A 115343-nucleotide genomic window follows, 5' to 3' on the forward strand; every position below is an offset into this window, starting at 1 on the left:
AATCACCTTCCTGAACGGGAACAAAGTCACCACTGTCGGATCCGCCACAGTCCCTGAACCATGTTTTTTTACGGGGTCATACCACCAAAAGGCCGACGGCTGCTTCCTTCGCTAAATTAGCCTGCCAGCTTTTCCGGGGAGTTTCTGAGACTCAGGACGGGGTTTCCCCCATGGACAGTTTTTTAGTATTTCGTTATCCATTTCAATACGTTGTAGTTTTTTCTCAGCTCACGTATTTCAATTTGTTCCGGAGTAATGGGAGAGGCTTTTGGTGTTTTGCCCTGACGCTCATCACGCAGTTGTTTGACCCATCTTGTCATTGTGGAAAGGCCGACATCCATAGCTTTGGCGGCATCTGCCACCGTGTAGTTCTGGTCAACAACCAGTTGAGCGGATTCGCGTTTAAGCTCTGCGCTGAAATTTCTTTTTTTCATTGGAGCACCTGTGTTGTTCTGAGGTGAGCATATCACCTCTGTTCAGGTGGCCAAATTCAGTGTGCCACTTCAATATAGATAAGATTGACCCTTGATAGACATGAGAATGATCCTCTACAATCTCCGCTATCAACTACCAATGTTGAGATCTTTCGCGGTTCTTGGGGGGGGCTGTTCGATTCCCTTCGCCCGCTCCAGACAAATTTTTCTCAACGTCAGCTAAAGCCCACGAATAATAAACTTTACAGCAATTTTGCCTTTTTCAAAGTCTATTGTTGCTTATGTAACCATCATTCTGGTTAGCGCTCTTTTCTCATAAGTGGCTATCCAGGCGGTGACTGAACCTCAGGTCAATACGTTCAAGATAAGCAATGGACCAGAGATAAGTTTTACCAGCCAACGATCTGCTATCGACCCCTGCTTTTGATGATGAGTTGAACATATCAAGAGCAGGGTATTATACCAATGTAGGTACGGTTCCTTGCGTCGATTCGCTTGATGTCTGAAATCATTCGGAAACCCGTTCAAGAGGCGTGCTGAACGTATGTCCTTCCATATCTATCAGTACCAGCGTTACCGGGCCGTTTGGCAGTCTATCGCTACCTCTTTTTATGACTCCGGCTGGAAGGGTGAGCGTGGCGGCTGAACCGACAATAGCCTGTATGCCGTAGTGGCCAGGAGTGAATTTATTGTAGGCATAATCGTTCCGGAAACTATCAGTCGGCAATGCCGACAGCATGGTGGTGTCCCAGTGAACAAGATCTGTACCATCAGCATCTTTCAGCCATGCCTCCATGATATGTTCCGGTGCCTCAGGCGTCCCTGCGTCCAGGTAAGCATGAACATGAATCCGGCCATCAGGGAACAATTTCCCTTCAGTCAGGCGGATATGATGTGTGGTAGGACTAACAGGGCCATGATGGTATGGCGTGACCACTGAGCCACGATAGTAACTGTAAGTCCCTACATCAAAAACTACCACGAAAGCTAATAGCCATAGCGCCAGTTTTTTATAACCGGCCGGGGTTAGCGGTACAGACAGCGAACCACAGCACCACCGGAAAATTCGACTGTCAGCCAAATGAGGTTTTCTCTTTAGGATCACGTTGTCCAGGGCATAGCTGTGTGACCCGCAAAGAAACAGTGTGGTTCCCATCGCCAGATTACAGGCAGCCATTGTCCATTCATCAATACAGGTTGCCCCCTGCCAGCCAAACATCAGCATCAGCAATACGGAAAAAAGCATCGACAACAGCGCCGAAATACGGGTGAACAGACCTATCATTAGAAACAGTCCGGCGAACAGTTCAGCGGCGCTGAAAAGTATTACGCCGACATACAGCAGCCAGAAATGGTGGAGCATAAATGAAATTACATGCTCCAGCCCCATTAGCGCGCCGGGCATTGCCGTCTGAAACTTATAGGCCATCCAGTGTGGTGCATCTGGGTTAAGTTTATCCGGTGCATAAATAAAACGTCGGCTCCCACCCCCCCAGTAAATAAATCCCTGGATAATCCTGACCGCCAGTAATCCCAGGCCTGCCGGGAGATAAACATCTGTCACAGGTTTTGCGGAAGTATTATGTGTAGCTGAACTCATAATTATTATCCCTTGTTGTTATAACATTATGCTAAAAAGGCATATAAATAAAAATAAAACAATTAGCATACAAATGGTTAACAGTATTGTTACTTTGTGTAACGGTTGTTAAGAATATTTATCGTTATGTTCTGGGCATCTTAAACAGGAATTGCGCTGGTCTCCCGCTGACTATTGAACATCATCACGGCGGAAGCCCTTATAGGAGGCTTTGGGGGGATCTTAAATGTATCGCATATATTTTACTTTTGCTGAACAGTGAGCTGTATCAGAATGTTATTAGACAGTATTTTTTTATGTTGACTGGAGCAGTCTGCCAACAGCATAACCTTCACAGCCAGAAAATAATAAATAATAGAACACCAAAATGTCGTATTCTGACATGGTTGCGAAGGGAGTATCGCTCCCTTCATTTTTGTTTCCTGAATACTCACTGAATAATGCAGCTACTGTCAGATAACTGCCGCATACCATCCTCAATCGCAGGCCTCCGCAACTGCATCTTAGGTGTTGATTCACAAGGCCGACATGGCTTCGTTTCTGTGATATATCAGTGAATATTTATTCTTGTCAGTTTTTATTTATTATTAAATGCTGTTTCTGCCATGGATTTATTTCGTGAATCAGGACTCCCGGATGTTGGAGGTAAAGGTATTTACTGGCGTAACAGATCTCATAATTTGAAAGACTTATTCATAATTTGTTATCAAGAACGATTTTAACTTATATGCGTGCCAGTGAGGCATCAGGTAAAAATAACCGGAGAGCGAAAGGCGAACAACAAAATGAACCTCCCCGTTTTTCCGGGAGAGTATTAAGCCCGGGAACTTTGGCTGCCATAACTTCGATAACATGTGAAGCATGGTATGCCCGTTCCACCTCCGCTGGCGGAGATACTTATCCGGACCCGGCGGGGATGGAGGGTACGCCTGTGGGGGACGGGAGAACTGGGGCTGTTATCTCCGGCCCCAGACGGGTTTTCTGGAAGTGCCATCGATATTTAACGCCTCGAAGCGGCTGATGAACTATATGGACCTGTTGATACATCGGGAGATAGCTGGCATGTGGGGTAAGCCCGGCCCAGTTGCGTTTGCTTCAGGGGGATTATTGTGGACGAGGAAGGTTGTCGACACTGTGTGAAAGGCTGAATGCGTATGAGAAACAAATCTGGCAGGTCAAATACCGGTTGCTGGTGACGTTGGGAATGCGAAACCGGTTACGGGAACTGCTGTTTGTTACCCGGTTTTGTGAATTACTGCAGCGAACCCCGTTTATTTTTCCGCAGTAACCCGCATCCGTCGACTACGTCATTATACCCTGACAGGCCGTCTGGTCCCGGGCATATCTGGCGCAAAGATTACAAAAATATAATGGAATTTTCAGGCTAAGAACGTTAACTATAGGGTGTATATAACAGGAGGGGAATGAAATGAAAAAAAGCATCAGCACATTTATATTCGCCGGTTTTTTTGTGGCTGGAGTCGCGTCGGCTGCTTCAATGAAGATTCCGATGAATGAAGTGTTGCCTTCTGGAAGCGGAAAGGCGCTCGGGGAGATTACCGTAACAGAAACACCTTATGGTTTACTGTTTCAGCCACATCTGTCTGGCCTTGCTCCCGGGATACATGGTTTCCATGTGCATACTAACCCAAGCTGTTTGCCGGAGCTTGAAAATGGTAAAGAAGTCCCTGCGTTGAAGGCGGGCGGGCATCTCGATCCGGGAAAAACAGGCAAGCACATGGGGCCTTATAATGATAAAGGACACCTGGGCGATTTACCTGGACTGGTGGTAAATGCAGATGGAACCGCGACCTACGAACTGTTGGCTCCCCGCCTGAAATCTCTGTCGGAACTGAAGGGACACTCTCTGATGATCCATGCTGGCGGGGATAATTACTCTGACACTCCGGCTAAACTGGGTGGCGGTGGGGCACGTTTTGCCTGTGGTGTAGTGGAATAAACTACAGACTATCATTCAGGCGGAACAGTGAATGTATGACCTTTTATAATAGTATGATAAGTAAAAGGCTTCTGGAATGAAACTCGATACTATTACTTCCAGGTACAGTAGATGGCCACAGTACCGGGCTAAACTTACATAACCTGGATTTATGCCAGATATTTATCCGAGGTAACGTGTCTGGAGGCCGCCCATATTATGCGACGGGGCGGGTAGAATGCCGCCCCGAGCATCATTTCAGAACGACCATGACATGCCTGCCGTCACCCGCCAGGGGAACTGTACCCCGGCCCCATCCCCGTAAGCGGCGCTCAGATGCCCTGTCAGATTATCCGTAATTTTTGCGTGTACCCCAGTCTGAAATACACCTCTCATGCCGGAAAGATCATTATTAAAACGGTCCCTGTTATTGATAGTTACCTGATTATTATCAGCCAACTCCTGTCGTACAGAAATTTTCAGCCATGGCTGTAGTTCACCCCCATTGCTCAGTATCAGGCGATAATCCATACCCAAGCCTGCCTCTGCTCTTAGCATATGCGTAGTATCCACGTCAGCCTGCATACCGTTAGAAAGGGCATATTTCTGGGCGCTGCCCGTAAAACCGGTAAATGCCATATATGGTGTCGCGCTCCATTTATTGTTGCTTAATCGTATCCCGCTTTCCAGGTGGGCCCCAATACCCCAGGTACGATAATCGCCATCCGCAGCGCCTCCGCTGTTCATTCGCCCCTTAACGTGATTGTCGAAAAGATTAGCCTTCGCGATGCTATCCAGATAAAAACCGCTTTCGTGCTGTAATCCAGCGTAAGCGCCGAAGGAATAGCTGTCCACGTGACCTTCGCCACCGCGCGAAAAGTCGATATTCGAGTGTGAATAGCTGAAAAATGCCCCCAGCGTACCCGAACTCTTTTCATACTGTGAAAGACGATCAATGCCCATGATCAGACCGCCAAGCGTTTGCTTAAACTCAGCTCCCGCAGAGGTGGAGACGTTATTCCGGGTATTGTACTGCGTCATCCATAATGAGTCGTCACGCCCGGCCATTTTTCTGGCTTGCAGACGCTCCCGTACATTTTCCAGTTCAGCATCAAATACCAGCGGCTGTACTGCTGCCATATTTAAAACCGCTGCAGTTGATGCCGAAATACGCCGCTTTATATTCTCAGCCGGTAATTCTGGCTGTGGCGCCGGGTCTGGCTGTGGCGCCGGGTCTGGCTGCGGTGCCGGGTCTGGCTGTGGTGCCGGGTCTGGCTGTGGTGCCGGGTCTGGCTGTGGTGCCGGGTCTGGCTGTGGTGCCGGGTCTGGCTGTGGCGCCGGGTCTGGCTGCGGTGCCGGTTTCAGTTCCGGGCTGAGTAACCAGCTTCCGCTATTATTTTCTTTCAGTCTGTATTCCCATGTACCCAGTTCAACGATCCCCCCTTTATTTCCGAGGGTGAAAACAGCATCACCACCTCCTGTTTTGACCAACAACAGGCTGTCATCTGAGGTCGGACTGACTCCGGAGTCCTGAACAAACAACCGGAATGCACCTGTCGCATTCCCGGTTACGTTCAGAAGATCCCCTTTACCACTAGCCACCTCCGTATACATATAAAAATCGCCATTACCGGACAGGCTGGATAAGTTCAGTGTATTCCAGCCTCCGTTGGAATGAAGCACACGGCCTCCTGACAGAGCCAGGCTGTTCAGTGTGTACAGGCAATCCGTGGTACACATGCCGGCATTGTTTAACTGCAGGAAGGCGTCGCTATTCAGCGTGATGTCTGCACCGGATGAGTCTGCGCCGTAGCCTAAAAAAATATGTCCTCTGTCCGAAGCGGTGATGGCTCCTGAAATAACGGGCTTTATGTTGTATCCGGCAGGGCCAATATAGATACTGGCGTTCTGGCCTGACACTTCCACATTTTTTACCTTTCCATCTAATACATTGACATACCCGCCATTATTCACAACGGTATTTTTTATAATGGTTGATGAACCTGCAACATCCAGATACCCTCCATTAACGATGGTATTCGATACTGAACCACCCCACGCGTACATCTCTCCTACCTCATTGATGGTCGTGTTCGTGACAATACCGCCATTTACATTCTGAATACCCCCGTAATTAATGGTCGTGTCTGTAGCAGTACCGCCATCCACATTCTGGGTACCTCCATCATTAATAATTGTGTTTGTGACAGAACCGCCAGTCACATTTTGGGTACCTCCATCATTAATGGTTGTGTTTGTGACAGAACCGCCCTCCACATTCTGAATACCTCCATTATTAATAGTGGTATCACTGCCTTTGCCTCCTGACTGAATATATTGCTGTCCGGACTCAATTATCGTATCTTTAGCAATGCCGGCCACATATTGAACACCACCATTACTTAATGTTGTATTTATTGCCTGCGCTGAACCATAAACAGACTGATATCCCCCTTTAATAAGGGTGCCTTCTACCGATCCTGATATTTTTTGCTCGCCGTAAATGGTTGTATTTAATGAAAAACCATCGACATACTGAATTCCACCTGTATGGATAATGGATGACTTATCCGTCGCATTTTTATTTACCTCCATAATGCCATCAGATTCAATATTTATACCATTACTTTTTGCACCACTATAGAGAGTAAGCCGACCGGATGACACAACCGTACTGTTTGTAACAGAGTCGCCATTGGTCAATATCTGGTGATAGTCTATTATATTGCGATTATAATCCGCCGCAAATACTGCGGTGTGGTAATACAGAGCACTGGAGATAAAACCAAAAAATTTTAATTTCACAAGTTCTAAAGCCTTATTTATTACGAATGTCTTGCTAAAAAATATTACCAATATACGAAAATCAGTAATAATAAAAAGGTTATACCTGATATAATCCGAAATGGAGGTAAACTCTAAATCACTATGTGTATCAAAAAATCTCCTCTATGCTGATATATTCATATGGTTATGTTTTTAGAGTGAAATTTACAAAGAGCATTAACCATACCAGAAAAACTATTTTACATAAAATTATCCTGAATCATTCAGCGCTATGAAATAATAAATGCTGAAAAATACGATTAGTAATAGTTTTGTAACCCGCTAGTCATATACCAGGTCATAAGCCAAACCGTCAGCATACCTGTGAAGCTAGTAAATCCGTTAAAACTGAAGCTGTTTGTATTCATTGACTATTCATTATCTCTGTTAAAGGGTGTAGCAGATAACGTATCCGTGGTCTTATATCGCGTTTCTTCGAAACGTTCGTAACCATTTCAGATATCAGGCCGCTCACACACCATATGATCACATTGTTATTATACTTATTAATATTAAAGTTTATTATTTTAGCTGTGAGTTTTATAATGAAATCTATTCGCATGATGATAAATGGTTTAATTATATATTCCTTGAGCGAAAATTTTCCGCACACATAGACTTGAAGAGCTGGTTAATCTACTGGAATAAAATAATCACATATAAACTTTGGGTCGTCATCATAGAAATTGGTTGTATAATGAAAGAGTTCTATATCTGCGCCACTCCGCCGATGTAGTTTTGTTTTTGGTAAAATATTCATATAAATATAGTGGCTGAATTTTGAGTAATCACTCCACTTTCCATTAAATACAAATTTAATATATCGTCCGCCTTCTACGTAAAAGGTATCGTTTTTTGCAGTGTTTTTCTCTACTTCGACACCCGATAACATAGTAATATCAATGACATCACGAATCGCTGAATACCGATTTTTCGGTGGTAAAAAATTTGACGCAATAACAATATTAGTTTTATATAATTCAGAATAATGCCGTATTTTTTTTAATCGGTTTCTTTTCGATTCTAATGTTGGAGTACGCAAGATTTTTTGTTGATAAAAACATTCGTCACCACTAACATATATTCCAGAACGCTCAACTATACAGCTATCAACGTTCCAACAGTTATCAATATTAATAGCTGGTACGAGTAAAGATAAATCCCATGAAGGTAAATTTCTGTACTCTGTCGGGGTCATATTAAATGCATGCTTAAATGCCCTGCCAAAGTTTTGAGTGCCACTAAAATGGACTCGATGGGCAATTTCAATAACGCTGAGTTTTGTCAAGCGCAGAAGTGTTGCCGCCCGGCACATTTTTCTCTGCCGCATATAAGTCCCGACCGGTACACCATACTCCTTTTTAAACATTAGCTGAACCGCTCTGCGGCTGTATCCGGTATAATTAACTAAATCATCAATTGTTTTATCCTCTTCAATGTGATCCTCAATCCATCTTACAAAATGCTGCACTATTTTTTTTTCATAACTCATCTCCCGTTGACGTCTGCCATATTAGCGGAAAAATCTTATACATTATGCTCATTTTGTGCAAAAGGCCGGAGACAGGTTGCCCTGACGGTAGAAACATGCGCATTAACACGCAGATTCTTACCGATCGGATTATAGGTGCAGTATTTCTTCGGGGTTATGATGAAGTTGATAGGTCAGAAACGATAAAGCACTTGCTACTGAAAAGCATTGGATGTTAGGCCATTTTCAGGTTGATAAAAAAGGATATTGATCTTTCTTTCGCTTTTTCCAGCTCCCTGCTAACACCAACGATGCAACACACGGGTTAATCTCAAATACGTAAACTTAAGCTGTCTGAATGTCTGGAAAAATAGCCCAGCAGAGTCGGTGGTAAACGGCAATCAGCCGGAGCGACGCGCAAATACGCCAGAAGAATGATACGACCTGAGCAGGTGTATTACGTATTTACTGCATAATCCCGGTGTAGCCATGAATCCCCATGTATAGGCCGACCAGACCAATCAGAATGCTCGAAAAATAGGGGGCCCGACGGGCAAGCGTCGTAAAACCATTCCATCGCTTTACTGCCTGTTGAACGCTTATCGCCGCGCCAACGCCTACCGCAACCAGCGTTAATGCCAGGCCAAGACTAAAGCACAGCACCATCGTGGCGCCCAGCGTAAGCGCCTGGAGCTGGATACAAATCAGTAAAACGGTGATCGCGGCCGGGCAGGGGATAAGCCCTCCGGTCAGGCCGAACAGCAGGATCTGTTCATTTGTCACTTTTTGACCATGAAAACGGTGTTGAATATCGGCAGCGTGGGCGCGTTCATGGGCATCCTGATACGCTTTTGACATTGCGCCTTCCGGATATGTGTGACCATGATGGTCGTGGTCGTGGTCGTGGTCGTGGTCGTGGTCGTGGTCGTGGTCGTGGTCGTGGTGGCTTCCCGTCAGCCACTGCTGCTCGCCTCGCCATGTCCGCCAGAACATCCAGCACGCGGTGCCCAGAATAATGATTGCAGATATTAGCTGCAGCCATGGTTCCACTGATTCCGCGGTGTATGCCCGGCTAAGATACATTCCGCCCAGCGCAATTAACCAGACGACTGCTGTATGAGAAAGCGTAGCCGCCAGGCCGAGCATGAATGCCTGTTTAATCGTACCTTTAATGGCAATGATAAAGGCCGCCATCATGGTTTTGGAATGCCCGGGTTCAAGCCCATGCAAAATGCCTAATAAAATGGCGCTGGGGATGAAGAACCAGCCGTTTCCTTGCTGAAGAAGTGTCGAAAATTCACCCATGAGAATGATTCTTAATTGTTTTATGTGACCGCCATTTTACTCCCCCCTAGTATAGAATACTACCCCCAGTAGCGTGGTAATGGTATAATTTTTATTCATTAATGTTAGTAAGGTGTTGCTATGTCACATACCATCCGGGACAAACAAAAGCTGAAAGCCAGGACCAGCAAGATTCAGGGACAGGTGATAGCGCTAAAAAAAATGCTGGATGAACCGCATGAATGCGCGGTAGTGTTACAGCAGATCGCTGCGATTCGCGGCGCAGTAAATGGATTAATGCGCGAGGTGATTAAAGGGCATCTGACCGAACATATCGTGCATCAGGGCGATGAAGCCAGACGTGAAGAAGATCTGGACGTAATATTAAAGGTGCTGGATTCTTATATTAAATAGCCGGGAGTACTATCCCGGCTATCTGTTACTTTAGCCGAAAAACATCACCGATACGCAAAGTAAACCGACTACCAATGTAATGAAATTACCCGCTGTTCGATAGGGTTTCAATGCCGGTATCAAGTACGTTGACAACGTGGGCATAATAAATAGGATCATCGCAATAAGCGGGCCGCTAATGGCATAAATCATAGAAATGGCATTCGGGTTAATACAGCAAATAATAAACGTTATTCCGGAAACCAGCATGATAGACAGTGCGCGATTGAACGCCCGGCTTTTTTTCACGCCGACCTGCCGTAAGGTGGTTCTTACCATTTCGGTTGCGCCCTCAATGACGCCGAAGTAGGTGCCGAGGAAAGATTTCGACATGGCTACGACGGCAACGATAATACCAGAAATAGAGAGCCAGGTCGGCGCATTGGGCATCATCGAGAGCGCGGAAAGGATGGTAACACCCTCGTTGCGAGCGTCTTCAATGTATGACGGCGGAATGGAAAGCAGGCAGCTAAAAACAAAGAACAGCACGCTCAGGCAGATAATCAGGTAGGCGACCTTCATGATCTTTTTGCATTTACCCATGGCCTGCTCACCAAAATTTTCCCGTCTGTCGATGGCAAACGTCGAAATAATGGGTGTATGGCTAAAAGCAAAAACCATCACTGGAATAGAAATCCATATTTGGTGCAGTGTGTGATTATCAAAAGACATTTGCCCGGTCAGTAACGAGGGTTGCCAACTTCCGGTTAAATAGAGCGAAAGAAACAAGAAGTAAGCGATAAGCGGAAAGACCAGAAAACCCATTACGCGAATAGTGGCATGTCTTCCCATTAAAAAAATCATATTCAGGATAAGTACTACGCCGAAGCTGACTAACATCCGGATGCGAATATCTATCTGAATATGCTTCGCTAATTGTTCTGTCAGGGAATTGGTAATAGCTACAGCATAAATTAATACCACCACAAAAAACGCAATGAAATAAAGCGCGGTAATAATGCTGCCGATTTTCTTGCCGTAATAATGAGTAACGGCGCCAGTAATTCCCTCACCTGTAGAGGTTTTTGAGGAAAGAATAAACTGACACAGCGCTTTATGCGGCCAGTATGTTAGAGGCCAGGCGACCAGCGCGGTAATAAATAGTACAATTGCGCCTGCTGATCCCAACTGAATGGGAAGGAAAAGGGTGCCTGCGCCTACAGCCGTTCCGTATAATGCAAAACTCCAGAGAGTCTCATCTTTTGACCAAATTTTAGACATTATTTGAATTTATCAACTATAAAACACACAAAAAGAAGCGCAATTTACCATAAATGGCGCTAATTGTGGGCATTTTAAGCAGGCGGATGCCGCGGGCTAAGGGGACAGGAACCGTTGCGAACCAGGCAAAAAAGAGCAATATCATGTGGTAACGCGCTGTTGGCGTCAATTCCCGCATACCGGGTTTGAGTGCTTGATTGGAGAAAATGATGATGTCATCGACCTGCTGCAAAAGGGGCGTGCCCAGGTTGGCTTGATTGAAGCGCGTGAAGACTATCCCACAGACATCGACGCTTATTCAAAACTGGATGGGCGTTTATGTAGCGGCCACGTATCCGCTGGCGTCACAGACGAACCTACAGTGGGAGCAACTGCATACCTGGCGTGAGCTGTGTCTGAATACCTACCTTGAATCTAACGCCAACGTGACACGCGGCCCGGCCTGGTCGGTGCCGAATTATCTATTGCTGTTGAGCATGGCGGTTCAGTGATTAGGCTGGTGCGTGTTGCCCTGCGCGCTGGTGGAGGAGTTTACGGCGGGAAAAACGCTGACGCAACAGGATGTTCCTGGCTGGCCGAGGGCGATTGCTATTGATTTGTTGTGGAACAAAAAGTCGCCGCCCGGAACGGCAGGTAACTGGCTTCGGTATCATCTGCAGCAGAAATAAGCTGCGTCACCGTCAAATTAACTTCATTTCCTTTGTGATAAAAATCACTTTTTTTAAACAATCAAGATAACTAATTTTAACAATACTCTACTATGGCGGTGTCTTTTTGCGCTGAGGTGGGAATGAAAGAGGTTGTGATAGTGGGGGCCTTACGGACACCTATCGGCTGTTTTCAAGGAACGCTGGCCCGTCATTCCGCCGTCGAACTGGGGAGTATGGTAGTCAAAGCGTTAATTGATCGCACAGGCGTGGATGTTAATGCTATCGACGAGGTCATCCTCGGTCAGGTGCTGACGGCTGGCGCCGGGCAGAATCCGGCACGCCAGTCAGCCATCAAAGGAGGGCTGCCTAATACCGTATCCGCTATTACCATTAATGACGTTTGTGGTTCCGGTTTAAAAGCGTTGCACCTGGCGACGCAGGCGATTCAGTGCGGTGAGGCGGACATTGTTATCGCGGGCGGGCAGGAGAATATGAGCCGTGCGCCGCATGTCCTAAATGACAGCCGCACTGGCGCGTTGCCTAATGCCGACAATCTGGTGGATAGCCTGGTGCATGATGGCTTATGGGATGCTTTCAACGATTATCACATTGGCGTGACGGCAGAAAACCTGGCGCGGGAATATGGCATCAGCCGTGAATTACAGGATGCCTATGCGCTCAGCTCGCAGCAAAAGGCCAGGGCTGCGATCGATACCGGACGTTTTAAAGATGAGATTGTCCCCGTCGTCACGCAACGTAACGGGCAGACCGTGATTGTCGATACTGATGAACAACCGCGGGCCGACGCCAGCGCGGAGGGGTTAGCCCTGCTGCATCCGGCGTTTGATAGTTTAGGTTCGGTGACGGCGGGTAATGCCTCCTCAATCAACGATGGCGCCGCCGCCGTGATGATGATGAGCGAGGCGAAAGCCCAGGCTCTGGGGTTGCCAGTGTTGGCGCGCATCCGCGCGTTTGCCAGCGTCGGCGTCGATCCTGCGCTGATGGGGATTGCGCCAGTATATGCCACCCGGCGTTGTCTGGAGCGTGCAGGCTGGCAGTTGGCGGATGTCGATCTTATCGAAGCTAACGAAGCGTTTGCCGCCCAGGCGTTGTCGGTAGGAAAAATGCTGGAATGGGATGAGCGGCGGGTAAACGTTAACGGAGGCGCGATTGCGCTGGGGCATCCCATTGGCGCTTCCGGCTGTCGAATTCTGGTCTCACTGGTGCATGAAATGGTTAAACGCGACGCGCGAAAAGGCCTGGCGACGCTTTGTATAGGCGGCGGTCAGGGAGTTGCTTTAACCATTGAACGCGACTGATCCTGCGTTAGCCATTCTTTTCCTTCTTCAGTATTCCCGTCATAAAAAAGCCCTCAATCAAGAGGGCAAAGCCAGTTACAGAAACACATATTTCGTTGTAACGGGTATTGCAGGCGCGCCTGAGGCGTACCGCCTTTAGTTCATTTCGCAAATCACATCCAGCGCTAAAAAAGCGCTCATTTTTATCAAAGCTGTATTTTATTTTGCTTGATTAATCATTTACTTAAAAGAAAAGTCATTGCTGATGTACAGCGTCTGGCGCGCATGTCTGAAAAGCAGAGAAAAGCGTAAGTTTTAGCGCCGATCGTGATCGCTACGGCAGTTTTAAAAATAACCACTCACAAAAATGAAACGTTGTTTTATTTATTGTTGAAAAGCTTCATCCAGACGACTATTATGCCGTTAAATAAATCAAAACGTCGTTTTGATTTTTGTCGTCGCGATCGGTTTATCAATGGAGGGGAAGGTGGACGTAAGGCAAAGTATCCATAGCGAGCACGCTAAGACGCTGGACACCCAAGCGCTACGACGCGAGTTTTTGATAGAAAACATTTTTGTCGCTGATGAATATACGATGGTCTACAGCCATATTGACCGCATTATTGTCGGCGGCATTATGCCCGTCAGCCATACCGTTGAAATCGGGGGGGAAGTGGGAAAACAGCTTGGCGTCTCCCGGTTACTGGACCGCCGCGAGCTGGGCGTTATTAATATTGGCGGCGCGGGCGTCATTATCGTTGACGGGCAGCGCTATGACATCGGTCATCGCGATGCTCTGTATATTGGCAAAGGGGCGAAAGAGCTGGTCTTCGCCAGCAATGAGTCGAGCAGACCGGCGAAGTTTTACTACAACTGCGCGCCAGCGCATACCGCTTATCCGACGAAAAAAGTGACGCCTGCCGACGTTGCGCCCGTCACCTTAGGCGATAACCTCACCAGTAACCGTCGCACTATTAATAAGTACTTCGTTCCGGATGTGCTGGAAACCTGTCAGCTCAGTATGGGGCTCACCGAACTGGCGCCCGGCAATCTATGGAACACCATGCCATGTCATACCCATGAGCGCCGTATGGAAGTTTACTTCTATTTCAATATGGAAGAGGACAGTTGCGTCTTCCATATGATGGGGCAGCCTCAGGAAACCCGTCATATTGTGATGTGTAATGAACAGGCGGTGATCTCACCAAGCTGGTCAATACATTCCGGCGTTGGCACCAAAGCCTATACGTTTATTTGGGGCATGGTGGGGGAAAACCAGGTCTTCGATGACATGGATCACGTTGCAGTAAAAGATCTGCGCTAGTCGCGACTGGTGATAACGCCTGTCCGTGACAGGCATGACAAAATAAGGATTAACAATGATTTTGAATGCATTTTCTCTTGAAGGTAAAGTCGCGGTTGTTACAGGTTGCGATACCGGGCTGGGCCAGGGTATGGCGTTAGGGCTGGCGGAAGCGGGCTGTGACATTGTTGGAATTAACATCGTTGAGCCGACGGAAACCATCGCGCGCGTCACCGCTCTGGGACGCCGTTTTTTAAGCCTGACGGCCGATCTGCGTCAAATTGATGGTATTCCGGCGCTACTGGAACGTGCGGTAGCGGAATACGGTCATATTGATATTCTGGTGAATAACGCGGGCTTGATCCGTCGTGAAGATGCGATTGATTTCACGGAAAAAGACTGGGATGACGTCATGAATCTGAACATTAAGAGCGTATTCTTTATGTCTCAGGCGGCGGCAAAACATTTTATTGCTCAGGGCAACGGCGGCAAAATTATTAATATCGCCTCTATGCTCTCCTTCCAGGGCGGTATTCGCGTTCCGTCTTACACCGCGTCGAAAAGCGGCGTAATGGGAATAACGCGCCTGATGGCGAACGAGTGGGCGAAACACAATATCAATGTGAACGCTATCGCGCCGGGCTATATGGCGACCAATAATACCCAGCAATTACGCGCAGATGAACAACGTAGCGCCGAAATTCTCGACCGTATTCCGGCTGGACGTTGGGGACTGCCGGATGATTTAATGGGCCCAGTGGTTTTCCTGGCATCCAGCGCCGCTGATTATATCAACGGCTATACCGTAGCGGTAGATGGCGGTTGGCTGGCGCGTTAATCCACGCAGTCCAGATGAGTTTCTGAGAAAAATCGGTTTTTTAGTTGCTAAAAACGGACGAGGTTCGAAACTGAGGATAACCGCTGCAATGCCTGATGACGCCTTGCTTATCAGGCCTATGCTCATGGGTGATGTTATAGGCCGCATCGGGCAAAATGAATTCGAGTCTGTCAGCAATTTCACCCTGCCTTCGGCAGGGTTTTTTATGATCTCATTAGCATAGTCCATATTGAGGTTTTAAATTAATCCATATGTCGTTAATTAATAGTCATAATAAATACTTTAATTCGCTGAAATATTAGTAATTTAAAAAACATATGAGAGTAGTGTTAAATTTTAAAAGTGTAATATCCATCACATATCGCTATAGCGTAGCCATTTAATCCATATTTATGCCGTTTCCGGCCTGACACTTGAGGGAGAGTATCCCGTAATTTCAGACTATGTCTTACTCTGTTGTGGCAGGAAAAATGGTCTCTATTAATCATGACTCTGCTTTAACGCCGCGTTCGCTTCGCGACACACGACGTATGAATATGTTTGTTTCGGTTTCTGCGGCGGTAGCGGGACTGTTATTTGGTCTGGATATTGGCGTTATCGCCGGGGCGCTGCCTTTTATTACCGACCATTTCGTGCTGACCAGTCGGTTGCAGGAGTGGGTCGTCAGCAGCATGATGCTTGGCGCGGCGATTGGCGCCTTATTTAATGGCTGGCTCTCATTCCGGCTTGGGCGTAAGTATAGCCTGATGGCCGGCGCGATTTTGTTTGTGGTCGGCTCGCTGGGATCGGCGTTTGCTTCCAGCGTGGAGGTATTGATTGGCGCCCGCGTGATACTGGGCGTAGCCGTAGGGATTGCGTCCTATACCGCGCCGCTTTATCTCTCTGAAATGGCGAGTGAAAATGTTCGCGGCAAAATGATCAGTATGTATCAATTGATGGTGACGTTGGGCATTGTGCTGGCTTTTTTATCCGATACGGCGTTCAGCTACAGCGGCAACTGGCGCGCAATGCTGGGCGTGCTGGCGCTGCCTGCGGTATTGCTAATTATTCTGGTGGTATTCCTGCCTAATAGTCCGCGCTGGCTGGCGCAAAAAGGTCGCCATATCGAAGCGGAAGAGGTGCTGCGTATGTTGCGCGATACCTCGGAAAAAGCCCGTGATGAACTCAATGAAATCCGGGAAAGTCTCAAGCTCAAACAGGGAGGGTGGTCATTATTTAAAGCTAATCGTCATGTTCGCCGCGCCGTGTTCCTCGGTATGCTGCTACAGGCAATGCAGCAGTTCACCGGCATGAACATCATTATGTACTATGCGCCGCGCATTTTTAAAATGGCTGGCTTTACCACCACGGAACAGCAAATGATCGCCACGCTGGTGGTCGGACTGACCTTTATGTTCGCGACTTTTATCGCCGTTTTTACGGTGGATAAAGCCGGACGCAAACCGGCGTTAAAAATCGGTTTCAGCGTAATGGCGTTAGGGACGTTAGTGCTGGGCTACTGCCTGATGCAATTTGATAATGGTACGGCGTCAAGCGGTCTCTCCTGGCTTTCCGTTGGGATGACGATGATGTGTATCGCTGGTTACGCGATGAGCGCCGCTCCGGTGGTGTGGATTCTGTGTTCGGAAATCCAGCCGCTGAAATGTCGTGACTTTGGCATTACTTGTTCAACCACGACAAACTGGGTATCGAACATGGTAATCGGCGCGACATTCCTGACCCTGCTGGACAGCATTGGCGCGGCGGGTACGTTCTGGCTCTACACCGCGCTAAATGTCGCTTTTATCGGCATCACTTTCTGGCTGGTCCCGGAAACGAAAAACGTTACCCTGGAGCACATCGAACGCAAATTGATGGCGGGTGAGAAGCTAAAAAATATTGGTGTGTAGTTTCCCTTCAGTTGCCGGATACGCCTGTTATCCGGCACGATAAAAACAGACTGGAAACGGATGCGTAAGTTTGCTTCACTGCCATAATGCTTTAAAAAAGGAGAACGCAGTGAAAACGATCGGGCTATTGGGCGGTATGAGCTGAGAATCGACTATTCCTTATTACCGCCTCATCAATGAAGGGATTAAACAGCAACTGGGGGGCCTGCACTCGGCGAGCTTATTACTGCATAGCGTAGATTTTCACGATATAGAAATGTGTCAATGCCGCGGTGAATGGGATAAAGCGGGCAATATCCTGGCGCAGGCCGCGCAGGGATTACAACAGGCTGGCGCAGAAGGCATTGTGTTATGTACCAATACCATGCATAAAATCGCGCGCATTATTGAATCTCGTTGTTCGCTGCCCTTTTTGCACATCGCGGATGCTACCGGGCGAGCTATCGCTCGTCAGGGGTTACGTCGCGTGGCGCTATTGGGGACTCGCTATACGATGGAACAGGATTTTTATCGCGGGCGGCTGGAGCAACAATTTGCGATTGAGACCGTGGTGCCAGAGGCGGACGATCGGGCGCAAATCAATCAGGTGATTTTTGACGAGCTCTGCCAGGGGGGAGTTCACTGACGCGTCGCGCCACTATTATTTACGGGTTATCGAACAACTGGCGGCGCAAGGAGCGCAGGGCGTGATTTTTGGCTGTACGGAAATAGGACTGTTGGTGCCCCAGGCGCAAAGTGCGCTACCGGTTTTTGATACTACGGCAATTCATGCCGCAGATGCCGTGACATTTATGCTTTCGTCATCGGCCCCAGAATAGTCTCCAGTGGTTCAACCAGGCGTGAAAGATGCGTTTGTAAATGCTTACTGAAGGCGTCAACCAGCGCGGAGGCGGGGCGGTGTAGCGGGCGAATCAGGCTGACGGTAAAGGGTACGTCAATGCTCAAGCGTCTAACGGTTACGCCGCTGGCGGCATAGTCCAGCGCGGTCAGCGGGTTAACGATCGAAACGCCCGCCCCGGCGCGCACCATCGCGCAGACGGATGCCGCGCTATGTGTTTCAACCACCATTCTGCGCTTCACCTGATGTTCGGTAAATAACGTATCCAACAACTGTCGATAGCTGTCCAGGCGGGAGAGGCTGATAAAGTTTTCCCCGTGAAAATCGTCCGGCATGAGTACGGTTTTGGCGGCAAGCGGATGGTCAGTGGGCAATACGCACACTTCATTCAGCGTCAGTAGCTCGGTACGGGTTGTTCCTGCCGGGGGATGAAGCGTCTCCGTGAGTCCCAAATCGTGGCGCTGGGCGGAGAGCCACTCTTCCAGCAACGGCGACTCCTGCGGCACAATATTCAGGCTGACATCCGGATAACGCGCCAGAAAAGGCGGTAACAGCGGCGGCAAAAAGGATTGTGAAAATACTGGCAGGCAGGCGATGGAGAGCTCGCCCTGGCGGAATTCGCGCAGGCTTTCCGCCGCGCTGACGATGCGATCCAACCCATACCAGGAGCGTTGTACCTCTTCGAACAGGCGTAGCCCTTGCACCGTCGGATGTAAGCGCCCGCGTGTGCGCTCAAACAGCGTTAATCCCAGCACTTTCTCAAAACGCGCCAGTTCACGGCTGACGGTAGGCTGCGAGGTATGCAGCAGCCGCGCCGCTTCGGTGAGATTTCCGGCGGTCATTACGGCGTGAAAAATTTCAATGTGACGTAAATTAACGGCAGCCATACGTTTCCCCGAACCATTTATCCCATATCATTTTTGCATAGACTGACGATAAAACGATATTTTTTATTCCAGTTAAAGTATGGCGTAATCGTTAAAAAGCCTGTTCCGGAGTTTGTTATGTCATTGCCGCGTCATTACGCTGAAACCGACCTTAACGCTGAAAATTTGCTCAGATTGTCCGCCGAATTCGGCTGTCCGGTCTGGGTATATGACGCGCGCATTATTCGCCGTCAGATAGCCGCCCTACAGCAGTTTGATGTCGTGCGCTTTGCGCAAAAAGCCTGCTCGAACATTCATATCTTGCGCTTAATGCGCGCGCAGGGCGTAAAGGTGGATTCTGTTTCATTAGGAGAGATCGAGCGTGCGCTGGCTGCGGGATACGATCCACAAACGCGCCCTGATGATATCGTTTTTACCGCCGATGTAATTGACGCCGCCACGCTGGCGCGTGTGAGCGAACTGCGTATTCCGGTCAATGCCGGCTCGGTGGATATGCTGGCGCAGCTTGGTCAGGTTTCGCCGGGGCATCGTGTCTGGCTGCGCTTGAACCCCGGTTTTGGTCACGGCCACAGCCAGAAAACCAATACCGGAGGCGAAAACAGCAAACATGGCATCTGGCATAGCGATCTTCCGGCGGCGCTGGCGGTCATGCGGCAATACCGACTGAAACTTGTCGGCATCCATATGCACATCGGTTCTGGCGTTGATTACGGTCATCTGAAGCAGGTTTGCGGCGCAATGGTACGCCAGGTGCTGGAATGTGGTCAGGATTTAGAAGCCATTTCGGCAGGCGGCGGGCTATCGATTCCTTATCGTGAGGGAGAAGAGTCCGTTGATACGCGTCATTACTATGGTCTGTGGAACGCGGCGCGCGAACAAATCGCCCGCCATCTGGGACATGCGGTCAAACTTGAGATCGAACCCGGACGTTTTCTGGTGGCGCAGTCAGGCGTGCTGGTGACGCAGATACGTAGCGTTAAACAGATGGGAAGCCGCCGTTTCGTACTGGTGGATGCCGGTTTTAACGACCTGATGCGCCCGGCGATGTACGGTAGCTATCACCGTATTTCGGCGCTGGCGGCAGATGGCCGCTCGCTTGAAAACGGCCCAAAGGTCGAGACGGTGGTGGCCGGGCCGTTATGCGAATCAGGCGATGTTTTTACGCAGCAGGAGGGGGGGATGGTCGAGACGCGCGTATTACCTGCGGTCACTCCCGGCGATTACCTCGTATTACACGATACCGGCGCTTATGGCGCATCTATGTCATCAAATTACAACAGCCGCCCGCTACTGCCGGAAGTGTTATTTGACAATGGACAGGCGCGGCTAATTCGCCGTCGCCAGACCATTGAGGAGCTATTAGCGCTTGAGATGCTCTGATTATTGACAAACGCCTGTTCTCAAACGAGATTCCGCCTGGCGCAATAAACTGCCAAAATAGAAGCCGTCGAACGTTGAGACGACCGAACCGATGCTGTCGCTGGTGCGATTCGCCAGCGAGCGAACCAGTAAGTTGGGGCGATAGTTCTGCGCCTGCATCGCCATAAACACTTTCTGGCGCGTACTTTCTTTCACCTGCCCCATTCCATTCAGCACTTGTGAGACGGTGGCCTTCGATACGCCCGCATGGCGGGAAACATCCAGCATTGTCGCCATAATGCTACCCCAATTAATCGGCTGTCGACAGGTGTCCGGTATCCGCTGGCGTTGATACCGAATGTCGGCGTACCAGCGTCGGACTAAACACATGAGTCACTTCCGGCGTGGGGCATTTCCCCGCCAGCGCCAGCGCCAGTTCCGCCGCCTGTGTCGCCATAGTGACGATGGGGTACCGAATTGTGGTCAGCCGGGGACGCACATAGCGTGAGACCAGAACGTCATCAAAACCGATGAGCGATACTTCGCCCGGCACCCCAACGCCGTTATCATTTAATACCCCCATTGCGCCAGCCGCCATCGAGTCGTTATAGCAGGCCACCGCGGTAAAGTTTCTGCCGCGACCTAATAACTCAGTCATTGCCTGCTCACCGCCGCTTTCGTCCGGTTCGCCGAACGTTACCAGCCTATCGTTAGCCGGAATATGACTTTCCGCCAGCGCATCGTAATAGCCTCTCAGGCGATCTTCAGCATCGGAGATGGTGTGATTGGAACAGATATACCCAATACGCGTATGACCTTGCTGGATCAGATGTCGGGTCGCCAGCCATGCCCCGTAGCGATCGTCCAGCGCGACACAACGGTGCTCAAACTCCGGTACAATGCGGTTAATCAGCACCATACCGGGGATTTGTTTCATTAATGAGGCCAGATCCGCATCCGGGATCATTTTGGCGTGAACCACTAACGCCGCGCAACGATGACGAATCAACTGTTCAATAGCCTGACGCTCTTTTTGTTCGTTGTGATACCCGTTGCCAATCAGTAAAAAATTGCCGGTGTGATACGCCACCTGCTCAACGGCTTTCACCATCGCGCCGAAAAAAGGATCGGAAACGTCGCCGACCACCAGACCGAGGGTTTCCGTGGCCTGCTGAGCCAGCGCGCGCGCGTTGGCGTTAGGGTGATAACTCAGAGACTCCATTGCGCTGGACACCGCCAGCCGGGACGCTTCGCTGGCTTTTGGCGAATCGTTAATGACGCGAGAAACGGTGGCGACTGAAACACCGGCCAGTCGGGCTACATCTTTTATGGTCGCCATGATAATACCTATAGTGGGTAAACGCTTACATTACGCCAGTTTTACGGAAAATGAACGTCTGTTCAAGCCTCTTACCCGGCAGTACCGGGCAAATGTGACTTGTACGGGCGAAATGCGTCCGTAAAGTGACAATACAAACCTTTCGTTACAGTTTGCGAAGCGCTGTTGCGATTGTCTGCTGGCAGGCCAATGGGTCAGGTTGATAGAGTGGTGATCCCAGAGGTATTGATAGGTGGAATCAACGTAGTCGTTGATCACACGAATTACACCAACCTGCGTAGAAATGCGCAGGTTTTTTTTGTTTCGTCTGAATCTGTAACAGTAACGGATAATTTACACAACTCGTTGCATTTCCATTTATTCCTTTGCGTTTTCGGACTGGCGATGCAGGCGAGCGAAGACCACAATCAAGATCCCAGAGGTATTGATTGGTGAGATTATTCGGTACGCTCTTCGTACCTGTCTCTTGCACCAACCTGCGCGGATGCGCAGGTTTTTTTTCGCCCCTATTTTGCTATCGCTCCTGTTACGCATCTCGTGTAATCTGCCACAATTCATGTTTTAGCGAATTGTGGCCAAAGGGAGTTGAAATGCTGTTTGGATTTTTTCGTAACCTGTTTCGCGTGCTCTATCGCGTGCGCGTCACCGGCGATGTCCGGGCGCTACAGGGGAACCGGGTCTTAATTACCCCCAATCACGTTTCATTTATCGATGGTATGCTGCTGGCGCTGTTTTTGCCGGTACGGCCTGTCTTTGCGGTATATACTACCATCAGCCAGCAATGGTATATGCGCTGGTTAACGCCGTTGATCGATTTTGTTCCGCTCGATCCGACCAAGCCCATGACTATTAAACACCTGGTCCGTCTGGTGGAGCAGGGGCGGCCAGTAGTGATTTTCCCGGAAGGGCGGATTTCCGTGACCGGCTCGCTAATGAAAATCTATGATGGCGCAGGCTTTGTGGCGGCGAAATCCGGCGCAACCGTCGTTCCGCTCCGTATTGATGGCGCGGAGCTTACGCCTTTCAGTCGTCTGAAAGGTTTGGTCAAACGGCGTTTATTCCCCCGCATTCAGCTTCATATTTTACCGCCGACGCAAATACCGATGCCGGAAGCGCCGCGCGCGCGCGACAGGCGTAAGATAGCGGGTGAGATGCTGCATCAGATCATGATGGAAGCGCGTATGGCGGCGCGCCCGCGCGAAACGTTATACGAATCGCTGCTGGCGGCGCAATATCGTTACGGCAGCGGTAAAAACTGTATTGAAGACATTAACTTTACGCCGGTTACATATCGTAACTTACTGACCAGGACGCTTTTTGTTGGCCGTATTCTGGAAAAGTACAGCGCAGAGGGCGAGAAAATCGGTTTAATGCTGCCGAATGCCGCCATCAGCGCGGCGGTCATTTTCGGCGCGGTTTCCCGTCGCCGCATTCCGGCCATGATGAACTACACGGCGGGGGTAAAAGGGCTGACCAGCGCGATTACCGCGGCGGAAATTAAAACCATTTTTACCTCCCGCCAGTTCCTCGACAAAGGTAAGTTGTGGCATCTGCCGGAACAGTTGACGCAGGTTCGCTGGGTTTACCTGGAAGATTTAAAAGCGGATGTCACTACCGCCGACAAACTGTGGATTTTCACTCACCTCCTGGCGCCACGCCTGGCGCAGGTAAAACAACAGCCGGAAGACGCGGCGATTATTCTGTTTACCTCCGGCTCGGAAGGACACCCGAAAGGGGTGGTACATAGCCATAAAAGCATTCTGGCGAACGTCGAGCAGATAAAAACTATCGCGGATTTCACCGCCAATGACCGTTTTATGTCGGCGCTGCCGCTCTTTCACTCGTTCGGTTTGACGGTTGGTCTGTTTACGCCGTTGTTAACCGGCGCAGAAGTGTTTCTTTATCCAAGTCCGCTGCACTACCGCATTGTGCCTGAACTAGTCTATGACCGTAACTGTACCGTGTTGTTTGGCACATCGACCTTTCTCGGCAATTATGCGCGCTTTGCCAATCCGTATGATTTTTATCGTTTGCGTTATGTGGTGGCCGGTGCGGAAAAACTTCAGGAGAGCACTAAACAACTGTGGCAGGATAAATTCGGCCTGCGCATTCTTGAGGGCTACGGGGTAACGGAATGCGCGCCAGTGGTATCGATTAACGTACCGATGGCGGCTAAGCCTGGTACTGTTGGGCGTATTCTGCCAGGGATGGACGCGCGTCTGCTGGCAGTGCCCGGTATTGAAAACGGCGGTCGGTTACAGCTTAAAGGGCCAAATATCATGAATGGCTACCTGCGCGTGGAAAAACCGGGGATGCTGGAGATTCCGTCGGCGGAAAACGCCAGGGGCGAAACCGAGCGCGGCTGGTACGATACGGGCGATATTGTACGCTTCGATGAGAGCGGTTTTGTACAGATACAGGGGCGCGCGAAACGCTTTGCGAAAATTGCTGGCGAAATGGTTTCGCTGGAGATGGTCGAGCAACTGGCGCTTGGCGTCTCGGCGGACAAAATGCACGCTACAGCCATTAAAAGCGATGCCAGTAAAGGTGAAGCGCTGGTGCTGTTTACGACTGACAGCGAACTCACCCGAGAAAAGTTACAGCACTATGCCCGTGAGCACGGTATTCCGGAATTTGCCGTCCCGCGCGATATCCGTTATCTGAAACAGCTTCCCTTACTTGGCAGCGGGAAACCCGATTTTGTGACGTTGAAAAGCTGGGTGGATGCGCCGGAACAACAACATGAGTGAGTCAGTACACACGAATACCTCTATCTGCTCGAAAGGGATGCTGTCGGTTATTGTCGCGCAGTTTCTCTCGGCTTTTGGCGATAATGCGCTGCTGTTTGCGACGCTGGCGCTGTTGAAAGCCCAGTTTTATCCGGACTGGAGCCAGCCTGTCCTGCAAATGGTGTTTGTGGGCGCTTACATTCTTTTTGCGCCCTTTGTCGGTCAGATAGCGGACAGCTTTGCCAAAGGCCGAGTGATGATGTTCGCCAATGGCCTTAAACTGGCGGGAGCGGCAAGTATCTGTCTTGGGGTGAATCCTTTTGTCGGTTATACGTTGGTAGGAATTGGTGCGGCGGCTTATTCTCCGGCGAAATACGGCATTCTGGGCGAACTGACGACTGGCAATAAACTGGTTAAAGCCAATGGCCTGATGGAAGCCTCTACTATTGCGGCGATTTTGCTCGGTTCTGTCGCTGGCGGCGTATTGGCTGACTGGCATGTTATTGCCGCACTGGTCGCCTGTACGTTGGCCTACGCTGGCGCAGTAGTGGCGAATCTGTTTATCCCGAAGCTTGTAGCGGCGCGTCCAGGGCAATCCTGGCAATTGGCGGCGATGATTCGTAGTTTCTTTTGCGCTTGCGTTGTCCTCTGGCGTAACGGTGAAACGCGTTTTTCGCTGGTGGGTACCGGGTTATTCTGGGGCGCAGGCGTGACGCTGCGTTTTCTGGTGGTGCTGTGGGTGCCGGTGGCGCTGGGCATTACGGATAACGCCACGCCGACTTACCTGAACGCCATGGTGGCGGTAGGTATTGTGGTCGGCGCGGGTGCGGCGGCAAAACTGGTGACGCTGGAGACCGTATCGCGCTGTATGCCCGCCGGGATTTTGATTGGCGTTGTGGTTGCGATGTTCTCATTACAGCACGCATTGCTGCCTGCTTATGCCTTATTGCTGTTGATAGGTATTCTGGGCGGCTTTTTTGTGGTGCCGCTCAACGCCTTGCTACAGGAGCGCGGTAAGAAGAGCGTTGGCGCCGGGAATGCCATTGCCGTACAAAATCTGGGCGAGAATAGCGCCATGCTATTAATGCTGGGGCTGTATTCGCTGGCGGTGCTGGTTGGCGTTCCGGCAGTGGCGATAGGTATCGGCTTTGGCGTGCTGTTCGCGCTGGCGATCGCGGCGCTGTGGATCTGGCAGCGCCGGCAGGCATCATACTGAGTGAATACGCCGGGCGGCGAGTGCGCGTTATCCGGCTTACATGGTATCTGTAAGCCCGGAAGCGTAGCGCCACCGGGCACTGACCATCACGGCGCCGGATAGGTATAAACCTGATGCGCCGCCTCAATCTCCGCCAGAACCTCTTCGCTTAACGTCAGATGCAGACTTTCCACATTCGTCCTGAGCTGCGCCATCGTGGTTGCGCCCAGTAACGTACTGGCGACAAACGGCTGGCGGCGAACAAAGGCCAGCGCCATCTGCGCCGGATCAAGATTGTGACGCTTCGCGATATCGACGTAGGCGGCAACGGCTTTTTGCGCCTGTTCGCCGCTGTAACGTGTGAAGCGGCTGAACAAGGTATTCCGCGCGCCTGCGGGTTTGGCCCCGTTCAGGTATTTACCGGTTAATGTGCCAAACGCCAGACAGGAATAGGCGAGCAATTCAACACCTTCATACTGGCTGACTTCCGCCAGTCCGACCTCGTAGCTGCGGTTTAACAGGCTATAGGGGTTCTGGATCGTGACAATACGCGGCAGGTCATGTTTTTCCGCCAGATGCAGATAGCGCATAACGCCAAACGCTGTCTCATTTGAAACGCCAATATAACGAATCTTACCCGCTCGCTGAAACTCACTTAGCGCGTCTAACGTCTCCAGCAGACTTACTACTGGCGTGGAGTCCGTCCAGTTATAGCCGAGTTTACCGAAGCAGTTAGTGGGTCGCTGCGGCCAGTGCACCTGATACAAATCCAGATAGTCGGTCTGCAACCGGGTCAAACTGTCGTGTAGCGCTTCGCGAATATTTTTACGATCCAGCGCCTGATGAGGCCGGATGCCTTGATCATTATTACGTGCCGGTCCGCTAACTTTGCTGGCGATGATCAGTTTTTCACGGTTGCCGCGTTTGGCGAGCCAGTTACCGATATAGGATTCCGTCAGCCCTTGTGTTTCCGGGCGCGGCGGTACCGGATACATCTCGGCGGCGTCGATAAGGTTAATGCCATTTGCGATGGCATAGTCGAGCTGTGCGTGAGCGTCGGCTTCGCTGTTTTGTTCACCAAATGTCATTGTGCCCAACCCTAGCGTACTTACTTCGAGCGAGCTGTGGGGTATACGGTGATAGTGCATAGCCGTTTCCTTTTTATTATGAAGTCAGAAATTCCTGACAAAGGACAATAAAAATGGCAGAGGGAAGGGAAAAGGGAAAGTAAAATTGCAGACTGCGCGGCGTAATTGTTGTCGGGCGTGGTTCGCCACGCACCGTTACGGGACGCAGCCTGAAGGTCTGCAGAACGTTGACCCCGTTCGTAGGCTAGCGCTCAACGTTCGATGATTTGAGACACTTCGTCACGGTTGATTTGCATCTCGTTTCCCTGTGAATCGGTATAGCTGACCAGACCGGTATCGTCGTCAACTTGCGGTTTTCCATCGGTCAAGATCATACGACCATCTTTTGTAGCCATCACATAATCGCTGCTGCATCCGGATACCGCAAAAGCCAACCCTACTGCGGAAATTACAACTGCCCATTTTTTCATCCGTTTGTCCTCACGTAGCCTGCATCTGATAATAGTCTGTTAATCATATGTCTGATAATAGACTAGTAATAATGCGCAGCTCTGCATGTTGGAAGCAGCAAAATCTTAATCTGTGAGAAGAAGGGAAATAAAGTGAGTATTCGCTCCCCGGCTGGGGAGCGAGACAGAGTTACAGCGGATTCTTTTTACTGCGCAACAGATTCAGGCTCTCGACCGCGATAGAGAAGAACATGGCGAAATAGATATACCCTTTCGGAACGTGGACGTCGAAACTTTCCAGAATCAGGGTAAAGCCAACCAGAATCAGAAAGGAGAGCGCCAGCATTTTTACCGACGGGTGACGATCGACAAACTCGCCGATGGGCCGTGCCGCAAACATCATGACGCCCACGGCAATGACGACCGCCGCCATCATAATAAACAGATGGTCGGAGAGGCCAACTGCGGTGATAACTGAATCAAGACTAAAAATAATATCCAGCAGCATAATCTGCACGATCGCACCCAGGAAAGAAGAAACACGGGTTTTTAACCCTTCTTCTTCGCCTTCGATGGACTCATGAATCTCCTTGCTGGCTTTCCAGATTAAAAATAACCCGCCCAGTAAAAGGATGAGATCGCGGGCGGAAATCGCTTCGCCGAAAAGCTCAAACAGCGGATTCGTAAGACGAGTGACCCAGGCGATTGACGCCAGCAGTGCCAGACGCATTATCATCGCAGCCGCCAGCCCAAGCCGCCTTGCGTGGTTCCGTTGTGCCGTAGGAAGTTTTGCTACCACCAGAGAAAGAAAAATAATGTTGTCGATCCCAAGTACAATTTCCAGCAGCGTCAGCGTACCGAGCGCCAGCCAGGCATTAGGATCGGTTATCCATGCAAATAACATCGAACAAAGTCCTGCCAAAAAAAGAAGCGGTAATTATAGGCTCGTCGAGTGGCGGGCGAAAGCCCAGGCTGAATTTGCGCAACCGCGAACGGTGTAAAATAGCGGAGACGCTTATCGGGCATCGGGCGTTATGGACTCTGCAATAAAAAATGGCGAGCCAGCAGCGCCTGCGTAAAATTTTTTTTCAGATAAAATCCACGCGGTAGCGTCAAAATAGGCTCTCCTCGCGCGCCGATAGCCTCGGTAAGCGCCCTGGCATTGGCGGCTTTGGGCCGCAGTTGCAAGACTTCACCATGGCGGGCGTTAATGCGTTCTACCTGTCCCAGCACTATCATGTCCATCAGTTCTTCCCAGTCGAGGCGTAGTTGCCTGTCTTCTTCTTCATTTGGGCTCCAGAGTAGCGGCGAACCTACGCGGCGTTCGGCTAACGGTATGCTGCGCTCGCCTTCGACCGGGACCCAAAGTACTCGCTTCAATTTATGCCTTACGTGGCTTGTCTCCCAGGTCACGCCGCTGTTCCCGGTTAATGGCGCTACGCAAACAAAGGTTGTTTCCAGAGGGCGGCCCAGACTATCTACAGGGATCGTTTTCAGTTCTACGCCTAAGGCGGCGAAATCCTGCTCAGGTTTGCTCCCGGCGCTGGCGCCGAGCCAGATCTCCAGCAGGACGCCGATCCAGCCTTTGTCTCGCTTTAAATCTTTAGGCGTGGTCATGCCGGCCATCGCCGCCAGTTCGCCTAACGTATAGCCGGAAAGCTGCCGCGCCTGGGCTAACAGCAGTGCCTCCGAAGCAGGCGGAGTCAGTAGCGGAAAAAGAGCGGACATAATAATTACCATTGATTAAAAAATGAGCAGTGATTTTATACCGTGTGGACAGAGTTTATCTTTTTCTGTGTGCTATATTCAATATACTGATTTTTATTGCTTTTTTTGAGGTGTTTCTTCGTGTTGCGCAACGCTGAAGCTGGTTTTCCAATTCTGGTCACTGACAATAAACAGGATCTTACACTATGTTATCCACAGAAAGTTGGGATAACTGTGTAAAACCATCACTACTGGTTCCATTTACAGCCTTGACGTGCGACGAAAATCGAAAATTCAGACAAATAGTGGGTAAGTTATTGGCACAATCTGTGGATAAAACCGACGATGGTTGATCTTTCATCAGCATAAGGATCTTAAATGTGATACTGGTCACGCTTTAATAAGACGATATGTGAGATCCGTCTATAACACAATGAATATAAGGCACTATTTTTACTGTTATGAGAACAAGGAATTCAGACTGTTCTGGGTTTTCCCGTAGTAATTCCGTACTTCTTCACAACTATATCCACAGAAAAGGTGAATAAAATGGCGCAAGGGCGCCATCATCTGTTTATAACTCGGCTATTTACTGTGAGTTATTCAATTGTTATTAGACTGTGTCACTATTACAGAGTGGTTTACCGCCTCACTGGAGTATGAAACAATCATTCATATATAAGGTTTATGTTGAGGTAGTCCGGTGATTGATGACGATGGCTACCGCCCAAATGTAGGTATCGTAATTTGTAATCGTCAGGGGCAGGTGATGTGGGCCCGGCGATTTGGTCAGCACTCCTGGCAGTTCCCGCAGGGCGGGATAAATCCAGGGGAGTCGGCGGAACAGGCGATGTACCGGGAATTGTTTGAAGAAGTAGGGTTAAGCCGTAAAGATGTTCGAATCCTTGCTTCAACTCGCAACTGGTTGCGTTACAAGTTACCAAAACGTTTGGTGCGTTGGGACACAAAGCCGGTATGTATCGGCCAGAAACAAAAATGGTTTCTTTTGCAGTTAATGAGCGCCGACGCCGAAATCAATATGCAAACCAGCAGCACGCCGGAGTTTGACGGCTGGCGCTGGGTAAGTTACTGGTATCCGGTCCGACAAGTGGTGTCATTTAAACGCGATGTCTACCGCAGGGTAATGAAAGAGTTTGCAAGTGTTGTAATGGCGCTTCAGGATAATACGCCTAAGCTACAAAGCGCGCCTGCTTATCGACGTAAAAGAGGTTAAGCCACGCAAATTATGCTCACTCGCCTGCGCGAAATAGTCGAAAAAGTGGCCAGCGCGCCGCGTCTGAACGAGGCGCTGAATATTCTGGTCACGGATATCTGTCTTGCGATGGATACGGAGGTTTGCTCGGTTTACCTGGCCGATCATGACCGACGCTGTTATTACCTGATGGCTACTCGGGGGTTGAAAAAACCGCGTGGCCGAACCGTTGCGCTGGCGTTTGATGAGGGGATCGTCGGTCTGGTTGGCAGGCTGGCGGAACCCATTAACCTTGCCGATGCCCAAAAACATCCCAGCTTTAAATACATTCCATCGGTAAAAGAGGAGCGTTTTCGCGCGTTTCTTGGCGTGCCGATCATTCAGCGTCGCCAGCTTCTGGGCGTTCTGGTCGTGCAGCAGCGCGAATTGCGCCAGTACGATGAAAGCGAAGAGTCTTTCCTCGTCACGCTCGCCACGCAGATGGCGGCTATCTTGTCACAGTCGCAGGTCACGGCGCTGTTCGGGCAATACCGACAGACGCGAATCCGCGCGTTGCCCGCGGCGCCGGGCGTGGCTATCGCGCCGGGCTGGCAAGACGCGACCATGCCGCTGATGGAACAGGTTTACGAAGCGTCTACGCTGGATACCTCTCTTGAACGCGAGCGATTGACCGGCGCACTGGAAGAGGCGGCGAACGAATTCCGACGGTACAGCAAACGCTTTGCCGCTGGCGCGCAAAAAGAGACGGCGGCCATCTTTGACCTTTATTCACACCTGCTTTCAGACGCCAGATTGCGTCGCGAACTTTTCGCCGAGGTCGATAACGGCGCCGTTGCGGAGTGGGCCGTTAAAAAAATCATCGAAAAATTTGCCGAACAATTTGCGGCGCTAACTGATAACTACCTTAAAGAGCGGGCGGGAGACTTACGCGCTCTGGGTCAGCGGCTGTTATTCCATCTTGATGATTCGGTCCAGGGACCAAATGCCTGGCCGGAACGTTTTATTCTGGTCGCGGATGAGCTGTCGGCAACCACGCTGGCGGAGTTGCCGCAGGACAGGTTGGCTGGCGTTGTGGTACGCGACGGCGCGGCAAATTCCCATGCGGCGATTATGGTGCGCGCGCTCGGTATTCCCACCGTCATGGGCGCCGATATCCAACCTTCGGTATTACACCGCCGTACTCTGGTGGTGGATGGCTATCGCGGTGAATTACTGGTCGATCCTGAACCCGTGCTTATTCAGGAATATCAGCGTCTCATTAGTGAAGAGATCGAACTCAGCCGACTGGCGGAGGATGACGTCAATCTTCCCGCCCAACTGAAAAGTGGCGAACGCGTCAAAGTAATGCTGAATGCCGGGTTAAGCCCAGAGCATGAGGAAAAGTTAGGCAGTCGGATCGACGGTATCGGCCTGTACCGTACTGAAATTCCCTTCATGTTGCAAAGCGGGTTTCCCTCGGAAGAAGAGCAGGTGGCGCAGTATCAAGGGATGCTGCAAATGTTTAACGATAAACCGGTGACGCTGCGAACCCTGGATGTAGGAGCGGATAAGCAACTGCCTTATATGCCTATCAGCGAGGAAAACCCTTGTCTGGGCTGGCGCGGGATTCGCATTACGCTGGATCAGCCTGAGATCTTTTTGATCCAGGTTCGCGCGATGCTGCGCGCCAACGCGGCGACTGGTAATCTCAGCGTTTTGTTGCCGATGGTCACCAGTATTGATGAAGTCGATGAAGCGCGGCGCCTGATCGAACGCGCCGGGCGCGAGGTAGAAGAGATGATCGGCTATGCGATCCCGAAACCGCGCATTGGCATTATGCTGGAAGTGCCGTCAATGGTGTTTATGTTGCCGCATCTGGCTAACCGGATCGACTTTATTTCCGTCGGCACCAATGACTTAACGCAATATATCCTGGCGGTGGATCGCAACAATACCCGCGTGGCCAGTATTTATGACAGCCTGCATCCCGCTATGCTGCGCGCATTGTATATGATTGCACAGGAGGCCGAAAAAAACGGCATCGATCTTCGCCTGTGCGGCGAGATGGCGGGCGATCCGATGTGCGTGGCGATTCTTATTGGTCTGGGATATCGCCATCTTTCAATGAATGGCCGCTCGGTAGCGCGCATGAAATATCTGCTGCGGCATATCGATTTTGCTGACGCGCAAACCCTTGCCCGACGCAGCCTTGAGGCGCAGATGGCTACCGAGGTGCGTCATCAGGTGGCGGCCTTTATGGAACGCCGCGGGATGGGGGGATTGATTCGCGGAGGGTTGTAACGACCGGAACGGGAAAAGATAGTGTCTACGACTTCACGTCGCGAATAACACGGCGGCAACATGAAAGACAATGCGTATACATATCTTTTAACGGTAATCGGCATCTCGCTTTTAACCCTTGTGCTATTATTCGCACCTTTGGAGCGTCTGCAATACGCAGGCGCGCTTATCAATCGCTATCTCTTCAGCGAAATAACAAGAAATTGTGGTGACAGATGACCAGTAGCTATCTGCATTTTCCGGACTTTGATCCGGTCATTTTCTCGATTGGGCCCGTCGCGCTTCACTGGTATGGCTTGATGTATCTGGTGGGGTTCGTTTTCGCGATGTGGCTGGCGGTGCGTCGCGCTAATCGTCCGGGAAGCGGTTGGACCAAAAACGAAGTTGAAAATTTGCTCTATGCAGGTTTTCTGGGGGTTTTCCTGGGGGGGCGTATTGGCTATGTCCTGTTTTACAATCTCCCCCTGTTTCTGGATAACCCGCTCTATTTATTCCGCGTCTGGGACGGCGGTATGTCCTTTCACGGCGGGCTTATCGGCGTGATACTGGTAATGATTATCTTTGCCAAACGTACGAAGCGGTCGTTCTTCCAGGTGTCTGATTTTATTGCGCCGTTAATCCCGTTCGGCCTGGGCGCTGGGCGTCTGGGCAACTTTATCAATGGTGAATTGTGGGGGCGCGTCGATCCTAACTTCCCGTTTGCCATGCTCTTTCCTGGCTCGCGCGCGGAAGATATTGCGCTGCTGCCGTCACATCCGCAATGGCAGCCTATTTTTGACACCTACGGCGTATTGCCGCGTCATCCTTCCCAACTGTATGAACTGGTACTGGAAGGCGTGGTGCTGTTTATCATCCTCAATCTCTTTATTCGCAAGCCGCGTCCGATGGGCGCTGTCTCCGGGTTATTTCTGATTGGCTATGGTGCGTTTCGTATCATTGTTGAATTCTTCCGCCAGCCGGACGCGCAATTTACCGGCGCATGGGTACAGTACATCAGCATGGGGCAGATTCTTTCTATCCCGATGATTATCGCAGGCGCGATCATGATGGTTTGGGCATATCGCCGCCGCCCGCAGCAACACGTTTCCTGAGGAACCATGAAACAGTATTTAGAACTGATGAAAAAAGTGCTGGATGAAGGCACACAGAAAAACGACCGTACTGGCACCGGCACGCTTTCCATTTTTGGCCATCAGATGCGTTTTAACTTGCAGGAAGGCTTTCCTCTGGTGACGACGAAACGCTGCCATTTACGCTCAATTATTCACGAACTGCTCTGGTTTTTGCAGGGCGATACCAACATTGCTTACCTGCACGAAAATAATGTCACAATCTGGGACGAATGGGCCGATGAGAACGGTGATTTAGGCCCGGTTTATGGCAAACAGTGGCGCGCCTGGCCAACGCCGGATGGTCATCATATCGATCAGATCACCACGGTCTTAAGCCAGCTTAAAAATGATCCGGACTCCCGCCGTATTATCGTTTCTGCGTGGAACGTCGGCGAGTTGGATAAGATGGCGCTGGCGCCGTGTCACGCCTTTTTCCAGTTTTATGTCGCAGATAGAAAACTCTCCTGTCAGCTTTATCAGCGCTCCTGCGATGTGTTCCTCGGCCTGCCGTTCAACATTGCCAGCTATGCGTTACTGGTGCATATGATGGCGCAACAGTGCGATCTGGAAGCCGGCGATTTTATCTGGACCGGCGGCGACACGCACCTGTACAGCAACCATATGGAACAGACGCACCTGCAATTAAGCCGCGAACCGCGCGCGCTGCCGAAGCTGGTCATTAAGCGTAAACCCGATTCGCTTTTTGACTACCGGTTCGATGATTTTGAAATTGAAGGTTACGATCCGCATCCTGGCATCAAAGCGCCGGTCGCTATCTAAGCGTTGATGATCCTGCCATAACCGACGCCATTGCGCGTCGGTTTTTTTACCCTTTGCCTCAATCTTCGGCGAGGGTTCCTGAAATTTTGCAACGCGCTGCAAGACATTAACTTTTTTTCGTAACGCGCCGAACAATCCGTATTTAGCGCTCGTTATTTTTTTCCCGCCCGCCATACTGCCGACATGAAAAAACAACAGGGTTATACGCTCATTGAAACGGTGGTCGTGATGTCGCTCATTATCATTCTCAGCGCCACAGGGCTTTATGGCTGGCAACGCTGGCAGCAGCAACAGCGCCTGTGGCAAACCGCATGTCAGGTGCGAGATTACCTGCTGCAACTTCGTGAGGATGCTCACTGGCATAACCGCAATCACATTATTCGCGTTGTCAGTGAAGGAGGTTTATGGTGCTTTGTTAGCTCAGGCGCTGCGCAAACATCGTGTACGTCATCTTCCCCCTTTGTATTTACGCCAAGCTGGCGTGATGTCATCCTCGCCGATATTACGCCGTCGTTAGCCTTTTTTGGTTTGCGCAATACGGCATGGGCAGGGCACATCGTACTGAAAAACGCCGCCGGAGAGTGGCGTCTGGTGGTCTCCTCCTGGGGACGGATCAGGCTATGCGAGCGTAACGAGGCTGGCTCGTGTTAATAACTATGCGAGGTTTCTCGCTACTGGAGGTCGTGCTGACGATGGCGATAGGTTCCGTTTTACTGCTTGGATCCGCACGATTTTTACCGGCGCTACAGCGTGAGATCTGGCACAACACGCGACAGTTATCGCTGGAAGATGAAGTCTGGCAGCGAACCTATACCGTAGCGAAGCATCTTCAACGCGCAGGTTACTGTCATGGTCACTGTATCGGTGAAGGGCTGCATATTGCCGAACAGGGGCAATGCGTCATCGTTCAGTGGGACGAGAATAATAACGGCGTCTGGGATACCATACCTGCGAAAGAGGCCGACCAGACCGGATTCCGTATGAAGGATAACGTTCTGGAAACATTACGCGGAGCAACATCTTGCCAGGGGAAGGGATGGGAAAAAATGACCGATCCCAATACGGTACTCATAACAGCGTTTACCGTTGAGCGTCGTGATATGGCTGGATTCTCGCCAATGCTCATGCTGCATCTGCGCGGCGCCAGCAAAGCCGAGCCTCAGACCGTTATTGACGCGCAATACAGCGTAACGGGATTTAATCTGTGAATCGGGAACGTGGCGCCTATTCGCTAATACTGACGCTTTTAATACTAATTCTGGGCAGCCTGCTACTGCAAGGCGTAAATCAGCAGCAGGCCAGCTACGCCTCCCGCGTGGCGACGCAGAGTCAGGCGATACAACGCCAGGCGCTCGTACAGTCGGCGCTGGAATGGGGACGAGGGCAGCTATGGTCAGGTTTAGCCGAAATGGAATGTCGGCGCTATTTCTCTTCGGGAGCGCGAGTTTGTTTGCGGGGATTGCCAGGGGACGAGGTAGTGATGGCGGCGCAATATGACGGCATGACGTTATGGCGTTTGGGCAACGTAATTCAGGGAACAATTGTCTTTTCTTCCCACGGCTGGAGTGATTTTTGTCCGTTAAAAGAGGAGGCGTTATGTCGCATCCCCTGAATGTACAACGCGGGTTTAGCCTCCCTGAAGTTTTAGTGGCGATGGTCCTAATGGTAATAATCGTAACCGCGCTGTCAGGCTATCAGCGGGTATTAATGCACAGTTTTGCACTACGACATCAGTATCTCCAGATCTGGCGGCAGGCCTGGCAGCAAACGGCGCTATATCCATTTTCGCCAGCCAATGACTGGAAGGCCAACCGGATGCAGACAACGCAATCGGGATGTGTCAGCATCAGCGTCACGATGGTTTCACCCTCTGGCAGGCAAGGGCAGATGACGCGCTTGCATTGTCCAAATCGTTAATCGTCAGGAGTATTTATGTTAAGGGTCTACCACTCCAATCGTCTGGATGTGCTGGAAGCGTTGATGGAGTTCATCGTCGAACGCGATCGGCTGGACGATCCCTTTGAGCCAGAAATGATTCTGGTGCAAAGTACGGGTATGGCGCAGTGGCTGCAGATGACCCTTTCACAAAAGTTTGGTATTGCAGCCAATATTGCTTTTCCGCTACCGGCGAGTTTTATCTGGGAAATGTTTGTCCGCGTGTTGCCGGAAATACCCAAAGAAAGCGCTTTCAGCAAACAAAGCATGAGCTGGAAACTGATGACCTTACTGCCGCAGTTGCTGGACAAGGATGAGTTTGTACTGTTGCGCCATTATCTGACCGACGACACCGATAAACGCAAACTCTTTCAGCTTTCCGCTCGCGCCGCCGACCTGTTCGATCAGTATCTGGTTTACCGGCCTGACTGGCTTACGCAGTGGGAGGCGGGAAAAATCGTGGAAGGTCTGGGGGAAGCGCAAAACTGGCAGGCGCCGCTGTGGAAAGCATTGGTGGAATATACCGCCGCGCTGGGGCAGCCGCGCTGGCATCGCGCCAATCTATATCAACGCTTTATTCAGACGCTGGAGCGCGCGACCACCTGCCCGCCGGGGTTGCCATCCCGCGTTTTTATTTGCGGCATTTCCGCGTTACCGCCAGTGTATCTCAAGGCATTGCAGGCGCTAGGGAGACACATTGAAATCCATCTCCTTTTTACTAATCCGTGTCGGTATTATTGGGGGGATATTAAAGACTCAGCCTGGCTGGCAAAACTCATGGCTCGCCAGCGCCGTCACAGTTTTGAAGATCGCCATTTACCTTTGTTCCGCGAAAATCAGAATCCGGAAGCCTTATTTAACAGCGACGGCGAGCAGGATATCGGTAATCCGCTGCTTGCCTCATGGGGAAAAATGGGTCGGGATTATATCTACCTGCTATCTGAGCTGGAAAACAGCCAGGAGCTGGATGCATTCGTTGATATTACGCCAGATAATCTTTTGCATCGGATTCAGGCGGATATTCTTGAACTGGAAAGCCATGCGGTGGCGGGCGTAAATCTTGAGGAGTATTCGCGCAGCGATAATAAGCGTCTGCTTGATCCTGAAGATAATAGCATCTCCTTCCACGTTTGTCACAGCCCGCAGCGCGAGGTGGAAATACTGCACGATCGTCTGCTGGCGATACTGGAAGCCGATCCGACGCTAACGCCGCGCGACATTATCGTTATGGTGGCTGATATTGACAGCTATAGCCCGTTTATCCAGGCGGTATTTGGTAGCGCGCCGACGGAGCGCTATCTGCCATATGCCATTTCCGACCGGCGGGCGCGTCAGTCGCATCCGGTATTACAGGCGTTTATCAGTCTACTTTCATTGCCGGACAGCCGCTTTGTCTCCGAAGATGTTTTAGCGTTGTTAGACGTGCCGGTAGTGGCTGCCCGCTTTACGATCAACGAAGAAGGGCTGCGTTATTTGCGCTTGTGGGTCAATGAGTCAGGCATTCGTTGGGGTATCGACGATGACAACGTACGCGAGCTGGAACTGCCTGCTACTGGGCAGCATACCTGGCAATTTGGCCTGACGCGTATGTTGCTGGGGTATGCCATGGAAAGCGCCCAGGGCGAGTGGCAGTCTGTCCTGCCTTATGACGAATCCAGCGGCTTGATTGCTGAACTGGTCGGTCATCTGGCTTCGCTGTTGATGCAGCTTAATATCTGGCGGCGTGGGTTGGCGCAGGAACGGCCGCTGGAAGAGTGGCTGCCCGTTTGTCGCGATATGCTTAATGATTTCTTCCTGCCCGATGCGGACACGGAAGCGGCAATGACGTTGATTGAACAGCAGTGGCAGGCAATTATCGCCGAAGGTGTCGCGGCGGAATATGGCGACTCGGTACCGGTTTCGCTACTGCGGGATGAGCTGGCGCAGCGTCTGGATCAGGAACGTATTAGCCAGCGTTTCCTGGCGGGCCCCATCAATATTTGTACGCTTATGCCGATGCGTTCCATTCCGTTCAGAGTCGTTTGCCTGCTGGGAATGAACGACGGCGTTTATCCGCGCCAGCTTGCGCCGTTGGGCTTCGACCTGATGAGCCAAAAACCGATACGCGGGGATCGTAGTCGTCGCGACGATGACCGCTATCTATTTCTGGAAGCGTTAATGTCGGCGCAGCAGACGCTTTATATCAGTTACATCGGTCGCTCCATCCAAGATAATAGCGAACGCTTTCCCTCTGTGCTGGTGCAGGAGTTGGTGGATTACATCGGGCAAAGCCACTATTTACCGGGTGACGAAACGCTGACCTGCGATGAGAGTGAAGCACGCGTTAAAAGGCATATTACGCGTTTGCATACCCGTATGCCTTTTGATGCGCAAAATTACCTGCCCGGCGAACAGCAAAGTTATGCCAGAGAGTGGTTGCCCGCAGCGAGTCAGTCGGGAAAAGCGCATTCTGACTTTGTGCAGCCGCTTCCTTTTACGATGCCGGACACACTGACTCTGGAAAGTCTGCAGCGTTTTTGGGCCCATCCGGTACGCGCATTTTTCCAGATGCGACTTCAGGTTAATTTTCGCTCGCAAGAGAACGAGATTCCTGATGCGGAACCATTTGAATTAGAGGGATTGACGCGATATCAACTAAACCAGCAGTTGCTCAACACGTTGGTTGAAGAAGAAGACGCTGAACGCTTGTTCCGCCGTTTCCGTGCTGCGGGAGAGCTGCCCTACGGCGCTTTTGGCGAAATATGCTGGGATGCGCAACGCCAGGAGATGCAGCAACTGGCAAGCCGGGTCATCGCCTGCCGTAAACCGAGCCAAAGCCTGGAAGTTGATCTGCTTTGCAATGGTGTTCAGCTAACCGGCTGGCTACCGCAGGTACAGGAGGATGGATTATTGCGCTGGCGACCCTCTTTAATCAGCGTTGCGCAAGGCGTGCAACTTTGGCTGGAACACCTTGTCTATTGTGCCAGCGGCGGTAGTGGCGAAAGCCGTCTGTTTTTGCGCAAAGAGGGAGAGTGGCGATTTCCGCCTCTTGATAAAGCGCAGGCAATAGCTTACCTGGCGCAACTGATTGAAGGCTACCGGGAAGGCATGTCTTCTCCGCTACTGGTACTGCCGGAAAGCGGCGGCGCATGGATAAAAGCCTGTTATGACGCTGAAAATGATGTCATTTTAGACGATGATGACACCTTACAGAAGGCCAGAACAAAGTTTCTGCAGGTTTATGAAGGCAACATGATGGTGAGCGGCGAAGGCGAGGATATCTGGTATCAGCGTCTTTGGCGTCAGCTGGAATCTGAAACGTTGCAGGCTATCATTGCGCAGTCCCGGCATTACCTGTTACCGCTGTTTCGTTTTAATCAGTCTCGTTGATTGTATGAAAATTGCGCAGTTGAAAAGCTTCGTCTATGATGCGCTCTTCGTCACGGACTGATTACTAATAAAAAGATGCTGCCTGGTTCAGCGCAATATCCCGTTCTGCTCAGGCCGATGGTTTATGTGACCATAGAGATGAGTGGGAATGAAAGTTAATGATGAGGTCCGTGAATGCCCCGCAGCACTTGGTTCAAAGCGTTATTGTTATTGGTCGCCCTTTGGGGGCCTATAGTTCAGGCGGATATCGGTTGGCAGCCGCTACAAGAAACTATCCGTAAAAGCGATAAAGATACCCGGCAGTATCAGGCGATACGTCTTGATAATGATATGGTGGTGTTGCTGGTATCCGATCCGCAGGCCGTAAAGTCTCTTTCTGCTTTAGTGGTGCCCGTTGGATCGCTTGAAGACCCTGAAACGCATCAGGGACTTGCTCATTATCTTGAGCATATGTGCCTGATGGGGTCAAAAAAATATCCGCAAGCGGATAGCCTTGCCGAATACCTTAAAAGACATGGCGGTAGCCACAACGCCAGCACCGCGCCTTATCGAACGGCCTTCTACCTGGAGGTTGAAAACGATGCGCTTCCAGGCGCCGTAGATCGCCTGGCCGATGCCATTGCCGCGCCGTTGTTGGATAAAAAGTACGCCGCACGCGAGCGAAATGCGGTGAACGCCGAGCTGACGATGGCGCGCACCCGCGACGGTATGCGTATGGCGCAGGTAAGCGCCGAAACCATTAACCCGGCGCACCCAGGCTCGCGCTTTTCTGGCGGCAATCTGGAAACGCTAAGCGATAAGCCGGGCAATCCGGTGCAACAGGCGTTGATCGCTTTTCATGAAAAATACTATTCAGCTAATCTGATGAAGGCGGTGATTTACAGTAATAAACCCTTGCCGGAGTTGGCGCGTATTGCCGCAGAAACCTATGGTCGCGTGCCGAATAAACAGATTAAAAAGCCGGAAATTACCGTACCTGTCGTCACCGACGCGCAAAAGGGCATCATTATTCATTACGTGCCGGCGCTACCGCGTAAAGTACTGCGCGTGGAGTTTCGTATTGATAACAATAGCGCACAGTTCCGTAGCAAGACCGACGAACTGGTCTCTTATCTGATTGGCAATCGTAGTCCGGGAACGCTCTCTGACTGGCTGCAAAAACAAGGACTCGTCGAAGGTATTAGCGCGGATTCCGATCCGATTGTTAATGGTAACAGTGGCATTTTTGCCATTTCGGCAACGCTGACCGATAAAGGTTTGGCCCATCGTGATGAAGTCGTCGCGGCTATATTTAGCTATATCAATATGTTACGTGAAAAAGGGATAGATAAACGTTACTTTGACGAACTGGCGCTTGTGCTGGATCTCGACTTCCGCTATCCATCGATTACCCGCGATATGGACTATGTAGAATGGCTGGCGGACACCATGCTCCGCGTTCCGGTAGCGCATACGCTGGATGCGGTGAATATCGCCGATCGTTACGATCCTGCCGCTATCAAAAATCGCCTGGCGATGATGACGCCCCAGAATGCGCGCATCTGGTATATCAGTCCCCAGGAACCGCATAATAAGACCGCCTATTTTGTGGATGCGCCTTACCAGGTCGATAAGATCAGCGAACAGACGTTTAAAAACTGGCAACAAAAAGCACAGGGCATTGCGTTGTCGCTGCCGGAGTTAAATCCCTACATTCCTGATGATTTTACGCTTGTTAAGAATGACAAAAACTACGCGCGGCCAGAACTGATTGTCGATAAACCGGATTTGCGCGTGGTTTACGCGCCGAGCCGTTATTTCGCCAGTGAGCCAAAAGCCGACATTAGCGTGGTATTGCGTAATCCACAGGCGATGGACAGCGCCCGCAATCAGGTACTGTTTGCCCTCAATGATTATCTGGCGGGAATGGCGCTCGATCAGCTCAGTAACCAGGCGGCAGTGGGCGGTATTAGCTTTTCCACCAGCGCTAACAATGGTCTGATGGTCAATGCGGACGGTTATACTCAGCGTTTGCCGCAGCTTTTCCTGGCGCTGCTGGAAGGATATTTTAGCTACGACGCCACGGAAGAACAGTTGGCGCAGGCGAAGTCATGGTATACGCAGATGATGGATTCTGCGGAAAAGGGAAAAGCCTATGAACAGGCGATTATGCCGGTGCAGATGATTTCGCAGGTGCCTTATTTTTCCCGTGATGATCGTCGCGCTTTGCTGCCGTCCATTACGTTGAAAGAGGTGATGGCCTATCGCAATGCGTTAAAAACGGGCGCTCGTCCGGAATTTCTGGTTATAGGCAATATGAGCGAGGCCCAGGCGACCTCTCTGGCGCAAGATGTTCAAAAACAGCTCGCGGCGAACGGGTCAGCGTGGTGTCGCAACAAAGAAGTGCTGGTTGAGAAAAAACAGTCCGTAATATTTGAAAAGGCGGGCAGTAGTACCGACTCCGCGTTAGCGGCAGTTTTTGTCCCGGTTGGCTACGATGAGTACGCCAGCGCTGCTTACAGCGCGATGTTAGGCCAGATTGTACAACCGTGGTTTTACAATCAGCTACGAACCGAAGAGCAACTGGGATACGCCGTTTTCGCCTTTCCGATGAGCGTTGGCCGCCAGTGGGGAATGGGGTTCCTGTTACAGAGCAACGACAAACAGCCCTCTTACCTGTGGCAACGCTATCAGGCATTTTTCCCTGACGCCGAGGCGAAGCTAAGGGCGATGAAGCCGGAAGAGTTCGCACAAATTCAGCAGGCGATCATTACGCAAATGCGCCAGGCACCGCAAACGCTGGGCGAAGAAGCCTCCCGGTTAAGCAAGGATTTCGATCGGGGTAATATGCGCTTTGACTCGCGTGATAAAATCATCGCTCAGATAAAATTGCTGACGCCGCAAAAGCTTGCCGATTTCTTCCATCAGGCGGTGGTGGAGCCGCAAGGCATGGCAATATTGTCACAGATTGCTGGTAGCCAGAACGGAAAAGCAGAATACGTGCATCCGGCAGGCTGGAAAGTGTGGGATAACGTCAGCGCTTTGCAGCAAACTTTACCCCTGATGAGTGAAAAGAATGAATGATGTCGCCGAAACCCTTGATCCTCTGCGCTTGCCCCTTACGGGCGAGCGTCTGATTGAAGCGTCAGCGGGCACAGGCAAAACATTTACTATTGCGGCGTTGTATTTGCGTCTACTGCTCGGACTTGGCAGTGCAGCCGCATTTCCCCGCCCGCTCACTGTTGAAGAGCTGCTGGTAGTGACCTTTACGGAGGCCGCTACTGAAGAGCTGCGCGGTCGAATTCGCAGTAACATCCATGAACTGCGCATCGCCTGCCTGCGAGAAAGCACGGATAATCCGCTGTACGCCCGCTTGCTGGAAGAAATTAGTGACAAAAAGCAGGCCGCGCAGTGGTTATTACTGGCTGAACGACAAATGGACGAGGCCGCGGTCTTTACCATCCACGGCTTTTGCCAGCGTATGCTCAGCCTGAATGCTTTCGAATCCGGCATGTTGTTTGAGCAACAGCTTATTGAAGACGAATCTCTGTTGCGTTATCAGGCCTGCGCCGATTTCTGGCGGCGTCATTGCTATCCGCTGCCGCGTGACATCGCGCAGGTGGTTTTTGACGTGTGGAAGGGACCGAAGGCGCTCTTAAAAGATATTGATCGTTATCTGCAGGGCGAAGCGCCGGTCATTAAAGCGCCGCCATCGCAGGAGGAGACGCTGGCATCGCGTCATGAGCAGATCCTGGCGCGCATCAACCAGGTGAAGCAGCAGTGGTGTGAGGCGGTTAGCGAGCTGGAAGCACTGTTCGAATCATCTGGCATCGATCGCAGAAAATTCAACCGTGGCAATCAGGCGAAATGGATCGAAAAGATCACCGCGTGGGCGCAAGAAGAGACGAAAAACTATCAGTTACCTGAGGCGTTGGGCAAATTTTCACAGCGTTTTTTAGACGAGCGCACCAAAGCTGGCGGTGTGACGCCCCGGCATCCACTGTTTGTTGCGATTGATAACCTGTTGAGCGAACCGCTATCGATTAAAGATCTGGTCCTTACCAGAGCGCTCTCGGAGATCCGTGAAACGGTTGCTCAGGAAAAACGACGGCGCGGCGAGCTGGGATTTGACGATATGCTCAGCCGTTTAGATGCTGCGCTGCGTAGTGAAAGCGGCGAGGCGCTGGCAGCGGCGATTCGTACTCGTTTCCCGGTAGCGATGATCGATGAATTTCAGGATACCGATCCACAACAGTACCGTATTTTTCGCCGTATCTGGCGCCATCAACCCGATACGGCACTATTACTGATAGGCGATCCTAAACAAGCGATTTACGCATTTCGCGGCGCGGATATCTTTACTTATATGAAGGCCCGAAGCGAAGTGAGCGCGCACTATACGCTTGACACTAACTGGCGTTCCGCGCCGGGGATGGTGAATAGCGTTAACAAGCTGTTCAGTCAGATGAACGACGCCTTTATGTTCCGCGATATCCCCTTCAGTCCGGTAAAGTTTGCGCAAAGAAACCAGTCGCTGCAGTTTAAGGTGAATGACGTACCTCAACCTGCGATGACGCTGTGGTTGATGGAGGGGGAGAGCTGCGGTTCGGGCGATTACCAAAGCTATATGGCGCAAGTGTGCGCCACGCAAATTCGTGACTGGCTGCGCGCCGGACAAACGGGCGACGCGTTGCTGATGAACGGCGATGCGTCGCGTCCTGTTCGCGCCTCGGATATCAGCGTGTTGGTACGTAGCAGACGAGAGGCCGCTCTGATACGGGATGCGCTGACCTTGCTGGCGATTCCCTCCGTCTATCTTTCTAACCGCGACAGCGTTTTCGAAACGCTTGAAGCGCAGGAAATGCTATGGGTGTTGCAGGCGGTAATGGCGCCCGAACGTGAGAATACGCTGCGTAGCGCTCTGGCGACATCGATGATGGGGCTTACTGCGTTGGATATCGAAACGCTTAACAATGATGAAAATGCCTGGGATGCGGTTGTCGAAGAGTTTGATGGCTACCGGCAGATGTGGCATAAGCGCGGCGTGATGCCTATGCTGCGCGCGCTAATGTCGGCGCGCAATATTGCTGAAAACCTGCTGGCGACGGCGGGAGGCGAACGTCGGCTGACGGATATTCTGCATATTAGCGAACTGTTACAGGAAGCTGGTTCGCAACTGGAAAGCGAACATGCGCTGGTGCGTTGGCTGGCGCAACATATTCTTGAACCCGATAGCAACGCTTCAAGCCAGCAACTACGTCTGGAAAGCGATAAGCATCTGGTGCAAATCGTCACCATCCATAAATCGAAAGGTCTGGAATATTCGCTGGTTTGGCTACCTTTTATCACTCATTTCCGCGTGCAGGATCAGGCTTTTTATCACGATAGGCACTCTTACGAAGCGGTGCTGGATCTTAGCCACGCTGAAGAGAGCATAGAACTGGCGGAAGCCGAACGCCTGGCGGAAGACCTGCGCCTACTTTATGTCGCGCTGACCCGTGCCGTGTGGCACTGTAGCCTCGGTGTCGCGCCGCTGGTACGGCGTCGTAGCGATAAAAAAGGCGAGACGGATGTACACCAAAGCGCGCTTGGGCGACTGCTGCAAAAAGGCGAACCGATGGATGCCGCAGGTCTTCGCGCTTGTATTGAGGCGCTATGCGGCGAGGATATCGTTTGTCGAACGCCAGGCAATACGGATGACGACCGCTGGCAGATTGCCGCTGCATCGCACACGGAACTCAGCGCCAGAACGCTGCAACGCCTGCCTTATGATAGCTGGCGCGTCACCAGTTATTCCGGTTTGCAACAGCGGGGGCATAGCGTGGCGCAAGACCTTATTCCTCGCCTCGACATTGAGGCCGTAGGCGTCGGCGAGGCGGCGGAAGCCCTGACAATGACACCGCATCATTTTCCCCGCGGGGCATCGCCAGGGACATTTTTGCACAGCCTGTTTGAAGAACTTGATTTTACTCAGCCTGTAAACCCCCAATGGGTACAGGAAAAACTGGAGCTGAGCGGTTTTGAGACACGATGGGAGCCTATGCTTACCCGGTGGCTGGACTCTGTATTACACGTCGCCCTTAACGAGACGGGCGTCAGTCTGAGTATGTTGACCGAGCGTGAAAAGCAGGTAGAAATGGAGTTTTATCTCCCGATTGTCCAGCCGCTTACCGCCGGAGAGTTGGATGCGTTGATTCGTCGATACGACCCGCTTTCAGCAGGCTGCCCTGCGCTGGATTTCATGCAGGTTCGCGGCATGTTAAAGGGCTTTATCGACCTGGTGTTCCGTTATGAAGGGCGCTATTACCTGCTCGACTATAAATCTAACTGGCTGGGCGAGGATAGCGCCGCTTATACCCAGACGGCGATGGCTGCGGCGATGCAGGCGCATCGCTATGATTTGCAGTACCAGCTTTATACGCTGGCATTGCACCGTTACCTTCGTCATCGAATGACGAATTACGACTATGAACGCCATTTCGGCGGCGTCATCTATCTCTTTTTACGCGGGGTGGATAGCGAACGTCCGCAGCAGGGTATTTTTACCACTCGCCCTGCGGCGGCGTTAATTAACCAACTGGATGATATGTTTGCAGGTGAAATGAGCGAGGTGGCGCAATGACAATCCAGAAGCGGTTACTGGAGGCCGTTGAACAAAAACTATTACGGCCCATTGATGCGCAGTTTGCTTTAACCGTCGCCGGTAACGACGATCCCGCCGTGACGCTGGCGGCAGCGCTGCTTAGTCATGACGCAGGTGAAGGTCACGTGTGTCTGCCGTTGTCGCGTTTAACGTTAACGGAGGAGGCGCATCCCTTACTGGTCGCCTGGATAAGCGAAACGGCTACGCCAATTGACTGGAAAAAACGGTTACTGGCGTCTGCGGCGGTTAGCTGTGGCGATAGCCCCGCGCCGTTAATTCTGTGCGGCGATCGTCTCTACTTGAATAGGATGTGGTGCAACGAGCGCACAGTTGCGCGCTTTTTTAACGAGGTTAACCAGGCCATCGACGTAGATGAAGCTCAACTGTCCCGTATTCTGGACATGCTTTTCCCTCCGGCTGACGAGGTGAACTGGCAAAAAGTGGCGGCCGCCGTAGCGCTAACTCGTCGTATCTCCGTGATTTCAGGCGGTCCCGGCACCGGTAAAACCACCACCGTCGCGAAGCTGCTGGCGGCATTAATTCAAATGGCGGATGGCGAACGTTGCCGTATCCGGCTGGCGGCGCCGACCGGGAAAGCGGCCGCCCGCCTGACGGAGTCGCTCGGCGCGGCGTTGCGTCAGCTTCCTCTTACCGATGCGCAGAAAAAGCGTATACCGGAGGACGCCAGTACGCTGCACCGACTGCTAGGCGCACAGCCCGGCAGCCAGCGATTACGCCATCATGCGGGCAACCCGCTGCATCTGGACGTGCTGGTGGTCGATGAAGCGTCAATGATTGATTTGCCGATGATGTCACGTTTGATTGACGCTCTGCCGCCGCACGGGCGGGTCATTTTTCTTGGCGATCGCGATCAGCTGGCATCTGTTGAGGCGGGCGCTGTATTGGGCGATATTTGCGCCTATGTCAACGCAGGGTTTACGGCAGAACGCGCCCGACAGCTAAGCCGTCTAACGGGAAGCGCCATTCCGGCTGGGGGCGGAGCGCAAGCCGCGTCTCTGCGCGATAGCCTCTGTCTGTTGCAAAAGAGCTACCGTTTCGGCAGCGATTCCGGCATCGGAAAGCTGGCGGCGGCGATTAACTGTGGCGACAGGTCGGTAATCCGGGCTGTCTTTCAGCAGGGTTATAGCGATATAGAAAAATGTACATTACAAAGCAGCGACGATTATGCCGGGATGCTGGATGAAGCGCTGGCGGGCTATGGCCGCTACCTACGGTTGCTGCATGAGAAAGCGACGCCGGAGGCAATCCTTCAGGCTTTCAATGAGTATCAGTTGCTTTGCGCGCTACGCGAAGGGCCGTTTGGCGTGAGGGGATTGAATGACCGCGTTGAGCAGGCGATGGTTCAACAGCGAAAAATTCAGCGGCATCCGCATTCTCGCTGGTATGAGGGACGTCCGGTGATGATTGCGCGCAACGATAGCGCGTTGGGGTTATTTAACGGCGATATTGGAATTGCGCTCGATCGCGGGCAGGGATTGCGCGTCTGGTTTGCGATGCCGGACGGCGCGATCAAGTCTGTTCAGCCCAGCCGCCTGCCGGAACATGACACGACCTGGGCTATGACGGTACATAAATCGCAGGGGTCTGAATTTGATCACGCCGCGCTGATTTTACCCAACCAGCGTTCGCCGGTCGTAACGCGGGAACTGGTGTATACCGCTGTTACGCGCGCGCGGCGGCGGTTATCGCTGTATGCCGATGAACGGATTCTGGCAGGCGCGATTGTGACGCGTACGGAACGGCGCAGCGGGTTATCGACCTTATTTGATGAAGTCAGTCATACCGGATAAGACGAATTCTTGCCGAATGGTGACGCATAGCGTTTTATCCGGCCTACAAACTATGCTGTCGACCGTAGGCCTGATAAGCAAAGCCGCTATCTGACAATCCTTGTTATCCTAAATCCGCTATCAGCACCTTTGAACGCCGCTGATAGTTATACATTTTTTTCTTGCTCTCAGGCAGTAACTCAATATCGACAGGCGTAAAACCGCGCTCCTGGAACCAGTGAATACTGCGCGTCGTCAGCACAAACAATTTACTCAGCCCCATTTGTCTCGCCTGGGCGGCAATCCGCTCCAGAAGTATTTCCCCGCGCGATGAGCTGCGGTAATCCGGATGTACCGCTACGCAGGCCATTTCGCCTATCTTCTCTTCCACAAAAGGATACAGCGCCGCGCAGGCGATAGTCATATTATCGCGCTGAATAATGGTAAATTTATCGATCTCCATCTCCAGTTGTTCGCGGGAGCGACGTACCAGGATACCCTGTTGTTCCAGCGGGCGGATAAGCTCCAGAATACCGCCAATATCGTTGATGGTGGCGCGGCGGATCTGCTCGGCGCTCTCCATGACGATTTGCGTGCCGATACCTTCCCGTGAGAATAACTCCTGTAACAGCGTGCCATCTTCCTGATAGCTGATCAGATGGCAGCGACGTACGCCGCTACGACAGGCTTTTACTGCGCCGCGCAAAAAACGTACGGTTCCGGAGTTATAATCACCCTGCGCTTCCAGTTCTTCAACCCGCGCCTGCGCTTCATTCGGGAAGAGTTCAGAAATGACGTCGCCCTTGCTATTGGTAACGCCCTGAGAAGAACAGAAACCGATCATTTTTTCCGCTTTAAGTTTAACGGCGAGTTGAGTGGCAATCTCTTCTGAAGTCAAGTTAAAGCTTTCGCCGGTCACTGAGACGGCGACCGGTCCTATCAGAACAATTGCGCCATTATCCAACTGGCGGTTGATGGCATCTTCATCAATTCGACGGATACGACCGCTATGACAGTAGTCCACGCCATCATCAACGCCCAGCGGCTGGGCAATGGTGAAATTACCGCTGACGACATTAATATGCGCGCCCTGCAGCGGTGTATTGTTCAGACTCATCGATAGACGGGCGGTAATATCAAGCTGTAGTAAACCGGCGGCCTGTTTCACCAGCTCCAGCGTTTTAGCGTCCGTCACCCGCGTGTTTTTGTGGTAAATCGGCTCATGATGATGCGCAGCCAGATTGGCATCGATTTGCGGTCGTGCGCCATATACCACGACAAGGCGAATACCGAGACTATGCAGCAGCCCGATATCGTTGACGATACTGGAAAAATTGTCGTGCTCAATGGCTTCGCCGCCGAGCATAATGACAAAGGTTTTTCCACGATGGGTATTGATATAGGGAACCGAATGGCGAAACCCCTCTACCAGTTCGGTTCTACGTTCCTTTATCATCTCATGCCCCACTAATGAATTATTATTCGAAATTAGTGTATTTTTATTCTGTTTTTGTCTTGTGTGCAAGCGTAAATTTTATGCGGTCCGATCGCGTTTCTAAATAATGCCGTGAATATAAAAAGAATGTTTACCCTTTTATAGATGACAGATTATGCGTCATTCGTTAAAGTTTTCGGTCGATTTGGATGCACTTTGTATGATCTCTATTTAGTTTTTGCTTGGGAGAAGCATGTCGGGAGCCAATTCAGCAATCAGCCGTCGCCGTTTACTACAAGGCGCGGGCGCCATGTGGCTATTGAGCGTGAGCCAAGTCGGGCTGGCTGCCGTAAGCCAGGTCGTTGCGGTGCGTATCTGGCCTGCGTCCAGCTATACCCGCGTCACGGTAGAGTCGAATCGTCTGCTGAAATATAAACAGTTTGCTTTAAGTAACCCGGACCGCGTGGTTGTGGATATTGAGGACGTGAATCTGAACTCGGTGCTTAAAGGCATTGGCGCGCAGATTCGCAGCGACGATCCGTATATCAAATCCGCAAGGGTAGGGCAGTTTGATCCCAAGACTGTGCGTATGGTCTTTGAGCTAAAACAAAATGTGAAGCCGCAGCTATTTGCGCTGGCGCCTGTGGCAGGCTTTAAAGAACGTCTGGTGATGGATCTTTATCCTGCTAATGCGCAGGATATGCAGGACCCGCTGCTGGCGCTGCTGGAAGACTACAATAAAGGCGATCTGGATAAACAGGTGCCGCCTTCGCAAAGCGGGCCGCAGCCCGGTAAGGCGGGGCGCGATCGCCCCATTGTCATTATGCTTGATCCAGGACACGGCGGCGAAGATCCTGGCGCGATAGGCAAATACAAAACGCGTGAAAAAGACGTGGTGCTCCAGATAGCCCGCCGCCTGCGTGCGTTGATCGAAAAAGAAGGCAACATGAAGGTCTATATGACGCGCAATGAAGACATCTTCATTCCGTTAAAAGTCCGGGTGGCGAAAGCGCAGAAACAGCGCGCCGACCTGTTTGTCTCTATTCATGCGGATGCCTTCACCAGTCGGCAGCCTAGCGGTTCATCCGTATTCGCGCTATCGACCAAAGGCGCCACCAGTACCGCAGCGAAATATCTGGCGCAAACGCAGAACGCCTCGGACTTAATTGGCGGCGTGAGCAAAAGCGGCGACCGTTATGTCGATCATACAATGTTCGATATGGTGCAATCGCTGACCATTGCCGATAGTTTGAAATTTGGTAAAGCAGTACTGAAGCAGCTTGGTAAAATTAATGATCTGCATAAAAACAAGGTAGAGCAGGCGGGGTTTGCGGTGTTAAAAGCGCCCGATATTCCCTCTATTCTGGTCGAAACGGCGTTTATCAGTAACGTTGAAGAAGAGCGTAGGCTGAAGACCGCGAAGTTCCAGCAGGAAGTCGCAGAGTCGATTCTGGCGGGTATTAAAGCGTATTTTGCTGATGGGGCGACACTGGCGAGAAGAAGTTAACCCTGGTATGACGGCGAGTTGATTGCGCGGGTAAGGAGTATGCTGCCCGCACTGTCGCTGTGGACCGGACGGCAGAAACAAAAAAACACCCATTAGGGTGTTCATTAAATTGGTTGCGGGGGCCGGATTTGAACCGACGACCTTCGGGTTATGAGCCCGACGAGCTACCAGGCTGCTCCACCCCGCGTCCGTCTAACTTTCATTCTCATTGTAATTGGTTGCGGGGGCCGGATTTGAACCGACGACCTTCGGGTTATGAGCCCGACGAGCTACCAGGCTGCTCCACCCCGCGTCCGTGGATGCGCACTATACTCCGCTGAGCTTTTGTTGCAACCCTTTTTTCATATAAATTGCTAATTTCTCATGAATTGCGCAAATACACCGCAGATAGCGTGATTTTTAAACGAATTTACATAATGAGATCGCGATCGCATTTCATTACCCCGGACGGTTTGTTATCTTCACCGGGCACTTACGATTACGCAGAAGACGAGACACCATGAAAGGACGTTGGGCAAAATATGTGGCGACAGGCGCAATGCTGGCAATGCTGGCCGCCTGTTCATCAAAACCGACCGATCGCGGTCAGCAGTATAAGGACGGGAAATTTACCCAGCCCTTCTCCCTGGTAAACCAACCGGACGCGGTGGGCGCGCCGATTAATGCCGGTGACTTTGCCGAGCAGGTCGACCAAATCCGTACCGCATCGCCGCGTTTATACACCAATCAAAGCAACGTCTATAACGCTGTTCAGAACTGGTTACGTTCCGGAGGCGATACGCGCACTATGCGTCAGTTTGGCATCGATGCCTGGCAGATGGAAGGAACCGATAACTACGGCAACGTCCAGTTCACGGGCTACTATACTCCTGTCGTTCAGGCCCGTCATACGCGCCAGGGTGCGTTCCAGTATCCTATTTATAGTATGCCGCCAAACCGCGGACGCTTACCGTCCCGCGCCCAAATCTACGCGGGCGCACTGAGCGATAAGTACATCCTGGCCTGGAGTAATTCGCTGATGGATAACTTTATTATGGATGTCCAGGGCAGCGGCTATATTGATTTCGGCGACGGCAGTCCGCTGAACTTCTTTAGTTATGCCGGTAAAAACGGCTGGCCTTATCGCAGTATTGGTAAGGTGCTGATCGATCGCGGTGAAGTGAAAAAAGAAGATATGTCGATGCAAGCTATACGTGAATGGGGAGAAAAGCACAGCGAGGCGGAAGTGCGTGAATTGCTGGAGCAGAACCCGTCGTTCGTCTTCTTTAAGCCGCAATCTTTTGCGCCGGTGAAAGGCGCCAGCGCCGTACCGCTGATTGGCCGCACGTCCGTCGCCTCTGACCGCAGCATTGTTCCGTCTGGCACGACTTTGCTGGCGGAGGTGCCGTTGCTGGACAACAACGGTAAATTTAGCGGTCAGTACGAGCTACGTTTGATGGTCGCGCTGGACGTCGGCGGAGCGATTAAAGGCCAGCACTTTGATATTTACCAGGGAATTGGCCCGGACGCCGGGCATCGTGCCGGATGGTATAATCACTATGGTCGCGTCTGGGTGTTAAAAACCGCGCCGGGCGCCGGTAACGTGTTTAGCGGCTGATTGTGGTATTCTGCAACAATCGGATTGCCCCGATAACGAGAGCCTTATCGGGCCTGAAAATAGTGAGCAGGGGTGAGGGATGACCTCACCTTTTTTATTCTGAGGTCATATGTCTGTGGTGATAAGTGATGCCTGGCGCCAACGATTTGGCGGCACCGCGCGTCTGTATGGTGAAAAAGCGCTGCAATGGTTTGCCGAGGCGCATATCTGCGTCGTGGGAATTGGCGGGGTGGGGTCATGGGCGGCAGAGGCGCTGGCGCGTACTGGCATTGGGGCGATTACGCTGATTGATATGGACGATGTCTGCGTGACCAATACGAACCGCCAGATCCATGCGCTGCGCGATAACGTCGGGCTGGCGAAAGCGGAAGTAATGGCCGAACGCATTCGTCAAATCAACCCGGAGTGTCGGGTAACGGTTATCGATGATTTTATCACGCCGGATAATGTGGCGGGTTATATGAGCGCGGGTTTTACCTATGTCATTGACGCCATTGACAGCGTTCGTCCGAAAGCCGCGCTGATTGCGTACTGCCGCCGATATAAGGTTCCTTTAGTAACTACTGGCGGCGCGGGCGGGCAGAGCGATCCGACGCAAATTCATGTCGTTGATTTGGCGAAAACCATTCAGGACCCGCTGGCGGCAAAACTGCGCGAGCGATTGAAACATGATTTTGGCGTCGTGAAGAACAGCAAAGGTAAGCTGGGCGTGGACTGCGTTTTTTCAACCGAAGCGCTGGTTTACCCGCAGTCTGACGGTTCCGTATGCGCTATGAAAGCCACAGCAGAAGGGCCAAAACGAATGGATTGCGCCTCCGGCTTCGGCGCGGCGACGATGGTGACGGCAACGTTCGGTTTTGTCGCCGTTTCCCATGCGCTGAAGAAGATAATGTCTAAAGCGGCGCGTCAGGGTTAAAAGGGACGGGGCGGAGAATCACGCCGACGCGTTTTATCCGGCCCTGCTCACTTTGTTAGCGGAAGAAGCGCTGTACCCTGCCGAACACCGGTTTCAGACGGGATCGGAGATAATGAGAGTATAAATTTTCAGATATGCATAGAAACAACCCGAACCATACCGCAGAAAAGCAAAGCAGTTCCGCATAATTAATGTGCTCGCCAAATATCATAATGGCAAGTAAGAACTGTAAAGACGGCTCTATATATTGCGCCAGTCCAGTGACAATCAGCGAGGTGTGATTTAACGCGATAGCAAATAATACTAATGGAATAATCGTCACTGGTGCTGTCATGACATATAAAAAGAAGGGAGTATTAGCAGATATAATTGGTCCGGCGTCACTAAAGATAAAAATTAATAGTGAAACAGGCAATGCCCATAGTGTTTCAATTGTTATCGATGTCATCACATCATAATGTATAAATTTTCGCGCCAGGCCATATAACGCAAATGATAGTCCCATTGTTAGCGCTAATGCCGGGAAATGCCGTAGCATGATAATTTGAAACGTCAGGCCACAGACGCCGGAGAAAACCGCGATGGCCTGAAACAATGAAAGTTTTTCTTTAAGAAAAAGACATCCTAGCGCAATAACAAATAGCGGGTTTATAAAATAACCGAGGCTGGCATCAAGTACCAGATGATGGGTTAGCGCATAGATAAAGGATGACCATGAGACGATCATCAAGAGTCCGGCGATCATGCAGAAGAAAAAGGATTTTTTGTCTTTCCAGGCATCATGGAACCGCGTTCGTTGCCTGAATAACAACCTTACCGCCAGTAATAATGGAATCGACCAGAAAACCCGGTATATCAATATTTGTGCGAGATTCCCCCCTGATAAATATTGATAATATAAAGGTGTTAACCCCCATAATATAAATGCCAGTACTACAAACATGGGGCCGTTACGCAGATATTTTTCCACTCATCCCTATCCTGTTTCATCCCCGCAGCGTATGAGTTTTCCAGCTCGCCTGCTACGCTAAATTGGGAGGTTTTATTTACTATAAAATCTTCACGCCGTTTTAACATGAATTCTAACATTGTTATTTCGTTGTGATAGCTGATAAAAATCAAAAGAATGTTTATCAGGGAATTCTGATATCAAAAATAATAAAGTCGCTGAATTATTCTCAGCATCGCCTGACAGCGTCAGGCGACAGGACATTTACGCTATTTCAATGTTCACGCGTTGCGACAACAATCGCTTCGTTCAGCGCGTTCAAACCCTGACTACGTGAGGCGCTAAGTTGGGCGCGTAAACCCAGCTCATCAAACAGCGCCAGCGGTGAGCGAGCCTGCAGCTCGGCGGCATTTTTTCCTTCCACCGCCGTGAGCAATACCGCCAGCAGGCCGCGGACTATCCGCCCCTCGCTGTCGCCGAAAAAGTGCATGGTTCCGTTATCTAACCGGGTAAAGCCCAGCCAGACGCGGTTCTCACAGCCAGCTATCTCTTTTGCCTGCGCTTTGTATTTATCCGGTAGAGCGGGGAGCTGTTTTCCTAACAAAATCAACTGACGATATTTATCCTCCCACTGCGTCAGCGGGATAAAGATAGCGCGTAACGTCTCTTCCGTTACTGTTGTGCCGAACGGGTGTCCGGTATAAAGAGGAGTTGTCATTAATCCACCAGCAATTCCAGCGCGCGGTCAACGGCGTTAACCAACGCATCCACATCATGTCGGGTATTATACGGCGCAAAAGAGGCGCGCAGAGTCCCTGTTACGCCAAGTTCCGCCAGCAATGGCTGAGCGCAATGTTGCCCGGCCCGGAGCGCAATACCGTATTCCGCCAGCAGCGTCACCATATCGCCGTGGTGTACGCCGACAAAATCAAAGGCCAGCAGGCTGGAGTCCTGGCAGCGGAACGAGCGAAAGCCCGGTCGTTTCGCCAACGCATCTTCCGCCAGCGTCGCCAGCTCCCGGCTCCAGTTCTCGGCCTGCTCAATATCGACATCGGACAGCCATTCCAGCGCAGCGCTAAGGCCAATGACCCCGGCGACGTTAGGCGTTCCCGCTTCTAGCTTCCAGGGCGCGCTTTGGGTGGTAAAGCCTTCAAAGCTAACATCACGGATCATCTTGCCGCCGCCAAGCCAGGGCGACATCGCCTCAAGAAGTTCCGGCTTACCGTACAGCACGCCGATACCGGTCGGACCATATAGTTTGTGGCCGGAAAAAGCATAAAAATCAATCTCAAGCTGCTGGACATCTGCCGGAAAGTGTACTGCGCCTTGCGCGCCATCCACCATCACCACCATTCCCGCCGCGTGGGCGGCGCTGATAGCGCGGGCGATATCCGGGCAGCCGCCCGTTACGTTCGACATTTGCCCTAGCGCCAGAATCCGGCTGCGCGGCGTGATCAGATCCGGCAGACATTCAACGTCAGGAAGACGCCTGTCATTAAGCGGCAATTTTATGATGTGAGCGCCGGTTTGTTGCGCCACCATCAGCCAGGGCACAAGGTTGGCGTGATGTTCGGCTACGCTGACGATAATTTCATCGCCGGGTCGCAGACGGGGGCGGGCGTAGCACTGCGCCACCATGTTGATCGCTTCGGTGGTGCCGCGTGTCCAGACGATACTTTTTTCATCGGGCGTGTTTAACAGGCGCGCCGCTTCTGCTCTGGCCGCTTCATATTGCGCCGTCAGGCGCTGTGCCTGCGCAAACTGGCTACGATGAACATTACCGGCGCTCAAGCGATAAAACTGGTGCGTGGCGTCAATCACCGCCTGTGGCTTTAATGCCGTGGCGGCGCTATCGAGATAAACACCTGCATCGGTTAGCGCGGGAAACTGCGCGCGAAACTGCGTGGGATTAAAAGCGTTCATGATATTCCTCGGTTCAGTTTACCGATCGTTGCGTAAAAGCGCGGCTGATACAAGGTTTGTCCTAACCATCGGAATCGTCTGTATATCCTGGCGAATTATGTAAAGGAAGTTATGCTGAATAATGTTAGGCGAATGTTTAAGCCTGTTACGGAGTCCGCTTTAAATAGCACAAACAGCTTTAAGGAGAAGAAGATGAAAAAGACTGCCGCAATTATCTCTGCATGTATGCTGACTTTTGCCCTGAGCGCCTGTTCTGGTCCTAATTACGTTATGCACACCAATGACGGACGTAGCATTGTGACCGATGGTAAACCCCAGACCGATAACGATACCGGTATGATTTCGTATAAAGACGCTAATGGCAACAAACAGCAGATCAATCGTACTGATGTGAAAGAGATGGTGGCTCTGGAAGACTAACCGTTTATTTGCAAAAAAAAGCACCGCAATATGGCGGTGCTACATTAATCACTATGGACAGACAGGGTAAATGTACAGGAAGTGAAAAAGGTAGCTTCGCTACCGTGGTCTGAATCGCAGACCAATTGCAAACACAACAACACAACATCACAACCGTAAGCCAAAAGCCCATCAGAACACGCATTCCGATAAAACTTTTCGTTCCGGCTCAGGAAGTGCCGCCACTATAGGTATTTGCTGGTAGAACCTCAACGGACAATTTATAATGTCTCAGATTAAAAAAACTAATAGGTTACATGGTGTTGCCTAATTGTTAAATTCATAAGACATTAAAGTCCAGAGGCCATGTCAAAACGATTACCTCCTTTAAATGCGTTACGTGTTTTTGATGCTGCCGCGCGCCATTTAAGTTTTACGCGAGCAGCGGAAGAACTTTTTGTGACGCAGGCCGCAGTAAGCCATCAAATCAAGTCACTTGAGGATTTTTTGGGGCTTAAACTGTTTCGCCGCCGCAATCGTTCGCTGCTGCTGACGGAAGAAGGCCAAAGCTATTTCCTCGACATTAAAGAGATATTTTCCCAGCTCACTGAAGCAACGCGTAAGCTCCAGGCGCGCAGCGCTAAAGGGGCGCTGACGGTGAGTTTACCGCCCAGTTTTGCAATCCAGTGGCTGGTGCCCAGGCTCTCTAGCTTTAACTCAGCTTATCCGGGAATTGATGTCAGGATACAAGCTGTTGACCGTCAGGAGGATAAACTTGCTGACGATGTCGATGTCGCGATTTTTTATGGCCGGGGAAACTGGCCGGGCTTGCGCGTCGAAAAATTATACGCAGAATATTTACTGCCCGTCTGTTCTCCTTTATTACTCACAGGCGAAAAACCGTTAAAGACGCCGGAAGATCTGGCGAAACACACGCTATTGCACGATGCCTCCCGGCGTGACTGGCAGGCCTATACTCGTCAGTTAGGGCTCAACCATATTAACGTCCAGCAAGGGCCGATATTTAGCCACAGCGCGATGGTGCTACAGGCCGCTATTCATGGACAGGGGATCGCGCTGGCGAATAATGTCATGGCGCAGTCGGAAATTGAAGCCGGGCGACTGGTGTGCCCATTTAACGATGTTCTGGTGAGTAAGAATGCTTTTTATCTGGTTTGTCATGACAGCCAGGCAGAACTGGGTAAAATAGCCGCCTTCCGTCAGTGGATTCTGGCGAAGGCGGCGACGGAGCAAGAAAAATTCCGTTTTCGTTACGAACAATAATTAACTTAGGGTATGACCATGACCAGCCGTTTTATGCTGATTGTCGCCGCTATCAGCGGTTTTATTTACGTTGCTCTGGGCGCGTTTGGGGCGCATGTTTTGAGTAAAACCCTGGGCGTGGTTGAAATGGGCTGGATTCAGACCGGCCTGCAATATCAGGCGTTCCATACGCTGGCGATCTTTGGCCTGGCGGTGGCGATGCAGCGCCGTATCAGCATCTGGTTTTACTGGAGCAGCGTTTTTCTGGCGCTGGGCACGGTGCTGTTTAGCGGCAGCCTGTACTGCCTTGCGCTTTCGCATCTGCGACTGTGGGCGTATATCACGCCTGTCGGCGGCGTCAGTTTCCTGGTGGGCTGGGCGCTATTGCTGATTGGCGCCATTCGTATGAAACGTAAGGGCGCGAGTCATGAATAAAGTTGTATTGCTCTGCCGCCCGGGGTTTGAAAAAGAGTGCGCCGCAGAAATTACCGATAAAGCGGGAAAACGGGAAATATTTGGTTTTGCGCGCGTAAAAGAGAACACGGGCTACGTCATTTATGAATGCTACCAGCCGGAGGATGGCGAAAAGTTGATTTCCGAACTGCCGTTCAGTTCGCTGATTTTCGCCCGCCAGTGGTTTGTGGTGGGCGAACTGCTGCAACACTTACCGCCGGAAGACAGAATTACGCCGATCGTCGGGATGTTGCAGGGCGTAGTGGAAAAGGGCGGCGAGCTGCGGGTTGAAGTCGCTGACACTAATGAAAGTAAAGAACTGATGAAGTTCTGCCGCAAGTTTACGGTGCCGCTGCGTGCGGCTCTGCGTGATGCGGGCGTATTGACGCATTATGAAACGCCGAAGCGTCCAGTAGTCCATGTCTTTTTTATCGCGCCAGGATGCTGCTATACCGGTTATTCGCTCGCACATAACCATTCACCGTTTTATATGGGCATCCCGCGGTTGAAGTTTCCGTCTGATGCGCCGAGCCGCTCAACGCTGAAACTGGAAGAGGCGCTCCACGTTTTCATCCCGGAAGATGAGTGGGATGAACGTCTGGCGAACGGCATGTATGCGGTGGATTTAGGTGCCTGTCCAGGCGGATGGACGTACCAGTTAGTGAAGCGCAATATGTGGGTCTACTCCGTAGATAACGGCCCGATGGCGCAAAGCCTGATGGACACCGGACAGGTGACCTGGTTGCGTGAGGATGGCTTCAGGTACCGTCCGAACCGGAATAATATTTCGTGGATGGTCTGCGATATGGTGGAGAAGCCGGCCAAAGTCACCGCGTTAATGGCGCAGTGGCTGGTGAACGGCTGGTGTCGGGAGACGATTTTTAACCTTAAACTGCCGATGAAAAAACGCTATGAAGAGGTGTCGCATAACCTGGCGTATCTTCAGGCGCAACTGGATGAGCATGGCGTTAATGCGCAAATACAGGCGCGTCAGCTTTATCACGATCGCGAAGAGGTGACGGTACACGTGCGTCGTTTGTGGGCGGCTGTCGGCGGGCGTCGCGACGAGCGATAATGCATTTTCACTGGCCGGATGAGGCAATGCGCCGCTATCCGGCCATGTGTGTCTAACGGCCTGATGGCGCCGTGTTTATCAGGTCGGTTTCATCTGACACAATATGCGTTACATCATCCAGATGCCCGATGCGCGCCTCTCCTGAACGGTTAAATTTACTTTTATCAATCAATAATAAAGACTGCGATGCGCGCCTGAGCAGGATAGATTTAAAATGGGCGTTGATCGCATTGGAATCCCACAGATCGCCGCTGCCGTCGATCCCCTCACAAGAAAAGATGAACAGATCGATATCAAGCGATTTTAGTTGTGAGATAAGCGACGGATTAACATAACAGCCATATTTGCGTTCAAGCTGACCGCCGGAGCTTATCAGCGCAATGTGGTCGCGTTTGCCCAGCTCCTGACAGATAGGATGGCTATTGGTAAAAACCTGAATACGAATATCCGGCAACTGACGGGCCAGATACCAGCAGGTTGAACTGGCATCCAGCGCAATCGTCATTCCTTCCTCTATCCACGCTAACGTTTCACGGGCAATATCGGCTTTATGCGCATAATGGCTTTTCAGGCGGATATGGAATGGATCGCCGCTGTCCTGATTTTTACGATGAATATATTTAGCTCGTCCGTGATTTCGCAGCACTTTTCCCTGCGTCTGTAGTTCACTGAGATCGCGGCGGATGGTCTCTTTACTAACGTTAAGCTGGGTGGCCAGCGCTTCGGTGGTCAGACTTTTATGGTTGATCAGTAGATCGACTATCGCTTGTTGGCGTGCCGCTTTCATTTTTCTCACCCCATCATTCGATGAACGCCCGCGTCATGCGGGCGCACCGGCAAGAGGTTACGGCGTTACCCCTTTTTTTAAAAGAATATTTCCGTATTTCGCGCACTCACCTGTGATAACGATCGCAAACGCTTTTTGCGCCCGTTCATAAAACGCATAGCGGTCGATACGAACGATATCCGGGCACGGCGCTTCTAATGACAGCGCATCGCGATAGCGCGCTTCAACGGCCGGATCGAGCGTGTCGCCTTCCACAGCGGCCATCATCACCAGCGGAGGGGCATAGTTATCCAGCTCAAACAGCGGAATAATTGCCCGCAGCAGATCGCTGACGCTAAGACCATCGGCGCGAATCACCTGCGGGCCCAGACTCTGCGCGGGAAAGTGAGCGTCGGAAAAAATGATTTCGTCCCCGTGGCCCATCTCGGCCAGCACTTTGAGCAGTGTCGGGGAAATTAACGGTGAAATGGTTTTTAACATTTCATACTCCCTCAATAATTTCGGGTTCGGTTTGCGGCCAGAAATAGCGATACTGATAATTGACCTGCGCGCGCGCCTGCTCCGGGCTACTAAATTCGCCTACGCCGTACCAGCCGAACATGGCGGCGCCGGCAACGGTGGTTTCCGCGTCGTCCAGTACTTTGACAGGGATATCAAGCTGATTAGCTTTAATTTGATTCCACAATGCGTTGCGACTGCCGCCGCCAACCAGTAACAGTTCTGTGGCGTTGAAATGACCGATTTTCTCCAGCGTGCACAGATTACGCTGAAGTTGCGCCGTCAGGCCTTCCAACGCGGCGCGATAAAAATGACCGCGGGTGGTATTGAGCGTCACGCCCTGCCAACCTGCATTTTGGCAGGCGAGCAGATCGCACTGCATCCTTACGCCTTCCGCGCCAGCGGGGATAGCGCGCGCTTCGTCGATCAGCGTTTGCCATGGCGTTTCCGGCGTCCACAGCAGTTTTCGTACCCATTCGAGTACCCCGGAGGCCAGCCACTGCATTCCAGGGTTATAAAGCCCTGACTGACTGTCCAGTTCGCAGGTCGATCCCGGATACTGGCTGAGCAGCGAGGTATCCACCTGACCGCTGCGCACCATCAGGATTTCCCATGTTCCGGAGGAGAGCACCGGTTCACCTTGCTGCGCGCCAGCGCCGAATAACGCGAACTGAGTATCGTGCCCGGCAGAGATCACCGGGATACCCGTCGGTAGTCCGAGCTGCGTGGCCGCGTCTGTTTGTAGCGTGCCTATTTGTGCGCCTGCTTCCACGATACGCGGGAATAGTCGGCGCGCCAGACCCGTCGCCTGCAAGATTTCCGGGCTAACGTCGCGCTGATGGATATCCAGTAGCTGACTGGTGCCAGCCATAGTGATATCGGTCGTAAATTCTCCGGTCAGACGGTGGTTAATCAGCGATGAGATAAATAGCCAGCAGTGAGCGTGTTCCAGCAGGCATGGATGATTCTCTTTAAGCCAGATCAGCTTATACAGCGTGTTGAAACTGAACGCGCCGACGCCGGAGAGCGTCTGCAATTGCCGGGGCGAGATATAGCGTTCAATCGTTTCCATCACGGCGGCGGTTCGCGGACATTTCCAACTGATGACCGGATAGAGCAGCTTGCCCTGCGCATTGACCAGCGCGCCGTCAACCCCGAACGTCGTCACCGTAATACCGCGTACAACACACCCCGACAGGGCGCTGGAGAGCGACTTGCAGCAGTCGGCGAAGCGTTGCAGGATGGCGTCCAGCGACCACTGATGCCAGGCGCTATTTTCTGCGGCAATGTCGCTGGCGTTGGCGGTTGAGGCGCGGGCGACAATTTTTCCCTGGCGATCAACGGCCATCGCCCGCACGTTAGTCGCGCCGCAGTCGAGAACCAGGATGACGTCTTGTTTCATAGATAACTCCATAAACGCCGCCGGATGGCGCTGCGCTTATCGGGCCTACGTGGTGCTGTCGGTCCGATAAGGCACGTTCGCGTCGCCATCCGGCATCGGTGTCTTAACGCTTATACAGCGGGCCATAATTCTGGCAGGCGCGATAATCCTGGCCTTCGACATCCATACCATGAGCCGCCCAGGCGGAAGGGCGGTAGATCTTCGCCTCCTCTACGTTGTGCATACATACCGGGATACGCAGCATCGCGGCGAGAGTAATAAAGTCTGCCCCAACATGACCGATGGTGAGTACGCCGTGGTTAGCGCCCCAGTTCGCCATCACGGAATAGACATCGGTAAACGGGCCTTTTCCGGTAAGACGCGGCGCAAACCAGGTGGTAGGCCAGGTGGAGTTGGTGCGGGCATCAAGCTGATCGTGCATCGCTTTCGGCAGTTCGACGCTCCAGCCTTCGGCGATTTGCAGTACCGGCCCCAGACCTTTGATCATATTCACGCGGGTCATAGTGAACGGCACGCCGCCTTCGGTCAGGAAACGGGATGAGTAGCCGCCGCCGCGGAAGTATTCGTGAATCGCCGGGCACCATTCAGTGGCCGCCAGACACGCATCCGCCTCTTGTTGGCTGATTTCCCAGTGAGGCTTCATGGTCGGCTTGCCTTCGCTGTCGCGCTGTTTACAGGCACCGTCCAGCGCCGCAGAACCGGAGTTAATCAGGTGAATAATGCCGTGTTCCGCCAGCCCGTTTAGCGCCTGGCCGGTAACACGTTCGACAGCTTCCGGCGACCAGTAGGTTCGCACGTCGGCGAATATCTGCGCGGTACCGGTGAGTTGATGGCCAAACAGCATCGCTACGCCGTTCAGACTGTCATTTTCGGTGGCGACGACAAACGGTTCGCGCACGCCGTTCCAGTCAAAAGAGCTATTGAGCAGCGCTTCGGCGGTATCGCCGTTCGGATATTGATCGGTCCAGTGGCGCTGGCCCTGGAAGCCGGCGGCAATGGCGTTGTAGCCCAGCGATTCTTCAACTAACCCTTTGTCCGCCAGCGTCTTGTTGCCCTGCATCATGTCGCGAATACACATCGCCATCAGCAGGCTCTCTTTCAGCACTGCGCGGTTCTGGGCTTCATTGCGCTTATACTGCTGGGCGTTCTGATCTTCACCGTAGCGGAAGTTTTTATCCGCCCACGCCAGCGCCATCTCCAGTTCAGCCTCATCATAAATTTTCTGATCGATACGGCGGCGTAGTTCGGTCATATCAACCGCCTGCACCTTCATGCCCAGCCAGGATTCGAAGAAGTTATGATCAACAATGGAACCGGCGATCCCCATCGACACGCCGCCAACGGAGAGGTAGCTTTTGCCTTTCATACTGGCCACCGCTAAACCTGCCCGCGCAAAACGCAGCAGTTTTTCTTCAACGTCGGCGGGAATGGAAACATCGTCGGCATCCTGCACGTCATGACCATAAATAGAGAACGCCGGAATGCCTTTCTGGTTGTGCGCCGCCAGCGCCGCGGCAAGGTAAACCGCCCCCGGACGCTCTGTACCGTTAAAGCCCCAGATGGCTTTCGGACGCATTGGGTCCATATCAATGGTTTCGCTGCCATAGCACCAGCACGGCGTAACGGTAATGGTTACGCCCACGTTCTGGCTGCTGAATTTCTCCTCGCAGGCGGCGGATTCCGCCATACCAGCAATACAGGTATCCGCAATGACGCATTCCACCTGTGCCCCGCAGGCGTGGCGGATTTTCTCGATGATGAGCGCCGCCGTCGCTTTCGCCATATTCATGGTTTGCTCTTCGAGCGACTCGCGAACGCCCATACGACGTCCATCAATCACCGGGCGGATACCGATTTTCGGTAAGCTGATTTTTTTCATGACAGATTCCTCACGTTATTCGGATAAGTGTTTAATTTATGGCCGTTTGTGAACGGAAACGGGCAAAGATGAAGATGACGGCAAAGCACAATGCTGGAACCAGTTCGGCGGTCGGAATGTTGCCTGCGGCGTCGCTAACGAAGCCCATCACTGGCGTGACAATACCGCCGCCAATGATGGTCATGACGATAAAAGAAGAGCCGTACTTAGTGTCTTGTCCCAGATTTTTGATGCCCAGCGAGAAGATGGTCGGGTACTGGATTGACATAAATGCGCTACACAACGTCAGCGCCAGCAAGCCGATATGCCCGCCGCTAAAGGCGGAAATCAGGCACAGGAGCATGGCGAGCAGGGCGTAGGCGGCCAGCACTTTATGCGGCGCGAAACGACTGATAAGCCAGGTGCCGGTGAAACGACCTATAAAGAAGCACACCATCGTGCCGGTCAGATAATTTGCGGCGAAACCGGGCGTCATTCCAGGGATCTCTTCAATAGCGTAGCGGATCAGATAACTCCAGCAGGCGGTTTGCGCCCCCACGTAGCAGAACTGCGCCAGCACCGCCCAGCGCCAGTGGCGGATACGGATAAGGCGGGAGAGAGAAGATAAGAAGGTACTTTGTTTAGCATCGCTATGATCGTCACTTTGCAGGGCCGGAAATTTTGTCAGCATAATCAGCAGCGCAACTACTACTACGATGGCGACGATAATCATGTATGGCGTTTGTACCGATAACACCAGGCTGTGTTTATAGGCGCTAAGCTGATCCGGCGCCATTTTATCAAGCACTTCCTGCGATTGATGCGGCACGTTAGACAAAATAAGACTTTGCCCAAACACAACGGCGATAATAGCGCCAAAGGAATTGAAAGTTTGCGCCAGATTAAGCCGGAAATGTCCGCCGCTTTCTGGACCCAATACCGTAACAAAAGGGTTTGCCGCAGTTTCAAGGCAGCCTAATCCGGCGGCAATGATAAAAAGGCCAATTAAAAATAATGTATAATTCATTATCTCTGCGGCTGGCCAGAATAATGCAGCGCCAAAAGCATACAGAAAAAGACCAGTGATAATTCCAGCTTTATAGCTGAGTTTTTTCATCAAAATTCCGGCGGGAATTGGAATGACGAAATAACCAAAATAAAAGGCTGACTGAATTAGCCCGGCCTGAAAGTTGGTTAGCGTAAAAGCCTGTTGAAATTGCGGTAGTAAAATGTCATTCAGATTATTGGCGACGGCCCACAGAAAAAATAGCGAGCAAAGTAAGGCGAATGGAATAATGTAGCGCTTGCTTTTGCTTTGCTCTGCATCCACAGCACGAAAACTCTGTGTTTGTATTGTTGTGTTTCCCATAGCATCCTCATCGGTTCAGAAGCTTTTGCGTGCGGTCGGCTCTACTCACCAGAACCAGACCGTAAAATTAGGTGAGTTCGCTTTTCTTACCGGTAATAAATTGGCGTCCGGAATGAACTCATGGATTCATTTTCAAATAAAAAAGGCCTTTTAATATGATGGCGGTCACATTTAAGCCTGAGAGCATAGCGTTCTGTGATTATCATCACTTTAATTTTCATGAAAAAATGACCGTTTGAGATGTTTAATTTAGAAAAACACAGGCAGAATGCCCGAATTAAATTATTGTTGCGAAAACGGGCAGATGTAACTTATTGTTCATATTTGCCCGTTTAAAAAAATACTATTCAGAGCGGGCATTTATCGGCAAGTGAAACGGTAGCTGTCTGCTTTATCGTGGCGGATTAATTGATGTGTATCACAAAATATCGCCATTTAAATTCCCTTCTCTTTATTCAGTATGATGATAGTTGCTAACTATTCGATTATTTCAACAGGACAGCAATGTGATGCGAAAGGCGATTTTGTTGTCTCATGTTGAATCACAAAGAGAGGTAAATAATGGAACGAAATAGACTGGCGCGGCAGATTATTGATACCTGTCTGGAAATGACGCGGTTAGGGTTAAATCAGGGGACGGCCGGTAACGTGAGTGTGCGTTATCAGGGGGGAATGCTGATTACGCCGACGGGAATCCCTTACGAGAAGCTGACAGAGTCGCATATTGTCTTTATTGACGCTGACGGTCAGCATGAGCAGGGCAAGCTGCCTTCCAGCGAGTGGCGTTTTCATATGGCGGCATACCAGACGCGCCAGGATGCCAATGCCGTGGTACATAACCACGCTGTCCATTGTACGGCAGTCTCGATCCTGAATCGTCCGATTCCGGCGATTCACTACATGATTGCCGCCGCGGGCGGAAACTCTATTCCCTGTGCGCCCTACGCCACTTTTGGCACCCGCGAGCTTTCTGACCATGTTGCCGTGGCGCTTAAAAATCGTAAAGCGACGCTGCTACAGCATCACGGGCTTATCGCTTGTGAGGAAAATTTAGACAAAGCGTTATGGCTGGCGCATGAGGTGGAAGTACTGGCGCAGCTCTATTTAAGTACGCTGGCCATTGTCGATCCGGTACCGGTACTGGATGACGAGGCGATCGCTATCGTACTGGAGAAATTTAAAACTTACGGGTTACGTATTGAAGAGTGATGTCAGGAGACAGGCGATGGCGAACAGAATGATTCTGAATGAAACGGCATGGTTTGGCCGGGGGGCGGTGGACGCATTAACCGATGAGGTAACGCGCCGCGGTTATCATAAGGCGCTGATTGTTACGGATAAAACGCTGGTGCAATGCGGTGTGGTCGATAAGGTGACCAGCAGAATGGATGCCGCAGGGCTGGCGTGGGAGATCTATGCGGGCGTGCTCCCTAATCCTACGATTTCCGTGGTCCAGGAAGGGCTTAAGGTTTTTACCCAAAGCGGCGCGGACTATCTCATCGCCATTGGCGGCGGTTCTCCGCAGGATACCTGCAAAGCGATCGGTATTATCAGTAACAATCCGGAATTTGCCGATGTGCGCAGCCTGGAAGGGCTATCGCCAACCCGTAAACCCAGCGTGCCGATTATGGCGATCCCGACAACGGCGGGAACCGCGGCGGAAGTCACTATCAATTATGTGATTACCGATGAAGAGAAACGGCGCAAATTCGTTTGTGTCGATCCGCATGATATTCCGCAGGCGGCATTTATTGATGCTGATATGATGGACGGTATGCCGCCCGCGCTGAAAGCGGCAACGGGCGTGGATGCGCTAACCCATGCTATTGAAGGCTATATTACCCGGTCCGCATGGGCGCTGACGGATGCATTGCATATCAAAGCCATTGAGATTATTGCCGGCGCGCTGCGCGGTGCCGTGGCCGGAGAAAAAGAGGCCGGCGAGGCGATGGCGCTGGGGCAATACGTTGCCGGGATGGGGTTTTCCAATGTGGGGCTGGGGCTGGTGCATGGGATGGCGCATCCGCTGGGCGCGTTTTACAACACGCCGCACGGCGTCGCGAATGCTATTTTGCTTCCGCATGTGATGCGTTTCAATGCCGGGCATACCCACGAGAAATTCCGTGATATTGCGCGGGCGATGGGCGAGAAGGTGGAAGAATTGAGTCTTGAAGAGGCGCGTAACGCCGCCGTTGAAGCCGTATTCACGTTAAATCGCGATGTGGGAATTCCGCTGCATTTGCGTGATATCGGCGTTCGAAAAGAAGATATCCCGGCGCTGGCGCAGGCGGCATTCGACGATGTCTGTACCGGCGGCAATCCGCGTGAAGCGAGCATTTCCGACATTATCGAGCTGTATTATACGGCCTGGTAATTTTGCCGGATGGCGGCGTGGATGCCTTATCCAGCCTACAGGATTGACGACATGTAAGCCGGATAAACGTAGCGCCATCCGACAGCTTTATTGCCGCGCCAGCCGTAGCTGCTGTAAGTTTCCGTCAATATGTAAATCGGTTTGCAGACGAGCAATATCGCGGCAGAGAAATGCCATCTCTTTATGCGTCTCAAGCTTTTTGCGCCACTTTTCCGGCACCTCGTTCAGATGGGCGTAAATTCCCTCCAGATTCTGAAACTGAGTCAACAACTGGGTCGCGCTTTTGGGGCCGATACCGGCGACGCCGGGGACTTTCGAACTGCTGATTCCTGCCAGTCCCCAGTAATCCGGCAATTGTCGGGGAAGTACGCCAAACTCTTTTTCAATAAACGGCGCGTCCAGCCAGCGCTTCTGGAAGTAGTCGCGAATGCGCAGCGTAGGGGAGAGCAACTGGCAATAGCCTTTATCGGTTGACACAATGGTTGCCTGGTGTCCGGCTTCGGTAACTTTTAACGCCAGAGTCGCCGCCAGATCGTCTGCTTCATTACCATCTGATGCCCAACAGCGCACGCCGCGTTGCTCAAACGCGGCGCGCAGGGCGGGCATTTCATTGTGCAGGTTGTCAGGCATCGGCGGACGTCCTGCCTTGTAGTCCGGTAAACGCTGATGGCGCCAGCCGCTGTTGCGCGCGTCGTCATCAAATACCGCTACGGCATGGGTTGGCTGGCTGTGGATAATCAATTGATCGAGCGCGTGTTGGCAGGTTTCCACACAGGGCGATCCCTGAACGGCGTGAATACGGCGAATCAAATTGAGTGCGTCGACGATAAGCAGATGGACAGCCATGATGTTCTCCCTGACAAAGCTGTGGGTAGGGTAACATTCAAGGCCAGGAGAGGCGAGTTTTGCAAAATAACGCTATCCGTAGGCCTGATAAGCGAAGCGCCTTATCCGGCCTACATATCCTGAAACCTGGTGGGACTTAATCGCAGGTAACGATTTTCATCGCCAGGCCGCCGCGCGAAGTTTCGCGGTACTTAGCGTTCATGTCTTTACCGGTTTCGTACATGGTCTCAATCACTTTATCGAGGCATACGCGCGGTTCGCTGGTACGGCGCAGCGCCATACGCGCGGCGTTGACCGCTTTGACTGAAGCAATCGCGTTACGCTCAATGCAGGGAACCTGTACCTGACCGGCAACCGGATCGCAAGTTAACCCCAGATTATGCTCCATGGCGATTTCTGCGGCGATGCATACCTGCTCTGGACTACCGCCCAGCAGTTCAGCCAGACCTGCCGCCGCCATTGAACAGGCGACGCCGACCTCCCCCTGACAGCCCACTTCCGCGCCGGAAATGGAGGCGTTCATTTTGTACAGAGAGCCAATCGCGCTTGCTACCAGCATATAGCGAGCAAGCGAGTTGGCATTCACTTCACGGATAAACTTGTCATAATACGCCAGCACCGCCGGAACAATACCGCATGCGCCGTTAGTCGGCGCGGTGACCACACGTCCGCCAGCGGCATTCTCTTCGTTCACCGCCAGCGCGAACATATTGATCCAGTCGACGACTGCCATCGGATCGGTAGTGGTTTTATCCTGGCTGACCAACATCCGACGCAGCGCCGCCGCGCGACGCGGAACGCGCAGTTTACCCGGCAATACGCCCTCGGTGGTGATACCGCGCTCAATACCGCTGCGCATCACCTCCCAGACCCTGACGAAGTGCTGCTCCAGCGCTTCTTTACTGTGCAGGGCCAGTTCGTTTTGCATCATCAGACCGGAGAGCGACAGGCCCATCTCGCGGCAATGGCGCTGCAAATCCGCTGCGGTTTTGTAAGGATACGGTACGTTAACGGGTTCGCTATTCGGCAAACCAAAGTGTTCTTCATCGACGATAAAGCCGCCGCCAATGGAGTAGTAGGTTTGGCTGTAGAGAACCTTATCGCCCGCTAACGCGGTAATACGCATCCCGTTCTCATGCAGAGACAGGTTGTCGGCGTGGAAATTCATGCAGTTATCGACCGGAAATTCGACTTCATGCTGCCCGTTGGCCAGCAGTAAACGCCCGTGGGTGTTTACATCCTGAATAAAGGAGGGAATGGCGTCGATATCGACGGTGTCCGGCAGATTCCCCGCCAGGCCCATAATAATGGCGATATCAGTGTGGTGGCCTTTACCCGTCAATGACAGAGAGCCGTAGACATCCACCACGACGCGGGTGACATCCGTAAGAATATGACGGGCAATCAGATCATCCGTGAACTGCTTGCCCGCTTTCATTGGCCCAACGGTGTGAGAACTGGAAGGGCCAATGCCGATTTTGAAAATATCGAATACGCTAATCATAGGGCATCTATTGCGGTTGTATCGTAGAGAAGCGCCGCAGTATGCGGCGCTAAAGGACTTAACTGAACAGCGAGTAGAAAATAGCGGAGATGGCAATCAGGCCTATTACCACAACGAAGATGTTGCTGATATGACCGCTGTACTTACGCATTGCCGGTACTTTCTGGATGGCATACATCGGCATCAGGAACAGAATCATCGCGATGATCGGGCCGCCCATGGTTTCAATCATGCCCAGGATGCTGGGGTTCAGCGTAGCCACAATCCAGGTGGTAACCAGCATGAACAGCGCGGTAATTTTGTTCAGTTTGTTGATTTCTATGGATTTACCTTTACCACGCAGCGATTTAATCACCATCCCGTTAAAGCCTTCACGCGCGCCCAGGTAGTGGCCGAGGAAGGATTTGGTGATAGCAATCATCGCAATGATCGGCGCCATCCAGGCGATAATCGGTGCGTTAAAGTGGTTCGCCAGGTAAGACAGAATAGAGATGTTCTGCTCTTTTGCCGCCGCCAGATCGGCCGGCGTCAGGCTCAGTACGCAACTGAAGACGAAGAACATTACGGTCAGCACCATCATGATGTGAGCGAATGCCAGAATTTTGGAGCATTTTTTCTCAGCCGCTTCGCCGTACTCTTCACGCTTCGCAACGGCGAAGGAGGAGATGATCGGGGAGTGGTTGAAGGAGAACACCATCACCGGAATCGCCAGCCACAGGGTCATCCACAGACCGTTGCCGGTGGATGCCGCAGAATCAAAAGACAGCGTTTCCAGGGCTGCGCCGCTCCACTGCGGGATTAGGTACAAGGCCAGCAGCATCAGCGCGGCAACGAACGGGAATACCAGGATACTCATCGCCTTAACGATCATCTGCTCGCCGAAGCGTACGATGGTCATCATGCCGACAATCAGGATCAGGGAAAGAATCGCACGCGGCGGCGGATTAATCGCTAACTGGTGGGTCAGGAAGCTTTCCACGGTATTAGTGATAGCTACGCTGTAAACCAGCAGGATGGGGTAAATCGCGAAGAAGTAGAGCAGGGTAATCAGTTTACCAGCGCCGATACCAAAGTGTTCCTCAACGACTTCAGTAATGTCTTCGCCCGGATTTTTACCGGACAGCACGAAGCGGGTTAAACCACGGTGCGCGAAAAAGGTCATCGGGAAAGCGAGAATCGCCATGATGATGAGCGGAATCATTCCGCCGACGCCTGCGTTGATTGGCAGGAACAGAACGCCTGCGCCGATGGCTGTGCCGTAAAGGCCCAGCATCCACATGGTGTCCGTTTTGCGCCATGCGCTTCGAGAGTCAATCGAAGCAATAGTGCTGGTCTGAGTGGTTTCCATCTATTTCTCCTGGAGGATGCTAAAAATCAGGGTGCTGGTCTAATCCAATGAAAAAAGACCTGATCGTAAAATGTAATCTGCTTAGGGACGCTTTTTATATAATTTTTCGCCGAAATAATTTTCGGGCGGAAAGATACATTTTAGTAATGAATGTATCAGTGATCGCGATCTCAAATGCAATAATCCGCTTCTTATGTGGATAAATTTGGACCATTAATCTATTAAAAAAACGTCATAACGAATTTCCGGGCGCGAAGGCTACCATTAACGATATAAGTCCGGAAAGATTGAGGTGCAAGATACGGAGGTTCCACTATAAAAATCAATGTTTTTAGTGGATTCTGGTGAGGAGTAAGCATTTAGGCCGATAAATCACGGCAAGAGGAGTCAGGTAAACGTTTGCATGCAATCTATTTATGGTGAATCATAAAGGGTATTTATAAAATAAAGCGAGCTATGTATCTGATGGCAATCATAAAAAATGAATATATGCGCCGATCGCTATGCCGCAATGAAAGGAATGAGAGAAGCGCCCGGCTGTTGGCGGCAACCGGGCATAAGCGTTAAGCGCAGATCTCGTAACAGGGGATGTAAGCGGAACCTGGCAGCTTCATACGATGCTGCGCCACGAATCCCTGAAGCAGATCGTCCATACGACGCATCATCTCTCGATCGCCGTGGATTTTATACGGACCATTAGCTTCAATAGCGCGTATCCCAACCTCCTTCACGTTCCCCGCGACAATACCGGAAAAGGCGCGACGTAGATCGGCCGCCAGAATCTCAACCGGCTGATCCGGGTACAGTTTCAGGTTCGCCATATTTTCATGCGACGGCTCAAACGGCACCTGAAGATCCGGTGAAATACGAATCGACCAGTTAAAACTATAGGCGTCGCCGGTATCGCGGCGATTCTCTTTAACCAACGGCATCGCTTTTTTCATCAACCGCGCCACCTCCGCCGCATCATCAATAATGATGCGGTAATGACGTCGGGCCGCATCGCCCAGAGTATGAGTAATAAACTCATCCAGCACGCGGAAATAATCGGCGCTCTCTTTTGGTCCGGTCAGGATCAGCGGCAGCACCTGATTTTTATTGGCCGGATTCATCAGAATACCCAGCAAATAGAGCAGTTCTTCCGCCGTGCCTACGCCGCCCGGGAAGATGATTATGCCGTGCGCGATCCGGACAAACGCCTCCAGGCGTTTTTCGATATCCGGCATGATAATCAGTTCGTTCACCAGCGGGTTGGGCGGCTCAGCCGCAATAATGGAAGGTTCAGTCATGCCAATAAAGCGGCTGTCTTTATAACGCTGCTGAGCGTGACCGACCGCCGCGCCCTTCATGGGCGCTTCCATTGCGCCTGGGCCGCAACCGGTACAGATGTTCAGCTCGCGTAATCCCAGTTGCGTGCCGACGCGACGGGCGTACAGGTACTCGTTTTCGTTAATTGAGTGACCGCCCCAGCATACCACCATGTTCGGCGCTTCGCCGACGTGCAGAGCCTGGGCGTTGCGCAGAATGGAGAACACCAGATTGGTGATATGTGCTGAGCTTTCAAGATCCAGATGCTGAAAACGTCCGGCATTATGGAGCTGCCCATTAACAAAGAGAATGTCGCGCAGCACCGCGAACAGGTTAGCCTGTAGCGCACGAATAATTCGTCCGTCAACAAAGGCGTCTTCAGGCGGGTTAATCAATTCCAGCTTCACGCCGCGCTCGCGGCGCAGTACGTTGATATCGAAACTTTCAAAGCGGGACAGCAGTTCTTTGCTGTTGTCGGTCAGGCTGCCGGAGTTAAGAACGGCAAGTGAACAGTTACGAAACAGTTGATACAGGTCGCTACTGGCCGTGCGTTTCAGCATGTCCACTTCCAGTTGCGACAACATTTCCATTGAGCCAAGCGGGCTAATATGTGTAATCAAGTAAACTCCTTATGGGACGCAACACGCCATTCCCTGTTGATTACAATAGCCCTGGCTTATGATCTTTCACAACCTTACATGCGCAATCCGGCACGAAAAATCGCCAAAAAAGATTACTGACGCGCCAGCCTGCCCGTGGCGGGAACAAAATCGGTGTTACTGCGCCATGGATTAATGTCCAGCCCGCCGCGGCGGGTATAGCGCGCATAAACGCTTAGTGTTTCCGGCTGGCAGAAGCGCAGCAGATCGTTAAAAATGCGTTCCACGCACTGCTCATGAAACTCATTATGGTGGCGGAAAGAGACCAGATAGCGCAGCAGTTTTTCCCTGTCGATTTTGCGTCCGCGGTACTGAATTTGTATCGAGCCCCAGTCCGGCTGGTGGGTGATCAGGCAGTTGGATTTTAACAGATGGCTGACCAGCGTCTCTTCCACTCTCTTCTCGCCGCTGACCGCATGTTGTAGATAGCCGGCAGTAAACTGGTAGTTGTCGATACTGATATCCTGATCGTCAATACAGGCGCCGTGGAAATGGGCGACAGGTAGCCCTTCCAGCTCATCAAGACGATGAAGCTTCACGCTAACGTTGCCCTGCGCGCAGGCGCGCAGATCGCGCTCCAGCGTCTGGCGCACCGTCTCCCAGGTGTCGAAGCGTGTTTGATTAAAGCTGTTCAGATACAGTTTAAAGCTTTTGGATTCGATTAAATTAACGCTGGTGTAATCCAGTTCGACATGCCCGATGGCGATCTGAGGAAGGCCATGACTGTTAAGCCAGGAGAGTTCATATAATGTCCAGATATCCGCACCGTGGAACGGCAGATTATCCGCTGTTAATCCGAGCGGGTCGCGATTTAAACTGCGCGGCACGCCCTGCAGCAGGCTTGCGTCGTAATTATCCCGGTAATCCGTTGATTTTCCGAGAGTCAGGCCATCAAGAGCCCGATGGTTTTCATAAGAAGACATGTTTCACCGTCATAAACCAGATACACTATACGCCAAGTGTATCCTGGCTTTTATGAAGAGAGAAACTGGTGGACGAACTGACAGCGCAGGCGTTGAAAGCTTTTACGAGGCGTTACTGCGGCGCGTGGCAAGAAAAACACGGTAGCTGGCCGTTGAGCGAAGAATTATATGGCGTACCTTCCCCGTGCATTATTTCTTCAACCCGCGATGCGGTTTACTGGCAACCGCAACCTTTTGAAGGCGAAGAAAATGTAAACGCGGTTGAACGCGCTTTTGATATTGTGGTACAACCTGCGCTCCACGCGTTTTACACCACGCAGTTTGCTGGCGACATGCCCGCGCAGTTTGCGGATGAAAAGCTCACGCTACTGCAAACCTGGAGTCAGGATGATTTTCGGCGCGTGCAGGAAAATCTGATAGGCCATCTGGTCACGCAAAAGCGGCTCAGGCTTTCTCCCACGCTTTTTATTGCGACACAGGAAAATGAGCTCGAAGTTATTTCAATCTGCAACCTGTCCGGCGAAGTGATTAAAGAAACGCTGGGCACCCGTCATCGTATCGTCCTTGCCGCAACGCTTGCGGAATTTCTTACACAACTTAATCCTCTTCTGTAATCGTTTGCCCTGACAGGTGTGAGAGATCTCTTACAAGGTCTGTAGGAGATCGCCAGGATATCAGAGAATACTTAGCTACGACTTTCTCCTGTAAATATATATAAATCAATCTATTAAAATATTATTTCGCACTTTCATATACAAATTTACTTAAGGTATCGTCTGTAAGCGTCTTGTAAGACAAGGTGAAACAGGCGATTCTATATTCATCGACAGGGAGTCGTACAACGAAGCGAACGTCAGGAAGATGGCGCTTCTGCAGGACACGCCAGGAGGGCGTTACATGGAAAGGCTTCAGGATGAGGCAAAGTGGAAAGCGCAGGATGCGTTAAAGGACACCTCCAGGACGGAGAACGAGAGCCGATTAGGATGGTCGGCGGGTCTGGATGACCAGGGACGCTTCGGGATGAAGCTATCACATCGGGGCGATGTGCGCAGGATGCAAACGTTCAGGATGAGCAGGCCGCAGGGTCACAGGAAAAGTTGTCACGGATGAGCAGGGAGCATGAAAAGTAGCTGGAATGCTGCGAAACGAACCGGGAGCACTGTTTATACAGTGCTCCCTTTTTTTGTTATTCTTCGCGCCAGATTTCCATTATTGAGGTTCTTAACATGACGACTCATGACCGTGTGCGTCAGCAGTTACATGCGCTTGAAACGCTGCTGCGTGAGCATCATCACTGGCGGCTGGATGCGCCGCAGGCGCACCTGTTTACCAGCACGCAGCCGTTTTGTATGGATACCATGGAACCGCTGGAATGGCTGCAATGGGTATTGATCCCGCGTATGCATACCCTGCTTGATAATGCGCAGCCGTTACCTGAGGCGTTTGCCGTCGCCCCTTATTATGAAATGGCGCTGGCGGCGGATCATCCGCAGCGGGAAGCGATCCTGACGGTTTTGCAGGATCTGGATGCGCTATTTACCCGCGATAAATCCTGATGCTGGAGATCCTCTATCAGGACGCGTGGCTGGTTGCCGTTAATAAACCTGCAGGCTGGCTTGTTCACCGGAGCTGGCTGGATCGCGACGAAAAAGTTGTGGTCATGCAAACGGTGCGCGACCAAATCGGCCAGCATGTTTTTACCGCCCACCGTCTCGACAGACCCACATCGGGCGTACTACTGATGGGGCTGTCCAGCGAAGCGGGACGCCGCCTGGCGCAGCAGTTCGAGCAGCACCATATCCGTAAACGTTACCATGCCATAGTGCGCGGCTGGCTGATGGATGATGCGCTACTGGATTATCCTCTGCTGGAAGAGCGCGATAAAATTGCCGATAAGTTCGCGCGTGAGGATAAAGCGCCCCAGCCAGCCGTAACGCAGTATCGCGGGCTGGCGACGGTCGAAATGGCAGTGCCGACCGGGCGTTATCCCACTACGCGTTATGGCCTGGTTGAGCTGGAACCGAAAACGGGGCGCAAACACCAGCTCCGCCGTCATCTGGCGCATCTGCGCCATCCTATCATCGGTGACAGTAAACACGGTGATTTGCGGCAAAACCGTAGCGCGGCGGAACATTTTGCTTGTCGTCGCCTGATGCTTCATGCCAGTCGGCTTGAACTGACGCATCCCTTCACCGGACAGCCATTAATTATTCAGGCCGGACTGGATGAAACCTGGATGCAGGCGCTAACACAGTTTGGCTGGCGGGGACTTCTCTCTGATAATGAAAGGGTTGAGTTTACGACGGCGTCCCGGCAGGATGAGTCTTATCAGACATAATTCAGGGAGATACGCATAATGGCGGAAATTGGTATTTTTGTCGGTACGATGTATGGCAACTCACTGTTGGTGGCGGAGGAAGCGGAAGCGATCCTGGCCAGACAGGGCCATAGCGCGACTGTGTTTGAAGATCCTGAACTGTCCGACTGGCGGCAATATCAGGACAAGGTGGCATTGGTTGTCACCTCAACGACCGGACAGGGCGATCTACCGGATAGTATTGCGCCGCTCTTTCACGGTATTAAAGATACGTTAGGTTTTCAACCAAACCTGCGTTACGGGGTGATTGCGTTAGGTGATAGCAGCTACCCCAATTTCTGTAATGGCGGCAAGCAGTTTGATGCCCTGTTGCAGGAGCAAAGCGCGCAACGGGTGGGGGAAATGTTACTGATTGACGCCAGCGAACATCCGGAGCCGGAGAGCCAATCCAATCCCTGGGTAGAAAACTGGGGAACCTTACTTTCCTGAGGTAAATCCCTCCCCCTACCGGGAGGGTACCTTTTCGTTTGATTGCATTGCCAGTAAGCAAAATAACGACCTGTACACAGTGTAAAGTAACTGAATCGTGTTAGCTTTGTGCATATGCCCGCAAAAGCGGCAGTTTTTTACGGGCGTTTTCATGTAATCAAGCGACCTGTTTCACATTCTTCTCTTTTTATTCCTCCTGCGTCGACGCCTGACGCCTTCTGATTTCATTTCCGTGAAGTGGCTTCCACTGTCCTGGGCTTTTGCCATAAACAGGCGTAATTCATCGCCAAAATACTGTGTTGTTGCACGGTGAGTGTGTGTGGCGCGCTTTTTATACTTCTCCTGCCAGTGAATAAAAGCATGCAGCGTGCAAAGCAAACGACCTAATAAAAGCTGCAACAAGGAAACGTTATCTCTGATTCCCTACCGGTTGTGCAGTTCAGAGTGAGCGTAGCTAACGCGAAATTTCAGGAGTGCAACAATGAGTTCATTAAGTCACGCGGCGAGCAGTGCGGAGAAACGCACGAACGCCCGCTACTGGATAGTGGTGATGCTGTTTATCGTCACATCCTTCAACTACGGCGACCGCGCCACATTGTCCATTGCCGGCTCAGAAATGGCCAAAGATATCGGTCTTGACCCGGTAGGCATGGGCTACGTTTTCTCTGCGTTTTCATGGGCCTATGTCATCGGGCAGATCCCGGGCGGCTGGCTGCTGGACCGCTTTGGTTCCAAACGCGTCTATTTCTGGTCTATTTTCATTTGGTCAGTCTTCACCCTGTTGCAGGGTTTTGTCGATATCTTTAGCGGTTTCGGCATTGTTGTCGCCCTCTTTACGCTTCGTTTCCTGGTCGGTCTGGCGGAATCGCCTTCCTTCCCGGGCAACAGTCGCATCGTTGCGGCCTGGTTCCCGGCGCAGGAGAGGGGAACGGCGGTGGCCATCTTTAACTCCGCGCAATACTTCGCCACGGTTATTTTCGCGCCGATTATGGGCTGGCTGACGCACGAAGTGGGCTGGTCGCATGTTTTCTTCTTTATGGGCGGGTTAGGGATCATCATCAGCTTTATCTGGATGAAAGTTATCCATGAACCGAATAACCATCCGGGCGTAAATAAGAAAGAGCTGGAGTACATCGCAGAAGGCGGCGCGCTGATCAATATGGATCAGAAAGACACGAAAGCGAAAGTACCGTTTAGCGTTAAATGGGGCCAGATCAAACAGCTGCTGGGCTCTCGTATGATGATTGGCGTTTACATCGGCCAGTACTGCATTAACGCATTGACCTATTTCTTTATTACTTGGTTCCCGGTCTATTTGGTCCAGGCACGCGGCATGTCGATTCTTAAAGCGGGCTTTGTCGCCTCGGTTCCTGCGGTCTGCGGCTTTATCGGCGGCGTGTTGGGCGGCATCATTTCCGACTGGCTGATGCGTTGTACTGGCTCCCTGAATATCGCGCGCAAGACGCCGATTGTGCTGGGGATGTTGCTGTCAATGGTTATGGTGTTCTGTAACTATGTGAATGTGGAATGGATGATTATCGGCTTTATGGCGTTGGCTTTCTTCGGTAAAGGTATCGGCGCGTTGGGCTGGGCAGTAATGGCGGATACCGCGCCGAAAGAGATCAGCGGTCTTTCCGGCGGCTTGTTTAATATGTTCGGCAATATTTCCGGTATTGTGACGCCAATCGCGATTGGTTACATCGTTGGCACCACCGGTTCTTTCAACGGCGCTTTGATCTATGTCGGCGTTCATGCCCTGGTGGCTATCATCAGCTATCTGGTGCTGGTAGGCGATATTAAGCGTATTGAACTGAAACCTGTCGCAGGACAATTATCATGACAACGCAATCCAGCCCCGTTATTACGGACATGAAGGTCATTCCGGTTGCCGGACATGACAGTATGTTACTCAACATCGGCGGCGCGCATAACGCATACTTCACCCGTAACATCGTCGTCCTCACCGATAACGCCGGGCATACCGGCGTCGGCGAGGCGCCGGGCGGGGAAGTGATTTACCAAACGCTGGTAGACGCCATTCCCATGGTGCTTGGGCAGGAAGTGGCCCGTCTGAATAGCGTGGTGCAGCGGGTACACAAAGGCAATCAGGCCGCTGATTTTGACACCTTTGGTAAAGGCGCATGGACGTTTGAACTGCGGGTTAACGCGGTGGCGGCTTTGGAAGCGGCGCTGCTTGATCTACTGGGACAGGCGCTTAATGTGCCGGTCTGTGAACTGTTAGGACCTGGTAAACAGCGCGATGCCGTCACCGTGTTGGGCTATCTCTTCTATATTGGCGATCGCACTAAAACCGAGCTGCCGTATCTGGAAAGCACGCCGGGCAGTCATGAATGGTATCGCCTGCGCCATCAGGAAGCGCTGAACAGCGACACGGTCGTGCGGCTGGCGGAAGCGTCTCAGGATCGCTACGGCTTTAAAGATTTTAAACTCAAGGGCGGCGTGCTGCCGGGCGAACAAGAGATTGATACCGTTCGCGCGCTAAAAAAACGCTTCCCGGACGCGCGTATTACCGTTGATCCGAACGGCGCCTGGCTACTGGATGAAGCCATTGCGTTGTGCAAAGGGCTGAATGATGTACTGGCCTACGCGGAAGATCCGTGCGGCGCAGAACAGGGATTCTCTGGTCGTGAAGTCATGGCGGAGTTCCGCCGCGCTACAGGACTGCCGGTAGCGACCAATATGATTGCCACCAACTGGCGTGAAATGGGACACGCGGTGATGCTCAACGCGGTAGACATTCCTCTTGCCGACCCGCATTTCTGGACGCTTTCCGGCGCGGTTCGCGTGGCGCAACTGTGCGATGACTGGGGGCTAACCTGGGGATGCCACTCAAACAACCATTTTGATATTTCTCTGGCGATGTTTACCCACGTTGGCGCGGCGGCGCCAGGTAAACCCACCGCTATCGATACGCACTGGATCTGGCAGGAGGGCGATTGCCGCCTGACCAAAAATCCGCTGGAAATTAAAAACGGCACTATTGCGGTTCCGGACGCGCCAGGGCTGGGCGTGGAGCTTGACTGGGAACAGGTGCGAAAAGCGCATGACGCGTATAAAAAGCTGCCAGGCGGCGCGCGTAATGACGCCGGTCCAATGCAGTACCTGATCCCCGGCTGGACTTTTGATCGCAAACGCCCTGTTTTTGGTCGTCACTAATTCTGAATAAGGACTTGATTATGAGCGCACAATTTACGACGCCTGTGGTTACCTCAATGCAGGTTATTCCGGTCGCAGGCCATGACAGTATGCTGATGAACCTGAGCGGCGCGCACGCTCCCTTCTTCACGCGAAACATTGTCATTATTAAAGATAACTCCGGGCACACCGGGGTCGGCGAGATCCCGGGCGGCGAAAAAATCCGCAAAACGCTGGAAGATGCGATTCCACTGGTGGTGGGAAAAACGCTGGGTGAATATAAAAATGTCCTGACCGCCGTTCGCAACCAGTTTGCCGATCGCGATGCGGGCGGACGCGGTTTACAAACGTTCGATCTCCGTACCACTATCCATGTGGTGACTGGCATTGAAGCGGCAATGCTTGACCTTCTGGGGCAACACCTGGGCGTCAACGTCGCTTCGCTGTTAGGCGACGGTCAGCAGCGCAGCGAAGTCGAAATGCTGGGTTATCTGTTCTTTGTCGGCAATCGCAAGGCCACGCCGCTGCCGTATCAGAGCCAGCCGGATGAGCAATGCGACTGGTATCGCTTGCGTCATGAAGAAGCGATGACGCCGGAAACGGTAGTGCGTCTGGCGGAAGCCGCCTATGAAAAATATGGCTTCAACGACTTTAAACTGAAAGGCGGCGTGTTGGCGGGCGAAGAAGAAGCCGAGTCAATCGTGGCGCTGGCGAAACGTTTCCCGAACGCGCGCGTGACGCTTGATCCGAACGGCGCGTGGTCATTGAATGAAGCGATCCAAATCGGCAAATATCTGAAAGGCTCTCTGGCCTATGCAGAAGATCCGTGCGGCGCTGAACAGGGCTTCTCGGGACGCGAAGTGATGGCGGAATTCCGTCGCGCCACCGGCCTGCCGACCGCGACCAATATGATCGCTACCGACTGGCGTCAGATGGGGCATACGCTGTCGCTGCAATCCGTGGATATCCCGCTGGCTGACCCGCACTTCTGGACGATGCAGGGCTCTGTACGCGTGGCGCAGATGTGCCATGAGTTCGGCCTGACCTGGGGCTCTCACTCAAACAACCACTTTGATATTTCGCTGGCGATGTTTACCCACGTTGCGGCGGCGGCGCCGGGCAAGATCACCGCGATCGATACCCACTGGATCTGGCAGGAAGGCAACCAGCGTCTGACCAAAGAGCCGTTTGAAATTAAAGGCGGCATGGTGCAAGTACCGGCCAAACCGGGTCTGGGCGTTGAGATCGATATGGATCAGGTAATGAAAGCGCATGAACTTTATCAAAAGCATGGCTTAGGCGCGCGCGATGACGCGATGGGGATGCAGTACTTAATTCCTGGCTGGACGTTTGATAATAAGCGCCCTTGCATGGTGCGTTAAGGCAGAGCCAGTTCCGTAAGGAGCCGGTACTTCTCAGGGTGTATGCTTAACAGGATCAACATGCGTAAGGACGACTTATGAAAATAGTGATCGCACCAGACTCGTATAAGGAAAGTTTGAGTGCTCTTGAGGTAGCGACCGCCATTGAACAAGGATTCCGTGAGATCTGGCCTGACGCGGATTACCTGAAACTGCCGTTGGCTGATGGCGGAGAAGGTACTGTAGAAGCGATGGTCGAAGCGACGGCGGGTCGAATTGTGCATGTTGATGTCACCGGGCCGTTAGGACGTCGTATTAATGCGTTTTATGGGCTTTCCGGCGATGCGCGTTCCGCGTTCATTGAAATGGCGGCCGCCAGTGGGCTGGAGCAGGTGCCGCCTGCGCTACGCGATCCGCTGAAAACCACCTCATGGGGTACTGGCGAGCTGATCCGTCATGCGCTGGATGCGGGCGTTGAGCATATTATTGTCGGTATCGGCGGTAGCGCCACTAACGATGGCGGCGCGGGGATGATGCAGGCGCTGGGGGCCAGGCTACGGGACGCGCAAGGCAATGATATTGCGCAAGGCGGCATTGGGCTGGAAACACTCGCCAGCATTGATATCAGCGGTCTGGATAAGCGTTTGTCGGCGTGCCGTATAGACGTCGCCTGCGATGTTACGAACCCTCTTACCGGCAAAGAGGGCGCTTCTGCGGTTTTTGGTCCGCAAAAAGGGGCGACGCCGGAGATGATTGAACGTCTGGATACGGCGTTGATTCGCTATGCGCATTTGATTGCCCGCGATCTGCATGTCGATGTGTTGGATCTGGCAGGCGGCGGAGCGGCTGGCGGCATGGGGGCGGCGTTATACGCGTTTTGCGGCGCGCAGCTACGGCGTGGCATTGAGATTGTCACCGATGCGCTTCATCTGGAAGAGCGCCTTGCTGATGCCGATTTAGTCATCACCGGCGAGGGACGCATCGACAGCCAGACCATTCACGGCAAAGTCCCTATTGGCGTGGCAAACATCGCCAAACGGCATAACAAACCGGTAATCGGTATTGCGGGTAGCCTGACGGCGGATGTTGGCGTGGTTCATGAACATGGGCTTGATGCCGTTTTCAGCGTGATTTATACCATCTGCACGCTGGAGGAGGCGCTGGACAATGCCGCCGAAAATGTGCGTATGACGGCGCGAAACGTGGCCGCCACGCTGAAGATAGGGTCGCTTTTACGCTGAAGCTAAAGTGAATTCGTAGGCCGGATAAGGCGAAGCCGCCATCCGGCACATTACCGGCTGATAGCGCTACGCTTATCAGGCCCGCGCCTGGCGGGACAGGCGATAACGCTTATCCCAATATCTTCTTCGCTTCACGCGCGACATTATCCATCTCATCCAGCAGCTCCAGAAACTCAGGCTCCAGCTCCTCTTCGTGGACGCCGCTGCGAAGCTGTTGCTCAATAAGCTGGCAAAGGTTCTTCATCCGCGGTACGCCGCTATAGCCGCAGCTCCCGTGTAGCTTATGGACCAGATCGACCAGACCGTTGGGATTTTCTCCCACCAGTTGTTCTTCAATTTTGTTGCGCACTTCCGGCAGGAAATCAATCAGCATTTGCAACATATCCCGCGCCAGATCGGGCTTACCGGCAGCCTGGCGGAGCGCAAGCTGCTAGTCGAGCGTCGCATTCGGATTGAAGATAAATTCAGCCGGTTCCGGCGCCATCAGACGCGCTGCTACGTTGGCGCCGGGTTTATAGCGCAGCAACAGATTATGCAACTTCTCTTCTTCTATCGGTTTAGCCAGATAGTCGTTCATGCCCGCGCTGAGCAACTTCTCTTTTTGCCCGGCCATCGCATGTGCCGTAACGGCAATAACCGGTGTTTGCTGCTGATGAGGAAGCTGGTGAATCAACTCGCAGGCGCGTATGCCGTCCATATCCGGCATCTGAATATCCATCAAAATCAGATCAAACTGCATTTGTTTCGCTCGATCTACCGCCTGATGTCCGCTATCACAAAGCTCTACGTGCTGGACTTTATCTTCCAGTAACGCGCCGATAAGCTTCAGATTGGCGGGATTATCATCAACCGCCATAACCGTCATGGCGATTTTACTGGCATCCATTAGCAGCGGTTCAGGATGGTGATTCAACTGGCAATATTCCGTCAGCGCTGGCAACAGGCGCGTTGACGTCAATGGTTTTAACAGGCAGGCCGCCGCGCCTCCTTGTTTCAGCTTTTCGGCGTTAATCTGCGCATGGCAAGGCAGCGCCAGTAGCAGAAAGTCCGTCATTGACGCGGCTTTTGCCAGCCGTTCATGCTGCATGGTGAGCGGCTCGCGGAAGGTCACCGGAACGCTCAAAATCATAATATCGTAGTGCGCTAACGGCAGTGCGGAGAAGGTTGGGCTGTAAACTACTTCCACTGGCGTGTCGCTCAGCAGATCCAGAGTACATTGCGCGGCGGTAGCATTCGGTTCGACATAAGCCAACCGTTTTCCAGCCAGACACGCGGTTGACGGCCCGTCGATAATGACATTTGGATTGAGATCAAGATTAATGTGAAACCAGAAGGTTGAACCGCGATTAGGCTGGCTGTGGAAAGAGATATCTCCACCCATTTCGTTGACCAGCTTTTGCGTAATCACCAGCCCAAGCCCAGTGCCGCCGTGACGGCGGGAAATACTGGCATCGGCCTGGCGAAACGCCTGAAACAGTCGTGACTGGTCGCGTTCCGGAATGCCGATCCCTGTATCGCGGATCTGCACTTCAATCTGTACTTTGGTGTTACTGAGCGCTCGCTTTTCTACCAGAATATCGATATTGCCGCTCTCGGTGAATTTAATGGCATTACCCACCAAATTGGTAATGACCTGTTGCAGGCGCAGCGGGTCGCCAATCACATTATCCGGGACGTCGTTTTTAATATTTAATGTCAACTCCAGCCCTTTATCATGCGACGAGTGGGCCAATAGTGTAACCACTTCATCCAGGGTGTTGCGCAGTGGAAAAGGGATACTTTCCAGAATCAGCTTACCGGCTTCCAGCTTGGAGAAATCAAGCACATCGTTAATGATCGCCAGCAGATTATTCGCGGAACGCTCAATGGTGTTCAGGTGGTCGCGCTGGGTGGGATTCAGCTCAGTTTTTAATGTCAGGCGGGTAAAGCCAATGACGCCGTTCAGCGGCGTTCGTAGTTCGTGCGACATATTCGCCAGGAATTCCGACTTAATACGCGCCGCTTCCTGGGCGCGCTTTTTCGCCAGATCCAGCTCAACGTTTTGGATTTCCATCTGCTCAAGGGTTTCACGCAGATCCGAGGTGGCCTGATCGATATTATGCTGCATTTCTTCGTGATAGGCGGCAAGCGACATCGCCATAGAATTAATGCCGTTTTTCAGCATATCCAGCTCGCCCAGCATAAAGCCTTCCACACGGCTATCCAGTTGTCCGCGACGAATACGGTCAACGGTATTCACCATATTACGGATAGGGCCGGTGACATCGCGCATAAGCCGCCAGCCAAAGATCAACGCAATGCCGATACAAAAAAGCATCATCACGCTGGAGATAAAAATCTCCTTGTATTGCTGCAGTCTTACCGACTTGAGATCCAGTTCAAGCGCCACATATCCCAGCATATTTTTGGTATTTTTCGCGTCGGCAATCGCGGACTCGTCCGGCGAATAGCTCTCCGAGATAATCGGTGTGCGCAGGATCATGATATCGCCATGGCGATCGACGCTCAGATGACGTGGAAACGGCGCGCCAGCGGGAAGTTGCATTTGTGAGGGGTCCAGATGGAAATTAGAGGTGACAAACAGACGGTTATGATCGTCATAAACGGAAATCGCTCGCACAATATCAGAATGTCTGCGGTGCAGGACGCTGATAAGTTGGCCGATAGACTCCCGGTTTTGTAGGTTCATTCCATATTCGCTGGAGACAGCGAGTGGTTCAATAATACTGGAGCCGGCATCTTCCAGTTGACGCTGCAGATCATTATAGCGGTGCACCACAAAAAAGATACTGAGCAGCAAACCTATCAGGACGGTTGGGGCCAGGATCAGAATCATCATGCGTGCGCGCAGGCTGTAGTTGGTCATGGAGTTCCGTTATGGGACAATTAGGGTCACACTGTTAAATTGAGAAAAAGCTGGTCGATGGCGCAATTCTACTCTGCAAAACGGCGCGTGACGACGCGTCAGATCATAACCGTTAAAGTCAATGACCTCGATCCATTTGGTCAGGGCGTAGCTCGTCATAACGGAAAGGCGCTGTTTATTCCCGGTTTATTGCCTGAGGAAAGCGCGGAAGTCATTATTACAGAAGATAAAAAGCAATTTTCCCGCGCACGTGTTTTGCGCCGTTTAAATGATAGCCCAGAACGAGAAACGCCGCGCTGTCCGCATTTTGGCGTCTGCGGCGGTTGCCAGCAACAGCATATCGGCATTGCTCTGCAACAACGCAGCAAAAGCGCGGCGCTGGCGCGTTTGATGAAACACGAGGTGAATGACATCATCGCCGGTGCGCCCTGGGGTTATAGGCGTCGTGCGCGGTTAAGTCTAAATTGTCTGTCGGATAAAACGCTGCAAATGGGATTTCGCAAAGCGGGTTCCAACGATATTGTCAATGTAGAACAGTGCCCTATTTTGGCGCCCCAGCTTGAGGCATTGCTGCCCCGAATCAGAGCGTGTCTGACGAGTTTACACGGCACCCGACATCTCGGGCATGTCGAGCTGGTACAGGCGGGAAACGGTACGCTGATGATTTTGCGCCATACCGCGCCATTGAGTGCGGCGGATAAAGAAAAACTGGAACGCTTTTCGCATTCTGAGGGATTGTCTCTGTTTCTGGCACCGTTTAGCGAGATACTGGAATCGGTAACTGGCGAAACGCCCTGGTATGATTCGCACGGCTTGCGTTTAGCCTTCAGTCCGCGAGACTTTATTCAGGTTAATGAAGCGGTAAACCAACAAATGGTCGCCCGCGCGCTGGAATGGCTTGATGTGCGCGCCGAGGATCGTGTCCTGGATCTGTTCTGCGGAATGGGGAATTTTACGTTGCCGCTGGCAACGAGCGCAGCAAGCGTGGTGGGGGTTGAGGGCGTTCCGGCGCTGGTAGAAAAAGGACGTGAAAACGCCATCCGCAATGGGTTACATAATGTGACATTCTTTCATGAGAACCTTGAGGAAGATGTCACGAAGCAGCCGTGGGCGAAAAACGGCTTTGACAAAGTCTTACTTGATCCTGCGCGAGCGGGGGCTACAGGAGTGATGCGACATATTATAAAATTAAAACCTATTCGCGTTGTTTATGTATCCTGTAATCCGGCGACGCTGGCGCGCGACAGTGAAGCGCTGGTAAATGCAGGATATGAGGCTACGCGTTTAGCGATGCTCGACATGTTCCCGCACACAGGACATCTGGAATCAATGGTTCTGTTCGTGCGCATGTAATGATTACCGGCTTACCGACTTCGGTAGGCCTGGTCCCTGAAGGAGAGGACGATGGTCGCGGTAAGAAGTGCACATATTAATAAAGCTGGTGAATTTGATCCGAAGAAGTGGATCGCAAGCCTGGGAATTTCCAGCCAGCAGTCGTGTGAGCGCTTAGCCGAAACCTGGGCGTATTGCCTGCAACAGACACAAGGACATCCGGATGCGGATCTGTTGCTGTGGCGTGGTGTGGAGATGGTAGAAATTCTCTCCACGCTAAGTATGGATATCGATACGCTGCGGGCGGCGCTACTGTTCCCTCTGGCAGACGCTAATGTGGTCAGCGAAGATGTGCTGCGCGAAAGCGTCGGAAAATCTATCGTTACCCTGATTCATGGCGTACGCGATATGGCGGCGATCCGCCAGTTAAATGCCACTCATAACGACTCCGTTTCTTCGGAGCAGGTAGATAACGTCCGTCGAATGCTATTGGCGATGGTGGATGATTTCCGCTGCGTGGTGATCAAACTGGCCGAGCGAATCGCCCATTTACGCGAAGTGAAAGAGGCGCCGGAAGATGAACGCGTGCTGGCGGCCAAAGAATGTACCAACATCTATGCGCCGCTCGCTAATCGTCTGGGGATTGGGCAACTGAAGTGGGAGCTGGAAGACTACTGTTTCCGCTACCTGCATCCGGCGGAGTACAAACGTATCGCGAAACTGCTGCATGAACGGCGTATTGACCGCGAGCATTACATTGAAGAGTTTGTCGGGCATCTGCGCGCCGAAATGAAAAACGAAGGTGTTCTGGCGGAAGTCTACGGACGACCAAAACATATTTACAGCATCTGGCGTAAGATGCAGAAAAAGCATCTGGCGTTTGATGAACTCTTTGACGTGCGCGCTGTGCGTATCGTTGCCGAGCGCCTTCAGGACTGCTACGCCGCGCTGGGGATAGTGCATACTCACTATCGCCACCTGCCGGATGAATTCGATGACTATGTCGCCAACCCGAAACCTAACGGCTACCAGTCTATCCATACTGTGGTACTGGGGCCGGGCGGTAAAACCGTTGAGATCCAGATCCGTACCAAACAGATGCATGAAGACGCTGAACTGGGCGTAGCGGCGCACTGGAAGTATAAAGAAGGCGCCGCGTCCGGCGGCGTGCGTTCCGGCCACGAGGACAGGATTGCATGGCTACGTAAGTTGATTGCATGGCAGGAAGAGATGGCGGATTCCGGCGAAATGCTGGATGAAGTGCGCAGCCAGGTGTTTGACGATCGAGTCTACGTCTTTACGCCAAAAGGCGATGTGGTGGATTTGCCTGCCGGATCTACGCCGCTCGATTTTGCTTACCACATCCACAGCGATGTCGGGCACCGCTGCATCGGCGCTAAAATCGGCGGCCGTATTGTTCCATTCACCTATCAGTTGCAGATGGGCGATCAGGTTGAAATTATCACTCAGAAGCAGCCGAATCCCAGCCGCGACTGGCTGAATCCAAACCTGGGCTATGTGACGACCAGCCGCGGGCGTTCGAAAATTCACGCCTGGTTCCGCAAGCAGGATCGTGACAAAAATATTCTGGCTGGACGGCAGATCCTCGACGATGAGCTGGCGCATTTGGGGATTAGCCTGAAAGAGGCCGAAAAACATCTGCTGCCGCGCTACAACTTTAATGAGCTGGAAGAGTTGCTGGCGGCGATAGGCGGCGGCGATATCCGTCTTAATCAGATGGTGAATTTCCTGCAATCGCAGTTCAATAAGCCGAGCGCGGAAGAGCAGGATGCGGCGGCGCTGAAGCAGCTTCAGCAAAAAACGTACGCGCCGCAAAATCGTCGTAAAGACGACGGACGTGTGGTGGTGGAAGGCGTGGGTAATTTGATGCACCACATCGCCCGCTGCTGCCAGCCGATTCCGGGGGATGAAATTGTCGGATTTATCACTCAGGGGCGGGGAATTTCCGTGCACCGGGCCGATTGTGAACAACTGGCGGAGCTGCGCTCTCATGCGCCGGAGCGGATCGTAGAGGCGGTATGGGGCGAGAGCTACTCGGCAGGATATTCGCTGGTGGTGCGCGTAACGGCCAACGATCGCAGCGGCTTACTGCGCGATATCACCACCATTCTGGCCAATGAAAAAGTCAACGTGCTGGGCGTCGCCAGCCGTAGCGACATTAAACAGCAGATCGCCACCATCGATATGACAATTGAAATCTACAACCTGCAAGTGCTGGGACGCGTGCTCGGCAAGCTCAACCAGGTGCCGGATGTCATTGATGCCCGTCGTTTGCACGGGAATTAATAACGTGTACGCCATCCGGCGTTTTTCGCCCGATGGCGCTTTACTCATCGGGCCTACGTTTTCAGGATATTTTAATGAATCAAATTGACCGTCTGCTTAATATCATGCAGCGCCTGCGCGACCCGGAAGGCGGCTGCCCGTGGGATAAAGAGCAGACTTTTGCCAGCATTGCGCCCTATACGCTTGAAGAAACTTATGAAGTACTGGATGCGATTGCGCGTGAGGATTTTGACGATTTGCGCGGCGAACTGGGCGACCTGTTGTTTCAGGTAGTGTTTTACGCACAGATGGCGCAGGAAGAAGGCCTCTTCGATTTTAATGATATCTGCGCGGCCATCAGCGACAAACTGGAGCGCCGCCACCCCCATGTTTTTGGCGCGCTTTCCGCAGAGAATAGCGAAGAAGTATTAGCTCGCTGGGAGCAAATAAAAACGAAAGAACGTGCACAAAAAGCGCAGCATTCCGCGCTGGATGATATTCCACGCAGTTTACCGGCCTTAATGCGTGCACAAAAAATACAGAAACGGTGTTCAAACGTGGGCTTTGACTGGACGACGTTAGGGCCGGTCGTCGATAAGGTCTATGAAGAGATCGACGAGGTCATGTTCGAGGCGCGGCAGGCGGTTATTGATCAGGCTAAACTGGAAGAGGAAATGGGCGATTTGCTCTTTGCCACGGTCAACATGGCGCGTCATTTAGGTACGAAAGCGGAGCTCGCATTGCAAAAAGCGAACGATAAATTTGAGCGTCGTTTTCGCGAAGTTGAACGTATTGTCGCTGCCAGAGGCCTGGAAATGACCGGGGTGGATCTGGAAACTATGGAAGAAGTTTGGCAGGAGGTAAAACGCCAGGAAATTGATCTCTAAAGGTTTTAGGCGGTCAAGAGCGATTTGTGTGGTTTTTTAAATAACAAGCGCTTGATTTACGTCAAAAACATTTACCTCAAAGGGGCTATTTTCTCACTCCCTATGTGAATGTCAGCCTGACGAAGAGGAGGAATAATGAAAGTTTGTGGCGTAGGTCATGTTCGGGTATACTGCTTTCCCGTCCTGGTTATTCCATCGTCTTTTAAACCTAACTTCTCAGGTTCCGCATGACAACGAACTATATTTTTGTGACCGGCGGGGTCGTATCCTCTCTGGGTAAAGGCATTGCCGCAGCCTCCCTCGCAGCCATTCTGGAAGCCCGTGGTCTCAACGTGACCATCATGAAACTGGATCCGTACATCAACGTCGATCCAGGTACTATGAGCCCAATCCAACATGGGGAAGTGTTCGTTACTGAAGACGGCGCTGAAACCGACCTGGACCTGGGGCACTACGAGCGTTTCATCCGTACCAAGATGTCTCGCCGCAACAACTTCACGACTGGCCGTATCTATTCCGACGTTCTGCGTAAAGAGCGCCGTGGCGACTATTTGGGCGCAACCGTACAGGTCATCCCTCACATCACTAACGCGATTAAAGAGCGCGTGCTGGAAGGCGGCGAAGGCCACGATGTGGTACTGGTGGAGATCGGTGGTACCGTCGGCGATATCGAATCGTTGCCTTTCCTTGAAGCGATTCGACAGATGGCCGTTGAAATTGGTCGTGAACACACGCTGTTTATGCATTTGACTCTGGTGCCGTATATGGCGGCGGCGGGCGAAGTCAAAACCAAACCGACACAGCACTCTGTGAAAGAGCTACTGTCTATTGGCATTCAGCCAGATATCCTGATTTGCCGCTCTGACCGCGCGGTTCCGGCGAATGAACGTGCGAAGATTGCATTGTTCTGTAACGTTCCGGAAAAAGCGGTGATTTCACTAAAAGATGTCGATTCTATCTATAAAATTCCAGGCCTGTTGAAATCTCAGGGGCTTGACGATTATATTTGTAAACGATTCAGCTTGAACTGTCCGGAAGCAAACCTGTCTGAATGGGAGCAGGTCATTTACGAAGAAGCGAATCCGGCAGGCGAAGTAACTATCGGCATGGTCGGCAAATACATTGAACTGCCAGATGCTTATAAGTCGGTGATCGAAGCGCTAAAGCACGGAGGCCTGAAAAACCGTGTTACCGTCAACATTAAATTGATCGATTCGCAAGATGTTGAAACGCGCGGCGTCGAAATTCTGAAAGATTTGGACGCTATCCTGATCCCTGGCGGCTTCGGCTACCGTGGCGTTGAAGGTAAAATCGCCACTGCGCGCTATGCGCGTGAAAACAATATTCCTTATCTGGGCATTTGCCTGGGGATGCAGGTTGCGTTGATTGAATTCGCTCGTAACGTGGCCGGTATGGACAACGCCAACTCCACGGAATTTGTGCCAGACTGTAAGTACCCGGTTGTGGCGTTAATTACCGAGTGGCGCGATGAAGACGGCAACGTTGAAGTCCGTAGCGAGAAGAGCGATCTGGGCGGCACCATGCGCCTGGGCGCGCAGCAGTGCCAGCTTAACGATGACAGCTTGGTACGTCAGTTGTACGGCGCGCCGACGATTGTTGAACGTCACCGCCATCGCTACGAAGTCAATAACATGCTGTTGAAACAAATTGAAGCAGCGGGTCTGCGTGTCGCAGGCCGTTCCGGTGATGATCAGTTAGTCGAGATCATTGAGGTACCGAATCATCCGTGGTTCGTGGCCTGTCAGTTCCATCCGGAATTTACTTCCACGCCGCGTGATGGACATCCGTTGTTCGCCGGCTTTGTTAAAGCCGCCAGCGAGCATCAGAAACGTCAGGCGAAGTAAAAAAGTTAGAACGGCGGTGCACCCTCAGCGGTGCACCGTTTGTCTGAAGTTTTAGTTTAACTAGTGACTTGAGGAAAACCTAATGTCCAAAATCGTTAAAGTCATCGGTCGTGAAATCATCGACTCCCGTGGTAACCCGACTGTTGAAGCTGAAGTACACCTGGAAGGTGGTTTCGTAGGTATGGCGGCGGCGCCGTCAGGTGCTTCTACTGGTTCCCGCGAAGCGCTGGAACTGCGCGATGGCGACAAATCCCGTTTCCTGGGTAAAGGCGTCACCAAAGCTGTTGGTGCGGTTAACGGCCCGATTGCTCAGGCTATTCTTGGTAAAGACGCTAAAGACCAGGCTGGCATCGATAAAATCATGATCGACCTGGACGGTACTGAAAACAAATCTAACTTCGGTGCAAACGCCATTCTGGCTGTTTCTCTGGCTAACGCCAAAGCTGCTGCTGCCGCTAAAGGTATGCCGCTGTACGAGCACATTGCCGAACTGAACGGCACTCCGGGTAAATACTCTATGCCGGTTCCGATGATGAACATCATCAACGGGGGCGAGCACGCTGACAACAACGTTGACATCCAGGAATTCATGATCCAGCCGGTTGGCGCGAAAACCGTTAAAGAAGCCATCCGTATGGGTTCTGAAGTTTTCCATCACCTGGCAAAAGTGCTGAAAGGCAAAGGCATGAACACCGCAGTGGGTGACGAAGGCGGCTATGCGCCGAACCTGGGCTCTAACGCTGAAGCGCTGGCGGTTATCGCTGAAGCGGTTAAAGCTGCTGGCTACGAGCTGGGTAAAGACATCACCCTGGCGATGGACTGCGCAGCATCTGAATTCTACAAAGACGGTAAATACGTTCTGGCTGGCGAAGGCAACAAAGCGTTCACCTCCGAAGAATTCACCCACTTCCTGGAAGAGCTGACCAAACAGTACCCGATCGTTTCCATCGAAGATGGTCTGGACGAGTCTGACTGGGACGGTTTTGCCTACCAGACCAAAGTACTGGGCGACAAAATCCAGCTGGTTGGCGACGATCTGTTCGTAACTAACACCAAGATCCTGAAAGAAGGCATCGAGAAAGGCATCGCTAACTCCATCCTGATCAAATTCAACCAGATCGGTTCTCTGACCGAAACTCTGGCTGCAATCAAGATGGCGAAAGACGCTGGCTACACTGCTGTCATCTCTCACCGTTCTGGTGAAACTGAAGACGCTACCATCGCTGACCTAGCTGTTGGTACCGCGGCAGGCCAGATCAAAACGGGGTCTATGAGCCGTTCTGACCGTGTTGCTAAATACAACCAACTGATTCGTATCGAAGAAGCTCTGGGCGAAAAAGCACCGTACAACGGTCGTAAAGAGATCAAAGGCCAGGCGTAATCCTGCTCTTACCTCTTAACGTTAAACCCGCTTCGGCGCTGAGGGATCCCCAGTAATGGGCGGGAAAAAAAGACAGGCATAGAGTTTTGTGATCTAATGATTTGTGCAACCAATTCAATGAGACCACCTCTATGCCTGCTCGCCAGGTATGTCAGAATTTTTTCCGCGATGCGTTAGCACCGCTTCACAAATACCGACAAAATGCTTTGCTGGATGCCACCATTGCTCTCATCTATGGCGCATCACTGACGCTGACAAGTATCGGGCGTTATTTACCCGGTACGGCTCAGGTCAAAAATAAAATCAAACGCGTTGACTGACTGCGCGGTAATGAATCTCTTCACCGCAATATCCCACTGATTTTCAGAAATATTATTGCCATGCTGACGAGCCAGTTATCTCTTTGTGTCATTGCTGTTGACTGGAGTGGATATCCATCTCAGGAGCATCACGTGCTCCGCGCCAGCCTGATTTGCGATGGACGTTCGATACCCTTGCTGAGGTGGATAGTTCCTTCGGAGAAACAGCAAAATGCAAAGGTACAGCAGGCCTTTCTTAATACTCTTGCCGAAGCGGTAAACCCAGAAGCAAGAGTGATCATCGTCACTGATGCAGGGTTCCAGAATGCCTGGTTCCGGCACATAGAATCACTCGGATGGGATTTTATCGGGCGCATAAGAGGAAATATCCAGATGCGGCTTGAGGCCAAAGGCGAATACTGGTTCAGACGTCAGGAATTGCAGGCCAGTAGCAAACCGGAATATCTGGGGCCTGGGACGCTTGCCCGCTCAGAATATGCGCGGTGCGATGGTCATTTTTATTTGCATAAAAAAGAGCCGAAAGGCCGGAAAAATAAACGCTCTCGTTGCGGTATAGCCAGACCATCACAGATAAAAGATGCCAGCCCGGCGGCAAAAGAACCGTGGTTAATATTCAGTAGCACTGATGACTTTAAGCCGCGAGTGATCATGAAGTTATACAGCCGCCGAATGCAGATTGAGCAGAGCTTCAGGGATGAAAAAAGTGAGCGCTTTGGGTTCGGTCTGCGGGCCAGTTACAGCCGTTCGGCAGGAAGAGTGCTGGCGCTGAGCCTGCTGACAACGTTGAGCACAATAGTCCTGTGGCTTGTAGGTTATCACGCTGAAAATAAAGGATTACATTTAAGGTATCAGGCCAACAGCGTCAGGACACGGCGGGTTATCTCGTATCTGACGTTAGCGGAGAATGTCTTACGACAGTCCCCGCTAATTTTAAAACGAACGGTGCTGCGCACCGTTCTGAATCATCTCGCCAGAACCTACCAGAATATGGTGTTGGTTTATTAGCGCTGATTTATGGGGATCCCTCAGCGCTTCGGCGGGGTTTTTTGTATCTGTTCAATAGCGCAGCCGCTGCACATGACCGGGCAGACGAAATCTGCAATAATTAACGATTATCACCTTAACAGAGAACGCTATGCAGTACCCGATTAACGAGATGTTCCAGACCCTACAAGGCGAGGGTTACTTTACCGGGGTCCCCGCTATTTTTATTCGTTTACAGGGATGTCCGGTTGGCTGTGCCTGGTGCGACACCAAACACACCTGGGATAAACTTAGCGATCGGGAAGTCTCCCTTTACAGTATCCTTGCAAAAACTAAAGAGAGCGACAAATGGGGCGCCGCGAGCAGTGAAGATCTGCTGACCGTGATTAACCGTCAGGATTACACCGCGCGTCACGTTGTGATCACCGGTGGCGAACCCTGTATTCACGATCTCATGCCGCTCACCGACCTGCTTGAAAAGAGTGGTTTTAGTTCTCAGATTGAGACCAGCGGGACACACGAAGTGCTCTGTACGCCCAATACCTGGGTAACGGTTTCACCAAAAGTGAATATGCGCGGGGGATATGACGTGCTTACTCAGGCGCTGGAGCGCGCCAATGAAATCAAGCATCCGGTGGGGCGGATTCGTGATATTGAGGCGTTAGATGAACTGTTAGCCACATTGAGCGACGATAAACCGCGCGTGATTGCTTTGCAGCCTATTAGCCAGAAAGAGGACGCGACGCGTCTGTGTATTGAAACTTGCATTGCGCGTAACTGGCGGCTGTCTATGCAAACGCATAAGTATCTAAATATCGCCTGATACGCTATTAATTTTACGGACGGCCTGTTGTTGCCGTCTGTGACTCATCCATTATCTTCCATTCTTTATTTCTCTTTGTGAATTTCGGGTGTATAAAAGTAATTCATAAACAATGGGATACATTTAGTATGTTCCACGCGTTAGCGGGGATAAACCGAAATAACCACGCTTGTAACCGGCGATGCGCTACACTTTTAAAAAAGTACGCAGGTCGACGTTGCCTTTGGTAAGGCGTTGTGCAGATGGACTGGAATCAATCCGGAATCCAGCCCACGCTTCTTAACAAGGTTAATAAACCTTACTCGCCTCGGTAGACGCAGCCGGCTGTGCAGGTTTCTTTCACCATGACAGCGCTAAGTAGCGGCACAACAGGTTTAACCTGGTCCCAGATCCATTTTGCCAGTACTTCGCTGGTGGGATTGGAAAGCCCTGGAATATCGTTCAGATAGTAATGATCAAGACGATCGTAAGTGGGTTTAAACGCCGCTTTGAGATCCGCGAAGTCCATGATCCAGCCGGTATGCGGATCGACTTCACCGGTAATTTCGAGACGCACCATAAACGAGTGCCCGTGCAGGCGGCCGCACTTATGCCCTTCAGGCACGTGAGGCAATCGGTGAGCGGCTTCAAAGGTGAAATCTTTATACAACGTTGTGGACATGATGAACTCTCAGTCAATAAAAAACCGCCGTAGGGTACCGGAAAGCGCATTTTTTATCATTAACTAAAACTACTCTGCGCTATGTGACTGACAATGAATTTAAAATTTTCAATAAAATTTACTATTTATCAAAGGATTATGAAATCGATTTTGATGTTAACAACAATAACTAAAATAGGTTAGTTCATTTGGTTATTTGTTATTTCCAACCCTTCTTTAACTGTTATTACTCCCACCGTTAACCTTATCCTCAGTTTGGGTTTTATCGCTTCTACACTTCATCCTTCAAGCCGCATCTGTGTTGGCTGCGTTTACTCACCCCAGTCACGTACTTTTGTACGCTCCTGGGTGGCGCTCTCTTGCCGCGTGACTCGGCTTACAGCCTCGCCCTTGCAGGGCCAGCGCTGTTCAAAACGCTAAAGCGTTTTGTGATGCAACTTGAATGATTTTGTGTATAAATCCGCTTTGCTTACTGGAACATAACGACGCATGACGACACAGGCTCCACTGACAGGGTTGCTTCCGCTTAATCCGCAGCAACTGGCGCGCCTCCAGGCCGCGACAACTGACTTTACTCCCGAACAGCTTGCCTGGGTCTCCGGCTATTTTTGGGGAGTTTTGAATCCGCGTTCAGGCGCTGACGCCGTAGCGCGTGCGCCAGAGAGGGGGAGCCTTGGGATTACGCTTATCTCCGCTTCGCAAACCGGCAATGCGCGTCGTGTGGCTGAAGCTCTGCGTGATGATCTGCTGGCAGTCAACCTTAACGTGAATCTGGTGAATGCCGGCGACTACAAATTCAAACAGATCGCCTGTGAAAAACTGCTGGTGGTGGTGACGTCAACCCAAGGGGAAGGCGAGCCGCCGGAAGAGGCCGTCGCGCTGCATAAGTTCCTGTTCTCCAAAAAAGCGCCAAGGCTTAACAACACCGCTTTCGCTGTTTTTAGCCTGGGCGATACGTCATATGAATTTTTCTGTCAGGCCGGTAAAGATTTTGACAATAAGCTGGCGGAACTTGGTGGTGAACGCTTGCTGGATCGCGTGGACGCCGACGTGGAATACCAGACGGTCGCCGCACAATGGCGCGCGCGCATAGTTGACGTCTTAAAATCCCGCACGCCAGTGACGACGCCTGTACCGTCCGTTGTCAGCGGCGCGGTAAACGAGATCCACACCAGCCCCTACACCAAAGAAGCGCCTCTGCGCGCCTCGCTCTCGGTGAATCAGAAAATCACTGGCCGTAACTCGGAAAAAGACGTTCGTCATATCGAGATTGATTTAGGCGATTCCGGTCTATGTTATCAGCCGGGCGATGCGCTGGGTGTCTGGTATCAGAACGATCCCGCACTGGTCAAAGAGATCGTGGAACTGTTGTGGCTGAAAGGCGATGAACCTGTTGCCGTTGACGGTAAACTACTGCCGCTAACGGAAGCGCTACAGTGGCATTTCGAACTGACGGTCAACACCGCAGGTATTGTTGAAAATTATGCCACGCTGACGCGTAGTGAGTTTCTATTGCCGTTAGTTGGTGACAAAGCGCAGTTACAGCACTACGCCGCCGCCACGCCAATTGCCGATATGTTGCGCTTCTCCCCGTCACAGTTGGATGCTGACGCGTTAGTCGGCCTGCTGCGTCCGCTAACGCCGCGTTTGTACTCTATTGCGTCGTCACAGGCGGAGGTCGAGAATGAAGTTCATCTCACCGTAGGCGTCGTACGTTATGACATTGAAGGGCGAGCACGGGCAGGCGGCGCTTCCAGCTTCCTGGCCGATCGCGTGGACGACGAGGGCGAAGTACGCGTGTTCATCGAACATAACGACAACTTCCGTCTGCCGACGAATCCGGAAACGCCGATCATCATGATTGGTTCTGGCACGGGCATTGCCCCGTTTCGCGCCTTTATACAACAGCGCGCCGCAGACGAAGCGTCGGGTAAGAACTGGCTGTTTTTCGGTAATCCGCATTTTACCGAAGATTTTCTCTACCAGGTGGAGTGGCAGCGCTACGTGAAAGAGGGCTTGTTAAGCCGTATCGATCTCGCCTGGTCGCGCGATCAAAAAGAAAAAATATACGTCCAGGACAAGTTACGTGAACGGGGCGCCGAGCTGTGGCGCTGGATCAATGACGGCGCGCATATTTATGTCTGTGGCGATGCGAATCGCATGGCGAAAGACGTTGAGCAGGCGTTATTGGAAGTAATAGTTGAATTCGGCGGCATGGACCTCGAATCGGCAGACGAATATTTAAGTGAGCTGCGCGTAGCGCGCCGTTATCAGCGAGATGTCTACTAATGAGCGAAAAACATCCAGGCCCACTGGTGGTCGAAGGTAAACTGTCCGATGCCGAGCGCATGAAGCGGGAAAGCAACTACCTGCGCGGTACCATTGCGGAAGATCTGAACGACGGTCTCACCGGCGGTTTTAAAGGCGATAACTTCCTGCTGATCCGCTTTCACGGCATGTATCAGCAGGATGATCGCGATATTCGTGCAGAACGTGCTGAACAGAAGCTGGAGCCGCGCCATGCGATGCTGCTGCGCTGCCGTTTGCCGGGCGGTGTCATCACCACTAAACAGTGGCAAGTGATCGATAAATTTGCTGCTGATAATACGATTTACGGCAGTATCCGCCTGACCAACCGTCAGACTTTCCAGTTTCACGGCATTCTGAAGAAGAACGTTAAGCCGGTACATCAGATGCTGCACTCCGTCGGGCTGGATGCGCTGGCGACTGCCAATGACATGAACCGTAACGTGCTGTGTACTTCTAACCCGTATGAATCACAGCTACATTCCGAAGCCTACGAGTGGGCGAAGAAGATCTCGGAACATCTGCTGCCGCGCACCCGCGCCTACGCGGAGATCTGGCTCGATCAGGAAAAAGTCGCCACTACTGATGAAGAACCGATCCTCGGCCAGACCTATCTGCCGCGTAAATTCAAGACCACGGTGGTGATTCCGCCGCAAAACGATATCGATCTACACGCCAACGATATGAGCTTTGTGGCGATTGCCGAAAACGGCAAGCTGGTGGGCTTTAACCTGCTGGTGGGCGGTGGTCTGTCTATTGAGCACGGTAATAAAAAAACCTACGCCCGCACGGCGAGTGAATTCGGCTTCCTGCCGCTGGAGCACACGCTGGCGGTGGCGGAAGCGGTAGTGACCACACAGCGCGACTGGGGTAACCGTACCGACAGGAAAAACGCCAAAACCAAATACACCCTTGAGCGCGTGGGGCTGGAGACGTTTAAAGCAGAAGTTGAGCGTCGCGCGGGGATCACATTTGAACCCATTCGTCCGTATGAATTTACCGGGCGTGGCGACAGGATAGGCTGGGTGAAAGGCATTGATGATAACTGGCACCTGACGCTGTTTATCGAGAATGGCCGTATTCTGGATTACCCTGGGCGTCCACTGAAAAGCGGTCTGCTGGAGATCGCGAAGATTCATCAGGGCGAGTTCCGTATTACTGCTAACCAGAACCTGATTGTTGCCAGCGTGCCGGAAAGCCAGAAAATGAAGGTAGAGAAGCTGGCGCTTGACTACGGCCTGATGAACGCCGTGTCGCCGCAGCGTGAAAACTCAATGGCCTGCGTCTCTTTTCCGACCTGTCCGTTAGCGATGGCCGAGGCGGAACGCTTCCTGCCGTCGTTCGTCGATAAGGTGGAAGCGGTGATGGCCAAACATGGCGTGGGCAATGAACATATCGTTCTGCGGGTGACCGGATGCCCGAACGGCTGCGGCCGCGCGATGCTGGCGGAAATTGGCTTAGTCGGGAAAGCGCCCGGTCGTTATAACTTGCATCTTGGCGGCAACCGCATCGGGAGCCGTATTCCACGGATGTATAAAGAAAATATCACCGAGCCGGCTATTTTGGCCTCGCTGGATGAACTGATTGGGCGCTGGGCGAAAGAGCGCGAAGCGGGTGAAGGTTTCGGTGACTTTACGGTGCGTGCGGGAATTATTCGTCCGGTGCTCGATCCTGCGCGTGATTTCTGGGAATGATGTGAAACTGCCGGATGGCGGTAACAATGCCTTATCCGGCCTACGTAGACGGTAGGCCTGATAAGCGCAGCGCCATCAGGAAAGGCAAATTGTGAGGAACTTATGTCCGTACTCGATCTTAACGCCCTGAACGATCTGCCAAAAGTGGATCGCGTGCTGGCGCTGGCTGAAACCAACGCCGAACTGGAAAAGCTGGTTGCCGAAGAGCGCGTGGCGTGGTCGCTGGAAAATCTGCCTGGCGAATATGTGCTTTCTTCAAGTTTCGGTATTCAGGCGGCGGTGAGCCTGCATCTGGTCAATCAGATCCGCCCGGATATCCCGGTTATTCTGACCGATACTGGCTACCTGTTCCCGGAAACTTACCAGTTTATTGATGCGTTAACGGACAAGCTCAAGCTGAATCTGAAGGTTTATCGGGCGACGGAGAGCGCCGCCTGGCAGGAAGCCCGCTACGGCAAACTGTGGGAGCAGGGCGTTGAGGGCATTGAGAAATACAATGAGATCAACAAAGTCGAGCCGATGAACCGGGCGCTGCAAGACTTAAACGCGCAGACGTGGTTTGCGGGCCTGCGCCGCGAGCAGTCCGGCAGCCGTACGAGTTTACCAGTGCTGGCGATTCAGCGCGGCGTGTTCAAAGTGCTGCCGATAATCGACTGGGATAACCGGACGGTATATCAGTATCTGCAAAAACATGGTCTGAAATACCACCCATTGTGGCATCAAGGCTACCTGTCGGTGGGCGATACGCATACGACCCGCAAGTGGGAGCCGGGTATGGCGGAAGAAGAGACGCGCTTCTTCGGACTGAAACGTGAGTGCGGGCTGCATGAAGGGTAATCGTAATTACGCAGTATGATGATACTTGCCGTCATGAAAAATTTCCACAAGCTGCCAACGCTGCTGGATTTCAAATCAGTCATTTTACACTCTACCGTTAAGCCAGTAATATATTACGACTGCACTCATTTTTACCAATATGTAAAGAATGTTCATGTGCCAAGTATATCTTCTCAAGAATTGGGTCAATATTCATTTTATTTTTATGATAGTCTTTATAATCCTGATTAAGTTTATTTAAAAAACCTGCATTTGTTCCTTTAAACTCTGTAAGCGGCGAATAGGTATGTAATAAATAGGAGATACACGGATGTATCATGCTAAAAGCGACTTCTCCTTGTATTTCCTGATAACCTATTTTGCAAAACTGAGTGATAGGATCAAAGTTACCTGCATTAATACAGGCCAGTGTCGATTTTTCATTTTCAGAGAGTGAATCCTGCCATTCTACAAGCTGGTGGTCGGGAGCCTCTGCGGGACGCATCATCCCATAAACGGCCTCTTTGATTTTTGTATTGCCGGTCACCTCTTTTCGTAAAGTAGATGACGATGCCTGAAGTAATTCTGGGTGACAGGTAATCGTCGAACCAATCATCTCGCATATTTGTAAAAATAGCTTTCTCTCCTCTCTACTCATAGATTCTACTGCTACAGTATCTGAGATGTTGAGGATATCCTGGATCTTGCTTTGGCTGATCACCGTGTCGCCGACTATAAATAGAAATTGTGTCTGAGAGGCGTCCATCTTGATCTTAAACAGATCCTGATGAGCGGGACAGGCTAAATTTTGTAATCGTTTAAACGCGTAAATTTTAGCCATATCCTCTACGTTAACGTCCATCTCTCCAGGTTCCCCACGGCCCTGACCGTGAATAATGCTGTGTAGCACTTCCAGCGCATGGTCTTTTTTTTCCGATCTAAAGTGATCCTGGAGTTTATCCCAGCGCCCCATATGAGTTGCTTTTTCTTTATCTGCACTTAGCAGATGAGCAAGCCGGCTTTCATTAAGTGTATAATTTTGATAATTACCGAAGTTTAAAGTGACTGGCATAATTTTTTCCTTTAAATTTATATTATTCAATATCTGGAATATGCCGCTCCATTCGCTATTGTTTTATTAAAATAGCCAGATTTGATCGCGGGAGAAAATCTGAACGGCGTTATAAATATAGCAGATTTATTGGTGCCGATCCTTTGGAATGACGATGATTCAGACAAAAGGTTGATAATTCGCCGAAAATGGTCGTTTTTTTAAAGTTTGGCTTGTTCGGGGAAGGGGCATTGAAAGACATCTCTTTGAACACCTCAGCCAGGCGGAATAACATAAACTCTTACAAAAATATCGGTGAAGTAAATGTCTTAGCAAAATATATAAATTTTAGAGGGTGTGTTTAAATATAATTTCAAAATGTGTAATTTTTTTAGATATCTCAAAAAAGCCTTAAAGAGGCGTGAAGTGCTTTCGTTATCCACATGCTGGAGTTTACGTGTCGATTGACCACCATCTAAAAAATTAGGCATTAAGAATAAGGAGCAGACAGCGCAATTTTTTGCCTGGATTTTATTCTGGCATGACATTGGAAAATTTGCTCATTCCTTCCAGCAACTTTACCGTCATGAGGCTTTAAATGCCTTTAATGAGCCTACACGATATTATGAAAAAATTGCGCATCCCACGCTGGGATATGGGTTGTGGAACTCCTGGCTAAGTGAATGCCCGGAGTTATTTCCTCCTTCTTCGCTTTCAGTTCGTAAGAGTAAGCGCGTTATGGCGCTTTGGATGCCAGTCACTACAGGTCATCATGGACGCCCTCCAGATGCAATCCAGGAACTGGATCAGTTTCGTCAGCAGGATAAAGACGCGGCAAGAGATTTTCTTCTCAGAGTAAAAGCGCTCTTCCCCTCAACGGCGAATGTGTCTGTCTTTACGGGTATAGAGACGCTTTTCCCTTTTATTCAGCATCCCACGCCGTTACAACAAAAAGTGCTTGAACTAGATATTAATATGGATGGCGCACAGCTCTTTATTCTTGAAGATGTCACCGGGGCCGGAAAGACAGAGGCGGCGCTCATACTGGTTCATCGGCTGATGGCGGCAGGTAAAGCGCAGGGGCTCTATTTTGGGCTACCGACGATGGCGGTAACGCCATTTAAACATAACAACCTGCGCTTACTTGGACTCAGCAACAAAGTTTTACTGTGTTCCCCGCGCCAGCGGGGATAAACCGTTGCAGTTTGCCCGACTCGTGCTCCGTTCCCGATGTTCCCCGGGTCAGCGGGGATAAACTATTTGTACCAGCAACTCAGGGCGTTTTTTCCGCCTTCGCCAGTTCTTTAACCAGCGGCAGCATTATCCGCACTACGTCGCGGCTACGGCGCTCAATCCGCCCTGGCAGCGCCTTGTCAATATGCTGTTGATTATCCAGCCGTACATCGTGCCAGCTATTGCCGTTCGGGAAGGATGCGTTTTTCGCTCGTTGCTGGTATCCGTCTTTTTTACCCAGATTCCAGTTCGTCGCCTCAACGGAAAGCACAGAAAGCCCCGCTTTATCAAAAACCTCCGCATCATTACAGCAGCCCGTTCCTTTGGGGTACGCCGGATTGAGTCCCGGATTAGTGCTCGCGGCGATACCATAATGGCGCGCAATCGCTAATGCCCGCTCCCGGGTCAGTGTACGCACCGCTTCCGGCGTATTTTTCCCGCTATTAAAATAGAGCTTATCACCAACAATCAGGTTATCGAGATTAATGATCAGCAGCGTATTTTTCTTTTCAGTGTCACTCATTCGTTTGAGTAAATTTTCCGCGCCCAGTTTTCCCTCTTCTTCCCCGCTGGTGGCGATAAAACGAATCCCATAATGGGTCGGTATATCTTTCAGACGCGCCGCCAGTTCCAGCATAACGCCTAATCCCGCAGCATTATCATCCATTCCCTGTAACGTTAAACCGCCCAGATTGGCATCAATATCGGCGTCGCTCTGCGGAGCGTATGTATCCAGATGCGCCATAATAATGATCTGTTGCGGCACGTGCCCTTCATGGGCGGCGATGACCATACTGCCCGTCACGTTATGCCAGTTTTTGCGGTTATCCCTGGTGGTATAAATAAATCGACTATTAAACGTCCGAATATCGCTTTGGTATCCCATCCGGGCAAATTGTTGGCGTAAATAATCGGCAGTCAACATCTCTGCGGGGGAGCCAGTCATTCTCCCCGGAAAAAAGGTGGCGATATGTCGTGCCTGAATATTCGCTATTTCACCAGGTCCTGGTGATGCTGCCTGTGCAGGAAAGATAAAGCCTACGCCGAGCGCCAGAATGACGGTAAAGCGGCGCGTTGCGGAAAACATAATGAGTCCTTAAATACAGAACAAAATTTTACCCGACCAGTATGTAACCGCGATCGTGTTAACACAATTTCATTTGCTCCTAAATGCCGGGAATCCGGTAAGTTAAGCACTTTTTGATATTGGTTTTTTGGCCGCGTTATTCCTTTGAGGAACTACTCATTCCAATTCGTCATTTCATTCACTCTCCTGCGCTCCCTATAGTCGTGTAATCAGAATGTTTAGCAAAAAAGCAGTATTGCAAAGGAACGGTTATGGATCAAAAACGACTCACTCACCTGCGGCAACTGGAGGCGGAAAGCATCCATATTATCCGTGAAGTGGCGGCGGAATTCGCGAATCCGGTCATGCTGTACTCCATAGGTAAAGACTCCAGCGTCATGCTACATCTGGCGCGCAAGGCGTTTTATCCGGGTACGTTGCCGTTCCCGCTATTGCACGTTGATACCGGCTGGAAATTCCGTGAGATGTACGCCTTTCGCGACCGTACCGCCAACACATACGGCTGCGAACTGCTGGTACATAAAAACCCGGAAGGCGTGGCGATGGATATCAATCCGTTCGTTCACGGTAGCGCTAAACACACCGACATTATGAAGACCGAAGGGTTAAAGCAGGCTCTGAATAAATATGGCTTTGATGCCGCGTTCGGCGGCGCACGGCGCGATGAGGAAAAATCCCGCGCAAAAGAACGTATTTACTCCTTCCGCGACCGCTTCCATCGCTGGGATCCGAAAAACCAACGACCGGAACTGTGGCGCAACTATAACGGTCAGATTAATACAGGCGAAAGTATTCGCGTCTTCCCGCTCTCCAACTGGACAGAACAGGATATCTGGCAATACATCTGGCTGGAAAACATAGAGATCGTACCGCTGTATTTGGCTGCTGAACGTCCGGTGCTGGAACGTGACGGCATGTTGATGATGGTGGATGACGATCGTATCGATCTACAGCCTGGCGAGGTCATCAAAAAAAGGATGGTGCGCTTTCGCACGCTCGGCTGCTGGCCGCTCACCGGGGCGGTGGAATCCCACGCGCAAACGCTGCCGGAAATTATCGAAGAGATGCTGGTTTCCACCACCAGCGAACGCCAGGGGCGGGTGATTGACCGCGATCAGGCGGGGTCAATGGAGCTTAAAAAACGTCAGGGGTATTTCTAAGGAGCCGCCATGAACACCATACTTGCACAACAAATCGCTAAAGAAGGCGGCGTTGAAGCCTGGATGATTGCCCAACAACACAAAAGTCTGCTGCGTTTTTTAACCTGCGGCAGCGTTGATGACGGTAAAAGTACGCTGATAGGCCGTTTGTTGCACGATACCCGGCAAATTTATGAAGATCAGCTCTCTTCCCTGCATAATGACAGTAAACGTCATGGTACGCAGGGGGAAAAACTCGATCTGGCGTTGCTGGTAGATGGGCTGCAGGCCGAGCGTGAGCAGGGCATTACTATTGACGTCGCGTACCGCTATTTCTCCACTGAAAAACGAAAATTTATTATCGCCGACACGCCGGGCCATGAACAATATACGCGTAATATGGCGACCGGGGCGTCCACCTGCGATCTGGCGATCCTACTGATCGACGCGCGTAAAGGCGTGCTGGATCAGACGCGTCGCCATAGCTTCATCTCCACGCTGCTGGGGATCAAACACTTGGTGGTGGCAATCAACAAAATGGATCTCGTTGACTACCGCGAAGAGACCTTCGCCCGTATTCGCGAAGATTATCTGACTTTTGCTGAACAGTTGCCGGGCGATCTGGACATTCGTTTTGTACCGCTTTCTGCGCTGGAAGGAGATAATGTCGCCGCGCAGAGCGCGAATATGCGCTGGTACAGCGGTCCGACGTTACTGGAAGTCCTGGAAACGGTGGACATTCAGCGTGTGGTAGACCGCCAGCCGATGCGTTTTCCAGTGCAATACGTCAATCGCCCGAATCTCGATTTTCGGGGGTATGTCGGTACTCTGGCGTCTGGTAGTATCAAGGTCGGTGAACGTATTAAAGTGCTGCCGTCCGGCGTGGAATCCAGCGTGTCGCGTATCGTCACCTTTGACGGCGACAGAGAAGAAGCGTATGCGGGCGAGGCCATTACCCTGGTACTCAACGACGAAATTGATATCAGCCGCGGCGATCTGCTGCTGGCGGCAAACGAGGCGCTGGCGCCCGCGCAGTACGCCGCGATTGACGTGGTGTGGATGGCGGAACAGCCGCTGACGCCGGGCCAAAGCTACGACGTTAAACTCGCCGGTAAGAAAACCCGCGCACGCGTCGAGACTATCCGCTATCAAATTGATATCAACAATCTGACTCAACGAGACGTCGAGAGCCTGCCGTTGAACGGCATTGGTCTGGTGGAGATGGCATTCGATGAACCTCTCGCGTTGGATATTTATCAGCAGAATCCGGTGACGGGCGGACTAATTTTTATCGACCGACTCTCTAACATCACCGTGGGCGCAGGCATGGTGCGGGAACCGGTCGAACGCGGCGTGACGCCGCCCATGGAATATAGCGCGTTTGAGCTGGAACTGAATGCTCTGGTACGTCGTCATTTCCCGCACTGGAACGCCCGCGATTTGCTGGGAGATAAACATGGCGCTGCATGATGAGAATGTGGTCTGGCATCCTCATCCCGTAACTGTCACCGCCCGCGAACAGCTTCATGGCCACCGTGGCGTGGTGCTGTGGTTTACCGGACTATCCGGTTCGGGAAAATCAACGGTTGCCGGCGCCCTGGAAGAGGCGTTACATCACCGTAGCGTCAGTACCTACCTGTTGGATGGCGATAATGTGCGCCACGGCTTGTGCCGTAATTTAGGCTTTAGCGATGCCGATCGCAAAGAGAATATCCGGCGGGTAGGCGAAGTGGCCAGTCTGATGGCTGACGCCGGTCTGATTGTCTTGACGGCCTTTATTTCCCCGCACCGCGCCGAGCGGCAACTGGTGCAAGAGCGCGTCGGTCACGATCGTTTTATTGAGATTTATGTCGATACGCCGCTGGCTGTCTGTGAACAGCGCGATCCTAAAGGGTTGTATAAAAAAGCGCGCGCGGGCGAGTTGCGTAACTTTACCGGGATCGACGGCATTTACGAAGCGCCTGAATCGCCACAGATTCATCTTAATGGTGAACAATTAGTAACAAATTTGGTTTCCCAATTATTAGACCTGCTGAGACGGCGCGATATTATCAGTTCCTAAGGCACCATCGGGCTTGTATGCCCGGTATGGTCAAGGTTACAGGATTTGATATGCGTAATAGCCATAACATTACTTTCACAAGGTCAGACGCCTTCATTGTCGACGATGACACCACCAGTTCATTACCGGGGGCGGTGGTCGGCTTTGTGTCGTGGCTACTGGCATTGGGAATCCCTTTTCTGCTTTATGGCCCTAATACGCTGTTTTTCTTTCTTTATACCTGGCCCTTTTTCCTCGCGTTAATGCCGGTATCGGTGATTATCGGCATTGCGTTGCATCTGCTGGTAAAAGGCAAGTTACTCTTTAGCATCATGTTTACTCTGCTGGCGGTAGGCGCGCTGTTCGGCGCGTTATTTATTTGGCTATTAGGGTAGGCGGGTTATCACTGCGTCTCCGGCCATAATTCAAACCGTAACCAACAATGAGATTATGTTCTCCTTACTCGGGTATACGTAACACCCGGCAAATGTGGTACATTTGCCGGCGTTGTCGCGGCAATCCCGTCCTCAGTGTGGAGTCACAGAGGACGTTATGGGATGATGATGCCGTTTTTTAGGGGGCAGGATGGGTAAACTAACGCTGCTGTTGCTGGCTTTACTGGTCTGGCTACAGTATTCGCTGTGGTTCGGTAAGAACGGCATACATGACTATAGCCGCGTCAACGATGATGTGGTCGCGCAGCAGGCGACAAACGCCAAACTTAAAGCGCGTAACGATCAGCTTTTTGCCGAAATTGACGATCTCAATGGCGGGCAGGAAGCGATTGAAGAGCGCGCGCGTAACGAACTTAGCATGACCAAACCGGGCGAAACCTTTTATCGTCTGGTGCCTGACGCTTCTAAACGCGCGCAAACGGCCGGGCAAAATAATCGATAAACCATCCAGGGATTTTACATGGCAGCCACTTTATTGGACGTTTGCGCCGTGGTGCCGGCTGCCGGATTTGGCCGCCGAATGCAAACAGAATGTCCTAAGCAGTACCTCTCAATCGGTAATAAAACCATTCTGGAGCACTCTGTTCATGCGCTGCTGGCGCATCCTCGGGTGACACGCGTTGTTATCGTCATCAGCCCTGGTGATAATCGCTTTGCTCAACTTCCGCTGGCGAATCATCCGCAAATTACAGTAGTGGATGGCGGCAACGAACGCGCTGATTCTGTTATGGCCGGTTTGCAGGCCGTTGCACAGGCGCAGTGGGTGCTGGTACATGACGCGGCAAGACCCTGTTTGCATCAGGATGACCTGGCGCGCTTGCTGGCCATCAGCGAAAATAGCCGGGTCGGCGGTATCCTCGCCAGTCCGGTGCGCGACACCATGAAACGTGGCGAACCGGGTAAAGCCGCTATTGCCCATACCGTAGAGCGCGCCGATTTATGGCACGCGCTCACGCCGCAGTTTTTCCCCCGCGAACTCTTGCACGATTGTCTGACTCGTGCGCTGAAGGAAGGCGCGACCATCACCGACGAGGCGTCAGCGCTGGAATATTGCGGTTTTCATCCGGCGCTGGTTGAAGGTCGCGCGGATAACATCAAGGTCACCCGTCCGGAAGATCTGGCGTTGGCGGAATTTTATCTGACCCGAACCATCCACCAGGAGAAAGCATAATGCGAATTGGACACGGTTTTGACGTACACGCGTTTGGCGGAGAAGGCCCGATTATCATTGGCGGCGTGCGTATCCCGTATGAAAAAGGGCTATTGGCGCATTCTGATGGCGATGTGGCGTTACATGCGCTGACCGATGCGCTGCTGGGCGCTGCGGCGCTCGGCGATATCGGCAAACTTTTCCCGGATACCGATCCGGCATTTAAGGGGGCGGATAGCCGCGAACTGCTGCGTGAAGCCTGGCGTCGTATTCAGGCGAAGGGATACATCCTCGGCAACGTAGATGTCACCATTATTGCGCAGGCGCCGAAAATGCTGCCGCATATCCCGCAAATGCGCGTATTTATCGCCGAAGATCTCGGCTGCCATATGGATGATGTTAACGTGAAAGCGACGACGACGGAAAAACTTGGATTTACCGGTCGCGGCGAAGGGATTGCCTGCGAAGCGGTCGCGCTGCTGATGAAGGCGGCGAAATGACAGAGTTTGAGAATCTCACCTGGCTGCACGGAAAACCACAAGGCAGCGGATTGCTGAAAGCGAATCCGGAGGATTTTGTGGTGGTTGAAGATTTAGGCTTCACGCCGGATGGCGAAGGCGAGCATATTCTGGTGCGTATTTTGAAAAACGGCTGCAATACCCGTTTTGTCGCTGACGCGCTGGCGAAGTTCCTGAAAATTCACGCTCGCGAGGTTAGCTTTGCCGGGCAAAAAGATAAACATGCCGTTACCGAGCAGTGGCTGTGCGCGCGCGTGCCGGGTAAAGAGATGCCCGATTTTAGCGCATTTCAACTGGAAGGTTGTAAAGTGCTGGAATACGCGCGTCACAAGCGTAAGCTGCGTTTAGGCGCGCTGAAAGGTAATGCATTTACGCTGGTATTGCGTGAAATAAGCGATCGCCGCGATGTCGAAACACGATTGCAGGCGATTCGCGATAGCGGCGTGCCTAACTATTTTGGCGCGCAGCGATTCGGCATTGGCGGCAGCAACTTGCAGGGCGCGCTGCGCTGGGCGCAAAGTGACGCGCCGGTGCGCGATCGCAATAAACGCAGTTTTTGGTTGTCGGCGGCGCGTAGCGCGTTGTTTAATCAAATTGTTTCCCAGCGGCTGAAAAAACCAGACTTTAATCAAGTTGTTGACGGCGATGCGCTACAATTAGCGGGTCGTGGAAGCTGGTTCGTCGCGACATCTGAAGAGCTGCCTGAATTGCAGCGCCGGGTAGATGAAAAAGAGCTGATGATTACGGCGTCGTTGCCTGGTAGAGGAGAATGGGGAACACAGCGGGATGCGCTGGCGTTTGAGCAAGACGCTATTGCCCAGGAAACGGTGTTGCAATCGCTGCTGCTGCGCGAAAAAGTAGAGGCATCGCGCAGAGCGATGCTGCTTTACCCGCAACAATTAAGCTGGAACTGGTGGGATGACGTTACCGTCGAGTTACGTTTCTGGCTGCCCGCAGGCAGTTTTGCCACCAGCGTAGTAAGGGAACTGATCAACACAATAGGTGATTATGCGCATATTGCTGAGTAACGATGACGGGATTCACGCGCCCGGTATACAAACGCTGGCGAAAGCGCTGCGTGAGTTTGCTGATGTACAGGTCGTAGCCCCGGATCGTAACCGCAGCGGCGCGTCTAATTCTCTGACGCTGGAATCTTCGCTTCGTACTTTTACCTTTGATAATGGCGACATAGCCGTACAGATGGGAACGCCGACCGATTGCGTCTATCTGGGCGTTAATGCCTTAATGCGTCCGCGTCCGGATATTGTCGTCTCCGGTATTAACGCGGGTCCGAATCTGGGCGATGATGTGATCTATTCCGGTACTGTCGCTGCGGCGATGGAAGGTCGTCATCTCGGCTTCCCTGCGTTGGCTGTCTCTCTTAACGGCTATCAGCATTATGATACGGCAGCGGCCGTGACTTGCGCGCTTCTGCGAGGGTTAAGCCGGGAGCCGTTGCGTACCGGACGTATTCTCAATGTGAATGTCCCGGATCTGCCGCTGGCGCAGATTAAAGGCATCCGCGTGACCCGCTGCGGTAGTCGCCATCCGGCGGATAAAGTGATCCCGCAGGAAGATCCGCGCGGTAATACACTGTACTGGATTGGCCCGCCGGGCGATAAATACGACGCCGGACCGGATACTGATTTCGCGGCAGTGGATGAAGGCTACGTCTCCGTCACGCCGTTGCATGTGGATTTAACCGCGCACAGCGCGCATGATGTGGTTTCAGACTGGTTAGACAGCGTGGGAGTTGGCACGCAATGGTAAGTAGACGTGTACAGGCTCTTCTTGAACAATTACGCGCGCAGGGCATTAGAGATGAGCAAGTGCTTGACGCGCTTGCTGCGGTGCCGCGCGAGAAATTTATTGATGAAGCGTTTGAACATAAGGCCTGGGAAAATATCGCCTTGCCGATAGGCCAGGGGCAGACGATTTCGCAGCCCTATATGGTCGCGCGAATGACGGAGCTGCTCGAACTGACGCCGCAATCCAGGGTGCTTGAAATTGGCACCGGCTCCGGCTACCAGACGGCGATTCTGGCGCATCTGGTGCATCACGTTTGCTCAGTTGAGCGTATTAAAGGGCTGCAATGGCAGGCGCGCCGCCGCCTGAAACAGCTTGATTTACATAATGTTTCTACCCGTCATGGCGATGGCTGGCAAGGCTGGCAGGCGCGTGCGCCGTTTGACGCGATTATTGTGACGGCCGCGCCGCCGGAAATTCCTACCGCGCTCATGGCACAGTTGGATGAAGGCGGTATTCTTGTTCTGCCCGTGGGCGATGAGCAGCAGTTTTTGAAACGCGTGCGTCGCCGGGGCGGCGAATTTATTATTGATACCGTGGAGGCCGTTCGTTTTGTTCCGTTAGTAAGGGGAGAACTGGCCTAGTTTGCCCTGCAAACACTCACTATTACGCCTGCTGAAGCCGATAACGAATACCTGGAGTTTTCCTGGTTATTCCCGGTGGGTTAAGCGTATCGTGAACACATTTTCCAGTGTTCACTTAATGCGTTGTACGGTTCTTACGTCACTGGCTGTTAACCAAATTTTTTCCTGGGGGATAAATGAGCGCGGGAAGCCCAAAATTCACCGTTAGTCGCATTGCGGCACTATCACTGGTTTCACTATGGCTGGCAGGTTGTTCCAGTTCGTCAAACCCTCCGGCGCCGGTCTCGTCCGTGGACGGTGGTTTGTCATCAAATACCAATTCCGGGATGTTGATCACACCGCCGCCAAAAATGGGAGCGACAACGCAACAAGCGCCGCAAATTCAACCGGTTCAGCGTCCTGTTACTCAGCCCGTGCAAACTCAGCCTGTCGCGGAACAGCCTGTGCAGATGGAAAATGGGCGAATTGTGTACAATCGTCAGTATGGGAATATTCCGAAAGGTAGCTACGCCGGCGGCAGTACCTACACCGTGAAAAAGGGGGATACGCTTTTTTATATCGCCTGGATTACCGGGAACGATTTCCGCGATCTGGCCCAGCGAAACAGTATTCCAGCCCCGTATAGCCTGAATGTGGGGCAAGTTCTGCAAGTTGGCAACGCATCCGGTACGCCAATTACTGGCGGAAATGCGATCACCCAGGCGGATGCAGCACAGCAAGGAGTTGTGACCCGGTCTGCACAAAATTCCACCGTTGCAGTTGCGTCTCAACCTACAATTACGTATTCTGAGGGCTCAGGTGAACAAAGTGCTAACAAAATGTTGCCAAACAACAAGCCTGCTGGGACAGTTGTCACAGCGCCTGTAACGGCACCAACGGTAAGCACGACCGAACCAAATGCAAGCAGTACGTCAACCAGCGCGCCAATTTCCGCATGGCGCTGGCCGACTGATGGCAAAGTGATCGAAAACTTTGGCGCTTCCGAAGGGGGCAATAAAGGGATCGACATTGCAGGCAGTAAGGGACAGGCTATCGTCGCAACCGCAAATGGGCGCGTCGTGTATGCCGGTAACGCACTGCGTGGTTACGGTAATCTTATTATCATCAAACATAACGATGATTACCTGAGCGCCTACGCCCATAATGATACGATGCTGGTCCGGGAACAACAGGAAGTTAAGGCGGGGCAAAAAATCGCTACTATGGGTAGCACCGGCACCAGCTCTACACGCTTGCATTTTGAAATTCGTTACAAGGGGAAATCCGTAAACCCGCTGCGTTATTTACCGCAGCGATAAAGCGGCGGAACCAAGGCTTTGACTTGCCAGTTCCGTCAAGGGATCACGGGTAGGAGCCACCTTATGAGTCAGAATACGCTGAAAGTTCATGATTTAAATGAAGACGCGGAATTTGATGAGAACGGAGTAGAGGCTTTTGACGAAAAAGCCTTGAGTGAAGAGGAACCCAGTGATAACGACCTGGCTGAAGAAGAGCTGTTATCGCAAGGGGCCACACAGCGTGTGTTGGACGCGACTCAGCTTTACCTTGGTGAGATTGGGTATTCACCACTGTTAACAGCCGAAGAAGAAGTCTATTTTGCGCGTCGCGCACTGCGTGGAGATGTCGCTTCTCGCCGTCGCATGATTGAGAGTAACCTGCGTCTGGTGGTTAAAATTGCCCGCCGTTATGGCAATCGTGGACTGGCGTTGCTGGACCTGATTGAAGAGGGCAATCTGGGGCTTATCCGTGCAGTCGAGAAGTTTGACCCGGAACGCGGGTTCCGCTTCTCAACATATGCAACCTGGTGGATTCGTCAGACAATCGAACGGGCGATTATGAACCAAACCCGCACGATTCGCCTGCCGATTCACATTGTTAAAGAGCTGAACGTATACCTGCGTACCGCGCGTGAGTTGTCGCATAAACTGGACCACGAACCGAGTGCGGAAGAAATTGCAGAGCAACTGGATAAACCGGTTGATGACGTCAGCCGAATGCTTCGTCTCAACGAGCGCATTACCTCGGTAGACACCCCGCTTGGCGGTGATTCCGAAAAAGCGTTGCTGGACATCCTGGCCGATGAAAAAGAGAACGGTCCGGAAGACACCACGCAAGATGATGATATGAAACAAAGCATCGTCAAATGGCTGTTCGAACTGAACGCCAAACAGCGTGAAGTGCTGGCGCGTCGTTTCGGTCTACTGGGATATGAAGCTGCGACACTGGAAGATGTAGGCCGTGAAATCGGTCTTACGCGTGAACGTGTCCGTCAGATTCAGGTTGAAGGCCTGCGCCGTCTGCGTGAAATTCTGCAGACGCAGGGGCTGAATATCGAAGCGCTGTTCCGTGAGTAAGTACCTTTCGTCAAAAAAAGGCCAGTCGTCAGGCTGGCCTTTTTCTTTACCGTTTATCTTCTGCCAGTAGCGGCGGAATACTCGGCACCATTGGCGCGTTATCAATATCTTTTTGCGTCATGCGAAACGCTTGTGGATAGTGTTCGCGGCTGGTACGGCGTAATGGTTCGGTATCGCGCCAGGTATACAGGCAATGCTGACACTGATATACCGTCCAGACTCCTTTTACCGGCGAAGTCGCCATGAGCTCAATATGTTCATCGGCACAGCGTGGACAAATCATCGGTTACTCCTTATTTACGGTTGGCCAGCATGGCGGTCAGTTTTTCAGCCCAGGCTTTAGTTTCCGGTAAATCAACAACCGGCTGGCTATAGTGACCACGGTTATCTGGCGCAACCGGCGTGGTGGCGTCAATGATCAGCTTGTCGGTAATCCCCGCCGGGCTTGAACCCGGGTCCAGTTCCAGGACGGACATATTCGGTAGCTGTACCAGATCGCCTGCCGGATTCACTTTCGACGACAACGCCCACATTACCTGTGGCAGATTAAATGGATCGACATCTTCATCAACCATAATCACCATCTTCACATATCCCAAACCGTGCGGCGTCGTCATCGCTCGCAGGCCCACCGCGCGGGCAAAGCCGCCGTAGCGTTTTTTGGTCGAGATGATGGCCAGCAGGCCGTGGGTGTACATGGCGTTTACCGCCTGTACTTCCGGAAATTCGGCTTTTAACTGTTGATACAACGGCACGCAGGTCGCCGGTCCCATCAGGTAGTCGATTTCCGTCCATGGCATACCCAAATAGAGCGATTCAAAAATCGGTTTACTACGGTAAGAGACTTT

The 115343-nt window shown here is 51.9% G+C and carries 92 protein-coding genes, 2 tRNA genes and 8 pseudogenes (1 of these 102 running past the window's edge); 66 read left to right on the forward strand and 36 right to left on the reverse strand.

Going from position 1 to position 115343, the window contains the following annotated elements; all coding sequences use genetic code 11:
* Nucleotides 1-180: 180 nt before the first annotated feature.
* Both F4V61_RS18295 and F4V61_RS18300 read right to left on the reverse strand, forming a co-directional pair.
* Nucleotides 181-434: pseudogene (locus F4V61_RS18295) on the reverse strand (transposase); the annotation flags it as partial.
* A gap of 508 nt (nt 435-942) precedes the next feature.
* Entirely contained in the window at nt 943-2034 is a 1092-nt protein-coding gene (locus tag F4V61_RS18300) for a TQO small subunit DoxD (RefSeq protein ID WP_000093039.1), read from the reverse strand.
* A gap of 884 nt (nt 2035-2918) precedes the next feature.
* On the opposite strand from F4V61_RS18300, the pseudogene F4V61_RS18305 reads away from it, so the two are divergent.
* Both F4V61_RS18305 and sodC read left to right on the forward strand, forming a co-directional pair.
* A pseudogene (locus F4V61_RS18305) lies at nt 2919-3322 on the forward strand (transcriptional regulator); the annotation flags it as partial.
* Nucleotides 3323-3463: 141 nt separating this feature from the next.
* Entirely contained in the window at nt 3464-3994 is a 531-nt protein-coding gene (sodC, locus tag F4V61_RS18310; RefSeq protein WP_000748438.1) for a superoxide dismutase family protein, read from the forward strand.
* Between the two features lie 237 nt (nt 3995-4231).
* Here the strand turns inward: sodC and F4V61_RS18315 are convergent, their stop codons facing one another.
* The 3 genes from F4V61_RS18315 to F4V61_RS18325 form a co-directional block, all read right to left on the reverse strand.
* The gene (locus F4V61_RS18315; protein WP_232081998.1) at nt 4232-6778 is read right to left on the reverse strand and encodes an autotransporter outer membrane beta-barrel domain-containing protein; all 2547 of its coding nucleotides are present in this window, start codon (nt 6776-6778) and stop codon (nt 4232-4234) included.
* Nucleotides 6779-7430: 652 nt separating this feature from the next.
* Nucleotides 7431-8291, reverse strand: coding sequence for a helix-turn-helix domain-containing protein (locus F4V61_RS18320; protein WP_000119579.1), 861 nt, complete (start codon nt 8289-8291; stop codon nt 7431-7433).
* Between the two features lie 444 nt (nt 8292-8735).
* Nucleotides 8736-9575, reverse strand: a complete 840-nt coding sequence (locus F4V61_RS18325) for a nickel/cobalt efflux protein RcnA (RefSeq protein WP_080161223.1) — start codon at nt 9573-9575, stop codon at nt 8736-8738.
* A gap of 120 nt (nt 9576-9695) precedes the next feature.
* On the opposite strand from F4V61_RS18325, the gene rcnR reads away from it, so the two are divergent.
* A complete protein-coding gene (gene rcnR / locus F4V61_RS18330; protein WP_079782099.1) occupies nt 9696-9968 on the forward strand; it encodes a Ni(II)/Co(II)-binding transcriptional repressor RcnR in 273 nt (90 codons plus the stop codon).
* A gap of 30 nt (nt 9969-9998) precedes the next feature.
* Here rcnR and F4V61_RS18335 read toward each other — a convergent pair whose 3' ends face one another.
* Nucleotides 9999-11228, reverse strand: a complete 1230-nt coding sequence (locus tag F4V61_RS18335) for an amino acid permease (RefSeq protein ID WP_012210962.1) — start codon at nt 11226-11228, stop codon at nt 9999-10001.
* A gap of 16 nt (nt 11229-11244) precedes the next feature.
* The gene (locus F4V61_RS18340; RefSeq protein WP_080161222.1) at nt 11245-11460 is read right to left on the reverse strand and encodes a hypothetical protein; all 216 of its coding nucleotides are present in this window, start codon (nt 11458-11460) and stop codon (nt 11245-11247) included.
* On the opposite strand from F4V61_RS18340, the pseudogene F4V61_RS18345 reads away from it, so the two are divergent.
* The 7 genes and pseudogenes from F4V61_RS18345 to F4V61_RS18375 all read left to right on the forward strand — a co-directional run.
* Nucleotides 11392-11896, forward strand: a pseudogene (locus F4V61_RS18345) (substrate-binding domain-containing protein); the annotation flags it as partial. The gene F4V61_RS18340 and the pseudogene F4V61_RS18345 sit on opposite strands and share 69 nt — an antisense overlap.
* Nucleotides 11897-12018: 122 nt before the next feature.
* Nucleotides 12019-13197 (forward strand): acetyl-CoA C-acetyltransferase, encoded by a 1179-nt coding sequence (locus F4V61_RS18350; RefSeq protein ID WP_079828652.1) that lies wholly within the window; start codon nt 12019-12021, stop codon nt 13195-13197.
* 466 nt (nt 13198-13663) lie between these two features.
* Nucleotides 13664-14500, forward strand: a complete 837-nt coding sequence (kduI, locus tag F4V61_RS18355) for a 5-dehydro-4-deoxy-D-glucuronate isomerase (RefSeq protein WP_058819847.1) — start codon at nt 13664-13666, stop codon at nt 14498-14500.
* Nucleotides 14501-14555: 55 nt separating this feature from the next.
* A complete protein-coding gene (kduD, locus tag F4V61_RS18360; RefSeq protein ID WP_000602487.1) occupies nt 14556-15317 on the forward strand; it encodes a 2-dehydro-3-deoxy-D-gluconate 5-dehydrogenase KduD in 762 nt (253 codons plus the stop codon).
* The gene (locus F4V61_RS18365; protein WP_128971925.1) at nt 15295-15540 is read left to right on the forward strand and encodes a hypothetical protein; all 246 of its coding nucleotides are present in this window, start codon (nt 15295-15297) and stop codon (nt 15538-15540) included. Before kduD ends, F4V61_RS18365 begins: the two co-directional genes overlap by 23 nt.
* A gap of 247 nt (nt 15541-15787) precedes the next feature.
* A complete protein-coding gene (araE, locus tag F4V61_RS18370) occupies nt 15788-17206 on the forward strand; it encodes an arabinose-proton symporter AraE (protein ID WP_000253653.1) in 1419 nt (472 codons plus the stop codon).
* Nucleotides 17207-17360: 154 nt separating this feature from the next.
* Nucleotides 17361-18024 (forward strand): annotated as a pseudogene (locus F4V61_RS18375) (aspartate/glutamate racemase).
* Here F4V61_RS18375 and F4V61_RS18380 read toward each other — a convergent pair.
* Nucleotides 17996-18931, reverse strand: coding sequence for a LysR family transcriptional regulator (locus F4V61_RS18380; protein WP_000741804.1), 936 nt, complete (start codon nt 18929-18931; stop codon nt 17996-17998). The pseudogene F4V61_RS18375 and the gene F4V61_RS18380 overlap by 29 nt on opposite strands.
* 117 nt (nt 18932-19048) lie before the next feature.
* On the opposite strand from F4V61_RS18380, the gene lysA reads away from it, so the two are divergent.
* Complete coding sequence (gene lysA, locus F4V61_RS18385; RefSeq protein ID WP_079828651.1) at nt 19049-20311, forward strand: diaminopimelate decarboxylase; 1263 nt, start codon at nt 19049-19051, stop codon at nt 20309-20311.
* Nucleotides 20312-20344: 33 nt separating this feature from the next.
* On the opposite strand, the pseudogene F4V61_RS18390 reads toward lysA, so the two are convergent.
* Both F4V61_RS18390 and galR read right to left on the reverse strand, forming a co-directional pair.
* Nucleotides 20345-20590: pseudogene (locus F4V61_RS18390) on the reverse strand (LacI family DNA-binding transcriptional regulator); the annotation flags it as partial.
* 10 nt (nt 20591-20600) lie between these two features.
* The gene (gene galR, locus F4V61_RS18395) at nt 20601-21629 is read right to left on the reverse strand and encodes an HTH-type transcriptional regulator GalR (protein ID WP_000201022.1); all 1029 of its coding nucleotides are present in this window, start codon (nt 21627-21629) and stop codon (nt 20601-20603) included.
* A gap of 189 nt (nt 21630-21818) precedes the next feature.
* Here galR and F4V61_RS22100 point away from each other — a divergent pair, with 189 nt between their 5' ends.
* From F4V61_RS22100 to lplT, 3 genes are all read left to right on the forward strand, one after another.
* Nucleotides 21819-22064: a hypothetical protein gene (locus tag F4V61_RS22100; RefSeq protein ID WP_058345960.1), complete on the forward strand. Its 246-nt coding sequence runs from the start codon at nt 21819-21821 to the stop codon at nt 22062-22064.
* Between the two features lie 155 nt (nt 22065-22219).
* The gene (gene aas / locus F4V61_RS18405; protein WP_038397697.1) at nt 22220-24379 is read left to right on the forward strand and encodes a bifunctional acyl-ACP--phospholipid O-acyltransferase/long-chain-fatty-acid--ACP ligase; all 2160 of its coding nucleotides are present in this window, start codon (nt 22220-22222) and stop codon (nt 24377-24379) included.
* Nucleotides 24372-25574 (forward strand): lysophospholipid transporter LplT, encoded by a 1203-nt coding sequence (gene lplT / locus F4V61_RS18410; RefSeq protein ID WP_079829211.1) that lies wholly within the window; start codon nt 24372-24374, stop codon nt 25572-25574. Before aas ends, lplT begins: the two co-directional genes overlap by 8 nt.
* A gap of 86 nt (nt 25575-25660) precedes the next feature.
* Here the strand turns inward: lplT and F4V61_RS18415 are convergent, their stop codons facing one another.
* The 4 genes from F4V61_RS18415 to mutH all read right to left on the reverse strand — a co-directional run bounded on the left by F4V61_RS18415 (nt 25661) and on the right by mutH (nt 28818).
* The gene (locus F4V61_RS18415; protein ID WP_079829212.1) at nt 25661-26701 is read right to left on the reverse strand and encodes an NADP(H)-dependent aldo-keto reductase; all 1041 of its coding nucleotides are present in this window, start codon (nt 26699-26701) and stop codon (nt 25661-25663) included.
* Between the two features lie 191 nt (nt 26702-26892).
* Nucleotides 26893-27111 carry a YgdI/YgdR family lipoprotein gene (locus F4V61_RS18420; RefSeq protein ID WP_000758663.1) on the reverse strand — a complete coding sequence of 73 codons (219 nt, stop codon included), beginning with the start codon at nt 27109-27111 and terminating at the stop codon, nt 26893-26895.
* Nucleotides 27112-27280: 169 nt separating this feature from the next.
* A complete protein-coding gene (locus F4V61_RS18425; RefSeq protein ID WP_000895633.1) occupies nt 27281-27994 on the reverse strand; it encodes a TerC family protein in 714 nt (237 codons plus the stop codon).
* Between the two features lie 128 nt (nt 27995-28122).
* Nucleotides 28123-28818 (reverse strand): DNA mismatch repair endonuclease MutH, encoded by a 696-nt coding sequence (gene mutH, locus F4V61_RS18430; protein ID WP_080161221.1) that lies wholly within the window; start codon nt 28816-28818, stop codon nt 28123-28125.
* 682 nt (nt 28819-29500) lie between these two features.
* Here mutH and rppH point away from each other — a divergent pair.
* From rppH to recD, 12 genes are all read left to right on the forward strand, one after another.
* On the forward strand, nt 29501-30031 hold the full coding sequence (rppH, locus tag F4V61_RS18435; protein ID WP_000564482.1) for an RNA pyrophosphohydrolase: 531 nt from the start codon (nt 29501-29503) through the stop codon (nt 30029-30031).
* A gap of 12 nt (nt 30032-30043) precedes the next feature.
* Nucleotides 30044-32290 carry a phosphoenolpyruvate--protein phosphotransferase gene (ptsP, locus tag F4V61_RS18440; RefSeq protein ID WP_000957876.1) on the forward strand — a complete coding sequence of 749 codons (2247 nt, stop codon included), beginning with the start codon at nt 30044-30046 and terminating at the stop codon, nt 32288-32290.
* A gap of 215 nt (nt 32291-32505) precedes the next feature.
* On the forward strand, nt 32506-33381 hold the full coding sequence (gene lgt / locus F4V61_RS18445; RefSeq protein ID WP_000204648.1) for a prolipoprotein diacylglyceryl transferase: 876 nt from the start codon (nt 32506-32508) through the stop codon (nt 33379-33381).
* 6 nt (nt 33382-33387) lie between these two features.
* Nucleotides 33388-34182 carry a thymidylate synthase gene (gene thyA / locus F4V61_RS18450; protein ID WP_000816224.1) on the forward strand — a complete coding sequence of 265 codons (795 nt, stop codon included), beginning with the start codon at nt 33388-33390 and terminating at the stop codon, nt 34180-34182.
* A gap of 183 nt (nt 34183-34365) precedes the next feature.
* The gene (locus F4V61_RS18455; RefSeq protein WP_080152934.1) at nt 34366-34833 is read left to right on the forward strand and encodes a prepilin peptidase-dependent protein; all 468 of its coding nucleotides are present in this window, start codon (nt 34366-34368) and stop codon (nt 34831-34833) included.
* The gene (locus F4V61_RS18460; RefSeq protein ID WP_024132137.1) at nt 34827-35390 is read left to right on the forward strand and encodes a prepilin peptidase-dependent protein; all 564 of its coding nucleotides are present in this window, start codon (nt 34827-34829) and stop codon (nt 35388-35390) included. Before F4V61_RS18455 ends, F4V61_RS18460 begins: the two co-directional genes overlap by 7 nt.
* Nucleotides 35387-35794 (forward strand): DUF2509 family protein, encoded by a 408-nt coding sequence (locus F4V61_RS18465; RefSeq protein WP_080161220.1) that lies wholly within the window; start codon nt 35387-35389, stop codon nt 35792-35794. The genes F4V61_RS18460 and F4V61_RS18465 overlap by 4 nt, the downstream gene beginning before the upstream one ends.
* Nucleotides 35779-36099, forward strand: a complete 321-nt coding sequence (locus F4V61_RS18470) for a prepilin-type N-terminal cleavage/methylation domain-containing protein (protein WP_079782089.1) — start codon at nt 35779-35781, stop codon at nt 36097-36099. Before F4V61_RS18465 ends, F4V61_RS18470 begins: the two co-directional genes overlap by 16 nt.
* A gap of 15 nt (nt 36100-36114) precedes the next feature.
* A complete protein-coding gene (recC, locus tag F4V61_RS18475; RefSeq protein WP_080161219.1) occupies nt 36115-39486 on the forward strand; it encodes an exodeoxyribonuclease V subunit gamma in 3372 nt (1123 codons plus the stop codon).
* 174 nt (nt 39487-39660) lie between these two features.
* Nucleotides 39661-42549 carry a pitrilysin gene (gene ptrA / locus F4V61_RS18480; RefSeq protein WP_058345950.1) on the forward strand — a complete coding sequence of 963 codons (2889 nt, stop codon included), beginning with the start codon at nt 39661-39663 and terminating at the stop codon, nt 42547-42549.
* Nucleotides 42542-46087 (forward strand): exodeoxyribonuclease V subunit beta, encoded by a 3546-nt coding sequence (gene recB / locus F4V61_RS18485; RefSeq protein ID WP_079829215.1) that lies wholly within the window; start codon nt 42542-42544, stop codon nt 46085-46087. The genes ptrA and recB overlap by 8 nt, the downstream gene beginning before the upstream one ends.
* Complete coding sequence (recD, locus tag F4V61_RS18490) at nt 46084-47919, forward strand: exodeoxyribonuclease V subunit alpha (protein ID WP_080161217.1); 1836 nt, start codon at nt 46084-46086, stop codon at nt 47917-47919. Before recB ends, recD begins: the two co-directional genes overlap by 4 nt.
* Nucleotides 47920-48022: 103 nt before the next feature.
* On the opposite strand, the gene argA is transcribed toward recD, so the two are convergent.
* Nucleotides 48023-49354, reverse strand: a complete 1332-nt coding sequence (gene argA, locus F4V61_RS18495) for an amino-acid N-acetyltransferase (RefSeq protein ID WP_000588972.1) — start codon at nt 49352-49354, stop codon at nt 48023-48025.
* Nucleotides 49355-49586: 232 nt separating this feature from the next.
* On the opposite strand from argA, the gene amiC reads away from it, so the two are divergent.
* Nucleotides 49587-50840 (forward strand): N-acetylmuramoyl-L-alanine amidase AmiC, encoded by a 1254-nt coding sequence (gene amiC, locus F4V61_RS18500; protein ID WP_012210975.1) that lies wholly within the window; start codon nt 49587-49589, stop codon nt 50838-50840.
* Between the two features lie 110 nt (nt 50841-50950).
* Here amiC and F4V61_RS18505 read toward each other — a convergent pair.
* Both F4V61_RS18505 and F4V61_RS18510 read right to left on the reverse strand, forming a co-directional pair.
* Nucleotides 50951-51027, reverse strand: a tRNA-Met gene (locus F4V61_RS18505).
* Between the two features lie 28 nt (nt 51028-51055).
* Nucleotides 51056-51132, reverse strand: a tRNA-Met gene (locus tag F4V61_RS18510).
* Between the two features lie 207 nt (nt 51133-51339).
* Here F4V61_RS18510 and mltA point away from each other — a divergent pair.
* Nucleotides 51340-52437 carry a murein transglycosylase A gene (mltA, locus tag F4V61_RS18515; protein ID WP_079782084.1) on the forward strand — a complete coding sequence of 366 codons (1098 nt, stop codon included), beginning with the start codon at nt 51340-51342 and terminating at the stop codon, nt 52435-52437.
* A gap of 109 nt (nt 52438-52546) precedes the next feature.
* On the forward strand, nt 52547-53353 hold the full coding sequence (gene tcdA / locus F4V61_RS18520) for a tRNA cyclic N6-threonylcarbamoyladenosine(37) synthase TcdA (RefSeq protein WP_000117754.1): 807 nt from the start codon (nt 52547-52549) through the stop codon (nt 53351-53353).
* A 55-nt stretch (nt 53354-53408) separates the two neighbouring features.
* Here tcdA and rarD read toward each other — a convergent pair whose 3' ends face one another.
* From rarD to csdA, 3 genes are all read right to left on the reverse strand, one after another.
* Nucleotides 53409-54296: an EamA family transporter RarD gene (gene rarD / locus F4V61_RS18525; protein ID WP_012210976.1), complete on the reverse strand. Its 888-nt coding sequence runs from the start codon at nt 54294-54296 to the stop codon at nt 53409-53411.
* 280 nt (nt 54297-54576) lie between these two features.
* On the reverse strand, nt 54577-55020 hold the full coding sequence (csdE, locus tag F4V61_RS18530; RefSeq protein ID WP_000211080.1) for a cysteine desulfurase sulfur acceptor subunit CsdE: 444 nt from the start codon (nt 55018-55020) through the stop codon (nt 54577-54579).
* Nucleotides 55020-56225 carry a cysteine desulfurase CsdA gene (gene csdA, locus F4V61_RS18535; protein ID WP_000991071.1) on the reverse strand — a complete coding sequence of 402 codons (1206 nt, stop codon included), beginning with the start codon at nt 56223-56225 and terminating at the stop codon, nt 55020-55022. The genes csdE and csdA overlap by 1 nt, the downstream gene beginning before the upstream one ends.
* Nucleotides 56226-56417: 192 nt before the next feature.
* On the opposite strand from csdA, the gene F4V61_RS18540 reads away from it, so the two are divergent.
* From F4V61_RS18540 to rlmM, 4 genes are all read left to right on the forward strand, one after another.
* A complete protein-coding gene (locus F4V61_RS18540; protein ID WP_000750392.1) occupies nt 56418-56645 on the forward strand; it encodes a YgdI/YgdR family lipoprotein in 228 nt (75 codons plus the stop codon).
* A 345-nt stretch (nt 56646-56990) separates the two neighbouring features.
* Nucleotides 56991-57908, forward strand: a complete 918-nt coding sequence (gcvA, locus tag F4V61_RS18545) for a glycine cleavage system transcriptional regulator GcvA (RefSeq protein ID WP_000044409.1) — start codon at nt 56991-56993, stop codon at nt 57906-57908.
* 18 nt (nt 57909-57926) lie between these two features.
* The gene (locus F4V61_RS18550) at nt 57927-58322 is read left to right on the forward strand and encodes a DUF423 domain-containing protein (RefSeq protein WP_000203913.1); all 396 of its coding nucleotides are present in this window, start codon (nt 57927-57929) and stop codon (nt 58320-58322) included.
* Nucleotides 58315-59415 (forward strand): 23S rRNA (cytidine(2498)-2'-O)-methyltransferase RlmM, encoded by a 1101-nt coding sequence (gene rlmM, locus F4V61_RS18555; protein WP_058819858.1) that lies wholly within the window; start codon nt 58315-58317, stop codon nt 59413-59415. Before F4V61_RS18550 ends, rlmM begins: the two co-directional genes overlap by 8 nt.
* 52 nt (nt 59416-59467) lie before the next feature.
* Here rlmM and fucR read toward each other — a convergent pair whose 3' ends face one another.
* The 5 genes from fucR to fucP form a co-directional block, all read right to left on the reverse strand.
* Nucleotides 59468-60202, reverse strand: a complete 735-nt coding sequence (gene fucR / locus F4V61_RS18560) for an L-fucose operon activator (RefSeq protein WP_000642326.1) — start codon at nt 60200-60202, stop codon at nt 59468-59470.
* A gap of 57 nt (nt 60203-60259) precedes the next feature.
* A complete protein-coding gene (gene fucU, locus F4V61_RS18565) occupies nt 60260-60682 on the reverse strand; it encodes an L-fucose mutarotase (RefSeq protein WP_000920850.1) in 423 nt (140 codons plus the stop codon).
* Nucleotide 60683: 1 nt separating this feature from the next.
* The gene (gene fucK, locus F4V61_RS18570) at nt 60684-62102 is read right to left on the reverse strand and encodes an L-fuculokinase (protein ID WP_079829217.1); all 1419 of its coding nucleotides are present in this window, start codon (nt 62100-62102) and stop codon (nt 60684-60686) included.
* A 103-nt stretch (nt 62103-62205) separates the two neighbouring features.
* On the reverse strand, nt 62206-63981 hold the full coding sequence (fucI, locus tag F4V61_RS18575) for an L-fucose isomerase (protein ID WP_038397714.1): 1776 nt from the start codon (nt 63979-63981) through the stop codon (nt 62206-62208).
* Nucleotides 63982-64012: 31 nt separating this feature from the next.
* Nucleotides 64013-65329 carry an L-fucose:H+ symporter permease gene (gene fucP / locus F4V61_RS18580; RefSeq protein WP_038397715.1) on the reverse strand — a complete coding sequence of 439 codons (1317 nt, stop codon included), beginning with the start codon at nt 65327-65329 and terminating at the stop codon, nt 64013-64015.
* Nucleotides 65330-65890: 561 nt separating this feature from the next.
* On the opposite strand from fucP, the gene fucA reads away from it, so the two are divergent.
* Both fucA and fucO read left to right on the forward strand, forming a co-directional pair.
* Nucleotides 65891-66538 carry an L-fuculose-phosphate aldolase gene (fucA, locus tag F4V61_RS18585; RefSeq protein WP_000440834.1) on the forward strand — a complete coding sequence of 216 codons (648 nt, stop codon included), beginning with the start codon at nt 65891-65893 and terminating at the stop codon, nt 66536-66538.
* A gap of 16 nt (nt 66539-66554) precedes the next feature.
* On the forward strand, nt 66555-67703 hold the full coding sequence (gene fucO, locus F4V61_RS18590; RefSeq protein ID WP_000013576.1) for a lactaldehyde reductase: 1149 nt from the start codon (nt 66555-66557) through the stop codon (nt 67701-67703).
* A gap of 87 nt (nt 67704-67790) precedes the next feature.
* Here fucO and xni read toward each other — a convergent pair whose 3' ends face one another.
* The 5 genes from xni to queF form a co-directional block, all read right to left on the reverse strand.
* Nucleotides 67791-68549: a flap endonuclease Xni gene (gene xni, locus F4V61_RS18595; protein ID WP_000268231.1), complete on the reverse strand. Its 759-nt coding sequence runs from the start codon at nt 68547-68549 to the stop codon at nt 67791-67793.
* 136 nt (nt 68550-68685) lie between these two features.
* Nucleotides 68686-70053, reverse strand: a complete 1368-nt coding sequence (locus tag F4V61_RS18600) for an L-serine ammonia-lyase (protein WP_058345945.1) — start codon at nt 70051-70053, stop codon at nt 68686-68688.
* Nucleotides 70054-70111: 58 nt separating this feature from the next.
* Nucleotides 70112-71401, reverse strand: coding sequence for an HAAAP family serine/threonine permease SdaC (gene sdaC, locus F4V61_RS18605; RefSeq protein ID WP_000450465.1), 1290 nt, complete (start codon nt 71399-71401; stop codon nt 70112-70114).
* A 563-nt stretch (nt 71402-71964) separates the two neighbouring features.
* Nucleotides 71965-73329: a nucleotide 5'-monophosphate nucleosidase PpnN gene (gene ppnN, locus F4V61_RS18610; protein WP_058819860.1), complete on the reverse strand. Its 1365-nt coding sequence runs from the start codon at nt 73327-73329 to the stop codon at nt 71965-71967.
* Between the two features lie 113 nt (nt 73330-73442).
* Complete coding sequence (gene queF, locus F4V61_RS18615; RefSeq protein WP_038397718.1) at nt 73443-74291, reverse strand: NADPH-dependent 7-cyano-7-deazaguanine reductase QueF; 849 nt, start codon at nt 74289-74291, stop codon at nt 73443-73445.
* Nucleotides 74292-74359: 68 nt separating this feature from the next.
* Here queF and syd point away from each other — a divergent pair, with 68 nt between their 5' ends.
* From syd to F4V61_RS18660, 8 genes are all read left to right on the forward strand, one after another.
* Entirely contained in the window at nt 74360-74905 is a 546-nt protein-coding gene (gene syd / locus F4V61_RS18620; RefSeq protein ID WP_000343988.1) for a SecY-interacting protein, read from the forward strand.
* A gap of 612 nt (nt 74906-75517) precedes the next feature.
* Nucleotides 75518-75847: a YqcC family protein gene (locus tag F4V61_RS18630; RefSeq protein WP_080161216.1), complete on the forward strand. Its 330-nt coding sequence runs from the start codon at nt 75518-75520 to the stop codon at nt 75845-75847.
* The gene (truC, locus tag F4V61_RS18635; RefSeq protein WP_079829221.1) at nt 75847-76629 is read left to right on the forward strand and encodes a tRNA pseudouridine(65) synthase TruC; all 783 of its coding nucleotides are present in this window, start codon (nt 75847-75849) and stop codon (nt 76627-76629) included. Before F4V61_RS18630 ends, truC begins: the two co-directional genes overlap by 1 nt.
* A gap of 18 nt (nt 76630-76647) precedes the next feature.
* Entirely contained in the window at nt 76648-77097 is a 450-nt protein-coding gene (locus F4V61_RS18640) for a flavodoxin (protein ID WP_000807741.1), read from the forward strand.
* Between the two features lie 481 nt (nt 77098-77578).
* Nucleotides 77579-78937, forward strand: a complete 1359-nt coding sequence (gene gudP / locus F4V61_RS18645; protein WP_058345943.1) for a galactarate/glucarate/glycerate transporter GudP — start codon at nt 77579-77581, stop codon at nt 78935-78937.
* Nucleotides 78934-80274 carry an enolase C-terminal domain-like protein gene (locus F4V61_RS18650; RefSeq protein WP_058345942.1) on the forward strand — a complete coding sequence of 447 codons (1341 nt, stop codon included), beginning with the start codon at nt 78934-78936 and terminating at the stop codon, nt 80272-80274. The genes gudP and F4V61_RS18650 overlap by 4 nt, the downstream gene beginning before the upstream one ends.
* Before the next feature lie 20 nt (nt 80275-80294).
* The gene (gene gudD / locus F4V61_RS18655; protein ID WP_038394588.1) at nt 80295-81635 is read left to right on the forward strand and encodes a glucarate dehydratase; all 1341 of its coding nucleotides are present in this window, start codon (nt 80295-80297) and stop codon (nt 81633-81635) included.
* Nucleotides 81636-81712: 77 nt separating this feature from the next.
* Nucleotides 81713-82855 carry a glycerate kinase gene (locus tag F4V61_RS18660; RefSeq protein ID WP_079799300.1) on the forward strand — a complete coding sequence of 381 codons (1143 nt, stop codon included), beginning with the start codon at nt 81713-81715 and terminating at the stop codon, nt 82853-82855.
* A gap of 109 nt (nt 82856-82964) precedes the next feature.
* On the opposite strand, the pseudogene barA reads toward F4V61_RS18660, so the two are convergent.
* Nucleotides 82965-85721, reverse strand: a pseudogene (barA, locus tag F4V61_RS18665) (two-component sensor histidine kinase BarA).
* A 57-nt stretch (nt 85722-85778) separates the two neighbouring features.
* On the opposite strand from barA, the gene rlmD reads away from it, so the two are divergent.
* The 7 genes and pseudogenes from rlmD (at nt 85779) to queE (ending at nt 95599) form a co-directional block, all read left to right on the forward strand.
* Nucleotides 85779-87074, forward strand: coding sequence for a 23S rRNA (uracil(1939)-C(5))-methyltransferase RlmD (rlmD, locus tag F4V61_RS18670; RefSeq protein ID WP_000046841.1), 1296 nt, complete (start codon nt 85779-85781; stop codon nt 87072-87074).
* Between the two features lie 51 nt (nt 87075-87125).
* Nucleotides 87126-89360 (forward strand): GTP diphosphokinase, encoded by a 2235-nt coding sequence (relA, locus tag F4V61_RS18675; protein WP_000226835.1) that lies wholly within the window; start codon nt 87126-87128, stop codon nt 89358-89360.
* A 74-nt stretch (nt 89361-89434) separates the two neighbouring features.
* Complete coding sequence (gene mazG / locus F4V61_RS18680; protein ID WP_079829223.1) at nt 89435-90226, forward strand: nucleoside triphosphate pyrophosphohydrolase; 792 nt, start codon at nt 89435-89437, stop codon at nt 90224-90226.
* Nucleotides 90227-90453: 227 nt separating this feature from the next.
* Nucleotides 90454-92091 (forward strand): glutamine hydrolyzing CTP synthase, encoded by a 1638-nt coding sequence (gene pyrG / locus F4V61_RS18685; protein ID WP_000210868.1) that lies wholly within the window; start codon nt 90454-90456, stop codon nt 92089-92091.
* A gap of 82 nt (nt 92092-92173) precedes the next feature.
* Nucleotides 92174-93472: a phosphopyruvate hydratase gene (gene eno / locus F4V61_RS18690; protein WP_000036734.1), complete on the forward strand. Its 1299-nt coding sequence runs from the start codon at nt 92174-92176 to the stop codon at nt 93470-93472.
* Between the two features lie 131 nt (nt 93473-93603).
* Nucleotides 93604-94797, forward strand: a pseudogene (locus F4V61_RS18695) (IS4 family transposase).
* A 130-nt stretch (nt 94798-94927) separates the two neighbouring features.
* On the forward strand, nt 94928-95599 hold the full coding sequence (gene queE / locus F4V61_RS18700; protein WP_001199964.1) for a 7-carboxy-7-deazaguanine synthase QueE: 672 nt from the start codon (nt 94928-94930) through the stop codon (nt 95597-95599).
* 298 nt (nt 95600-95897) lie between these two features.
* Here the strand turns inward: queE and queD are convergent, their stop codons facing one another.
* On the reverse strand, nt 95898-96260 hold the full coding sequence (gene queD / locus F4V61_RS18705) for a 6-carboxytetrahydropterin synthase QueD (RefSeq protein ID WP_000108313.1): 363 nt from the start codon (nt 96258-96260) through the stop codon (nt 95898-95900).
* A gap of 489 nt (nt 96261-96749) precedes the next feature.
* Between queD and cysJ the strand changes: the two genes are divergently transcribed.
* The 3 genes from cysJ (at nt 96750) to cysH (ending at nt 101098) form a co-directional block, all read left to right on the forward strand.
* Entirely contained in the window at nt 96750-98549 is a 1800-nt protein-coding gene (cysJ, locus tag F4V61_RS18710) for an NADPH-dependent assimilatory sulfite reductase flavoprotein subunit (protein WP_000211333.1), read from the forward strand.
* Nucleotides 98549-100261, forward strand: coding sequence for an assimilatory sulfite reductase (NADPH) hemoprotein subunit (gene cysI, locus F4V61_RS18715; RefSeq protein ID WP_001290676.1), 1713 nt, complete (start codon nt 98549-98551; stop codon nt 100259-100261). Before cysJ ends, cysI begins: the two co-directional genes overlap by 1 nt.
* 102 nt (nt 100262-100363) lie before the next feature.
* A complete protein-coding gene (gene cysH, locus F4V61_RS18720; protein ID WP_000114441.1) occupies nt 100364-101098 on the forward strand; it encodes a phosphoadenosine phosphosulfate reductase in 735 nt (244 codons plus the stop codon).
* A 97-nt stretch (nt 101099-101195) separates the two neighbouring features.
* Here cysH and sopD read toward each other — a convergent pair whose 3' ends face one another.
* Nucleotides 101196-102149 carry an SPI-1 type III secretion system effector SopD gene (gene sopD / locus F4V61_RS18725; RefSeq protein ID WP_001145527.1) on the reverse strand — a complete coding sequence of 318 codons (954 nt, stop codon included), beginning with the start codon at nt 102147-102149 and terminating at the stop codon, nt 101196-101198.
* 456 nt (nt 102150-102605) lie between these two features.
* On the opposite strand from sopD, the pseudogene F4V61_RS18730 reads away from it, so the two are divergent.
* Nucleotides 102606-103238 (forward strand): annotated as a pseudogene (locus F4V61_RS18730) (CRISPR-associated endonuclease Cas3''); the annotation flags it as partial.
* 163 nt (nt 103239-103401) lie between these two features.
* Here F4V61_RS18730 and F4V61_RS18735 read toward each other — a convergent pair.
* Nucleotides 103402-104448, reverse strand: a complete 1047-nt coding sequence (locus tag F4V61_RS18735; RefSeq protein ID WP_000490492.1) for an aminopeptidase — start codon at nt 104446-104448, stop codon at nt 103402-103404.
* A gap of 251 nt (nt 104449-104699) precedes the next feature.
* On the opposite strand from F4V61_RS18735, the gene cysD reads away from it, so the two are divergent.
* From cysD to rpoS, 12 genes are all read left to right on the forward strand, one after another.
* Nucleotides 104700-105608, forward strand: a complete 909-nt coding sequence (cysD, locus tag F4V61_RS18740) for a sulfate adenylyltransferase subunit CysD (RefSeq protein WP_000372385.1) — start codon at nt 104700-104702, stop codon at nt 105606-105608.
* Nucleotides 105609-105617: 9 nt separating this feature from the next.
* On the forward strand, nt 105618-107057 hold the full coding sequence (gene cysN / locus F4V61_RS18745) for a sulfate adenylyltransferase subunit CysN (protein WP_058819870.1): 1440 nt from the start codon (nt 105618-105620) through the stop codon (nt 107055-107057).
* Nucleotides 107044-107649: an adenylyl-sulfate kinase gene (gene cysC, locus F4V61_RS18750; protein WP_001173650.1), complete on the forward strand. Its 606-nt coding sequence runs from the start codon at nt 107044-107046 to the stop codon at nt 107647-107649. The genes cysN and cysC overlap by 14 nt, the downstream gene beginning before the upstream one ends.
* A 50-nt stretch (nt 107650-107699) precedes the next feature.
* Nucleotides 107700-108023 (forward strand): DUF3561 family protein, encoded by a 324-nt coding sequence (locus F4V61_RS18755; RefSeq protein ID WP_001246098.1) that lies wholly within the window; start codon nt 107700-107702, stop codon nt 108021-108023.
* Nucleotides 108024-108213: 190 nt separating this feature from the next.
* Nucleotides 108214-108525, forward strand: coding sequence for a cell division protein FtsB (gene ftsB / locus F4V61_RS18760; RefSeq protein WP_000517482.1), 312 nt, complete (start codon nt 108214-108216; stop codon nt 108523-108525).
* An 18-nt stretch (nt 108526-108543) separates the two neighbouring features.
* Entirely contained in the window at nt 108544-109254 is a 711-nt protein-coding gene (gene ispD, locus F4V61_RS18765; protein WP_038394610.1) for a 2-C-methyl-D-erythritol 4-phosphate cytidylyltransferase, read from the forward strand.
* Nucleotides 109254-109733, forward strand: a complete 480-nt coding sequence (ispF, locus tag F4V61_RS18770) for a 2-C-methyl-D-erythritol 2,4-cyclodiphosphate synthase (protein ID WP_038394612.1) — start codon at nt 109254-109256, stop codon at nt 109731-109733. The genes ispD and ispF overlap by 1 nt, the downstream gene beginning before the upstream one ends.
* The gene (gene truD, locus F4V61_RS18775; RefSeq protein ID WP_058345934.1) at nt 109730-110779 is read left to right on the forward strand and encodes a tRNA pseudouridine(13) synthase TruD; all 1050 of its coding nucleotides are present in this window, start codon (nt 109730-109732) and stop codon (nt 110777-110779) included. Before ispF ends, truD begins: the two co-directional genes overlap by 4 nt.
* The gene (surE, locus tag F4V61_RS18780; RefSeq protein WP_001221532.1) at nt 110760-111521 is read left to right on the forward strand and encodes a 5'/3'-nucleotidase SurE; all 762 of its coding nucleotides are present in this window, start codon (nt 110760-110762) and stop codon (nt 111519-111521) included. Before truD ends, surE begins: the two co-directional genes overlap by 20 nt.
* Nucleotides 111515-112141, forward strand: coding sequence for a protein-L-isoaspartate(D-aspartate) O-methyltransferase (locus F4V61_RS18785; protein ID WP_000254715.1), 627 nt, complete (start codon nt 111515-111517; stop codon nt 112139-112141). Before surE ends, F4V61_RS18785 begins: the two co-directional genes overlap by 7 nt.
* Before the next feature lie 176 nt (nt 112142-112317).
* Complete coding sequence (gene nlpD, locus F4V61_RS18790; protein WP_038394617.1) at nt 112318-113439, forward strand: murein hydrolase activator NlpD; 1122 nt, start codon at nt 112318-112320, stop codon at nt 113437-113439.
* Nucleotides 113440-113502: 63 nt separating this feature from the next.
* Nucleotides 113503-114495, forward strand: coding sequence for an RNA polymerase sigma factor RpoS (gene rpoS, locus F4V61_RS18795; protein WP_000081498.1), 993 nt, complete (start codon nt 113503-113505; stop codon nt 114493-114495).
* Between the two features lie 46 nt (nt 114496-114541).
* Here the strand turns inward: rpoS and F4V61_RS18800 are convergent, their stop codons facing one another.
* Both F4V61_RS18800 and F4V61_RS18805 read right to left on the reverse strand, forming a co-directional pair.
* Nucleotides 114542-114778: a non-oxidative hydroxyarylic acid decarboxylases subunit D gene (locus F4V61_RS18800; protein WP_000562971.1), complete on the reverse strand. Its 237-nt coding sequence runs from the start codon at nt 114776-114778 to the stop codon at nt 114542-114544.
* A 10-nt stretch (nt 114779-114788) separates the two neighbouring features.
* A protein-coding gene (locus F4V61_RS18805) for a non-oxidative hydroxyarylic acid decarboxylases subunit C (RefSeq protein WP_038394620.1) crosses the window boundary here: on the reverse strand, nt 114789-115343 show its end. 873 nt of this gene lie beyond the right edge of the window; 555 of the gene's 1428 nt are visible here — the last part of the coding sequence; its start codon lies beyond the right edge, outside the window; its stop codon occupies nt 114789-114791.

It is taken from the genome of Salmonella enterica subsp. arizonae, assembly GCF_008692845.1.
GTDB lineage: Bacteria > Pseudomonadota > Gammaproteobacteria > Enterobacterales > Enterobacteriaceae > Salmonella > Salmonella arizonae.

Bases quoted from the DNA above. Each gene is read 5' to 3' on its own strand.
- gcvA (WP_000044409.1), top strand. From the start codon at position 56,991: ATGTCAAAACGATTACCTCCTTTAAATGCGTTACGTGTTTTTGATGCT.
- rlmD (WP_000046841.1), top strand. From the start codon at position 85,779: ATGGCGCAATTCTACTCTGCAAAACGGCGCGTGACGACGCGTCAGATC.
- lgt (WP_000204648.1), top strand. From the start codon at position 32,506: ATGACCAGTAGCTATCTGCATTTTCCGGACTTTGATCCGGTCATTTTC.
- truD (WP_058345934.1), top strand. From the start codon at position 109,730: ATGACAGAGTTTGAGAATCTCACCTGGCTGCACGGAAAACCACAAGGC.
- gudP (WP_058345943.1), top strand. From the start codon at position 77,579: ATGAGTTCATTAAGTCACGCGGCGAGCAGTGCGGAGAAACGCACGAAC.
- rcnR (WP_079782099.1), top strand. From the start codon at position 9,696: ATGTCACATACCATCCGGGACAAACAAAAGCTGAAAGCCAGGACCAGC.
- pyrG (WP_000210868.1), top strand. From the start codon at position 90,454: ATGACAACGAACTATATTTTTGTGACCGGCGGGGTCGTATCCTCTCTG.
- F4V61_RS18735 (WP_000490492.1), bottom strand. From the start codon at position 104,448: ATGTTTTCCGCAACGCGCCGCTTTACCGTCATTCTGGCGCTCGGCGTA.
- argA (WP_000588972.1), bottom strand. From the start codon at position 49,354: ATGATAAAGGAACGTAGAACCGAACTGGTAGAGGGGTTTCGCCATTCG.
- lysA (WP_079828651.1), top strand. From the start codon at position 19,049: ATGTCATTGCCGCGTCATTACGCTGAAACCGACCTTAACGCTGAAAAT.
- mazG (WP_079829223.1), top strand. From the start codon at position 89,435: ATGAATCAAATTGACCGTCTGCTTAATATCATGCAGCGCCTGCGCGAC.
- rarD (WP_012210976.1), bottom strand. From the start codon at position 54,296: ATGTTTGTAGTACTGGCATTTATATTATGGGGGTTAACACCTTTATAT.
- F4V61_RS18550 (WP_000203913.1), top strand. From the start codon at position 57,927: ATGACCAGCCGTTTTATGCTGATTGTCGCCGCTATCAGCGGTTTTATT.
- mutH (WP_080161221.1), bottom strand. From the start codon at position 28,818: ATGTCCGCTCTTTTTCCGCTACTGACTCCGCCTGCTTCGGAGGCACTG.
- F4V61_RS18300 (WP_000093039.1), bottom strand. From the start codon at position 2,034: ATGAGTTCAGCTACACATAATACTTCCGCAAAACCTGTGACAGATGTT.
- F4V61_RS18600 (WP_058345945.1), bottom strand. From the start codon at position 70,053: ATGATTAGCGTATTCGATATTTTCAAAATCGGCATTGGCCCTTCCAGT.
- F4V61_RS18540 (WP_000750392.1), top strand. From the start codon at position 56,418: ATGAAAAAGACTGCCGCAATTATCTCTGCATGTATGCTGACTTTTGCC.
- rpoS (WP_000081498.1), top strand. From the start codon at position 113,503: ATGAGTCAGAATACGCTGAAAGTTCATGATTTAAATGAAGACGCGGAA.
- F4V61_RS22100 (WP_058345960.1), top strand. From the start codon at position 21,819: ATGGGTCAGGTTGATAGAGTGGTGATCCCAGAGGTATTGATAGGTGGA.
- relA (WP_000226835.1), top strand. From the start codon at position 87,126: ATGGTCGCGGTAAGAAGTGCACATATTAATAAAGCTGGTGAATTTGAT.
- csdA (WP_000991071.1), bottom strand. From the start codon at position 56,225: ATGAACGCTTTTAATCCCACGCAGTTTCGCGCGCAGTTTCCCGCGCTA.
- nlpD (WP_038394617.1), top strand. From the start codon at position 112,318: ATGAGCGCGGGAAGCCCAAAATTCACCGTTAGTCGCATTGCGGCACTA.
- ftsB (WP_000517482.1), top strand. From the start codon at position 108,214: ATGGGTAAACTAACGCTGCTGTTGCTGGCTTTACTGGTCTGGCTACAG.
- cysJ (WP_000211333.1), top strand. From the start codon at position 96,750: ATGACGACACAGGCTCCACTGACAGGGTTGCTTCCGCTTAATCCGCAG.
- F4V61_RS18380 (WP_000741804.1), bottom strand. From the start codon at position 18,931: ATGGCTGCCGTTAATTTACGTCACATTGAAATTTTTCACGCCGTAATG.
- F4V61_RS18755 (WP_001246098.1), top strand. From the start codon at position 107,700: ATGCGTAATAGCCATAACATTACTTTCACAAGGTCAGACGCCTTCATT.
- fucA (WP_000440834.1), top strand. From the start codon at position 65,891: ATGGAACGAAATAGACTGGCGCGGCAGATTATTGATACCTGTCTGGAA.
- F4V61_RS18785 (WP_000254715.1), top strand. From the start codon at position 111,515: ATGGTAAGTAGACGTGTACAGGCTCTTCTTGAACAATTACGCGCGCAG.
- recD (WP_080161217.1), top strand. From the start codon at position 46,084: ATGACAATCCAGAAGCGGTTACTGGAGGCCGTTGAACAAAAACTATTA.
- recB (WP_079829215.1), top strand. From the start codon at position 42,542: ATGAATGATGTCGCCGAAACCCTTGATCCTCTGCGCTTGCCCCTTACG.
- ptrA (WP_058345950.1), top strand. From the start codon at position 39,661: ATGCCCCGCAGCACTTGGTTCAAAGCGTTATTGTTATTGGTCGCCCTT.
- fucR (WP_000642326.1), bottom strand. From the start codon at position 60,202: ATGAAAGCGGCACGCCAACAAGCGATAGTCGATCTACTGATCAACCAT.
- F4V61_RS18650 (WP_058345942.1), top strand. From the start codon at position 78,934: ATGACAACGCAATCCAGCCCCGTTATTACGGACATGAAGGTCATTCCG.
- fucI (WP_038397714.1), bottom strand. From the start codon at position 63,981: ATGAAAAAAATCAGCTTACCGAAAATCGGTATCCGCCCGGTGATTGAT.
- tcdA (WP_000117754.1), top strand. From the start codon at position 52,547: ATGTCTGTGGTGATAAGTGATGCCTGGCGCCAACGATTTGGCGGCACC.
- ispF (WP_038394612.1), top strand. From the start codon at position 109,254: ATGCGAATTGGACACGGTTTTGACGTACACGCGTTTGGCGGAGAAGGC.
- mltA (WP_079782084.1), top strand. From the start codon at position 51,340: ATGAAAGGACGTTGGGCAAAATATGTGGCGACAGGCGCAATGCTGGCA.
- F4V61_RS18325 (WP_080161223.1), bottom strand. From the start codon at position 9,575: ATGGGTGAATTTTCGACACTTCTTCAGCAAGGAAACGGCTGGTTCTTC.
- F4V61_RS18415 (WP_079829212.1), bottom strand. From the start codon at position 26,701: ATGCACTATCACCGTATACCCCACAGCTCGCTCGAAGTAAGTACGCTA.
- xni (WP_000268231.1), bottom strand. From the start codon at position 68,549: ATGGCTGTCCATCTGCTTATCGTCGACGCACTCAATTTGATTCGCCGT.
- fucK (WP_079829217.1), bottom strand. From the start codon at position 62,102: ATGAAACAAGACGTCATCCTGGTTCTCGACTGCGGCGCGACTAACGTG.
- F4V61_RS18425 (WP_000895633.1), bottom strand. From the start codon at position 27,994: ATGTTATTTGCATGGATAACCGATCCTAATGCCTGGCTGGCGCTCGGT.
- sdaC (WP_000450465.1), bottom strand. From the start codon at position 71,401: ATGGAAACCACTCAGACCAGCACTATTGCTTCGATTGACTCTCGAAGC.
- thyA (WP_000816224.1), top strand. From the start codon at position 33,388: ATGAAACAGTATTTAGAACTGATGAAAAAAGTGCTGGATGAAGGCACA.
- fucO (WP_000013576.1), top strand. From the start codon at position 66,555: ATGGCGAACAGAATGATTCTGAATGAAACGGCATGGTTTGGCCGGGGG.
- F4V61_RS18470 (WP_079782089.1), top strand. From the start codon at position 35,779: ATGTCGCATCCCCTGAATGTACAACGCGGGTTTAGCCTCCCTGAAGTT.
- F4V61_RS18320 (WP_000119579.1), bottom strand. From the start codon at position 8,291: ATGAGTTATGAAAAAAAAATAGTGCAGCATTTTGTAAGATGGATTGAG.
- amiC (WP_012210975.1), top strand. From the start codon at position 49,587: ATGTCGGGAGCCAATTCAGCAATCAGCCGTCGCCGTTTACTACAAGGC.
- galR (WP_000201022.1), bottom strand. From the start codon at position 21,629: ATGGCGACCATAAAAGATGTAGCCCGACTGGCCGGTGTTTCAGTCGCC.
- cysI (WP_001290676.1), top strand. From the start codon at position 98,549: ATGAGCGAAAAACATCCAGGCCCACTGGTGGTCGAAGGTAAACTGTCC.
- sodC (WP_000748438.1), top strand. From the start codon at position 3,464: ATGAAAAAAAGCATCAGCACATTTATATTCGCCGGTTTTTTTGTGGCT.
- sopD (WP_001145527.1), bottom strand. From the start codon at position 102,149: ATGCCAGTCACTTTAAACTTCGGTAATTATCAAAATTATACACTTAAT.
- ptsP (WP_000957876.1), top strand. From the start codon at position 30,044: ATGCTCACTCGCCTGCGCGAAATAGTCGAAAAAGTGGCCAGCGCGCCG.
- ispD (WP_038394610.1), top strand. From the start codon at position 108,544: ATGGCAGCCACTTTATTGGACGTTTGCGCCGTGGTGCCGGCTGCCGGA.
- F4V61_RS18335 (WP_012210962.1), bottom strand. From the start codon at position 11,228: ATGTCTAAAATTTGGTCAAAAGATGAGACTCTCTGGAGTTTTGCATTA.
- truC (WP_079829221.1), top strand. From the start codon at position 75,847: ATGCTGGAGATCCTCTATCAGGACGCGTGGCTGGTTGCCGTTAATAAA.
- cysD (WP_000372385.1), top strand. From the start codon at position 104,700: ATGGATCAAAAACGACTCACTCACCTGCGGCAACTGGAGGCGGAAAGC.
- queE (WP_001199964.1), top strand. From the start codon at position 94,928: ATGCAGTACCCGATTAACGAGATGTTCCAGACCCTACAAGGCGAGGGT.
- F4V61_RS18350 (WP_079828652.1), top strand. From the start codon at position 12,019: ATGAAAGAGGTTGTGATAGTGGGGGCCTTACGGACACCTATCGGCTGT.
- surE (WP_001221532.1), top strand. From the start codon at position 110,760: ATGCGCATATTGCTGAGTAACGATGACGGGATTCACGCGCCCGGTATA.
- F4V61_RS18640 (WP_000807741.1), top strand. From the start codon at position 76,648: ATGGCGGAAATTGGTATTTTTGTCGGTACGATGTATGGCAACTCACTG.
- aas (WP_038397697.1), top strand. From the start codon at position 22,220: ATGCTGTTTGGATTTTTTCGTAACCTGTTTCGCGTGCTCTATCGCGTG.
- lplT (WP_079829211.1), top strand. From the start codon at position 24,372: ATGAGTGAGTCAGTACACACGAATACCTCTATCTGCTCGAAAGGGATG.
- F4V61_RS18365 (WP_128971925.1), top strand. From the start codon at position 15,295: ATGGCGGTTGGCTGGCGCGTTAATCCACGCAGTCCAGATGAGTTTCTG.
- kduD (WP_000602487.1), top strand. From the start codon at position 14,556: ATGATTTTGAATGCATTTTCTCTTGAAGGTAAAGTCGCGGTTGTTACA.
- F4V61_RS18630 (WP_080161216.1), top strand. From the start codon at position 75,518: ATGACGACTCATGACCGTGTGCGTCAGCAGTTACATGCGCTTGAAACG.
- eno (WP_000036734.1), top strand. From the start codon at position 92,174: ATGTCCAAAATCGTTAAAGTCATCGGTCGTGAAATCATCGACTCCCGT.
- cysC (WP_001173650.1), top strand. From the start codon at position 107,044: ATGGCGCTGCATGATGAGAATGTGGTCTGGCATCCTCATCCCGTAACT.
- csdE (WP_000211080.1), bottom strand. From the start codon at position 55,020: ATGACAACTCCTCTTTATACCGGACACCCGTTCGGCACAACAGTAACG.
- araE (WP_000253653.1), top strand. From the start codon at position 15,788: ATGGTCTCTATTAATCATGACTCTGCTTTAACGCCGCGTTCGCTTCGC.
- F4V61_RS18800 (WP_000562971.1), bottom strand. From the start codon at position 114,778: ATGATTTGTCCACGCTGTGCCGATGAACATATTGAGCTCATGGCGACT.
- fucU (WP_000920850.1), bottom strand. From the start codon at position 60,682: ATGTTAAAAACCATTTCACCGTTAATTTCCCCGACACTGCTCAAAGTG.
- rlmM (WP_058819858.1), top strand. From the start codon at position 58,315: ATGAATAAAGTTGTATTGCTCTGCCGCCCGGGGTTTGAAAAAGAGTGC.
- cysH (WP_000114441.1), top strand. From the start codon at position 100,364: ATGTCCGTACTCGATCTTAACGCCCTGAACGATCTGCCAAAAGTGGAT.
- fucP (WP_038397715.1), bottom strand. From the start codon at position 65,329: ATGGGAAACACAACAATACAAACACAGAGTTTTCGTGCTGTGGATGCA.
- F4V61_RS18660 (WP_079799300.1), top strand. From the start codon at position 81,713: ATGAAAATAGTGATCGCACCAGACTCGTATAAGGAAAGTTTGAGTGCT.
- queD (WP_000108313.1), bottom strand. From the start codon at position 96,260: ATGTCCACAACGTTGTATAAAGATTTCACCTTTGAAGCCGCTCACCGA.
- recC (WP_080161219.1), top strand. From the start codon at position 36,115: ATGTTAAGGGTCTACCACTCCAATCGTCTGGATGTGCTGGAAGCGTTG.
- gudD (WP_038394588.1), top strand. From the start codon at position 80,295: ATGAGCGCACAATTTACGACGCCTGTGGTTACCTCAATGCAGGTTATT.
- F4V61_RS18420 (WP_000758663.1), bottom strand. From the start codon at position 27,111: ATGAAAAAATGGGCAGTTGTAATTTCCGCAGTAGGGTTGGCTTTTGCG.
- cysN (WP_058819870.1), top strand. From the start codon at position 105,618: ATGAACACCATACTTGCACAACAAATCGCTAAAGAAGGCGGCGTTGAA.
- F4V61_RS18455 (WP_080152934.1), top strand. From the start codon at position 34,366: ATGAAAAAACAACAGGGTTATACGCTCATTGAAACGGTGGTCGTGATG.
- queF (WP_038397718.1), bottom strand. From the start codon at position 74,291: ATGTCTTCTTATGAAAACCATCGGGCTCTTGATGGCCTGACTCTCGGA.